A 114,630-nucleotide genomic window follows, 5' to 3' on the forward strand; every position below is an offset into this window, starting at 1 on the left:
GTCGGACCCGGCAAACAGCCGGGCGACGATCCGACGATCGATGCGCAACGGGTCGCCGGTGTCGTACAGGCCGCTGGCAAGTTGCTGGAGCTCAGAGGGAAGTTCGCGCAGGATCTGAGCGACGCGTCGCGTGACGACGTGGCGGTCGCGGAGCACGACCTCGTGAGCCGTGCCAACGCGTTGGCGCGCAGCGGTGTACCGATGCCTCGGGAACTCCGGGACGGGCTGCTGGGCAAGTCGCCCGACAAACCCGGCGGCAAAGGCGAACCCGACGCGGTTGATGGCATCGATGGGATTGACGGTAGGGATCCGCAGAAGCCCAGTGTGAACAATGCCCCACCGCCGGGTATCGACGACATGCCCGATGTGAACGGCACCGATGAAGAAGATAAACCGGAAGACGGCAAGAAGCCGCTGACCGATGGCGAGATCTGGGAGATCATCGTCAAGCTGATCGCAGACGTGAAGGAGAACTTCCTCAACATCTTTGGCGATGCCGCGAAGGGCTATCTCGATTTCGGCAAGGCGCTCACCGACATCGTGGCGAAGCTCTCGTCGTGGATCACGTCCAAAGACGATGGCAAGAACGTCGAACTGGACGTGGGTGCGCTCAAGGACGAACTGCAAAAGCTTCTCGAGAAATACGCCTTGCCGAGCAAGGATGCAGTGCTTTGGCCGAAGCAGGATAAGGAAGGTAAGGGCGACATCGAAGGCGGTAGCAAGGAAGATGCCGAGAAATGGGCAAAGGACCTCGGCTTGCCCGAAAGCAGCGTGGTGGAGCAACCGCCAGGCAGCGGCAAGTATGTGGTCGTGATCGATACGACGCCGATCACGAAGATGATCGAATCGTTGCCGAAGGGCGACCAGAACGGCAAGAGCAAGATGACCACGCAGCAACTTGAAATATGGCGCACGGGCTTTACGGGTCACGAGAATCTCGTGAAGACTGCGACGCAGTCGATGTCGCAGCGCTTCACGACAGCCAATGCCACTAACGAGAGTCTCGTCAAACTGCTCAGCGGTTCCATCCTGTCGATGGCCGAGACCTTCAAGGGATTCAGTCGGTAATGCGTCCGCATGGCTTTCTTCTCGACGCCGCGCGTTCGCGCGCGGCGCCGATCCTGACACCGGAGCTGTTGCCTTGCGCCCGGTTTCGACCCGGGCCATTGCGCAATCTGCCGTCTCAGGCGTATCTGTCCGGGTTGTTGAGCACCGGCGACGCCGGCGCGCTCGGTGTGGCATTGATGATGGCCGTGCGCGATGCCTTCGATCCGTCGCTACTCGAAGACATTGCGTTACGTCGACAGTGCAATGCCATGCGCGATGCTGTGTTACCGCAAGGCGCCATGCGGCAACGGGCGATTCTCGAGTGCTTTGCCAGAGGAGAAGCAAGATCGTTAAGCGATACCTTCGGCTTTCTGATCACGCTGCTCGTCGATCACCCGCAGCGCGAGGCACTGCGAGGGTTTGCGTCGCAACTCGTCTTACGCGACTCGGAACCCGCCGAGGAGATTCGGCGCAACCCGCTCGTGGCGGCCATGCTGGCGGGACTCGGGCTATTCCCGGAAGCCCCCGCGTCTGCGGTATCCACGCCACACACGCTGCAATAGTTGACGTAACGCCGGCGCAAAACCCGTGAGCCACTTGACCCCGCCAACCCCGCCGACTCAGGCGGGGGTTTTTCATGGGCGCTCAGAAGGTGAACAACGTTTCCAGACGCGGGTCGTGACGGTAGAGCCGTTGCCATGGATACCAGTCTGTGCGCATGCGTCGCCACGCTTCACGGGCTGGCGGCAGCCCATGCGTGTGCAGAATCAGCGGTAACAGCCCCGCACGCACCTGACGCGGATCGATCTCGGCGAGCAATTGTTCGGCCTCCCGTCGCGCGGCGACGCCACCGCGTGCGAGTTCCACGTAATGGCGGTTGACCCGGAGCAGTCCGGCATCGTCGCCCGTCTCGCGCACCGAACGCACGAGCGCTTCGGCTTCGGCGTGACGGCCCTGGTACGAGAGCATGATCGCCATCGCGCTGGTCAGCACCGGGTGATGCTGGCCGAGCCGTTGCAGGTTCTGCCTGGCGACGGCAATGGCGTCGTCGGTGCGCCCGTCGTAAAACATCGCCCACGTCTTGAGAATGGCGGCGGCGATGAAGCTGGGGTCGTGTTCCAGCGCAATGTCGAGCGCCATCTCGGCCGCCTTCAGTTCCCCTTTGAGAATGCAATGCCACGCGTGGTGATAGCGCACGTAAGGATTCGACGGCGCCGACCACAGTGCCCTGTCGAAGAGAATGTTCGCCACGCTCGATTCGAACTTCATGCTGTGCAGAATCGCCAGCAGACTGACGGCGTGAGGATCTCGCGGCGCCAGCGCGAGCGCGGCCTCGACGGCGGCACGCGCGCCGTGCAGGGCGGCCTTCTGATCGAACAACCCGAGATGCGCGAGCGCGAGATAACACTCGGCTTGCCCGCAGTACGGCGCCGTTCGCGAGGCGCCGTGCCCGACACACTGATGAAAAAGCTGCAACGACTGGCGCAGACTCGACGGCGTGTGAAGCTGGAGATTGAAGCGGGCGTGCAGGAACGTGGTTGCGCTGTCGAGCGAGTCGAAGGAGTGCGAGAGGTGGACGGAGGCGCATAGACCCGGCACGTGCTTAGTCACGATATCGGTGATGCGAATTTCGAGGGGAAGCGTGTTGGCCGTGTCGGTCAGTTCGAAATCTTCGCTGAACAGAAGCTGATGACCGTCCGAGGTGACCAGTTCGATGCGCAGCCGGTCGCCTTCGATACCGTGACCGATGATGTAGTAATCGGGCGTGAAACGTTCGACGAACTGGGCGATGTCGTGACAGCCGAGCACGCTGCGCGTGATCGACGCGGGTAACACGCGCAAGCCATACGCGGTGAACTCGAAGAATCGTGTCACGAGCCGATCGTGCAGCATGAGCGTCTGCGCCGAGTTCGGAAGCCGGAACGGCATGATCGCGAGCGTACATAGCGACGCCGCCCGCGTAGCCGACGATACGATGGCCACCGAGCGGCGAATCCGGTAGCCGGTGCCGTAGACCGTCTCCACGATGCGGTCCGATTTCTTCTCCCTCAGCACGCGCCGGATCGCATAGATGCAGCGCGTGAGCGACTCCTCGCTGACATCCTGGTGGGGCCACACCAGCGAGAGCAACTTGTCCTTACTGACGTTCTCGCCCGCCGCTTCGAGCAGCGTACGCAAGACTGCCACCTCCTTGGGCGGCAGACTGATCTGACGGTCACCTTGCTTGAGAATGCCGTTCGCGTCCAACGAGAAATCGTCGAACAGGTAGATTTTTCCGTTCTGCGGCGCACTGATCTGGTTCACGTGCCGACTCTCCTGCCAGCAAGCCCCGCTCGACGCGAGCGACGACGGCTGCCGACTTGACCCGTCACAAGCCGAAGACGTGTGAAACCTACGTGCGCTGAAACGTCGCCGAGGGGGGCGCCGGCGAAATCATGTTCCTTAAAGCGAGGAGACTATTCGAGGAACCCGCTTTTTCAGGGGGGTAGGGTCATACAAATAGGCCGATTCCCGACGAATTTGCGTAAGAGCCTTCTCTGGATCTCTCCGCATTGGGCGAAAGATGAAATGCACTCGCAGGAGAAGACCGGGATCATGGCCGCAAGCAAGACATGTTCCTGAAAGTCCCCACCCTATAAGAAATCATGGACACAGCCTTTGGATCCGGCGGGTCGATTTCGTCGGCAGCACTTAGGAGACACGTGGCCACCCGTCTGCCCGTACCGGCGCAAGGGGAGGCAGCTACGGCATCGGGGCAGCCCTCGATTGGCCGTATCTGCGACACCATGCGCGAGCGATGGCACGTCGATGTGACGCTGCGCCGGGAGACGATTTTCTTCGAATCGCACGATCTCGATACCTGCGTGATCCGTCAGACGTTGGGCACACACATCGAGCGGCGCATGTCCCGCGCCGATGACGAGGCGGCTGCACGTGCGCTGTCGATGAATTTCGCGCTCTGCCGGCAGGGTTTCGCCTTCGGGGTGAGGCGCGGTGTGCTGGTGCTGCATCGGTACATCGCGCCGTGGGAGAGTTTCGAGACCTGCATGACGGCGGTTCGGGCGTTTCTGGTCGTCTCGGATCGCATCAAGCAATCGATTGACACGCCGTGAAGCCCTCATGAGCCACAGCATTCTCTCGATGATCGATGCGTCTCTCCCGGAGACGGTGGGGACGTTCGTACAGGTGCGCTCAGCGCCGGGCGTCGAGCCCTTCTGGTTGCTCGAATACGCTCACGGACATTTGCATCTGGTCGTCGCTGTCGATGGTGCACCGTTACCGGATGTGCGGTTCGGTGAACGAACGCCCGTGTGCGAATTCTGGATGTGCAGCCCGGCGTTGTTCGAGTCGCGGCGCGTGTTGTTGATGTACGGGCGTGAGGTGCGAGGCACGCGTCGCGATATCAAAGCCTGCGTCGACATGTTCTTGCTTGAGATGTTTTCGCACTGACGTCGGCGAGCGTTCGCAGCGCCCTGGCGGGAGTGCGGCGGTGCCGACACCTTAAGGAGACAAAATCCTATGGCAGAAACGATTCAATCGATTGCGGGCGCACACAATGCGCGCGCGACGTCGGCGAGCATGCCGGTCGAGACTTCACAAAATGAAGCCGACGCCCGGATCGGGAGTGACGATCGTCTTTTTCTCGCGAGCAACGATGGCGACGACCTCAAGGTCACCCGGACCCGACGGCCCAAGGTGCCGGCGCCCCTGTCGCAGCAGGACACGCGCACGGCCGTTTCCGCGTTGTGGGACGTATATCAGGCGTCGCGCAAGGCGATGGGATTGCCCGACAAGGGGTTGGCCCACGACAAGCTCAAGGCGCGCGTCGAACAGTTCGTGAACCGGCCGGTCAGTACGAAGACCAAGCGCGACGACCTGCTCAAGACCTGTCAGCTTTTCGCCTCGCTGGAAGAGGCGTTGAAGCGTCACAAGGGCGGGCGCAATGTCGCCCAGTTCGACCGCGCAATGAATATCAGCCGCGGCCTGAAATGGCAGTTCAAGGCCAGTGCCGACGAGTGCGTGAAACGCCGCCTGGACAAGGGGCTGTGGCAGCGGCTGGACAACATGAAACCGGGCTCCACGACGGCCTTCAGTGCCAAGGTAGGGGCGGGTGTCGACGTGGTGCCGGGCGTGGGCGTCAATGCCAGCGTAACGCACGATTCGAGTCTGAGCATCACCCCGACGGAGTGGTTGGTGGATGCGTCGGGCAAGAAAATCACGCTGTCTGCCGATGCCGACGTGCTCGACTTCATCGAGACGGAACTGTCGCTGTCGGGCGCGTCGTCGCGTGCGGAAATCTATGCATCATTGTCCGATTACGTGTCCAGCGAGAGTCACAAGTTCAGCACCTGGATCAAGCAGGGACCGATCGCGCTGATCGGCAAGATTCGCGATCTCTTCCTGATCTCGTCCTCGTACGAGTCGACCCGGGCGCGCGCCGATTTCAGTTGCGACTGGCTGGAAGACGACTTGATCGCGCTGTGCGGCAAAGGCGTGGACATCGTTCGACGCGGACCGGTCACGGGCGCCATCGAGCGCCACGACACGCTGGCGGGCGAAATCCGGGCGAGGGCGGGCGTCGATTTCGGTGTGACGGCAAGCCTTGCCGCGGCCGGACGTCGGCTGGTCACGATCAAGCGCGCACGGCACGACATTCTCTCGATTGCCGATGCGAAGCCGGAAATCGCGCGGCAGCTGCTCGCGAACCGGCAACTCGTGTGCAATCCCGAGACACTGCTCGAGGCGATGCGTGGGCACGTCAAACAATCGAGCAACGAGATCACGACCGAGCTAATGGCCAGAAGGCCGGGTTTCGCCGTTCAGGATATGGAGGCGCGGGCGCGGTTCCTGCTCGAACAGTTCGCGCTGCTCAAACTCAGTGGCGATCTGGACCCGGAGGTCGAAGCGATTCTCATGGACCTGTTCCACGAACGCGAACGCATGTTCCGGCCGCCTGCGCTGGCAGTTCATGAACTGAGCTGTCGCCAGAGCAAATGGCAAGCCGAGATCGCTGGTGTGGCGGGCATTCCCTTTGTGTTTCCGAATGGTGTCAATGCGACCGTGACGTATGAGAAAGTGTCCGAAGACGAAGATCCTCACTACTGCGGGCATTTCCTGAACGTCAATGTGTCGGGGATCGTTGCCGTGGCGGGCGCGGTAGTGGGCTCGCTCGAGGCGGCCGGCATCGGCGCCAACACGGTGTGGGGCGTCTCCGAGATTCAGAAAGCACTGGCGGCGACCGACTTCGACTACAGCGCCGGGGTGATGACCTCGATGCGCTTCAAGCTCAAGGAGGACGGCGTTGCACTCATGCACTCGGTTCGAGGTATCACGAGCACGCTCGGGGGCAGCCGGAAGGTGCCGACGCCCGTTTCGTTCATCGCAGGGCTGGCATGGAACAGCAACACGGCCGATCACCTGACGATTGGCAGCAGTTGTCTCGATCTGCTCGCGCCGATGATGCGCATGCGTTACGCAAATCCGCGGTTCGGGGGCGAGCAATGGTGGCAGGATTTCTCGACGTTGCACCGCGCGGAACTCGATGCCATGTATTTCAAGATTGCCGACGCATCCGAAAAGACGCTGGAAACCGACCTTCAGCGAATCGTGCGTGAGGTGCCGTCCACCGGTCCCTTGCTCGATACCCTGCGCAACGCGGCGACGCAATTTTCTGACGAGGCGACGCCGCAGAACCGGTCACTCACCAATCAGGCGATGGCCGAGTTCATGCTCGCATACGTGAAAGGCGGGTACGCAGAGAAGGTATCGGGCAACTGGACATCGTCCGTGCGTGGCCAGCGCGCAGGTCGATCGGAAGGCGGTGCGGCATCGGCGCAACGAGACGTCCGGCCGACAGCGCCCCCGCCGACGCCCTCGCTGACGCGTGATGCGATCGCTGCATGAGGGGACGCGATGACGAAGGACGCGGAGTTTGCGCGTCCTTCATGAACGTCACGTCTTGTTCGTGCCGTCGCCGGGTTTCGGCTGGGGGCGCGGCGGGACCAGTTCCGGGTTTGGAATCCCGATATCGAGATCCGTCGGGGTCGTACGCTTTACGTTGGGCGTGAGCAGTGCCGGTCGGGATTGGGGTGTTGAGGCGTTGGCGGCGTCTCTCGCATGAAACCTGGGGTTCGATTGTGAGGACGTGCGCGCTACCGGTGGTGCCACGGGCTCGGTCGCCGGCTGCTCGCCGAGCGCTATTTGGGCCCGCCTTGCCCTGATTGCCTCAAGGGCCCGATCGTAGCGGTCGTCGATGGCTTTGTTGGTGTCGAATTCGCGCCAGTTCGACATGGCGCTCGGGATGTACGGACGATGATTGATAAAACATGTCTGTTCGACAGGCTCGTCGGAGCGTGACGTGGGCGCCACCGGATTGTCGTGCTTTTGAAACGCCGGGCCGCGGTCTGCATACGAACTCCCGCGGTTCGAAGTGATCCCGGTATCGCGGTTCAATGTCTTGGGCAAAGATGAGGCCTTCACACCGCCGAAAACAGCGCGTATACGTGCGACGAACTTGTTCCACGGCTTCGGCCCCGGCTCGGACGGCGGATTGTCGGGACTAATGAAATCGCTGCGCCGGGCGGATTGGCTCGGACATAAGATCAGGCTGGCGCCGCCGTAACTGACGGTACCCCCGGTCTGGGTTTGATCGATCTTCGTATTCGTCGGAAGTGGCATCGGCTGCGTGGTGGGGACGAACTGAGTGGCCGGAGACAGAACTTTCATTGGAAGCTCCCATACGTGAGAAGGCGATTTCAATTTGCCGAAGGGAGAGCCTGTGCGACATCCAGTAACTCACCGAACGCATCGGCGAGCGTCGCCCGGTCCTGACCGACCAGCGGCATCTTCATCCAGCAATTGAGCGTTCCGTTGTCGTTCAGCGAGAAGACCGGCTGACGGAAATCGGCGCGCAGATGATTGGCCGACAGCGCGGCCATCAGCGAGTCGGTCGACGGCATCTCGTTGAACTCGGCCAGCATGAACCACGAGGCGTGATCGATGGCACCGAAATGCACCGACATTCGGTCTTCGACATCCAGACTCACGACTTCCTGATCCGGTGCCGGCTCGAAGGAAAAGAAGCCGATGTGGTGCAACAGTTCACCGACAACGTTGTGAAAAGAGTGCAGGTCTTGCATCGTGAAAGGTCCTTGAAAGAGGAGAAGGAGCGATCTCGCGATCGTGCGTGCCGGTGCCGGCTCCGATGTCGGCGTCGGATTCATTCGCCGATTTGACGGCAGTGCGACGATTGCGGGAGCGCGCGAGGCGAGCGAGCTCCTGATGTTGACGAAAGGTCGGATCGAACTTCGTCGAGCCGATACGGATGTCGCGAAGCACGTGCTCAAGCGACGCGCTGCTTCGCTCCAGCATGGCTGTCGCCGCAAGCCACATGCCCAGTCGCGCCGTACGATGTGTCGATTGCACGACGATCGGATGCGGCGCCGGGGACAGCATTTGGGTGTGATAGAAATCGTGCCGACGCATGTGTTGTGCGGGCGTCGACACCTTGAGCCGCTCTGCGGTCTGATGCAGGTACGACAGTGCTTCGGCGCGGATGATGGGCTCGCCGTCGTCGGCCCACGCCTGAATGGCGGGAAACGTGACGACGTCACATCCCTGTGTGATCGACACGATGCACGTGCGCAGATGCGTGCCGTGGTATCCGCAGTCGCCCTGAGCGAGCAGATAGGTCGCGTAACCGATCTCGCCGAAACGGCGGCTCGTGGGCGAGAGCATCGGATACGCGGCGTTGCGCGCGAGCAGCTCGTCATCGGAGGCGAGCGCAATCAGTACCGATGGCGGTGTCGTGAGCCAGCGACGCAGGTAGCGCTCGATATCCGGCGCGCGCGGGGGTTCGCGCCGCACGGCCAGCGTGCGCTTCGCGTGGGACAGCGTCTGTGAATCGCGAGGCGATTTTTCACCGGACCCGGCGGGTGCCGGTATCGATGCAGCGTCATGCGCGGATGCCGCGCGAGACGTTGCTCCCGAGCAGCGGGATGCCATCGTCGCGGCGTGTCCGGCGGTGGGAGTAACGGTAACCGGAAACGACATGGCAAGTCTCCTTCATGTAATCGCGTCGTCTGTCGGCGGCGCGTGATGTGATGGGGGCGGGAAGGCGTGGCGAGACAGAGGCGCACCGCAGGCACGGTGGTTGACGAGAGGGCACCCTGTCCGCCGTGCGTCGCGGACGCTATCGATGCATCAACAAGGGCTTTCGCAGGTCGTCGGCAAACGCGCCGATCACGTCCAGTTGATGATTGGTGCCAATGAGTTGCGGCGCGCCCGTGAGTCTGATGTCGGTGATGATCTCCTCTACGCTGAGATGTTCATGTGCGGTGCGCGACATGGCGAAAGCCGCCAGCAGTACCCCTGCGATGCCCTCCGGGTCGTCGAACACAATGACGGGACAGCCGGTCGGCAGAGCGCTGTTGTGCTTCGCGCCGGCATCGTCGGGCGGGGGCATGTGGCGCAACGCGTTTTCGATGAATTGCAGGGTCTGCGTGACGTACAGACGATCGGACGACACCTCCGACGCATGCCGGTAAGGTGCGTGCAGCACCGAGAATGTGACATCGGTCTCGGATGAGCGAAGCGATGTGGAATACACGCTGAAATCGGTCACAAAGGTGGCCGCCGTACTGGTGGTGACGTGTCGCCGGCTCATGCGGATGGCCCCTTCGTGACGCTCGGCGCCGTGCGGCTCGCATTGCGCTGTGACATGCACGACAACCACCGGGCGCAGGCGCATCAGCAGCGCGAGGAAGCCTTCGACGGCACCGGACTGTGGCGTCTGGCACAGCACGGCGAGCGGTTGTCCGTTCACGTGGATGACGCTGGCCGGCAGCAGCGTGCCATCGGGGCCATGCAACGCCGTCTGTCGTGCGGCCCAGAGTTTGCGCTGCCGGCTCGTCGACAGCTCACGGTGGTAGTGCTCGAGAAAGGGCGGGCTACGTTCCGTGATCAGCTTGTAGTGACCGGTTACGTTCTGCGCCGAGCCCATGCGCTGCTTGAGTTCGCACAGTGCGTCCTGCGTGCGTCCGCGCTCGAAGATGTCGACGGCGCACGTGTCGGGATTGCCGCGCCAGTCGAGCTGACGCTTGATACCTTGCAGCAGGCGGTTCTTGACACAGGTCGTGGCGTTGCGCAGCAGCCAGACGATCACGAAAGGCTGGTCGAGGCGCATGGCGCGCACGCCCGGACGCGAGGACTCGGGCCATTTCGCCGGTGCGTTCGGATGCGAGGTGAGCGCCATATCGCGGGCACGACGCCACAAATGCGGATGCCGGTATGCGCTCCATCCGATGAGCAGAACGAGATAGCCGTCGCGGTTCACGCCGACCGTCGTGCGGGCGGGATCGACCGCATGCCGGCAGATCAGACGATGGAGCTGTTCGGCCTCCTGGTTGGTCATGGTGGCGGCGTTGATCTGGGTGTGGATCGATGCCATGCGTTGAAGTGCCTCCCGAGTCCAGAACGTTCGAAAGACAATGGTCATGTCCACTGCGTGAAGCCGCTTGCAGGTTTGGCTCATCGTATACGTGCGCCCCCGGCGCGGCCGTGAGACCGGCGCCGGGCGTTACCTGACGTCCCTTGGCGGGGCGCTCAGGCGGGGCACGGATCACCCCATTTTTCGGGTTCTGAGCATGGTCTGGATCAAGGTGTCTTTCGCCCGGCCGGACGCGCGCAACTCGTCGAGGATGTTCGATGCGCTGGAGGGCTGCGATGCGCTTTCCACACGTTCCTCGTCCGGCGTCTTCGGCAGGGGTCTCAACGTCAGCACGGTGTCCAGCGAATCACGGCTTCTGGCAAAGGGCGGCGATTCCGAAGCCCCTGACACGTTCGAGTCTTCCGATGCGGAGCGGCTGAAGATCGGTCGGTTCTCCGGCGGGAAATCGAAGATAAAGGCACGCGGTGGTTTGGGCGGTGAGGCCGTGGGCGAGGTGGTTCGCGGTTTTGATACCGGTCGGGAGATGGTGGCGCTCTCTGGTGCCTGTCCGTCATGCGCCTTGCGCGCCATGTCGACGCTGGCGATCAACGCGTTGCGATCTTGCTTGGGCGGGAGTGCCGGCGGTGCGTCGTTGGAATCGACCGAGGCCTCATATTCCCGTCGCAACTGCGCGGCCTGATGTTGCACACGATGATAGTTTTCCGAGGCGTCGGTATCGTAACCGTCGTCCGAGCCCCTCCTGACGCCGTCGCCGCTGGGTGTCGGGAGGTTACCGTTGAGCGTCGCGCTCAGCAGATGAGCGGGCAACTGGCGTCTCGACTGCCCTGGCGTCACGAGGCGTGAGGCCTCCAAGGGATGAGTCTCCGGTGTTGCGGATGACGCGCCGTTCGTCGGCTGCTCCGACTGTCTCGGCTGACCGGGCAACGCCAGCCTCGTCAGTAACGCCTGCACGGGCGCCCGATCCGTGCGCAGGTCCTTGAACTTGAACGCATCGATGATGGAGCGTGGCGGTTCCGTTGACAGGTCATGCTGCCTGAGCAGACTCTGGGCGCGCTTGCACTGATGCGGGTGCAGTAAGAACGCTCTGCCTTTGAAGGTCACGAGTTGACCGTCTTTGGTGATGCCGATGCGCTTGCCCTTGGCGCCGAACGCATTCGTGATCTGCTCCATGGGAAACGATGAGGTCACCGGTGATGAAGCCGTGGATTGCAGCGTAGGGAGCATGCTCATTGCGAAGTCCTCCTTCGATGGTGTGCATGACGCTTACCGGACTCCGTCCTCCGATGACTGCGGCGAACTCGGCGAACGCACATGCGTGTCGTTTGAGCCTCGTTTTTATCGGATTCGGCCTGAGCGGAATCCCACCTTTCGCTCATCGAAAGAGGCAAAAGCTTCGACTGAACGAAAAAACGGCAGGGCGATTGCCCTGCCGCTTTCGTGATTCCGTGATGCCGATGGCGTGCGTTGGCGTGGCCGCCGCGATTTGCTAACTCTGCATGAGGCGTTTCTCGCGCGCCACGCTCATGAGAATACCGACCCCGAGGCCCAGCGTGACGAGTGCGGTGCCGCCGTAGCTCATGAACGGCAGCGGCACGCCGACGACCGGCAGAATGCCGCTCACCATGCCCATGTTCACGAACGCGTACGTGAAGAAGATCATGGTGACAGCCCCCGCGAGCAGGCGGCCGAACAGGGTCGCGCCGCTGGCGGCGATCATCAGCCCGCGCGCGACCAGCAGCAGATACAGCAGAATCAGCACACCTTCGCCGATCAGGCCGAACTCTTCTGCGAACACCGCGAAAATGAAGTCGGTATGCTTTTCCGGGATGAATTCGAGGTGAGCCTGCGTCCCCTTGAGCCAGCCTTTGCCGGTGGTGCCGCCCGAACCGATGGCGATCACCGACTGAATCGTGTGGAACCCTTTGCCGAGCGGATCGGAGGTCGGGTCCAGCAGCGTGCACACGCGGTGCTTCTGGTAATCGTGCAGGATGTGCCACTCGACGTCCGGCTGGCAAATTTTGTCTTCGAGCGCGAGGATCGTGCCGATGCCGATCACGCCGGCAATGAGCACCGGCAGAATCAGCTTCCACGACAGCCCGGCCAGATAGATGACGTAGAGGCCGGCGGCGGCCACCAGCAGACCGGTGCCGAGGTCGGGCTGCTTCGCAATCAGGCCCACGGGAATGCCCAGCAGGGCGATCGCGGCGAGATAGTCGAACCAGCGGATGTTGCCTTCGCGCTTCTGGAAGTACCAGGCCAGCATGAGCGGCATGGCGATCTTCATGATCTCGGATGGCTGAATGACCATGCCGACGTTCAACCAGCGCTTCGCGCCCTTCTTCGTCAGACCGAACATCGCCACCGCAATGAGCAACGCAACGCCTGCCGTGTAGAGCGGCACGGCGAACTTCATCAGCGTCTGCGTCGGCAACATGGCCAGCACCCACATCAGAATGAACGTCAGCACGATGTTGCGGATCTGGTCTTCCACGCGGCCCGGCACGTCGATACTGGCGCTGTAGAGCGTGACCAGTCCCACGCACAGCAACAGGAAGACGATCAGCGCGAGCGGCTTGTCGAAGGCGGCGAACAGGCGTTTGACCTGCTCTTTCCACGTATGTTTGTCGAGCGCCATCATGGCGTTCCTCCTTGCGGGCTTCGTGCTCCCTGACCCTGAGCACGGATAGCGGCGCGATGGCGGGCTTCGTCGGCGACGGTCGGACTGACGGCCGGTTTGTTCGGCGGTGATGGGGCGGGAGACTGCGGCGAGGGTCTTGCCGGGTCGACCGTCGCGGCAGAGGCTTTGCCCGGGACTGCCCGCGCCGTACCGACAGGCGCTGCCGACGTTCCCGACGCCACGCGCGGCACCAGCGTGGTGGTGGGCGCGGCGGCAGCGGTCGCCGTAGCGACGTTGCGGTCAAGCTCGGCGGCGCTGGCGGGCGGCGCGTCCGGCGTTGCGGAAACGGCCGACGCCGCCCCGGCACCCGAGGCCGCCGCCTGCAACGCGGCCGCTTCCGCAGCGCGTTCCTTCGGTTCGGTAATGAGGTAGTAATCGAGCAGGCTGCGCGCGATCGGTGCGGCCTGCGCACCGCCCCAACCGGCGTTCTCGACGATCAGCGCAATCGCGATCTTCGGGTCGTCGGCCGGTGCGAAGGCGATGAACAGGGCGTGGTCGCGCTTGAATTCGGGAATCGCGTTGTGGTTGTACTTCTCGTTCTTGCCGAGCGAGTACACCTGCGCGGTCCCCGTCTTGCCACCGGCGTCGTACGGTGCACCGGCGAATGCCTGACGTCCCGTACCTTCCTTGATGACGCCGACCATCGCGCGTTTGACGAAGTCGATGTCCGCCTGCTTGTACGGCAGACGCGCGCTCTCGTGCGGCACGGTGAGCTGACGCGAGTGCGAGACCGGATCCTCGACTGCCTTCACCAGGTGAGGCTTCATCACCACGCCGTTGTTGGCGAGCGTGGCCGTGGCGTGGGCGAGTTGCAGAATCGTGAACGAGTTGTAGCCCTGACCGATACCCAGGCTGATCGTCTCGCCGTCGTACCACTTCTGCTGCGCGGGCTTCTTGTACGCCTTTCGCTTCCACTCGGTCGACGGCAGAATGCCGCGCGCCTCGCCTTCGATATCGATGCCCGTCAACTGGCCGAAGCCGAGCGGCGCCATGAAGTCGTGGATCGCGTTCACGCCGAGATCGTGCGCGAGCATGTAGTAATACGTGTCGTTCGAGACCACGATCGAGCGGTACATGTCGATCCAGCCCTGGCCGTTACGCACGTCGTTGCGGAACGTGTGGTTGCCCAGCGTGAACGAGCCCGTGTCCTGGAAGCCCCAGTTCGTCGTGCGCTTGCCGAGTTCGAGCCCTGCGAGCGCCATGAACGGCTTGTACGTCGAGCCGATCGGATAGGTGCCGCGCAGCGGTCGGTTGAGCAACGGACGGTCGGGCGAGTTGTTCAGGGCGTCCCAGTTCTGCTGGTCGATGCCTTCGACGAACAGGTTCGGGTCGAAGCTCGGCGCCGACACGAAGGCCAGCACGTCGCCCGTCTTCGGTTCGATGGCCACGACCGCGCCACGACGCCCCGCAAACGCCTGTTCGGCCACTTGCTGGAGCTTGATGTCGATGGACAGCACGAGGTTGTCGCCGGGGGTGGCCGGGGTGCGCGAGATCGTGCGCACCGGACGACCGCCGGCCGTCACTTCGATTTCCTCGAAACCGGTGATGCCGTGAAGCTGCGTTTCGTAGCTCTGCTCGACGCCGATCTTGCCGATGTAATCGGTGCCCTTGTAGTTGTTGGCGTCGCGCCGGATGTCGTACTTCGCGCTGTCGCTGTCGTTCTCTTCGCTCATCGCGTCGATACGCTGACGGTCGCGCTGCGAGATCCGGCCGATGTAGCCGATCACGTGCGCGGCCGTCTCGCCGAGCGGATATTGACGGAACAGGCGCGCGTGCACGTCGACCCCCGGAAACCGGAAGCGCTGGGCGGTGAAGCGCGCGACTTCTTCGTCCGTCAGTCGTGTGCGGATCGGCAGGCTCTCGAAGCTCTTGCTGTCGTCCATCAGCTTCTTGAAGCGGGCGCGATCGCGGGGCGTGATTTCGATCACGTCGGACAGATCGGTGACCAGATCTTCGAGCGGGCGACCGATCTTCGACGGTGTGATTTCGAGCGTGTACGCGGAATAGTTGCGCGCCAGTACCACGCCGTTGCGATCCATGATCACGCCGCGATTGGGCACGATGGGCGCGAGCGAGACGCGGTTTTCGTCGGCTTGCAGGGCGTACTGGTTATGACGGAAGACTTGCAGATAGACGAAGCGCACTGCGAGCAGGCTGAAGCAGAGCAGCACGAAAAGCGCGGCCGCCGTTACCCGCAGGTGAAACGTCTGTAGCTGTTGCTGGGGATTCTTGAACTCGGTCATGCTGGCATGGTGGGGCGCTTAGGTGCGATCCGACGGCAGTCGCCGTCAGATCGGACGCGTATCGTCGCGGTCGACGGCGCGTTTCTGGGGCGCCAGCAGCAAGATACTGATCACCGGCCAGAGCACGGCTTCCACGAAGCTGGCGGCGAGCGGCCACCAACCCGGAAACGCGGCGCCTGTGGCCAGGCGAATGATGAACGGCACGACGTGCGCGAGCAGCAGCAGCGGCAGCACCGTCAGTGCCTGACCGAGCAGCGTGAAGAACAGCACGCGGCGGTGAATCATGATCGCGCCGTACGACAGCAGCGTGTAGGCGAGGGCGTGTTCGCCAAGCAGACCGGCGTTGTGCACGTCCATGAGCAACCCGACAAGAAACGCGACGCCCATGCCGACCTTGCGCGGCTGGTGGATGTTCCAGAACATCAGCACCAGCGCGACGAAGTCGGGCATGGCCGGAGCGTGTCCCCACGGCATGAGGTTCACCAGAAACGCCACCACGAGACTGAGCGCGATGAAGTACGGATTGACCGGCAGCAGGATGTATTGCGGTCGTGGCATGTGAGTTCCTTAATGACCCTTGCGGGCGCCCGGCGCGAGTTTCGGATCGGCGCGCGTGCCGCCCTTCGGCGCGGGTTTGCTGCCGCTGGCCGACGGATCGGAGGCGCGTGCGAGATCGGCGGCGGCGTCCGGATGCAGGGCGAGCGGCGTGGTGTATTGCAGGACCAGCACCTGACGCTGGCTGCGCAGATTCGCGACCGGCTGGCACAGGATGCGGGCGAAGGCGGTGTCCGAGACACGGTCGACCTTGGTGATGCGCGCCACCGGCAAGCCGGCGGGGTAGACGCCGTCCAGACCGCTGGTGGCAATCTCGTCGCCGACCTTCACGTCGGCCGAGAGCGGAATGAAGCGCAGGTCGAGCACGTCGCCGCGCAGCCCGCCGTAGATCACGCTGTGCACGCCGCTGCGGGTGACCTGCACCGGCACGGCCTGTTCCTTGTCGGTGAGCAGCGTGACTTCGCTTTGCATCAGGAAAACGCGCGAGACCTGACCGAGCAGGCCCTGTTCGGTGACGACGGGCGCACCGAGCTTGACGCCGTGCTTCGTGCCGCGATCGATGACTACGCGCTGCGTGAACGGATCGCGCGTGTCGTATTCGATTTCTGCGGGAATGCTGGGTACGGGCAGACGCTCGCGCAAGGCCAGCATCTGACGCAGATGTTCGTTCTCGGCCACGAGCTGGTTGTTGCGCTGAGCCTGAACGGAGAGTTCGAGATTGCGCTCGCGCAGCGTGCTGTTGTCGGACGAGAGCTGCGATTCGGTCGAGAAGAATCCCGCTACGCCGAGAATGGCGTCGCGCGGCAACAGCATCATGCGTTGCACGGGATAGAGCGCGGTGCCGACAACGGCGCGCACCCGTTCCAGCGTGTTGTAGTGCGAGTCGACCACGAGCAGGCCGATGGCGAGCGCGACGAAACAGATCAGCCGGGCCAACGCCGACGGTCCCTGTTTGAACAGTGGCGGCGGACTGTACTGCATGGTGGGCCCTTCAGGGAAGCACGCGCAGCGAGACGCCGCGGTGCGCGAGTAGTGTCAGTCGGGCGCGACGCAGGGGCGCGAGGCCCGACTCCGTGCGCGAGGTCGTGCGGCGTGGCTGGCCGTCCCGGGCGAGGGGTGGAAGGGAATATCCCACCGCGCCGGACGACGAACCACGCACGTTGGCTTACTCGTAGGAGAAGATGCTGCCGAGCTTGTCCATACGCTCGAGCGCCATGCCCGAACCGCGTACCACGCAGGTGAGCGGGTCTTCGGCGACGAGCACCGGCAGGCCGGTTTCTTCGGCAAGCAGACGGTCCAGATCGCGCAGCAGCGCGCCACCGCCCGTGAGCATCATGCCGCGCTCGGCGATGTCTGCACCCAGTTCCGGCGGGGTCTGTTCGAGGGCGATCTTCACCGACGACACGATCTGGTTGAGCGGATCGGTCAGGGCTTCGAGAATTTCGTTGCTGGAGATGGTGAAGGCGCGCGGAATCCCTTCCGAGAGATTACGGCCCTTGACTTCCATTTCCTTGACTTCGGAACCCGGGAAGGCCGAGCCGATTTCCTTCTTGATCGCTTCAGCGGTCTGTTCGCCGATGAGCATGCCGTAGTTGCGGCGGATGTAGTTGACGATCGCTTCGTCGAACTTGTCGCCGCCCACACGCACCGAACCCTTGTAGACGATACCGCCCAGCGAGATCACGCCGACTTCGGTCGTGCCGCCGCCGATGTCGACGACCATCGAGCCCGTGGCTTCCGAGACCGGCAGGCCGGCACCGATAGCAGCGGCCATCGGCTCTTCGATCAGATACACCTGCGAGGCGCCGGCACCGTGTGCGGCTTCCTTGATGGCGCGACGCTCGACCTGGGTCGAACCGCACGGCACGCAGATGATGATGCGCGGCGACGGCGAGAACAGGCGCGACTCGTGGGCCATCTTGATGAACTGCTTGATCATCTGCTCGGTCACGGTGAAGTCGGCGATCACGCCGTCCTTCATCGGACGAATGGCTTCGATGTTGCCCGGGACCTTGCCGAGCATCTGCTTGGCTTCCTTACCGACGGCCTGAATCGTCTTCTTGCCGCTCGGGCCACCTTCCTGACGGATGGCGACCACCGAGGGTTCGTCGAGAACGACGCCCTTGCCGCGCATGTAGATCAGGGTGTTGGCCGTGCCCAGGTCGATGGCCAGGTCGTTGGAGAAATAGCTGCGAAGAAAACCGAACATGCAAAATCCTGTGTTTGCGTGAGGCCGCCCAATGCGAATTTGACTGGGACGGCTGCCTGTCGTCTGGGTTCCGGCCTGTTCGCAAAAAAATCGCCAGGCGCCACGCGGCGGCTCGCGAAACGTGCGGACAAACCGAGGAATGCGGTACTGGGCAGGAGGCGGGGCTGCCGTCAAAATTCGTCGCGTCAGGGTCTTCCAATGGACTGCGCGATCGTCTGTCGCGCCCCCCGGACTGGCCGTGGCCCACCTGCGCGACAGCGGCGGAGGGTGCAAAAACACGCTCCGACGCAAATTTAATGCGCAATGATACCTTATAATTTCGCAGGTTTTGCAGGAAAAACGAGCACGTTGACGCCACATTCGACCCCCGCGGCAGTTTCGCCCGGACCCTTGCGGCACGGCGTGTCGGCCCTCCTGCGCGGCGCGGTGCACGGAGTAAAACGACGGACGGGTTCGGTCTCGTGCGCATATTCTCCGCACTCTGTCCCTAATTTTGGCGACAGACATGCATCCGGCTGCTCTCCAATGCGCATTTTTTCGGGATTTCTTCATGGCTTTGAATCTCTCCGACGTCAAACGCATCGCTCATCTCGCACGTATCGAGCTGGCCGATGACGAGGCGGCTCACATGGAAAAGGAGCTCAACGGCTTCTTCGCGCTCGTCGAACAGATGCAGTCGGTCGACACGAATGGCGTTGCCCCGCTCGCGCACCCGATCGAACAGATTCAGGAAGTCGCTCAGCGTCTGCGCACCGACGCGGTGACCGAGCAGGTCGACCGCGAGGCGAATCAGCGCCCGGCGCCGGCCGTGCAGGACGGTCTCTACCTGGTGCCGAAGGTTATCGAGTGAGTCCGGCGTCGCGTGCGTGACGCCCCGTCAACCCGGCGCCACGCGACGCATCGCCCACGGTCCTTCGCTGCGGTTGTCGAGCCGCACGATCGGGACCGATGTGACCGCTTTCGTCATGACCGCCTGATCCGGTCGACCTTGCGGTCGATTTTGCGATTTTTCATGCCGTTTTTCATGCGCTACCCAGTACAGCAGCCATCATGGAACAAGATCTGATTCACCTTCAGGATTTGCGCGCCGCGCTCGACGCCAAGCGCGTCTCGAGCGTCGAGCTGACGCAGCACTATCTGGACCGCATCGCCGGTGCCGCCGATCTGAACGCCTTCGTGCACGTCAATGCCGAGGCGAGCCTCGCGCAGGCCCGTGCCGCCGACGCACGCATTGCCGCCGGCGACGGCGCCAACCAGCCGTTGCTCGGCATTCCCGTGGCGCACAAGGACGTGTTCGTCACGCGTGGCTGGCACAGCACCGCCGGCTCGCGCATGCTCAAGGGCTACGAGAGCCCGTTCGATGCGGCCGTCGTCGAGCGTCTGTCGAACGCCGGCATGGTCACGCTGGGCAAGACCAACATGGACGAGTTCGCCATGGGCTCGTCGAACGAAAACTCCTACTACGGTCCCGTGAAGAACCCGTGGGACAAGCTGGCGGTGCCGGGCGGATCGTCGGGTGGTTCGGCGGCGGCAGTGGCCGCACGTCTCGCGCCGGTCGCGACCGGTACCGACACCGGCGGGTCGATCCGTCAGCCGGCCGCCTTCTGCGGTGTGACCGGCATCAAGCCGACGTATGGCCGCGTGTCGCGTTACGGCATGATCGCGTTCGCTTCGTCGCTCGATCAGGGCGGCCCGTTCGGTCACAGCGCGGCGGATTGCGCGTGGCTGCTTAACGGCATGGCCGGTTTCGACGCCCGCGATTCGACCAGCCTGGAACGTGCGGACGAAGACTTCGCACGCGGTCTGGGCAAGCCGCTCGACGGCGCCACGGCCGACAAGCCGCTGGCCGGCCTGCGCATCGGTCTGCCCGCCGAGTACTTCGGTGACGGGCTCGACGCCGACGTGCGCGAATCCATCGACAACGCGCTCGCCGAGTTCGAGAAACTCGGCGCGGTGCGCGTGCCGGTGTCGCTGCCGAAGACGGAACTGTCGATCCCCGTGTACTACGTGCTGGCTCCGGCGGAAGCCTCGTCGAACCTGTCGCGTTTCGACGGTGTGCGCTTCGGCCACCGCGCGGCCGAATATCGCGATCTGCTCGACATGTACAAGAAGTCGCGTGCCGAAGGCTTCGGCACCGAGGTCAAGCGCCGCATTCTCGTGGGCACGTACGTGCTCTCGCACGGTTACTACGACGCCTACTACCTGCAGGCGCAGAAGATTCGCCGTCTGATCGCGCAGGACTTCCAGAACGCGTTTGCCCAGTGCGACGTCATCATGGGGCCGGTGGCGCCGTCGGTGGCGTGGAACCTTGGCGAGAAGAGCGCCGACCCGGTGCAGATGTATCTGGCCGACATCTACACGCTGTCGGTGAGCCTCGCCGGACTGCCGGGCATGAGCCTGCCGGTCGGCCCGGGGCGCAGCGCGCGTCCGGTCGGGCTGCAAATGATCGGCAGCTATTTCGACGAAGCCCGCCTGCTGCAAGTGGCCGACGCGTTCCAGCGCGCGACCGACTGGCACAAGCGCGCACCGGCGGGCGTCTGATCATGGACCGCCAGCGCGTTCAGCACGACACGCTCTCGCACGCCGCCGTCTCCACGGGCGGCTCGCGTGATACCGCGTCGACTTACCGTCGGCTGATGTCTCGCGCCTTGATGCTCGCCGGCATGGTGCTCACGCTCGCGTCGTGCTCCCTGCCGTTCTCGCGTCCCACGCCGATCGCTTACCGCGAAATCAATCTGTCGGGCTATTGCTCGCAGACGGATGAAGACGGCTTTCGCGAACAGGCGACGCTCAATGTGCAGGGCAATCAGGTGCAGTCGCTGGACTGGCGTCTGTGGGTGGGCAGCCGTGGCAGTTGCCACTTCAATCTGGCGGATTTTCACCAGACGAAGTGGCGTCCGAGCATCGAGCTGCAAGCGAACCGCGGTAGCTGCAAGCTGCTGATCTGGCAGGACCCGGGCAACGTCACCATCGGGCATGCCAATTGCGAGGCGTACTGCTCGGCGGGCATCTACGAGAACGCGTGGCCGGTGAGCTTCGATCCGCAGTCGGGCGTTTGCGCACGGGATACGCGCCGGTAAGCACGCATCGGCCGACGTCGGACGGATATCGGGCTGGCATCGACGAACAGGAACAGACCGGGAAGTCGCCTACGTGGCACGACCGGCAGCGAAGGCAAGGCCAGAGGCCATGCCGACACGTTGAGAAGGCAGGGCCATCGCGCCGTGCCGACAAGTTGAGACAAGGGTGAACCTTATGCAATGGGAAGTCGTTATTGGTCTGGAGACGCACGCACAGCTCTCCACCGCTTCCAAGATTTTCTCGGGCGCATCGACGCAGTTCGGCGCGGCCCCCAACACGCAGGCCTGCCCGGTGGATCTGGCGCTGCCCGGCGTGCTGCCCGTGCTCAATCGCGGCGCCGTCGAGCGTGCGATCGAGTTCGGCCTGGCCATTGGCGCGACGATCGCGCCGCGCAGCATCTTCGCGCGCAAGAATTACTTCTACCCGGATCTGCCCAAGGGCTACCAGATCAGCCAGTACGAGATCCCGGTGGTGCAGGGCGGCGCGCTGAAGATTCAGGTCGAAGCCGATGCACGCACCGGCCGTGAAGCCTACGAGAAGGTCGTGACGCTCACGCGCGCTCACCTCGAAGAAGACGCAGGCAAGTCGCTGCACGAAGACTTCGCCGGCATGACCGGCATCGACCTGAACCGCGCCGGTACGCCGCTGCTGGAAATCGTGACGGAGCCTGAAATGCGCAGCGCGGCCGAGGCCGTGGCTTATGCGAAGGCACTGCACGGTCTGGTCGTCTGGCTCGGCATCTGCGACGGCAACATGCAGGAAGGCTCGTTCCGTTGCGACGCCAACGTGTCCGTGCGTCCGGTTGGCCAGAAGGCATTCGGCACGCGTGCCGAAATCAAGAACCTGAACTCGTTCCGCTTCCTCGAAGAGGCGATCCAGTACGAAGTGCGCCGTCAGATCGAACTGATCGAAGACGGCGGCACCGTGGTGCAGGAAACGCGTCTGTACGATCCGGACAAGAAGGAAACGCGTTCGATGCGCAGCAAGGAAGACGCGCACGACTACCGTTACTTCCCGGACCCGGATCTGATGCCGCTCGCGATCGACGCCGAATGGATCGAGCGCGTGCGTGCCGCCCTGCCGGAACTGCCGGCCGGCATGCAGGCCCGCTTCGTCGAGTCGTACGGTCTGTCGAATTACGACGCCGCCGTGCTCACCCAATCGAAGGCGCAAGCCGCTTACTTCGAAGCCGTGGTCGCCAAGGCAGGCAAGGCCAGCGCCAAGCCCGCCGCAAACTGGATCATGGGCGAACTGTCGTCGCTGCTCAACCGCGAAGACATCGCCATCGACGCCAGCCCGGTCTCGAGCGCCCAGCTCGCCGGTCTGCTCGCGCGCATTGCCGACAACACGATCTCGAACAAGATCGCCAAGGAAGTCTTCCAACTGATGTGGGAAGAGCGTGCCAGCGACGATGGCGCCGCCGATCGCATCATCGAGGCGAAGGGTCTCAAGCAGATCACCGACACGGGCGCGATCGAGAAGATCATCGACGAAGTGCTGGCCGCCAACGCCAAGTCCGTCGAGGAGTTCCGTGCGGGCAAGGAGAAGGCGTTCAACGCGCTGGTCGGACAGGCGATGAAGGCCACGAAGGGCAAGGCCAACCCGGCGCAGGTCAACGAGCTGCTCAAGAAGAAGCTCGGTGCCTGATTCGGTGGCCGATGACGGGAGCCGGTCGCGGTAACGACCGGTCACCGCCAGACGCCAAAGGCGCGGTCGCCGACGTTCGGCGCCGCGCCTTTTGTTTTGCGCCGAAAATTTCTTGATGCCGCCCTTCGCATTTGCGCGTTTTCCCAGAACGTCGAGCATTTGCACGGATTCCGAAGCGCCCCTTGTACGCACCCGCGCCGTTATCTCCCGGGTGATTCGCTCAAGCCGGGCGCCTTTTTTGCGCCGTACGCAAATTGCGCCATACTCCGAGTTGGTTTTCACGCAGGAGTCGGCGATGTTCGAGAAATACCGCGTCCCCCTTGGCAAGAAGCTGGACCTCTCGGCCTTCGATCCGGCCGACAAGCCGTTTTCCGGCGACAGTAAGGACGACGACAAGGCGCGTCTGACGGAACTCGCGCTCAAGCTCGACGAGTTGCAGACGATCCTGCACGCCAACAGCCGCCACCGTGTGCTGCTCGTTCTCCAGGGCATGGACACCAGCGGCAAGGACGGCACCATTCGCGCCGTGTTCCAGAACGTCGATCCGCTCGGGATTCGCGTCGCCAATTTCAAGTCGCCCACGCCGATAGAGCTGGCGCGCGACTTCCTCTGGCGCGTGCACATGGTGGTGCCCGCGGCGGGCGAACTGGCGATCTTCAATCGCAGCCATTACGAAGACGTGCTCATCACGCGCGTGCACGACTGGATCGACGCCGACGAGTGCAAGCGCCGCTACACGCACATCAATAACTTCGAGCGGCTGCTCGCGGACAACAACACGCACATCATCAAGTGCTTCCTGCATATTTCGGCCGACGAGCAGCGCAAGCGGCTTCAGGAACGCATCGACGATCCGAACAAACACTGGAAATTCGAGCTGGGCGACCTCAAGGAACGCAGCTTCTGGCCGCAATACACAAAGGCCTACGAGGCGGCGCTGTCGGCAACGTCGACGGAATATGCGCCGTGGTATATCGTGCCTTCCGACTCAAAACGTCACCGTAATCTGATGGTGGCAGAGTTGCTGGTACAGGCGCTGACGGAACTGAATCTGTCCTATCCGCCCGCCAGACCCGAGTTGACGGGCATGAAGGTGGAGTGAGGGACGGCATGAAGTGACGTGTCGCCGCGTGTAGTGGTGGGTAACGACGTGAATGGCCGTGAACGGCCGTGGCAACGATCCACGGTTGTTTTATCAGTAGAAGCAGACGCGACCGGGCGAGCGGGGGCTTGGCCGGCGAGTTGGCGTCGGATGGGGAAACGGGGAAGAAGATGAGTGACGAGAACGCCCGCCGGCCGGTGCCGGGGGACGCGGCTGCCCATGGGCAGGAGAGTGCAGCCAGACCGCTCGGCCATACCGCGCCGGGGTCGGGGTCAGGGCGGCGCCGCTGGGTAGTGGGTTTGCTGGCGATCGTCGTGATCGCGGGCGCGTTCGTGTGGCTGCGATCACGCGGCGTGCAGGCGCCGGTCAAGACGGCCGCCGCGCCGTCGGTCACGGCCGCGACGGTCGAGGTGCGCGACGTGCCGGTGCGGCTCATCGCCAACGGCACGGTCACCGCCCGCCAGACCATCGACGTCCGCCCGCAGATCTCCAGCACGATCCGGCAGGTCCACATCAAGGAAGGGGACTTCGTCAAAGCCGGGCAATTGCTGTTCTCGCTCGACGCGCGCATGGACGAGGCCAACCTCAAGAAGGTGCAGGCGCAGCTCGCCAAGGACGAAGCCGATCTCGCCAACGCCCGTCGCACGCTGGCGCGTACCAGGCAATTGATTGCCGAGCACTTCGTCTCGCAAAGCGCGCTCGATACGGCGCAAAGCGGCGTAGACAGCCTCACCGCGCAAGTCGCCGCCGACCGCGCTGCGATTGCCGCGAGTCAGGTGGCCGTCGACTACAACCAGATCCGCACAGGCATCGATGGCCGCACCGGTGCGATCAACGTGCATCCGGGCAGCCTCGTGACGCCGGGCGGCGCGGCGCTCGTGAGCATCACCCAGCTCGATCCCATCGACATCAGCTTCACGTTGCCCGAAGGCGCACTGGCCGAATTGCAGGCCGCGCGCGCCGGCGGTCCCGTCGCGGTCACCGCGACGCTCGGCACGACGGGCGTGAACGTCACCGGTCAGCTCAGCTTCATCGACAACGCCGTCGATTCCCAGACGGGCACGATCCGTCTGAAGGCGGCCTACGACAATCGCGACGCGAAGCTTTGGCCCGGCATGTACCTCAATGCCGCCGTGATCGGCCGCGTGCTCAAGCAGGCCAGCGTGGTGCCGCCGCAAGCGGTGCAGACCGGCCCGGACGGCAAGTTCGTCTACGTGATCGGCAACGACGGCAAGGTCAGCGCGAAGCCGGTGAAGGTCGGTTACGTGGAAGCGAAGCTCGCGGTCGTCGAGGGTGTGGCCGCCGGGGCGAAGGTCGTGCAGGAAGGCGCGGAGAACCTGCGTCCGGGCAACACGGTGACGGTCGTGGCGTTGCGTGACGCCGCAAGCGGCGCTACGGTCGCGTCCGCAGGTGATAAGGGTGATAGCGGGAAGGCCCCATGAACCTCTCAGAACTCTGTATCCGCCGGCCGGTCATGACGATCCTGCTGTGCGTGGCGGCCGTGGTCGCTGGCCTGATCGCGTACGGCCAGATTCCGATCTCCGCCCTGCCCAGCTATAACTCGCCGGTCATTCAGGTCACGGCCACGTTGCCGGGCGCGAGCCCGGAGACGATGGCCGCGTCGGTGGCCGCGCCGATGGAGAAGCAGTTCTCGACCATTGCCGGCGTGGCGGTCATCAGTTCGACCAATACGCAGGGCACCACGTCGATCATCATCGAATTCGACAGCGACCGCGATATCGACGCGGCGGCGGTCGACGTGCAGGCGGCGCTGTTCCGCGCGCAGCGCAAGCTGCCGGTGGAGATGACCACGCCGCCGTCGTACCGCAAGGTCAATCCGGCCGATGCGCCGATTCTGTTCCTCGCGATGAACTCGCCGTCGATGTCGCTCGCCGAACTCGACGATTACGCGGAAAACCTCGTCTCCCCCACGCTCTCCACGCTGCCTGGTGTGGCCCAAGTGCTGATCTTCGGGCAAAAGCGCTTCGCCGTGCGCGTGAAGGCGCGCCCCGATGCCCTCGCCGCGCGCAAGCTCACGCTCGACGACGTGGCGCGCGCCCTCGCGTCAGCCAACGCCAACAGCCCCGTGGGCACGCTCGACGGCAGCCGTCAGACGCTGACCATCGAAGCCAACCGGCAGATGACGAAGGCCGAGCAGTTCGCGAACCTCATCATCGCCAGCGTGAACGGCAACCCCGTGTATCTGCGCGATGTGGCCGACGTGCAGGACAGCGTCGAGTCCGTGAAGACGGGAAGCTGGGTCAACGGCGAGCGCTCGATCGTGCTCGCGGTGCTGCGTCAGCCCAATGCGAACACGGTGGCGACGGTCGATCAGGTGAAGGCGGCGCTGCCGCGTCTCGCGGAGCAAATGCCGCAGTCGATTCAGGTCAAGCTGCTCAACGACCGCTCGGTGTCGATCCGTGAGTCCATCGACGACGTGCAGTTCACGCTCGCGCTCACGGTGATTCTCGTCACACTCGTGATCTTCCTGTTCCTGCGACGGCTGGCCGCCACGCTCATTCCGGTGATGTCGCTGCCGGTGTCGCTGATCGGCACCGTCGCGCTCATGAAGGGCATGGGCTACTCCATCGACAACATCTCGCTGCTGGGGATCACGCTCGCCGTCGGGCTGGTGGTCGACGACGCCATCGTGATGCTCGAGAACATCGTGCGTCACATCGAGAACGGCGTGCCGCCGCTGCGTGCCGCGCTCGTCGGCTCGCGCGAGATGGGCTTCACGATTCTCTCGATCTCGATCTCGCTGGTCGCCGTCTTCATCCCCATCTTCTTCATGCCGGGCGTGATCGGGCTGATGTTCCACGAGTTCGCCGTGGTGGTGTCGCTGGCGATTCTGGTGTCGGCTGCGGTGTCGCTCACGCTGATTCCGATGCTGTGCAGCCGCTATCTCAAGCACGAGCAGGACGAAGGCATGGGGCTGCGCGCCACGCAATGGTTCGAGGACGGCTTCGTGTGGGTGCAGAACGCCTACGTGCGCAGCGTCGACTGGTGTCTGGCGCATCGCAAGTGGGTGATGGGGGCCGCAGGGGCGACGTTCCTCGCCACGGGCGTGCTGTTCGCCACGATTCCGAAGGGCTTCTTCCCGAGCGAAGACATCGGTCAGGTGCAGGTGACGGCCGAGGGCGCGCAGGACATCTCGTTCACGGCGATGTCGGCGTTGCTGCGTCAGGCGGGCGACATCATCCGTGCGAACCCGGCGGTCGAGACCGTGATCGTGTCGGCCAGCGATAGCAATCAGGGTCGCATGTTCATCAACCTGAAGCCGCACGGCCAGCGTCCGCACATGAGCGAGGTGTTGGAGGCGTTGCGACGCGAGGTGAAGCAGGTGCCGGGGCTGAACGTCTATTTCAATCCGGTGCAGAACCTGCAACTGGGCGGCAAGCAGAGCAAGAGCCGTTACCAGTATGTGATGCAGAGCGTGAAGCCGGGCGAGATGCAGTTGTGGTCCGATCGTCTCATGACGATGATGCGCGCCGATCCGATCTTCCGCGACGTGACGACCGACGCGCAGATGAAGGGCCTGCAAGCGCAACTCACCATCGACCGCGACAAGGCGAACACGCTGGGCGTGGCGATCGGCGACATTCGCAGTGCGCTCTACAGTGCGTTCGGGGAGCGTCAGGTCTCGACCATCTACACGCCGAGCGACAGCTATCAGGTGATCTTGCAGGCGGACGATAACGACCGCCGCGACGAAGGCGCGTTCGACAAGATCTATGTGCGTGGCAAGGGCGGGGCGCTGGTGCCGCTCTCGGCCGTGGCGACGGTCGAGCGCAAGATGGGGCCGGTTTCAGTGAACCATCAGGGCCAGTTGCAGGCTGTGACGCTGTCGTTCAACCTCGCGCCGGGTGCCGCGCTGGGCGATGCGTCGCAAAAGATCGTGGGCTTCCAGCATCAACTGGGCTTCCCGCCGAGCATCATCACGAGCTGGGGCGGCGACGCGGCCGCGTTCCAGAAGTCGCAGGCCAGTCAGGTCGTGCTGCTCGTCGGCGCATTGCTGGTGATCTACGTGCTGCTCGGTGTGCTGTACGAGAGCTACATCCATCCGATCACGATTCTCGCGGGGCTGCCGTCGGCGGCGGTCGGCGCGCTCATCACGCTGCGTCTGTTCGGCATGGACCTTTCGCTCATCGCGGTGATCGGCATTCTCATGCTGATCGGTATCGTGAAGAAGAACGCCATCATGATGATCGACTTCGCACTCGACGCGCAGCGCAACGGCGGCATGACACCGACGCAGGCGATTCGTCAGGCGTGCGCGCTGCGCTTCCGTCCCATCATGATGACCACGCTGGCGGCGCTCATGGGGGCCTTGCCGATCGCGCTCGGACTCGGTGCGGGCGCTGAGCTGCGGCAGCCGCTCGGTCTCGCAGTGGTGGGCGGGTTGCTGTTCTCGCAGGTGATCACGCTCTACATCACGCCCGTCATCTATCTCTATCTCGACCGCTTCGCCGGTAAGGGCCCGCTCGTGCTGCCCGGTGACAAGGCGGCGAACGACGGCGGCGAGCGTCGCAATGACGCGGGTGGGGCTCACGGCATGGAGCGCACCGCAGGCGTCGACGGACTCAAAACCGGCCACGTTCACTAAGCGTTGACTGTCTGCTCGCGCGGCATGTCCCTCGGCATGCCGCGCGTCTGCATGCCGCCCTCCATCACAGGCACACCTGCCTGTCATCCGGAAGCCGTGTCCTGTGGCTTGTGAATTGGCTGATTCCTGACATTTGCGCGGGCCTTCAAGTGCCCTTGGATTGCGTTTAGTCGCATTCCTATTTTTTCGTTGAAGCACCCGTCGGTGTCCCGCCGTCGGGTTTCCAGCCCCCGTCTTGCTCTGCCCAACATTTTGCGATGTATTTCGCGAGTGTCGTCGCGCGTCCGCAGGTATCGGAAATGGCGCACCAATAGGCGATTTCTTGCTTGCGTCGAATGTCAATTTGCGAAAGACGCGCGCCGCACGCGACAACGCGAAGGCGCGCATTGGGGCATAAATCGCCCCTGTCGTCGCAAGCGAGGTCTCTCGCATCGCGGCGTCGTGATTTCCCATTCCTTCAAGAAAACGGACTGACAAATGAACGTACGTACAGACGCGAGCGCAATCGCGCAACTCAAGAACAAGGTGGCTTTACGGATGAGCAAACGCCGTCAACGCGGGGTGACGCTAGTGGAGCTTTCGGTCGCTGTGGCGGTGATGGGGCTGATCATGGCCGGGGCGATGGTCGGCGTGCCACGCCTGATGAACAACGTGAAGCTGTCGCAGGAGATGAAAGACTGGCAGATGTCGGCGCTGGCGGTGCAAAACGCCGTGGCGTCGGGCGCGCTGCCCGTGACGACCACGCCGCAGCAGATTCTGAATCTGGCCATCGCCGAGCCGTTCAATCGCTCGGCGCCCGACAAGCTGCTCAACCGGTTCGGCGGTGCGATCACGATTGAAGCGGTCGACGGCGCGAACTTTCCATCGAGCGGCGTCAAAGTGAAATCGACCGGCTATCCGAGCGCGCAGTGCCAGGAGTTCGCCAACAAGATGCAAGGGCTGTTCGCCACCCTCACGATCAACGGCACCACGATCAAGGACAAAGCCAAGGCACTGGACATGACCGAGATCCCGACGGCATGTACCAAAACGGCAGGCGCCGGCGGCAACCAGGTGGACGCGGCGCAGGCCGACATGGAATTCACCATTGCCGGATGAACAGCATTCACGGGGATCTGAATTGAAGGCGGACAAGACATGACCCATCCAGGAATGCGTGTGGCATCGGTCGCTTTGCTGTTCGTGGCAGCGCTGCCGTTGGCCCGTGCGTCGAGCGCGCCACAGACCGACGTCACGTGGATGTTCGCGAGCCACAAGCCGTTGATGCACTCGGTCGGCGTTCGTGAGCCGGGGGACCCGGGCCCCGTGCCCGGTGCGGCACCGCTCGCCGCCGTTGTCGACCTGCCGTCCGAAGCGCTGCGTCGGCAAGGTGTGGACGACGCGCGGCGGCACGTGCAGGCGGCGTCGGTCCCGGTGCCGGCGCCGCTTGCGCCCACGCAGGTTCCGCCGGATCAGCCATCCCCGTCGAGCGCAGCGTTCGAACTTGCGCTGCAACCGTCGGACGGCCGCGTCTCGCAGGCCGTCCGACGCTACGCCGAACGCCATGGCTGGCAGTTGGCGTGGGAGATCGATCGCGACTTCCCCATCGAATATCCCGCCACGTTTCGCGGCGATTTCCTCGGCGTCGTCGAGCAGATCGTGCGTTCGCTGCAAAACACCGATGCGCCGATACGCGTGAAGGTCTACGAGGCCAATCGCGTGTTGCGTGTCGTGCACGCCACACAATAACCGGCGCCATGCTTCGCGCATGGCCACCGACATCGGAATCAGTCATCCATGAGAATGCGACTCGGCGTGTTGTGCGCCATCACGTTACTGACAGCGTGCGGCACGCCGGGCATGCTGTCGAAAACCGACGAGAATGTCACGCAGGCGCGCGAGACGGCGCGCGTGGCGTCGGAGACCCATGCCGCGCCTCCCATCGGCGCCATCGAACACGTCGAAGGTGCGTGGCTCTCCCGCAAGTCCGTCGCCGTCAACGCGACGGTCGCCCTGCCGGAGTTCTTCAAGCGCGAGGTGCGTTTCTCGACGGGCACGCCGTTGCCGATGTCGGTGCTCCTCACGCAAGTCGCCAGAGGTAACGGCCTCACGATTCGTCTGGCCTCGGACGTGGGATGCGACACCGGCGCCCCCGGTGGCCGTGGCGGTCCCTCTTCTGCCCCCACCCGAACGTTTCAGCTCAACTGCACGGACACCGGCGAGCCCGCGGTACCGCTGCAATATCACGGCTCGCTTTCCGGTCTGCTCGATACCATCGCGCATCGCTCCGGCACCCACTGGACGTATCGCGACGGCGTGGTGCAGTTCGCGCGTTTCGTGACACGTACCTTCCAGATCAAGATGATGCCCGGCAGTTCGACGTATACGGCGTCCGTGGGCAAGGCCTCGAAGATGAAGGCCGATCGGGGCGCGTCCGGGGGCAGCGGCGGGACGTCGGCGGGGGGCGTCGACCTGAACTTCAACGCCGACGCCAACGTCTCCGTCGAGTCGGAGCTCGACTACTGGACGGATCTCGTGAAGGCCGTCACCGACATGTTGTCGCCGGGCGGACGGGTGACGCCGTCGGTCGTCACCAGTTCGCTGGTCGTGACCGATACGGCTGACGTGATGTCGCGCGTCGCGCAATACATCGATTCGGAGAACGCCGTGCTCGGGCGTCAGGTCAAGCTGCGCGTGCAGGTGTATTCGGTCACGCTGGATGAGAACTCGGCGGCGGGCATCGACTGGGATCTCGTTTACCGCTCGGCGAGCGGTTTCGTCGCCGGCCTGAGCGGCCCGGCGATGGGCGGCGCCCTCATGGCGCGCAAGGGCGGCCTGAGCGTCAGCAAGATTCCCAATGGACGGCTCGCGGGTTCCGCAGCGTTCATCAAGGCGCTCAGCAAGCAGGGGCGGGTGAGTACGGTGATCGATACCACGGTCGTCACGCTGAACAATCAGCCCGCACCGGTCGCCGTCACGCAGAATCGCGGCTTCATCGCGCAGACCAAGATGACCCCCGGCAACTATGGCGGGCAAACCGTGGTAACGGCGGAGCAGTCGGTGCTGACCACGGGTTTCGTGATGAATCTGCTGCCCACGCTGATGGACAACCGGAGCGTGATGTTGCAGGTGCAGATCGACATGTCCGACCTCAAGAAGCTCGACAAGATCAACCTGCGCACCGGCAAGGAAGCGCCCAGCGGCAGCGATTCGGGCAGAGGTAACGGCGGGCCGGACTTCAAGGCGGACGTCGACGGCAAGGGGGCGAGTTTCGAGGTCGGCGGCAACGATGGCGAGCACGGTGGCGGTGGCGATGGCGGCTTCGGGGCGGGCACGTTCATGCAGTTGCCCATTACGGCATCGGTCCAGACGATGCAGCGCGCTTCGCTGAAGTCGGGCGACACGCTGGTGCTGAGCGGCTTTCGTCGCAAGGACGACAACACCGAGCGCGACGGCATCTTCAACTACGAAGGCGGTACGAAGGAGGCGAATCAGCACGTCAACGAAGTCGTGATCCTGATTTCGCCGGAACTGACCGAGGGCGTGTGACATGGCACGCGCACTGTCCAATCACCTCGTTGTCGGCGCGCAGTGGGAGACGCTGATCGGCCTCGAGAAGGAGATGGCCGAGATTCGCAGTCTTGCGCGCAGCCGCGACGCCTCACACTTCGCGGTGACGGACGACGGCGCGGGCACGCGCACCGTCGGACTGATGGCGTTGTCCGAGACCGACGCCGCAGACGCCATCCACGGGTACGCGCTCGCCGCCGTGCTCGGTTCGCTCGTCGACGCGCCGAACGTCGCGTTCATCCATCCCGATCCGGACGATCCCGCCAGAGCGCTGTTCGTGACATTGCGCGATCACCGTCCTGAACTCGATCTGGAACTGCCCGCGTCGGCGTTGAAGCATCGTCTGGAGCAATGGACGGCGGAGGTCGGCGGGCCGGTGAAGTTGGCCGGGGTGATGCGTATGGACCTGCCGCACGCGGACGTCGTTCTCACGCTTGACGATATCGCTGCCGCGGCGCTGCGCGAGGAGGCGGCACAGGCGCGGTTGAAGCCGGTGCGCAAAGGATTGCCGGGCATGCCCGCCCGCCAGATGAAGATCGCCGCCGCGCTCATTGCGATGCTGGTCGTGGTTAGCGGCGCGGGGTATTGGGGATGGATGTGGTACGAAGATATGCAGCGCGAGAAGCTCGCCGCTGCCAATCGCGTCGATCCGGTCGATGCCTACAAGGCGGCGCTCAAGCGCGCGCTTGCGGCGGAATCGTTCTCGACGGGCGCGTCGTATGCGCGGCATCTGCAACGCACGATTACGCGTCTGCCGGCGAATGCGGGCGGATGGCGCCCGGCGAGCATCGACTGCAAGGCGCGGCGTTGCGAGATCGAATGGCGGCGTCGCGAGGGCGGCACCTTCGATCTGCTGCTCTCCCAGCGTCCTGCGGCGCAGATCGTCGACCTCGATCACGCGAGGGAGGTCGTCACGCTACCCGACGATGACGCGACGTCGGCCCGCACGGTAGCCGCATCGGTCGGCGCTGCGTCCGCGAATGACGCGTCGGAGGCGATCGAAGACGACGGCGATGCTCGCGTGACCCCCATCCCGCGCAATCAATTTCTGCGCACGGCCGGCGCCCGTCTGCAAGCGCTCGGCGACTACGGCATGGACATCGCGCTGACGATGCCCAAGCCGCTGGTGCCCGTGCCGCCGGGCGTGGCCACGCGCCACGACGTACCGCTGCCGATCTCGAAAGGCGAATGGAAGATGGCGGGGCATCTGGCGTTCTACGACTCCGTCGCGGGCTTGATGATGCGCGCGGGCAACATGTCGCTGGGCGAGTTGAAGATCGTGGTGGACGACGGCAAGCCCGTCTTCTCTGCACAAGGAACCTACTATGTTCATTAAGTTTTTCCGCCGTGCCGTGTTGACGATGGCGGCGGTGATTCCGGCAACGGCACACGCGGAGGAGACGATCGACGCCTTTGCCCGCGCCCATCTCAAGGCCTCGCAGGAGGCGCAGGACGCAAAGCAGGCCGACGCCAGGGCCGCCGCGGCGGGCAACGCACACGGGCGTGCCGACACGAAGCCTCCGCCGACCGGCGAGCCGCCCGAGTTGCTGTTCATCTACGGCGTGGAAAACGCGACGGTGGCCTACCTGCGCGTCGACGGCCGCTTCGGGCGCAACGTGACCCGGGGCGACAACGTCGGCGAGTGGAAGGTCGTCGACATCGGAGACGATTTCGTCGACCTCCAACACGGTGCGAAGCGCAAGCGCCTGTTGTTGCCCAATGCCTTCGGGATTGCACCATCGTCCGCTACGCAAGCGAGTCAGCGTATGCCGAGGGCATCTCATGGCGAACGTTTCTGAGCGGTTTCGCGCCGTTCTGGCGCGCTTCGGGCATCGCGCCAGAACGCGTGCCGTGGTGCATCCCATCGCCGATCTGCGCGAATCGGACATTCAGACCCTCGGCTGGCGCCAGGACCTGGGCATCACGCTGGCCGGTGCGGAGCACGGCTCGCTCGTGCTAGTCGCCATGAAGCCGCGTCTCTACCTGGTGCTGCTCGAACACAACACGTTCGTGCGCACGCAAGGCTCTGACTTGCTCGACCGCTTCGACCGCGCGGTGCGGGCCAGGCATCGACTCGATCTCGAAGGTATCTACGTGGGCACGACCGAGGAGATTCTGCTGATGCAGTCGCGTCTGCAACAGCAGGGCGACGACAGCGATCGGTCCGGCGAGCAACGCACCGGGGCGTATCGCAATTTCGATCTGATCATCGAGCGCGCGATCGAGGCGGGGGCGTCGGACATCCACTTCGAGTTTCGTGAAGGGCGTCAGGTGCAGGTGCGCATGCGCATTCACGGCAAGCTGCGCATGACGGCGGACAGCGATCGTCTCGCGCGCGACTATCACGCCATGCTCGATGCTGTGTCTGCGGCGTACAACTCGCGCGCCGATCCGAGCAGCCGAAGTCATAACCACTTCGACGAAGCACAGCATCAAAGCTGCTCGATCCCGCTCACGCTTCGTCAACGCAAGTATCAGTTGCGTTTCCAGAGCGTGAAGGAGAATCGCGGCGTGGACGTGGTGTTGCGCCTGCTGATCAACGAAGCGACGGATGGCGACGTGCTCACGCTCACGCAGCTCGGGTACTCCGACGATCAGGTCGAGATTCTCGAAGACGCGGTGCATCGCAGCCCGGGGCTCACGATCATCGCGGGCGAGACCGGCTCCGGCAAGTCGACGACGTTGCGCACGTTGATGACCTACGAGCGCGACTCGGGCAAGAAATTCTTCTCCATCGAGGATCCGGTCGAATACATCCAGCCCCACATGACGCAGATTCCGATTCAGCGCCGTGCGGAGGACGGTCCCGGCGACTCGCCGTTCGGCGCCGCCGCCAAGGTGCTGTTGCGGGGCGATCCGGACAAGCTGATGCCCGGGGAGATTCGCGATGCGGAGACCGGTTCGTTTGCCAAGTCGATGACGGAGACGGGCCATCAGGTGCTGTCGACGGTGCACGCGTCGAGCGCGTTCGGCATCGTGACGCGTCTGGTCAGCGAGGAGATCGGCATGCCGCTCGCCGCCGTCACTTCGCCGAACTTTCTGACGGCCATCGTCTATCAGAAGCTGCTGCCGGTGCTGTGTGCGCATTGCAAGCGTCCCGCCGCCGAGGCGCTCGATGCGGCCACGCTGTCGGTGATCGGCACGCTCGGTATCGATACGTCCAGGGTCTGTGTCGAAGGCCCCGGCTGCGAGCGGTGTCGCGGGCGCGGCACCGGTGGGCAGACCGTCGTGGCGGAAGTGTGCGAGCTGACTGACGAACTGCTCGATCTGCTGCGCGAAGGGCATTACTGGGAAGCCGAACGTCATTGGCGTGCATGCCATGACGGCGACCTGACCAGCCCTCACATGACCGGCAAATCCGCAATGGAGCACGCGATGTTCAAGATGTCGCAAGGCCTCGTCGATCCGCACGACGTCGAAGCCGCGTTCTGCAAGCTCAAAAAATTTCATTTCCGTCAGACGACGTCGGCCGGCACGTCTTCTGCGCGACGTCTCGCCAGCGTGTGACGTTGCACTGATGCCGGCCTGACGTTTTGCACCCACTGCCATGATCGAAGCTGCCAACCGCCTGCTCGCCAAACTCTCGCCCGCGCGTGACCCCTATCCCGGATTGACGAAAGCCAAACGTCGATTCCGCAAGACCCGCGCCAAGTTCTACAGCGACTTCGCCGACGCCATCGAAGATGGCGCCAATCCGTTCGAACTGTTCTCACGCCGCCATGCCCGTGCCAAGGAGCGTCGCAATCCGATGGCGCCGCTCTACGCCGTATGGCGTGACCGTGCGAGTTCGAAGAATCTTCAAAAGTCGTGGGCGGGCACGATTCCCGAGGAAGACCTCGTCGTGATCGCCGCCGGCGAGAAGGGCGATCTGCCCGGCACGCTGCGCTTTCTCGCGCGCGTGGTCACGCTTCAGCAGCAAACCCGCGCGGCCATCGCCGGTGCGGTGGCGTTGCCGATCTTTATGTCCGTGCTGCTCGCGGCGATTCAGCTCGGCGTGGCGTACGGCATGATGCCGATCATGACGGAGATCATGCCGCCCGAGAAATTTCCGCTCGTCGGCGCGGGGCTTTACGTGATGTCCGGGTTCGTCGCGAGCTGGTGGCCGTTTCTCTACGGCGTGCCGGTCGCGCTCGTCGTCATGATGTCGCTGTCGTTCAGCCGGTGGACGGGGCCGATGCGTCGACGTCTCGACAATTTCGGCCCGTACGCGGTGTATCGCGATGTGCGTGCGGGGGAATTTCTCGTCGCGCTGGCGGCACTCACGAGCGCCAAGACGTCGGTGTTCGATGCCGTCTCGCTGCTGCTCGCGCGCGCGTCACCGTGGTTGCGATGGCATCTGCTACGCATGCGTGCGTCGCTCAAAAGCGAGCGCAGCATGATCAAGGCGATGGATACGGGCATCTTCAACGAGGAGGTGTTCGATCGTCTCGTCGAGTATTCCGGACGCACCAACTTCGACGCCGGTATTCGCAAGATCGGGTTGATGACGATCGAAGAAGTCGCGGAGCGCATCAAGACACGCTCCGCGACGCTGCGCTCGGTGCTGCTCGCGATGGTCGGCCTGACCATCATCTTCACCGTCGGCGGCATGCTGCAAATCGGCCACGCTGCCGGTGAGTACGCACAATCGATGTTCTGACGATGACCTCGCTCGTCGATGTTCTGTGGGCGGCGTTTCGTGCCTTGCCGCGCGAGGCCGTGGCGGCAGCGATGGCTGTGTTCGGGTTGTTCGTCGGCAGCTTTCTCAACGTGGTCGTCTATCGTCTGCCACGCATGCTGGAAACGCAATGGGCGCAGGAGGTCGCGGCATGGTCGGGGCAGATGCCGCCGGTCACCCCCGTCTTCAACCTCGCGTGGCCGCCGTCGCGTTGCCCGCGATGCGAGTCGCGTATCGCTGTCCATCACAATCTGCCGGTCTTCAGCTATCTGTGGTTGCGCGGTCGATGTGCCGCCTGTGGCACGGGCATCTCCATGCGCTATCCGCTCGTGGAGATGGCCGTGGGTGTGCTGTTCGCCGCCATCGCGTGGATCTTCGTGCCCACACACCAGTACGTGGCCATGCTCGCGTGGTGCGGCTTCGGTGCGACGGCGTTCGCGCTGGCGCTCATCGACATGGACACCCGGCTGCTGCCGGACTGGCTCACTTTGCCACTGCTGTGGAGCGGTTTGCTGTGCAGCGTGATGCACGTCACCTTGCCTGTCGACGAGGCGGTGCTCGGCGCAGCGCTGGGGTACGGCGTGATGTGGACGACTGCGGCGGTGTACCGCGCACTCACACAGCACGATGGCCTTGGCGGTGGCGACGCCAAGCTCGTCGCCGCGTGCGGGGCGTGGCTCGGGTGGATCGGGGTGCCGCTGATGCTGGCCTTCGGCGCCGTGGCCGCGACGCTCGCCTTCGCCGTCTTCGGCATGGTGCGCGGCCGCGCGTTGCGCGAGCCGCTGCCGTTTGGTCCCTGGCTAGTGCTTGGGGCGCTGGCGAGTTTGTTGTGGGGCGAGCCGTTCCTAGACCTGTGGTTGCGCACGCGCGGCTGAGAGGCCCGGTTCGGCGGAGGATTGCGCTCGCGCTTGCGTGAGCGGCGCCTCGGCCCGACGCTCGCCATCGGCACGTGCCCCGGTCCCGGGCGTGATCGTCGAGGAGGACAGGGAAGCCGACGATGCAGAAGCACTCGCCAGCATCAGATCCGCGGCCTTCTCGCCGATCATCATCGATGGCGCATTGGTGTTGCCGCCGATGAGCGTCGGCATGATCGATGCATCGACCACACGCAGTCCCTCGACACCCCGCACGCGCAGTTCCGGATCGACCACCGATGCCGCATCGCCGCCCATCCGGCAGGTGCCGGCCGGATGGTAGATGGTGTCGGCGCGCGCACGGATCAACGCGGTGAGCGCTTCATCCGATTCGATCCCGCGACTGTGCAACTCGTGTCCGCCGAACTTCGCGAGCGACGGCGCGGCGAGTATGCGCCGGATCACGCGTGCGCCGCGCAGCAAGGTGTCGACATCCTCCTGCGCTTGCAGGAATGCGGGGTCGATGAGCGGCGCATCGCGCATGTCGGACGACGCGAGCGTGACACGTCCCCGGCTCTTGGGTCGCAGCACGCAAGCGTGCAACGAGAGGCCGCGTCGCAGATGCAGACGTCGGTTGTGGTTGTCGCAAATGCCGACGAGAAAGTGCATCTGCAAGTCCGGTCGCGCGAGTGACGGATCGCTCTTGAGGAAGCCCCCGGCCTCGGCCACGTTGCTCGCGAACAGCCCGCGCCGGTCGCGCAGATAGTCGATCCCCTGCATGAGCAGATGCCACAACCCCGCCGGTGTGTAGCCGACGAGGTCGCGCTGAGCGACGTACTTGTTGACGATGAAGTCGATGTGGTCCTGGAGGTTTTCACCAACGCCCGGCGCATCGACCCGGACTTCCAGACCGTGCGTGCGCAGGTGTTCGGCCGGGCCGATGCCCGAGCACATCAACAACTGCGGCGAGTTGAAAGCACCGGCGCTCAGCACGATTTCCGCACGTGCGCGGATGGTTTGCAGTGCGCCCTGACGTTGCAGTTTGATGCCCGTCGCACGCTTGCCGTCGAAGACGATGCGCTGCACGAGCGCGTCGGTGATCACATGCAGATTCGGACGCGACTTGCCGTGCAGATAGGCGCGCGCGGCGTTCCATCGCTGGCCGTCTTTCTGCGTCACCTGATAGATGCCCGCGCCTTCGTAATGCTCGCCGTTGAAATCGTCGGTGACCGGAAATCCGGCTTCGCGCGCAGCGTCGACATAGTGCTGCGAGAACGGATTGACGGTGCGCAGATCGGCCACGTTGAGCGGGCCGCCCGTGCCATGCCACGCGTTTGCACCGCGTTCGTTGTTTTCGTTGCGACGGAAGTAGGGCAGTACGTCATCCCATCCCCAGCCTGTACAACCGGCCTGCGCCCAATCGTTGTAATCGTCGGGATGCCCGCGTGTGTAGATCATCGCGTTGATCGAACTGGAGCCGCCGAGTCCGCGTCCGCGTGGCTGATAGCCTTGGCGTCCGCCAAGTCCCGCCTGCGGTATGGTGCGATAGCCGTAGTTGCGGCGCGACGCGAACGGCACCAGGGCGGCGAGGCCGAGCGGCAGGCGCACCAGAAAGCTGTTGTCCGGAGGACCGGCTTCGATGAGCGCAATCGTGCTGCCCGGCAAGCCGTCGGCCAGACGCGCGGCGAGCGCGCAACCGGCCGAACCGCCGCCGACAATGACGTAGTCATAGTCCATGCTGTCATCCTCCCTTGGATGGCACTGCATTCACTGTGATGTTGCGGTGTTTTCGAATGCGTTCGCTGCGTCAGCTGTTTCGGCTTGTCGTTCTTGGCGATGCCGATGTCTCGTTCTTATCCTTCTTTGTGCACGCCCCGACTTCGTTGTGTCCCGAAGGGTGTCGGTGGCAGTGACTTTGCAGCGGCACTCATTGTAGGCAGACATTGCCCGCGTTCGGGGGTGAAGTGAAGCATTCCTCTAATTTGGGTGACTTCACGGACGTGGGCGCTATGATGAAATGATCGCCTTTAGGTAACCGTCCCATGCTTGGCATCGTGACGTTACCCGACCGGTGGACAGCCGGTGCCCATGACGGTAGATGCGTGCCGCACGGGGGCTGGACAAGAACACGGAGACACGCACGGAGACACGGATGACCGAAGCCTGGCAGACGCATGACGTCACCAATCAGGTGCCGCCGCTCACGGATTACAACCTCTACGCGACCGACGCCGCCTTGCAGGCTGCCGTCGCCGCGTTCGATGCCGACTGGCATGCGAAGACGTTGCATCGGCAGGGCGCGCGTCTGGGCGAGGCCGAAGTGCAGCAATGGGCGCAGGACGCCAATCGTCATGAACCCGAGCTGCAATCCTTCGATTCGCGAGGCAATCGCATCGACCGTGTCGAGTTTCACCCCGCATGGCATTCGCTCATGGCGCTTTTGCGCGGTGCACAACTGCAATCGCTGCCGTGGGCGCATCTACGCGGCGGGGCGTTTGCCGCGCGTACGGCATCGTATTTTCTGCATGCGCAGAACGAGGCCGGCGCGTTGTGCCCCACGACGATGACGTTCGCGAGCATTCCCGTGCTCGCCAAGGAAGCGTCGCTTTTCCCCACGATCAAGGACAAGCTGCTCGCGCCGCAACACGATCCGCGCGATGTGCCGCTCGCGCAGAAGCACGCCATCCTCATCGGCATGGGGATGACGGAAAAGCAGGGCGGCTCGGACGTGCGCACGAACACCACGACCGCGACCGATGGCGGCGATGGCACGTTCTCGCTCGTCGGTCATAAGTGGTTCTTCTCCGCGCCGCAGTGCGACGCGCATCTGGTGCTCGCGCGCGAGAGCGATAGCGATGCGCTGTCCTGCTTCTTCGTGCCGCGCTATGCCCCCGACGGACGCAAGAACGCGGTGCAGGTGCAGCGTCTCAAGGACAAGCTCGGCAATCGCTCCAACGCCAGCAGCGAAGTCGAGTTTCAGGGCGCGTACGGCACGCGTGTGGGCGCGACGGGGCGCGGCGTGCCCACGATCATCGAGATGGCGACGTACACGCGGCTCGATTGTGTGATCGGCAGTGCGGCGATGATGCGCACGGGCGTCGTGCAGGCGATTCATCATGCGCGGCATCGCACGGCGTTCGGCGCGAAGCTCGTCGATCAGGATCTGATGACGACGGTGCTCGCGGATCTCGCGCTGGAGTCGGAAGCCGCGACGTGGCTGGCGATGCGGCTCGCGCAGGCCTTCGACGCAAGTGCTGTCGATGACGACACACCGGTGCAACGCGCATGGCGACGCATCGTGTTGCCCGCAGCGAAGTTCTGGGTGTGCAAGCGCGCCCTGGAGTTTGCCGGGGAATGCATGGAAGTGTGGGGCGGCAACGGCTACGTCGAAACGGGGCCGCTCGCGCGGTGGTATCGCGAGGCGCCCGTGAATTCGATCTGGGAGGGTTCCGGCAACGTGATGTGCCTCGACGTGCTGCGCGCGATCAGCCGCGAGCCGGACATCGCGCAAAGCTGGTTCCAGTGGCTGACCGAGCGCACCGCGTCACATGTGACGTTACGCGCAGCACTGGCGCAGTTGCACGGCTGGCTCGCTGCCGACCCGGCCACGCACGCGGTGCGCGCGCGTGCCATCGCACAACAGATCGTGTTGCTCGCGCAGGCGGCGTTGCTGCTGGAACACGCACCGTCCGAACTGGCCCACGGGTTCATCGAGAGCCGGTTTTCGAACGCAGGGGGACGCGTGTACGGCGTGATGCCGCAGACGCTCGCCACCGGTGTGCAGCGCGCATGGCTCGACAGAGCGTTTCTCGCGTGAGGGGCAGGGCCTGACGCGCAAACGCTGCGCACGAGATGCGCATAAGACACGCACGCCACGCGTGCATGACATGCGCATAACGTCTGCATGATGCACTTTTCATAACGACAACATATCGACGGCGACCGCCGGTGCCTTCATGCACCGGGGCTTGCAGGGAGGAGAACGGCATGGGACACAAGGACGAGCCGGGCGGGCTTCGCAACGAGCCTGATCACGGACTTCACGACGGGCTTCATGCCGCGCAGGCGTTGCCTACGTCGCAGGACGACGACATGGCGCGCGCGCTGCTGTTGCCACGCTTCGACGCGATGCGTCGCGCACACGACGCCGCGCCGCATGTCGACTGGTCGACGCGCAAGCGTCACCTGACGGCGCTGCAAGCGATGCTGCACAAGTATCGCGAGCCGTTTGCGAATGCCATCGACGCCGATTTCAACGGGCGCTCGGCGCAGGAAACCGACATGCTCGAACTGTTTCCGTCGCTCGGCAACCTGAAGCATGCGCTGTCGCATACGCGTCGCTGGATGCGCGGTTCGCAGGGCTGGGCGAATCTCTGGCTGCTGCCCGCGCGGCGTGCGGTGGTGCCGCAGCCGTTGGGCGTCGTGGGCGTGATCGTGCCGTGGAACTACCCGCTGTTTCTCGCCGTCGGCCCGCTCACCGATGCGCTGGCAGCGGGCAATCGCGTGATGATCAAGGTGTCCGAAGTCACGCCGCGATTCGCGGAAGTCTTCGCGTCGGCCATCGCGCAAACCTTCCCGCCGGAGTGGGTGACGGTCGTCACTGGCGATGCGCAGGTCGCACGCGCTTTCTCGACGCTCGCGTTCGACCATCTGCTGTTCACGGGGGCGACGTCCATCGGCCATCACGTCATGCGTGCGGCGAGCGAGCATCTCACGCCAGTCACGCTGGAGCTGGGCGGCAAGTCGCCCGCCATCATCGGGCCCGGTGCACGTTGGGAGCACGCCGTGGAGCGCATCATGCTCGGCAAGCTCCTCAATGCCGGGCAGACGTGCGTGGCCCCTGACTACGTGCTCGTGCCGCGCGAGAAGCTCGACACGTTCGTGACGACGGCACGGCAGGTGGCCGCTCGTATGTATCCGGATGCGGTTCATAACCCGCAGTACACGAGCATCGTGTCGGCGCGTCACTTCGAGCGGTTGTCGGGGCTGGCGAACGAAGCGGCGGCGCAGGGCGCAACGTCGCATGCGCTGTTCGACACGCCGGCGGAGGCTGCACGCCGACGTCTGCCGCCGGTCGTGCTGACGGGGGTGCACGACGGCATGCGCGTGATGCGCGAAGAGATCTTCGGCCCGTTATTGCCCGTAGTGCCGTATGACGATCTGGACGCGGCGATTGCGTACGTGAACGAGCGTCCGCGACCGCTCGCGTTGTACGTCTTCGATACCGACAATACCCGTATCGACCGCGTGGTCGACGGCACGATTTCGGGCGGCGTCACCATCAACGACACGCTGCTGCATGTGGCCGAGCACTCGCTGCCGTTCGGCGGCGTGGGGCCGTCGGGCATGGGCGGGTACCACGGCGAGGCAGGGTTCCGCACGTTCTCCAAGGAGAAGCCGATCTTCCGTCAGGCGCGCTGGAACGGCGCGGGGTTGCTCAACCCGCCGTACGGTAAGGTGTTCGCCGCCATGATCCGGCAGTTGATTCGCTGATCGCCGGATTCGTCAGCCGCGCACTGAGGCGCTCCCAATAACAAAACCCCCGCCGGTTCGACCCGGACGGGGGTTTTGTTTATCTGAGGCCGATTCACACCGGCTTCAGACGTGATGCGGAGTGCCTTGGTGCGGTATCAGGCTACGGCGCGCAGACCGGCGTCGGCCAGCAGCGCGTCGGCGCGATCGGTGGCTTCCCACGAGAATTCCGGCTCTTCGCGGCCGAAGTGGCCGTAAGCGGCAGTCTTCTCATAGATCGGACGCAGCAGGTCGAGCATCTGGATGATGCCCTTCGGACGCAGGTCGAAATGCTTCTCGACCAGCTCGGCGATGCGCTGATCGCTGATCTTGCCCGTGCCAAACGTGTTGACCATGACCGACGTCGGACGCGCCACGCCGATGGCGTACGAGACCTGGATCACGCACTTCGAGGCCAGACCGGCAGCCACGATGTTCTTCGCGACGTAGCGGCCGGCGTAAGCGGCCGAGCGGTCGACCTTCGACGGATCCTTGCCCGAGAACGCGCCGCCGCCGTGGGGTGCGGCACCGCCGTACGTGTCGACGATGATCTTGCGGCCCGTGAGGCCGGCGTCGCCCTGCGGGCCACCGATCACGAAACGGCCGGTCGGGTTCACCAGGAACTTGATGTCGCCCTTGATCAGTTCGGCAGGCAGCACCGGCTTGATGACTTCTTCGATGACGGCTTCGCGCAGCGCTTCCAGACCGATGTCCGGCGCGTGTTGCGTCGAGAGCACCACGGTGTCGATGCTGTGCGGACGGCCGTTTTCGTACTTGATGGTGACCTGCGACTTGGCGTCCGGACGCAGCCAGGGCAGACGACCGTCGCGGCGCACTTGCGACTGGCGCTCGACCAGACGGTGCGACAGGTAGATCGGCAGCGGCATGAGTTCCGGCGTTTCATCGCAGGCGTAGCCGAACATCAGGCCCTGGTCGCCGGCGCCCTGATCGAGGTTGTCGTCATGCGCACGGTCCACGCCCTGCGCGATGTCCGGCGACTGGCGGTCGTACGCCACCAGCACGGCGCAACCCTTGTAGTCGATGCCGTAGTCGGTGTTGTCGTAACCGATGCGACGGATCGTTTCGCGTGCGACTTGCTGATAGTCAACCGTGGCGGTCGTGGTGATTTCACCTGCGAGCACGACGAGGCCCGTGTTGCAAAGCGTTTCCGCAGCAACGCGCGCGTACTTGTCTTGCGTCAGGATAGCGTCGAGAACGGCGTCCGAGATCTGGTCGGCAACTTTGTCCGGGTGACCTTCGGAGACGGATTCGGAGGTAAAGAGATAGTCGTTCGCCACTTCTGGCTCCTCTAACGATATTTGGCGACTCACGTTGCCGTCATCGGAGGGGAAGCGGCGACGCTTTAGCGGAAAATTGGTCGAATGCGCTGCCTCAGTCGGGTTGCCCATTCGAATCGCCCCGCAAGTTGTCAGTTAACTCGGCGATGTCGCTTATTATACGCCCCTGAAGAAATCCTGCTTGCGACATGTCAACCACTCCCAAGAAATCGCTCGGGTACTACCTCAGCGTGGGTCTGCTGCGCGGACTCAACCTGCTGCCCTATAGCTGGGTCGCCCGTTTTGGCGCGGGAATCGGCCATGTGCTGTACTCGATTCCCAGCTCCCGGAAGCGGGTGGTGCACACCAATCTTCGCCTGTGTTTTCCCCACTGGGACGACGCTACCCGCGAGCGCGTCGCCCGGGCGTCCTTCGTCCATGCGATCCGCAGCTATGCCGAGCGCAGCTTTCAGTGGTTTGGCAGCGGCAAGAAGCTGGAGCGGCTCGTCGAACTCGACTCCGCCGTGGACCTGCGCGCGCCGGATATGCCGCCGACCATTCTGTTGGGCTTCCATTTCGTGGGCATCGAAGCGGCGTCCGTCTTCATCAATTATTCGCTGCACCGGCCTTGCGCGTCGCTGTACACCCCGATGTCCAACCCGGCGTTCGACGCCATGGCCCGTGAGCAGCGCGGCCGCTTCGACGCCGAGATGATCCCGCGTGGCGACAGCGCCCGTGACGTGTTGCGCATGTTCCGCAAGAAAAAACCCGTCATGCTGGCCGCCGACATGGACTACGGCGCGCGAAACTCCACGTTCGTGCCGTTTTTTGGCGTGCAAACCTGCACGCTGACGTCGGTTTCGCGGCTGGCCGAAGTCGGCCGCGCCCAGATTCTGCCGTTCATCGGCGAGGTGCTGCCGAATTTCAAGGGCTACCGCCTCAAGGTGTTCCCGGTCTGGGAGAACTATCCGAGCGGTGACCCGGATGCGGACGCCCGTCGCATGAACGCGTTCCTCGAAGAACAGATTCTCAAGATGCCGGAACAGTATTACTGGGTTCACAAGCGCTTCAAGACGCGCCCCGAGGGCGAGCCGGGCGTCTATTGACCGGCACCGGATGCGCGTCGACCTTCTCCACTACAATAGCGGCATGAAGCTCAAATTCACCAAGATGCAAGGCGCCGGGAACGACTTCGTCGTGATCGACGGCATCTCGCAGACCATCGATTTCACGCCGGAACAGTGGCGTGCGCTCGCCGACCGTCATTTTGGCGTCGGCGCGGACCAGCTTTTGCTCGTCGAACGCGCGACGCTGCCGGGCGTGGACTTTCGCTACCGCATCTTCAACGCCGACGGCGGCGAGGTCGAGCATTGCGGCAACGGCGCGCGCTGCTTCGTCAAGTTCGTGCGCGACACGGGCCTCACTGACAAGCAGACGGTGCGTGTCGAGGTGCAGCAGGGCGTGATCACGCTCACGATGCGCGAAGACGGTCAGGTCAGCGTGGATATGGGCGCACCGATTCTCACGCCGTCCGACGTGCCGTTCGATGCCACCGGGCTCGAAGGCCGCCGCGAGGGCGACGACACGCTCTGGCCGCTCGACGTGGGCGGCAAGACCACGTGGATTTCCGTCGTGTCGATGGGCAACCCGCACGCCGTGCAAGTCGTCGAGAACGTCGATACCGCGCCGGTCGAGACGGACGGACCGCTCGTCGAGCGTCACCCCCGCTTCCCGCGCCGTGTGAACGCCGGATTCCTGCAAGTGGTGAGCCAGCACGAGGCGCGTCTGCGCGTGTACGAGCGCGGCGCCGGCGAAACGCTCGCCTGCGGCACCGGGGCTTGTGCGGCAGCGGTCGCGGGCATCCGTCGCGGCTTGCTCAAGGCGCCCGTCGCCATCGAGACGCATGGCGGCACGCTCACCATCGACTGGGACGGCGCAAGCGGTCCGGTCATCATGACAGGGCCGGCTGCCACGGTCTTCGAAGGCACGATCGAGGTCTGAGACGGCAGCAGGACGCAGCGCAACGGCCTGCGCGCCCCGGAAGGTCATGAGGCGCAGGGCTGAGGTTACAGACGGATTCTGATTTAGCGACCCAGGCGGCCGCAGGCGCTCCTTGTGTTCGAGGGGCGGCCGGCGGCAGTTGACGAACAGCAGACGGACATTCATGAACGACCGAGATATTGCGGAATACCTGATCGCGCATCCCGACTTCTTCGAGCGCCACGCCGAATTGCTGGCCGGCGTGCGGCTCACCAGCCCGCACGGCCAGCGGGCGGTGTCGTTGCAGGAGCGTCAGATCGAGATGCAGCGCGAGAAGACCAAGCAGATCGAGCGGCGCCTGGCCGAATTGATGCGCTATGGCCATGAAAACGACGATATCTCGGGCAAATTGCACCGCTGGACCCTCGGTCTGCTCGGCGAGCGTGATCCGCATGCGTTGCCCGAAGCGATTGCCCGGGGTCTGCGCGACGTCTTCAACGTGCCGTTTGCCGCCGTGCGCCTGTGGAGCGTGGCCGCGCCGTATCAACCGGCCGAGTTCGCCCGCAGTGTCAGCGAAGAGGTGAAGATCTTCGCCTCGAGCCTCGCAACGCCGTATTGCGGCGCCAATACCGGCTTCGAAGCCGTGACGTGGCTGGGCGCGCCGAGCGATCCCGCCTCCGTGGCATTGCTCGCGCTGCGCGACCCGCAAGTGCCCGGCGGGCCAGTGTTCGGCCTGCTGGTGATGGGTTCGGACGACGCCCGCCGCTTCCACGAAGGCATGGCGACCGATTTCCTCACGCAAATCGGCGAGCTGGCCGGGGCCGCCCTGGGCAAGCTGCGCGCCGACGACTGATGTCCTCCGGACCCCGGGCCGGGCGCGACGCCAAGGGTGCATCGGTGGCACTGGCGGCATCGGCCTCATCCGATTCATCTGATACCCCGCCCGGGACGGACGATCGCGATGCTACCGTTGGCGCCGACGACGCCACGCCGCTCGAACCGGGCATCCGCACCTATCTCACGTCTCTCGCCAGCGAGCGCAAGCTCGCTGCGCTCACGCTGGAAAACTACACGCGCGACCTGCGGCAATTGCAGCGTCTGGCGAGCGGTCGTGCGCTCGAATCGCTGCAACACGGCGACATTCGCCGCTTCGTCATGAAGCTGCACGCCGAGGGGCTGGTCGGGCGGTCGATTGCCCGCAAGCTCTCCGCCTGGCGCGGCTACTTCGCCTGGCTCGCTCAACGCACGGCGCTGGCCGCCAACCCCGTCGAGGGGGTGCGCGCGCCGAAACAACCCAAACCGTTACCCAAGGCGCTCTCGCCCGATCAGGCGTCGGCGCTCGTCGAGTTCGCGACGGGCACATCTGCCGAGGCGGTGCGCAACCGGGCGATGTTCGAGCTGCTGTATTCGTCCGGCCTGCGTCTGTCCGAGCTGACGGGACTCGACCATCGGTATGTCGAGGCGGACGGCTACCGGTCGGCAAGCTGGCTGGATCTCGCCGAGCGCGAGGTCGTGGTGACGGGGAAGGGCAACAAGCGGCGTCGCGTGCCCGTGGGCGAGAAGGCGGTGCAGGCGCTGGCCGAGTGGCTGGAGATGCGTGCGCCGCTGGCGACGACCGAGCCCCACGCGCTGTTTCTCTCGGCGCGCGGCAAGCGTATCGGGGGACGGGCCGTGCAGCAGGGGCTGGAGCGTCACGCGCTCGCCGCCGGGCTGCCGACGCATGTCCATCCGCACATGCTGCGTCACTCGTTCGCCACGCACGTGCTTCAGTCGTCGGGCGATCTGCGCGCGGTGCAGGAGATGCTCGGTCACAGCAACATTTCGACGACGCAGATCTACACGAAGCTCGACTTTCAGCATCTGGCGAAAGTCTACGATCAGGCGCACCCGCGCTCGCGCAAGAAGACCTGAGCGGGCTGCCGGGACCGGAGTCGGTGTAGAATCGCGTCCTTCCCCGCAAGTCCCGAACGCTGTCCTGAAAGCTGTCGCAGTGGGTCTTCCCAGCCGGTTGCCTCAGGCGCCGGCCCGGACACGCTGCGCGTAATGCTCAGGCGCCGCTCGCGTCGTGAGACTTGCCGTCACCCCGAATGCAACCGTTGGTCCGTCCCGCATGAATACCTTGACCCTCAAGCCCGGCAAAGAAAAGTCCTTGCTGCGCCGCCATCCCTGGATCTACGCCACCGCCGTGGCGCGTGTGGACGGCAACCCGGCATCCGGTGCGACGGTCGTGGTGCGTGCCGCCGACGGCCGCTTCCTCGCGCGCGCCGCCTTCAGCCCGATGTCGGCCATTCGCGCCCGCGTCTGGACGTTCAACGAAAACGAGCCGGTCGATCACGCGTTCTTCAAGCGCCGTGTGTCGGCAGCGCTCGCGTATCGCGAAGAAATGGTGCACGACACGGGCGCGACGCGCCTGATCTTCGGTGAGGCCGACGGCCTGCCGGGGCTGATCGTCGACCGTTATCAGTCCGCGCCGGGCGAGCCCGCCACCGATCAGCTCGTCTGCCAGTTCATGGCGGCGGGCGTGGAAGCCTGGAAGGACGCCATCACGAAAGCGCTGGTCGGCGCGACCGGCTGCCCGAACGTCTACGAACGCTCCGACGCCGCCGTGCGCGAGCGCGAAGGCCTGCCGAGCCTTACCGGTGTGCTGGCGGGCGACGAACCGCCCGAAGCGCCGGAATCACTCACGACGCATGAGAATGGCGTGAAGTATTACGTCGACGTGCGCAACGGTCACAAGACGGGCTTCTACGTCGACCAGCGCGACAACCGTCGTCTCGTGCAGCAGCAGGCCAAGGGCCGCGACGTGCTCAACTGCTTCTGCTATACCGGCGGGTTCTCGCTGGCGGCGCTGGCGGGGGGCGCACAGAGCGTGCTGTCCATCGATTCCTCGGGCGATGCGCTGGCCATCGGCGCGCGCAACGTGGCGCTCAACGGCTTCGACGCTGCCCGTGCCGAATGGCTCGATGCGGATGTCTTCAAGACCCTGCGCGCCTTGCGCGAAGAGGGCCGCGCGTTCGACATGATCGTGCTCGATCCGCCGAAGTTTGCGCCGTCGGCGCATCACGTCGACCGCGCAGCGCGCGCCTACAAGGACATCAATATGGCGGGCTTCAAGCTGCTGCGTCCGGGCGGTCAGTTGCTGACGTACTCGTGCTCGGGCGCCATCGATGCCGATCTGTTCCAGAAGATCGTGGCCGGTGCGGCCGTGGATGCCGGTGTCGACGCCCGTATCCTGCGTCGCCTCTCGGCAGGCATGGACCACCCGATGCTCACGCAATTCCCGGAAGGCGAATACCTCAAGGGGCTTTGGTTGCAGCGCATGTAAGCGCTCGCTTTGGTGTGTGTCGTGTATCAACCGAGCGTCAGACCGACCACACCCAAAGCGATCAGGACGGCGCCGCCCACGCGGCGGCGCACCTCCCCTTCTCCGAGCACCCGCACGCCGAGCAGCGCGGCGACCATCATCGACATCTCCCGGGCCGGGGCGACGTGCGACACCGGCGCGTACTTGAGCGCGGTCAGGATCAGGAAGTAGGAAATCGGCGAAATCGTGGAAATCACCGTGATCTTGCGCCAGTTGGCTTGCCAGAGCACCGCGATACGGGACGGGCGCGAGAGTGCCGCCGGTGCCGAAAGCACGACCCGCAGCACGTTCTCCAGGTAGTAATAGACGAGCGGCGCGAGCATCATGTTGCGGATCGCGTAGGCGTCCGCCAGTGTGTACGACGCGATGAACGCCCCCGTCAGTACCCCCCAGCCTGCGCCCGCGTGCATGCTCCCGCGCCGCAACAGTCGCTCGCCGCCGGCGATCACCAGCACGCCGCCGACCACCAGCACGATGCCGCCGACGGCCAGCCAGCCCGGGCGTTCCCCCAGCAGCACGATCGCGCCGATCGAGGAGAGCAAGGGGCCGGTGCCGCGCGCGAGCGGGTAGACCACGGACAGATCGCCCACGCGGTAACCACGCTGCAAGACCAGCGTGTAGCCGTAGTGAAGCAGGGCGCTCACCGCAATGACGCCCCAGCCAAGCAGGGACGGCCAGCCGATGTCCGTGGCGCTCACGAAATACAGCGCGAGCGGCGTGTACAGGACGACCGTGACGAGTGCGTAGAGGAAGACCAATTGCGGGCCACCGCCTTCACGGGTGTCGATCCGTTTGGCGACGAAATTCCAGGTGGCATGCAGGAGCGCGGCGGTGACGACGAGGGCGAGGGCGGTGAGCGACATGACGAAGGGGGTTTTTGTGTCAATTGTATGACGCATTGCCCGTTCACTTCCGGTCACATGCCGCAAATGGGAGTCCGGAAGGGGCCTGATGTCCCCGGTGCGGGCCAATGTGCCCCGGAATCCCCGGGTTGCCCTGTTAACATGCCCGACACAGGGCCGCTTTCGTCGCCAACCTTCGTCGAAAGCCCACTTTTGCAACTCGGTTGCAGCGCTGACGGCGCTGTGCTTAAATCGATTCATGAGCCTTACTCAATTACAACCGTATCTGGAAGCCGCCCGCGCGAGCTTGCAGGAGCAATCGGGCCGCGTGACCTCGGGGCGTGTACGTGTGCTGGCGTTGCTGCTCAAGGCTGGCCGGCCTCTCACCCACCAGGAAGTGCTGGCCGACCTGGCGACCGACACCGACCCGCTCGACCGGGTCACGGCCTACCGCGTGCTCGACTGGCTGGTCGCGCAGGGCTGGGCCATCAAGCAGGCGGGCGACGACCGCATCTTCCGCTTCGTCATGGCCGAGCATGTCGACCCCGCGCGTGCCAATGCGCCGCGCCCGCATACGCAGCACGGTCATTTCCGCTGTGTACGCTGCCACCGAACCTTCTGTCTTGACGATTGGCCGCAGCATCCCCAATTGAGCGAGCGCGAACTCAAGCGTCTGCCCGAGGGGTTCGTCGGCGAACAGGTCGAGCTGCTGATTCACGGCACCTGCGCCCAGTGCGCCGGCGCGACCAACTGAGTCACTTCCCGGCACCCTTTCGTCACCTCGGGTACAGTGAGTGACATTGGGGTGCTGCGGAGCCTATGTCCGCACCCATTTGCGCGTTTTTCACGCATTTCCGGATGGCCTCTGGCGCGCCCGGGAATGCCGCTTCATAACAGGACCTTGCATTCATGACTCCCGTCACTATCCTGACCGGCTTTCTCGGCAGCGGTAAAACCACGCTGCTCAAGCGCATCCTGACCGAAGCGCACGGCATGAAGATTGCCGTCATCGAAAACGAGTTCGGCGAAGAGAACATCGATAACGACATCCTCGTGCAGGACAACGCCGAGCAGATCGTCCAGATGAGCAATGGCTGCATCTGCTGCACGATCCGTGGCGATCTCGTGCAGGCGCTCTCCGACCTGAACAGCCAGCGCGACGCCGGCTCGATCAATTTCGACCGTGTGGTCATCGAAACGACCGGCCTGGCGAACCCAGGGCCGGTGGCGCAGACCTTCTTCATTGATGACGAAGTGGCCGACACCTACCGTCTGGACGCCATCATCACGCTGGTCGATGCCAAGCACGGCCAGCAGCAGCTCGATCAGCACGAAGTGGTGCAGCGTCAGGTCGGGTTTGCCGACCGCCTGTTCATCACCAAGGCCGATCTGGTCACGCCCGAAGCGCTGGACGATCTGAAGCATCGCCTTGCGCACATGAACCCGCGCGCGCCGCAGCAGGTCGTCGACTTCGGTCAGGCCGACCTGAAGCAGATCTTCGACATTCACGGCTTCAATCTGAACGACAAGCTCGACATCGATCCGGACTTCCTCGCCGCCGACGAGCATGCGCACGACCACGGTCACGACCATGACCATGACCACGATCACTCGCATTGCGATCACGATCATGGCAAGTGCGACCACGAAGGGCACGATCACGGGCATCACCATCACCATCATCACGCCCACCACGACGACGCCATCAAGTCGTTCGTTTTCCGCAGCGAGAAACAATTCGATCCGGCCAAGCTGGAGGATTTCCTCGGGAGCATCCTGCAGGTGTACGGCGAACGCTTATTGCGTTATAAAGGCGTATTAAACATGCGCGGTATCGACCGCCGGGTCGTGTTCCAGGGCGTTCACCAGATGATGGGTAGCGACGTGGGCACGAAGTGGCAACCCGGTGAGACGCCGAACACCAAGATGGTGTTCATTGGCGCAGAATTGCCGAAAGACATCATCCTGCAAGGGCTGGAACGCTGTCTGGTCTGAGCGGAATCGCCGAATCGGGTGACGGGAAAGCCCTTAATCGGGACTGTCGAACGATTCGGTTACAATACCTGCCCACTGGGGCTGCCGCCAGCGAGCTGACGCGGCACTCCGGGGGGTAGGCAGGGGAGCACCGTCATGGCCACCGCCTCTCGCAAGACTGCCACCGCACGCCCCACGCGCCGGTCTGAACCGGTGCCGGAAGCGGGCGCCAAGCGTGCTCCAGCAGGCAAATCGAAGACGGGCGACGAGGCCGCCGCCAAGAAGGGGCCGCCCAAATCGTCCGGCAGGAAAGTAACCCAGGAAGCCGCCCGCGGCATTGCCGGTAAGCAAGACGTGCCACCCGCTACAGGGGCATCGCCGGATCATCCGAAAGAGACGCCACAGAAACCCATGAGCAAGCAACGACTTTTGACCGAGGCCGAAATTCTGAAGATGTCCGACAAGGACTATATGAATCAGGCTCAACTCGACTTCTTCAAGAATCGTCTGGAAGAACTGCAGGCCGAAATTCTGCGTAACGCCGGTCAGACGACCGAGAATCTGCGGGAAACCATCCTCGTGCCGGATCCGGCCGATCGCGCCACGATCGAAGAGGAGCACGCTCTGGAGCTGCGCACCCGCGATCGCGAACGCAAGCTCCTGAAGAAGGTGCAACAGTCGCTGGCTCGCATCGAGTCGGGCGACTACGGCTGGTGCGAAGAAACCGGTGAGCCGATTGGCGTGCCGCGTCTGCTCGCCCGCCCGACGGCCACGCTCTCGCTCGAAGCTCAGGAGCGTCGCGAACTGCGTCAGAAACTGTTCGGCGACTGATAAGACGACGGGCCCGATACCGCGCGGTGGCGGCAATCGGGTACCTCGGTCGATCGAAGGCATGTCTTCCCGACATGCCTTTTTTCTTTTCTTTTTTGACGCCGACCGGCCGGCCACCGATTGACCCGGTCCGGATTGTCGTGTGCGCGCAACGCCTCGCCGGTCTCGCCGTGCGCGCCGCTTTATGGCAAAATTGCAACTCAGTTGCAATTTAAGCCTGCCATGCCGTCCATCGATTCCGCTTCCCGCTCATGGCGCGCGCGTTCGCGTGCGCCGTTGGGGCGTGGGCGCAGCGGCTGGATTGCATGGCTCATCGCCGCGTTGCTCTGCGTGCAGATGTGGGGTTTGCAGCACGAGATCGCGCATGCGCGCGAGCTGGCCGGCATCGGGCAGCCAGCGTCGGCCCATGGCGTTGCCGGCACGAGCGCCGCAGGTCTTTCTCATGATGTCGATGAGGATGCCGACGACGACTCGGACGCCGCGATTGCCGCCGACTGGTCCGTGCAATCCGCGCGCACGACGCACACCAGTTTCGGCACCCATCACCATCACTGCCATCTCTTCGAAGGGGCGACGCTCGCGGCTGCGATGGCCGTGGCGATGCTCCAATGGGCAGGCGATGCCGACACGGCGCAGGCGCCCCTGCGCGCCAACGGACGCAGCCATGCGAGCGCCGTCCTTCTTCCCTTCGATTCCCGCGCGCCACCGGTCGCGGTCTGACGCTTCAACGTCTCCGACGTTTTCCACGCATCTTCGCCCGCACTGACTTCGACGTCCGCAGCGCTCCGGTGTCTTACCGGCCTGCCCTGTCGGCGTGCTGCCGTGCGCGCGTTCGTGCCGATTCACGGGCATCCGGGCACCGTTCGAGGACGGGTGCGCCCGCGCTCATCAGACCGACAAGAAACAAGACCGATATGGCCACTCCCTCTTCCGTCGCCGCCCGCGCGACGCGCTCGCTGCACTCACTCACCGACGACTCCCCTGCGAATGTCACGCCCGCCCACGTGGCCCATCGCCGTCGCGCGTTGCCGACACTCGCGCCGTTGCCGCTTGCGGCGGCGCTCACGTTCGCTGCATTCGGCACCTTCGTGCTGACGAGCCCGTCGGCGCTGGCCGCTGAAACGTCGACGACGACGTCGCCCGCATCATCGGCACCGTCAGACGCTGTCGACACGACGACCCCTACGGCAACACCCGCAACACTCGCATCCAACCGCGCGACTGCAACAAGCGACGCCGCGCTCCCGGTCACCTTCGTGACGGGCAACCCGCTCGGGCGTGCCGCTGCCGACCTCGCTGCGCCCATCACCGAGCTGGACGGTCGCGCGCTGGCGTTGCGCCGCGCCACCACGCTCGGCGAGACGCTCGACGGCCTGCCGGGCGTGTCGGCCACGTCGTACGGGCCGAACGTCAGCCGCCCGATCATTCGTGGTCTCGACGGCGACCGCATTCGTGTACTGCAAAACGGCACTGCCTCGCTCGACGCTTCGTCGCTCTCCTACGACCACGCCGTGGCGCAAGACCCGCTGAGCATCGAGCGCGTTGAGATCGTGCGCGGCCCGGCGGCGCTGCTCTATGGCGGCAATGCCGTCGGCGGCGTGGTCAACACCATCGACAACCGCATTCCGCGCGAGTCGCTCACGGGCATTTCCGGGGCGACGGACTTCAGCTACGGCGGCGCCAATCGCGAGCGCGCCGGCGCCGCGCAACTCGAATTCGGCAACGGTCAGTTTGCCTTCCACGTTGACGGTTTCGCGCGCAAGAGCGCCGACCTGCGCATTCCCGGCTTCGCCCGTTCTGCCCAGCAACGCGCGCGCGACGATGCCGACACGCCGCAACCGTCGGGCACGCTGCCCAACAGCAACGGACAGACGAGCGGCGCCGCGGCCGGTGCCTCATGGACGTGGGCCGACGGCTACGCCGGGCTGTCGTACTCCGGCTACGACTCCGATTACGGCACCGTCGCCGAAGAAAACACGCGCATCCGCCTGCGTCAGCAGCGTCTCGCGCTGGCGAGCGAAGTGCGCAACCTGAGCGGCCCGTTTACCGCGTTCAAGTTCAACTTCGGCTACACCGACTACGAGCACAAGGAAATCGAGAACGGCGCGACGGGCACGACCTTCAAGAACCACGGCTACGAAGGACGCTTCGAAGCGCGTCACGCGAAGATCGGACCGCTCGAAGGCGCGGTGGGCGTGCAGTTCTCGCAGAACACCTTCTCGGCGCTTGGCGAGGAAGCGTTCGTGCCGAAGAGCGACACCACCAACGTGGCGCTGTTCGCGCTCGAAGAGTGGGCCGTCAATCAGGCGGTGAAGCTCTCGTTCGGCGCGCGCATCGAGCACTCGAGCGTGAAGCCGAGCGCCGGTGGCAACGCGCGTTTCGACAACCTGCCGTCGCGTAACTTCACGCCGGCCAGCGTCTCCGCCGGTGCGGTGTTCGCGCTGGCACCGGCGTGGTCCGTGGCGTTGAACACGGCCTACACGGAGCGCGCCCCGACCTTCTACGAGCTGTACGCCAACGGCCCGCACCTCGCGACCGGTGTCTTCGAGATCGGCGATCCGCAGGCCAAGATGGAAAAGGCGTTCTCGACGGACCTGTCGCTGCGCTACGAGAACGGCCCGAACAAGGGCAGCGTCGGCGTGTTCTACAGTCGCTTCAGCAACTTCCTTGCGCTCTACAACACGGGCGCGACGGTCGACGGTGAGGAGAAGCCGCTGCCGGTCTATCAATACGCCGGTGTGCCCGCCGATCTTTACGGCTTCGAAGCCGAAGGCCGTGCACGTGTCTGGCAGGGCTACGGCAATCTCGACGTCGAGCTGCGCGGCGACTACACCATTGGTCGCAATCGCGACACGGGCGAGCCGCTGCCGCGTATCGCGCCGTTGCGTCTGACGGCGGCGCTGATCTACGGCCTGGGTCACTGGGGCGCACGTCTCGAAATGGTTCACGCGAGCAATCAGGGGCGTGTGCCTGCAAACGATCTGACGACGAGCGGCTACACCACGCTCGGCGCTGCGCTCACGTATCAGTTCAAGGCGGGCGGCGCGCAGTGGCTGGCCTATCTGAAGGGCGAGAACCTGACCAATCAGGAAGTGCGTCTGGCAAGTTCGGTCCTGCGCGACATTGCGCCGCAGGGCGGCCGTGCGGTTCGCGTGGGATTGCGCACCACGTTCTGAGCGTTCAGACATCGCCGTAACACGTCAAATACGCCGCAAAATCGAAGCAATTTCCGAGAAATTGTTTCGCATCCTCCGATTCGCGCGGTGCAACGCCGCGCGAATCCCACGATCCATGCCGCTTCTTCGGGCATCGGCCGATCGTCGATGGCGCGTCTCGTACGACGCCGTCGACGCCTCTTGATATTCTTTCGATTGCCCTAAACTACAGTCACGTCTCGCCCGGCAGGGCGCGCCTGCATCGTCTCTCTCACAGAGGGCTGCGAGGCGCGCCCTGCCGGGCCAATCGTTACGGGGCGCACGTCGCCCCCCGAAAAGGAACAGGCATGGAGCAATATCACGGCACCACTATCGTCTCCGTTCGGCGCGGCGATCAGGTCGCGCTTGGCGGTGACGGACAGGTCACGCTCGGCAACATCGTGATGAAGGGGACGGCGCGCAAGGTCCGCACGATCTATGACGGCAAGGTCATGGTCGGCTTCGCCGGCGCCACGGCAGACGCCTTCTCGCTGCTCGACCGATTCGAGGCGAAGCTTCAGAAGCATCAGGGGCATCTCACGCGCTCGGCCGTCGAACTCGCGAAGGACTGGCGCACGGACCGCATGCTGCGCCGTCTCGAAGCGATGATGATCGTCGCCGACGAGCAGACCACGCTGGTCATCACCGGCAACGGCGATGTGCTCGATCCGGAAGGCGGCGTGGCGGCCATCGGTTCGGGGGGCTCATACGCCCAGGCCGCGGCCCGCGCACTGGTCGAGAACACCGACCTCACGCCGGCGGAGATCGTCAAGAAGGCGCTGACGATCGCGGGCGAAATGTGCATCTACACGAACGACAACCACATCATCGAATCGTTGCCGCCGAAGGCAGCGAAGTAATCACACGAACATCGACGAACAACGACGGACGACGCACGCACCGCAGCAGGTGGACTCCTGCGGTGCGATAGCCGACCGGCGGCTGATCGGTACCAAGACAGCCGTCCGGCCGGGCGTCACCTGCCTCGCGAACCCCTAATCTGGCGAACGTCATGACCCATATGACCCCCTCCGAGATCGTTTCCGAACTCGACAAACACATCATCGGCCAGCACAAGGCCAAGAAGGCTGTTGCGGTGGCGTTGCGCAACCGCTGGCGCCGTCAGCAGGTGGCCGAGCCCCTGCGTCAGGAAATCACGCCGAAGAACATTCTGATGATCGGCCCGACGGGCGTGGGCAAGACCGAGATCGCCCGCCGTCTGGCCAAGCTGGCCGACGCGCCGTTCATCAAGGTCGAAGCCACGAAGTTCACGGAAGTCGGCTATGTCGGCCGCGACGTGGACAGCATCGTTCGCGATCTCGCGGAAATTGCGATCAAGCAGACGCGTGAAGCCGAGATGAAGAAGGTGCGTACCAACGCCGAGGATCGTGCTGAGGATCGCATTCTCGATCTGTTGCTGCCGACGGGGCGCGAATCGTCGCGCGACATTCGTTTCGGTTCGGCGTCGCACGAAGCCGAACCGAGCGGTGAGGACAACGCGACGCGTCAGACCTTCCGCAAGCGTCTGCGCGAAGGCGCGCTCGACGACAAGGAAATCGAACTCGAAGTCGAAATCCCGGCACAGGGCATGGAAATCATGGGCCCGCCGGGAATGGAAGAGATGACCGAGCAGATCAAGGGCATGTTCGCGAATCTGGGCAACCAGAAGAAGAAGCGTCAGAAGCTCAAGATCAAGGACGCGCTCAAGATCCTGACCGACGAAGAAGCGTCGAAGATGCTCAACGACGAAGAGGTCAAGCAACTGGCGCTGCGTAACGTCGAGCAGAACGGCATTGTGTTCCTCGACGAAATCGACAAGATCGCCACGCGCAGCGAAGTGGGCGGCGGCGACGTGTCGCGTCAGGGCGTGCAGCGCGATCTGCTGCCGCTGGTCGAAGGCACGACCGTGAGCACGAAGTTCGGCATGATCAAGACGGATCACATTCTGTTCATCGCGAGCGGTGCGTTCCATCTGGCCAAGCCGAGCGATCTGATTCCGGAGCTGCAAGGCCGCTTCCCGATTCGCGTCGAACTCGAATCGCTGTCGGTCGGAGACTTCGAAGCGATTCTCACGCAGACGGACGCAAGCCTCGTCAAGCAGTATCAGGCGCTGCTGGCCACGGAAGATGTGACGCTCGAATTCGCACCGGACGGCATCAAGCGTCTCGCGGAAATCGCTTTCTCGGTCAACGAGAAGACGGAGAACATCGGCGCACGCCGTCTGTACACCGTCATCGAAAAGTTGCTCGAAGACATTTCGTACAGTGCTGGCAAGCAGTCCAGCGAAGTCGTGACGATCAACGCCGACTACGTGAACCGCTTCCTGGAGGAAGTGGCGCAGAACGAAGATCTGTCGCGCTACGTGCTGTAAGACGTACTGCGTGCTTCGCGACATCGCGCAAGCTCAGCAAACGACACCCCGACGTTGGCCGTTGTGCCGGCGTTGGGGTGTTTTTTATGGGGCGGCGCCATTGTCGTTCAGGGCGTGCCTCAGACGAAATACGACAAGTCGGGCGTGGCAGGCACGGGGTACGGTGAGTCGGCAATCGGCATTTCCGGCGCGTCCGACGTATTTGACGCATCGCCGAGGCGCACGCCACCTGTCGCAGCCGGCTGCGGCGCAGGCATCGGCCACTCGCCCGATGATGGCGCCTGAGTCTCCGCTCGTGTTGAGGCGTTCCGCAAACGCCATCGCATGCTTCCGTCACCGGCAGGACGCCAATCAATGGTCTCGTACGGCGTCGGGTCGCAGCTATCGTTCGCCTTGCCTCGCGGGCGGAGATGGTTGACGAGCTGCATTCGCTGAAGCGTTGCCACGGTCGTCGTGAAGGTGACCATCGGCGTCTGTAGCCGCATCTGCCTCTGCCTCTGCCTCTGCGTGGGCACGGGCACGGTCGTCGGCGTGCCCTGTGGTGGCCTTTCCGAGGCGCGGATCACTTGCGCAACGATGGCGGTGAGCGATGGCGAGACCGCATTCCCGCGAGAGGCTCCTGTTGATGGCCCCGCGCTCGTCGTGTTCGCAGCGCTGCTGTCATTGGGCGTCGCATGCTGTGGGGCGAATGTTCGAATCGATGGCAGACGCAGTGCCCGCATCGGATTCGTGCCGCGTGACACCGGGCCTGCCAGCAGATCGGCAAACCGCTCGGCCGGAATCTCGACCGTGTTTGGCGCAAGCACCGTTTGCGCGACCAGCCGTTGTCCACCGGTTTTGGAGAGTCCTCCTTTTGGTGTCAGCACTTCTCGTAACGAATGCGGTTCAACGCCCAGCGCGGCAGCCAGCTCCGACAATCCGCCAGCAGCGGTACACAGTTCCCGACCGTTGCTGGCCAACTGGCACAGATTGTTGTGGCTGATGGCGTAACGGGTGGGTTCACCTCGCGCGTGAGCCGCGCCGCGGAAGTTTTCGGACTGATCTCGATATCGCTGCATCGTAGTTCTGGGCAATTGATAGTGCTGCGCCACTTTTGCTGAACCGCCGAGCCTCGGAAACTCGCTCCGGGGAATGCGCAGCATCTCATCGACCTTCTTGTCGCGTTTAACCGCCTTGGCCCGTTTGGGGCCTCCCGTCAACAACCGTTTGGCGACGAGGGAGTGCATCAGCGCAGGCGGAAGGCGAGGCGGCGGATTGTCGGACGTTGACGAAATGGCGTCGTCCGACGTTGTCGAGGCGACCGCCGATGATTGTGTATCGGTGGACGCCGTTGGGGTCTGGGCGTTCAGATGCCACGTCGACGACGCGGCGATTGTCGGAAGCTGCATGATCGGCCCGCTCCTGAGTCATCGGAAAAGGAAGAAGGATAGGAAAAGCGACGACGAGCGCACACCGCACATCGCACGCGGGACCGACGCGGGTATGTCGGTGACAGAGCGCGACGAAGCTGTGAGTGGATGCGTGATGCGAGCTATTGCGACAGCGTCGCGAAATCGACAGCGGGTCGATTGCAGATTTCGTGCAGCGGGAAGATGACGAGGCAGGGCATGATGCGAGCGGCAGCGCACATGCGACTTCGCGCAGGGCGCGATGTCCGGGGCCGCGTCACGTGATTGTGACGTTGCCCTGTGTCGCCGATCCCGATGGGACCGGCGCGATCGGTGAGCGGCTTACTGCTTGACCGGGCGCTTGAGCAGCTTTCGCTGCAACGTGCGGCGATGCATGTTCAGTGCACGCGCCGTGGCGGAGATGTTGCCGTTGTGTTCGGCGAGCACGCGTTGAATGTGTTCCCACTCCAATCGGGCGACTGAGAGCGGCGACGGGTTTTCGATGGCTTCGTCCGCCTGTGTTTCGCTGGCATCGCTGCGCAGCGACGCGAGAATCGTGTCGGCGTTGGCCGGTTTGGCGAGATAGTTGTCGGCGCCGTCCTTGACCGCCTGCACGGCGGTGGCGATGCTTGCGTAGCCGGTGAGCACCAGCATGCGGGCCTTCGGTTGCAGCGCCCGCAGCGGTGCGATGAGCGGCAGTCCCGAGTCGTGTCCGAGATGCAGGTCGACCGAGATCAGGTCGAACTGTCGCGTGCGTGCGGCAAGCAGCGCGGCTGCGCTGTCACCGGCGATCTGCACGTCGTAACCGCGACGCGTCAGCGCACGCGCGAGCGTCTCGGCAAAGACGACGTCGTCGTCGATGAGAAGAAAGTGGGAGGCGTTCATGTCTGACTCCGCGAACCGAAGAAGAAGGTGGCCAGCGGCAGGCGCAATTCGGCGCGCGTGCCTTGCGGCGTGTTAGGGGTGAGCGCGATGTCTCCGCCGAGACGCTGCGCGCTGGCGAAGGCGAGATACAGCCCCATGCCGTGCCCGCCATGGGTGCTCATGACCGGGGAGTTGCCCAGACGGGTGCGAAGCTCGGCCGTCATGCCGGGACCTTCGTCGCAAACGGTGAAGCGCACGTCCTCGGCGCCCGCGATCACATCGAGGGTGACCGACGACGGGCTGAAGTACGCCGCATTGTCGAGCAGGATGGTGAGGATCTGGCCGACCTGCACGGTGTCTTCGATGCGTGCCGTCAACTCGGGCGGCACGCGCAACTGGAACTGCACCTGCGGATGGCGCAAGCGCCATTGCGTGGTGAACGCGGGCAGCCACTCGGCCAGCGGCTGACGCACGGGTGCCGCCGCGCGCGTCTGCACGTGACCGATGGCGCTCTTGCATAGCGCGATCTGTTGTTCGAGCGTCTGAAGGTCCGGCTCGAACGGTTTCAATGCGCTGTTGCCCAGACTCTCGCTGCGCAACTCACCGACCACGACAGCCATCGTCGACAGTGGCGTGCCGAGTTCGTGCGCCACGCTCGCGGCCTGTGCGCCGAGCGCAGCCATCCGTTCATCGCGCAGCAGCCGTTGTTCGGCGCGGGCGAGCTGGGCATCACGCGCGCGTAGCGCACGCGACATGCGCGACACGAACCATGCGATCACGAGCACGCTGACCACGAAATTCACCCACATCCCGGCAAGGTGCAGACGCAGCAGGTTGCCCGGGTCGGCGAGATCGAGCGGCACGTACTGGAAGTTCAGTGCGCCATAGGCCACGAGCGAGAGCAGCGCGAGCTGCGAGGCGTTGCGCCACGGCAGCACCGCCGCCGCAATGGCCAGCCCGGGCAGGAACAGGGAAACGAAAGGGTTGGTCGCGCCGCCGGAAAAGAACAACAGCGCGGTGAGCGCGGCGAGATCGACGAGCAACTGGCTCATCAGATCGAGATCGGTACGGCGTTTTGCCCGCTCGACGCCGCGTCGCGCACGTATCCAGGTGAGGACGTTGAACAGCACTTCGAGCGCGACGATGGTGAGCATCGGCTCCAGCGGCAAGCGCACGCCGAGCCAGAGTTGGGCGACGCCGATGGTGGCGAGCTGACCGACGATGGCTAGACAGCGCAACCAGAAAAGCTGGACGACATTGGTCCGCTCGATGGGAAAATGAGTCATACGATAAGTGTACCAAGTCCGGGTCACGGGCCATCCGGCGTCGCGAGGCGCTGCGACACTCTGCCGCAGCGCCGTGATGCCCGGTATCGCAATGCCCGCACACGCGTTCGGCGGCACGCGACTACAATGACCGTTCACGTTTTGCGCGACCGGTCGTCGCGCGATGTCTTCGTCGAAAAGACAGACATGAACCGACGATATTCAGTCCGTCGACAACAAAAAGGAGTTTGCATGAAGCACAAGCTTTTGGTGGCGGTCGCATTCAGTCTCGGTTTGGGCGCGGTGTCCGCCATGGCCCAGACTGCCAGGGTCGATGTCTCCGACGCATGGGCGCGCGGCACCGTTCCCGGTCAGACATCGTCCGCCGTCTACATGACGCTGCAAGCGCATCAGCCGACCACGCTCCTGAGCGTGAGCACGCCGGCGGCGGCCAACGCCGAAGTCCACGAAATGAAGCTCGAAGGCACGCTCATGAAAATGCGCGCGCTGCCCAAGGGCCTGCCGCTCGACGCGAACAAGCCGGTGGAACTCAAGCCGGGCAGCTATCACATCATGCTCACCGACCTGAAGGCGCCGCTCAAGAAGGGCGACACCGTGCCTGTGACGCTGAAGTTCGAGACGGCCGATCATAAGACGTCCGAGCAGCAGGTGCAGGCCACCGTGCGCGATCTGACGGCCGCCGCCCCGGCCGGTGGCGGCATGGCCGGTATGGCGCACGGCGAGCATAAGTAAGTCTCAATAAGCCATTCCCATGCGGTTGTCGCTCGCGCCGGGGCGTTTGCCCGGCGCGGTTCACCGCCGAGGTGGCGCTTACCGGAGACTGCCGACGTTATCGGACGATCAGACGATCAGACGACGTCACCCGGATCGGCAGCCGTGCCGTCGACCGAGACCCCCGCAGCGAGTAGCGCCTCACGCAGACAGGCCGGGCAGAGGCAGGCGTCGACATTCAGACGGGCCGATGCGGGCAGGCGTGGCCAGTCGAGGCACCAGCACTGCACGTCGCGGGGGCCGCTGTCCGGGGCGGTGCCTGCGACGTCGGGGGCAGCGCCCCGCCCGACGGCCGCGATCCTCGCGCCGCAGGCCACTTCCGCCCCGCATCGGGGGCAGCGCGTCGGGGCTGTCCTGCCGTCGCCCGAAGGTGTTCCCATTGTTCCCTGACCTCGCTGGCGATCCATCATTTCCACGTGATGAGAGGCGTCGCGCCGTCTTCGTGACCGTACACGCCGCCCGCAGCTTCTGCATCCGCCCCCGAGTTGCACAACTGCAACAGCGCAACGGCTGTCATCGACCGGCCACATGCGGCCAGCTGCGGCCCGCAGATGGGCGGTGCATGAAGGGGTGAAAGAGTGACGAGGCAAAAATCGGGCTCTGACGGGCGTCCTATGGTGAGTGAAAGGGATGATACGCACGTAAGATGCTGTGCCGCTGACGGGGCGAGAATCGCCGCTTTTGCGGTTACCCCCCGGCACGTGCCGAGCGCGGGCGGCAGGCGTTGTCCGATGTGATCGTCGGACCCTTCCGATTCCCGTCAAAGCCCCGCACGTCAAGGCTTCTTGGCTGTACAATTCGCCCTGTTTCCTGGTCCACCCGCTTCACCTTCCGAACCTTCCCGCCATGTCCGATCAGCAACTGAACTCCATCGACGACATCGCACCCGCTCTCAAAGCCGAAATTCTGGCTGAGGCGATGCCGTACATCCGCAAGTATCACGGCAAGACCGTGGTGATCAAATACGGCGGCAACGCCATGACCGAAGAGCGCTTGAAGCGCGGTTTTGCGCGCGACGTGATTCTGCTCAAGCTTGTCGGCATCAACCCGGTGGTGGTGCACGGTGGCGGCCCGCAGATCGATCAGGCACTCAAGAAGATCGGTAAGCAGGGCACGTTCATCCAGGGCATGCGCGTGACCGATGAAGAGACGATGGAAGTGGTCGAGTGGGTGCTCGGCGGCGAAGTCCAGCAGGACATCGTCATGCTGATCAACCAGTACGGCGGCCAGGCTGTCGGTCTCACCGGCAAGGACGGCGGTCTCATCAACGCTCGCAAGATGATGATGCCGGATCGCGAGAACGCCGGTCAGTTCCTCGACATCGGTTATGTCGGCGAAGTCGACTCGATCAACCCGGCCGTGGTGCGCGCGCTTCAGGACGACGCCTTCATCCCGGTGATTTCGCCGATCGGTGTGGGCGAAGACGGTCAGGCGTACAACATCAACGCCGACCTCGTGGCCGGCAAGCTTGCCACGGTGCTGGGCGCCGAGAAGCTGGTGATGATGACCAACATTCCGGGTGTGATGGACAAGGACGGCAATCTGCTGACCGACCTCTCGGCCCGTGAGATCGACGAGCTGTTCGCAGACGGCACGATCTCGGGCGGCATGCTGCCGAAGATCTCGTCGGCGCTCGACGCCGCCAAGAGCGGCGTGAAGTCGGTGCACATCGTCGACGGCCGCATCGAGCATTCGGTGCTGCTGGAGATTCTGACCGAGCAGCCGTTCGGCACGATGATCCGCTCGCACTGAGCGCGACGTCGACAAGGCCGCCGGGGCGATCCGGCGACCCGCGAGTTACAGGCGGACCCTTCGGGGTCCGCTTTGCATTTGGGCGGCCGCTTCGCGGCTGTCATGGGATGGGCGACGCGGTGGTGACCTGTCGGGCGGCACGGCGGGGGCAACGTTTCCAGTGCGTGTACTCGCCAGGGCACACGCTGCGCCGCAGCGGCTCAATCAGGCGCCGTCAACTGACGCAGTTCGTCGAGCAGCTTCGCCGCCGGGCTCGGCAGAATGCCCTGACGGCGGCGGAAAGCGGTGAGCGTACGTGTGGCGCGCACGGACGCAATCGGCAGCGTATCCATCACCCGTGCCGAGGCTTCGACGTCGTACATCGGCTCAGGCATCCACGTCAGGAAACCGCAGCGCGCCACCATGCTCTTGAGCACCGGAACCGAGCGCGTCTCCACGACGATGTTCGGCAAGCCCAGCCCGTGCGCGGCGAACACGCCCTGCATGTGCGCGTAGGGCGCGGTGCCGCGCGGCGGAATCGCCCAGCGCTCGTTCAGCGTATCCGCCAGCGTAATCGTCTCGCGCTGGCGCAACGGGTGATCGCATCCGGCAACAACGTAACTGTCGTCTTCCCAATGGCAGTCGGTGATCGCGACGATGTCGTCCGTGTCCGGTGCGACGGTCGAGAGCGCCAGATCGATTTCATGCCGCATCAGTCCCTGTGCGAGCCGGTCCCACACACCTTCGATGATCTCCACGCGCAGATTCGGCCAGCGGTTGAGCACGCGGTCGACTGCGAGCGGCAGCACATGACTGGCGATGGCACCGACGGCGCCGACCTTGATCGTGCCCTTCGCCAGCCCGCGCATCGCGTCGATCTCCTCGCGTGCATGCTCGGCTTCGCGGGCGAGCAGCATGGCGTGCGGCAGCAGCGCGTGGCCGAATGCCGTGAGCTCCATCCCCTTGCTGTGACGCTCGAACAGCGGCGCGCCCAGCTCCGTCTCGAGACGCTTGATCGTGCGGCTGAGCGCTGGCTGCGTGAGATGGAGTTCGGTGGCGGCGCGCCCGAGACTGCCGGTGGCGACGATGGTCGTGAAGGCGCGTAGCTGCTGGAGATTGAGGCTCATGGCGGACGACGAAACTCCCGAACGCGGATCAACGGAGATGGCATGGACCGCAAGGATGGCGAGGGCAGCGGTCGTCGAAAAGTCATGCAAAAGCGTAATGACTTCGGCACGCAAAAGCAATTCCGATGCATATATCGGCTGCCTATACTTTTCGAACCGCCAAGAGACCAACGCATCCATGAAAGACAGCCGAGAACTCCACGCCGGCCGGCACGCCGGCGCACCCCAGACCCTCACCGTGCGCGAGGTCGTGATCGACCTGATGCGTCGCCACGGCATGACGAAGGTCTTCGCCAATCCCGGGTCGACGGAACTGCCGTTGTTCCGCGACTTCCCCGAAGACTTCGACTACGTGCTGGGTTTGCAGGAAGCCGTGGTGGTCGGTATGGCCGACGGGTACGCGCAGGCCACCGGCAACGCAGCGTTCGTGAATCTGCACTCCGCCGCGGGTGTCGGCAATGCGATGGGCAACATCTTCACGGCGTACAAGAATCAGACACCGCTCATCGTGACGGCCGGTCAGCAGGCCCGCTCGATTCTCCCGTTCGACCCGTTCCTCGCTTCGGTGCGCGCCACCGAACTGCCGCAGCCCTACGTCAAGTTCAGTCTCGAACCGGCGCGTGCCGAAGATGTGCCGCTCGCGCTTGCCCGGGCGTATCACATTGCGATGCAGGAGCCGAAGGGGCCGGTCTTCGTCTCCATTCCGGTGGATGACTGGGATCGCCCGGCCGAGCCGGTGCCGCCGCGTCAGGTGAGTACGCGCGTGCAGGCCGAGCCGGCGGCGCTGGCGCAACTCGCGGCGGCGCTCGATGCGTGCGAGCGTCCCGCGTTCGTGGTCGGCTCGTCGATCGATCGCGCGGGGGCGTTCGACGCCGTCGTGGCACTCGCCGAGCGTCACAACGCCCGCGTGTTCACCGCACCGATGTGTGCGCGCTGTGCCTTCCCGGAAGATCACCGTCTGTTCGCAGGGTTTCTGCCGCCGATGCGCGAGAAGATCGTCGGCCTGCTCGGTGGTCACGATCTGATTCTCGTGATCGGCGCCCCGGCGTTCACGTATCACGTGGAAGGCGCCGGGCCGCACGTGCCGGAGGGGGCATCGTTGTTCCAACTGGTCGAGGATCCGGGGCTGGCCGCATGGACGCCGGTCGGTGCGTCGGTTGTCGGCAACGTGCGTCTGGGTGTGGAAGCGTTGCTCGCACGAGAGATGCCGAACGAGCGCGTCGCGCCGCCTGTGCGTGCCGTGCCGCCGGTCGCGACGGTCAACGCGCCGGGTGAGCCGATGACGACAGCGTTTGCGCTTCAGACGCTGGCGCAAGTGCGTGACGCACAAGACATCGTCGTGGAAGAAGCACCGAGTGCGCGACCTGTCATACAGCAATACCTGCCGTTCACGCAGGCGGGCACCTTCTACACGATGAACAGCGGCGGCCTCGGCTATTCGATGCCGGCGGCTGTCGGCGTGGCGATGGCACGGCCCGGGCGTCGCATCGTCTGTCTGGTCGGCGATGGCTCGGCCATGTACTCGATTCAGGCGCTGTGGAGCGCGGCACAGGCACGGCTGCCCATTACCTTCGTCATCCTGAACAACCGACGCTACGCCGCGTTGCAGGAGTTCGCACCCGCGTTCGGTTTCGGCCCGAAAGATCCCGTGCAGGGCACCGACCTGCCGGACCTCGATTTCGTGCGCATGGCCGAAGGCATGGGGGTCCGGGGACAACGCGTGGAGCAGGGCAGCGCGTTGCGCGACGTTCTGTCGCACGCCATCGACAGCGGCGAGACGCGCCTCGTCGAACTCGTGGTGGCATGATGCACTGCGCATTCCCTGCATCCTTCGATGCCTCCCTTCATGCCCCCATCCACGTGGCGACGACCGGCGCGCGAGTCGGCGCATCGCCGGTGTCGAATCAGGAGACGTAAGTCCATGTCAGTCCAACAACATCCCGAAGTTCTCACGATGCTCATCGGCGGCAAGCGTGTCGCCGCTGCCCACGGTGCGACGTTCGAGCGACGCAATCCGCTCGACGGCGAGGTGGCGTCGCGTGCGCCCGCGGCGACCGTCGACGATGCCCGCGCCGCCGTGCGCGCCGCATGGGACGCCTTTCCCGCATGGTCGAACACCGGCCCCGGCGAGCGCCGCGCGCTGCTGACGAAGGCGGCCGACCGGCTCGAAGCGAAGCTGGAGCAGTTTCAGGTCGCGATGGCGGCGGAGACGGGGGCGTCTGGTCTGTGGGCGGGATTCAACGTGCATCTCGCGGCGCAAGGTTTGCGCGAAGCGGCCGCGATGACGACCCAGATCGCCGGCGAGATCATTCCGTCGGATGTCCCCGGCAGTCTCGCGATGGGCGTACGTCAGGCCGCGGGTGTGGTGCTGGGCATCGCGCCGTGGAACGCGCCGGTGATTCTTGGCGTGCGGGCGTTGGCGCTGCCGCTTGCATGCGGCAACACCGTCGTGTTCAAGGGCTCCGAGTTGTGTCCGGCGACGCACGGCCTGATCGCCGACGCGCTCGACGAAGCCGGTCTGCCGCCGGGCGTCGTGAACTTCATCACGAACGCACCCAGGGACGCCGGAGCCATCGTGCAGGCGTTGATCGCCGAGCCCGCCGTGCGTCGGGTGAACTTCACCGGTTCCACGCGCGTGGGGCAGATCATCGCGGGGCTGTGTGCCGAACATCTCAAACCCGCGGTGCTCGAACTCGGCGGCAAGGCCCCGTGTCTCGTGCTCGACGACGCCGATCTCGACGATGCCGTGAACGGCGTGGCCTTCGGTGCGTTTGCCAACTCGGGGCAGATCTGCATGTCGACGGAGCGCATCGTGGTGGCCGAGGCGATTGCCGACGCGTTCGTCGACATGCTCGCGGCCAAGGCGCGCGCACTGCCGCTCGGCGATCCGCGCCATGGACCGGTCGTGCTGGGTTCGGTGATCGACATGTCGACGGTCGAGCGCTGCAACGCGCTGATCGACGACGCGCTCGCCAAAGGCGCGAAGCTGCTGTGCGGCGGCCGTGCCGAGACGACGCTCATGCCCGCGACGCTGCTCGATCACGTCACGCCGGACATGCTGATCTACACCGAGGAATCGTTCGGTCCGGTCAAGGGCATCGTGCGTGTGAAGGACGACGAAGCCGCCATCGCATGCGCCAACGATAACGCTTACGGCCTCTCGTCCGCCGTGTTCAGTCGCGATATTGCGCGCGCGATGGGCGTTGCGAAGCGCATCGAGTCCGGCATCTGCCATATCAACGGCCCGACCGTGCACGACGAAGCGCAGATGCCGTTCGGCGGCGTGAAGTCGAGCGGATGGGGACGCTTCGGCGGCAAAGCCGGCGTTCATGAATTCACCGATTTGCGCTGGATGACGGTGCAGACCACCCCGCGTCATTACCCGTTCTGAAGCTTCATCACCACCATACCGCCGCAGCCGGGACACCGGAATAGACGGCCGGAGGAGACAACCGTGTCACAACCGTTTGAAACCGTTCCTGCGGGCGCGGGTGCCGTATCTGGCGCTGCGTCCGGCGCTTCGTCAACGCTCCCGGCCAGCACATCAGCCAGCACATCAGGCGGCACACCGGCCAGCCCGTCGGACCACGCAACCCGCCATCACGACACCCCGACGGCGGCCACGCCGAACTTCGGTCGCGTGGTGGCAGCCAGTTGCTTCGGCACGGCCATCGAGTGGTACGACTTTTTCGTCTACGGTTTTCTCGCCCCCATCGTGTTCGATCGGCTGTTCTTCCCGCAGCTCGACCCGATGACGGGCATGATCGCCGTGTTCGCAACGTTCGCCGTCGGCTTCGTCGCGCGCCCCATCGGCGGCATCGTCTTCGGTCACTATGGCGACCGCATCGGCCGCAAGTCGATCCTGTTGTTCACGCTGATTCTGATGGGCGTCGCCACCACGCTCATCGGCCTGCTGCCCACATACGCCATGGTCGGCATGTGGGCGCCGATCATGCTCGTGACCTTGCGCTTCATTCAGGGCTTTGCGCTTGGCGGCGAGTCTGTGGGCGGGTTGCTGATGACGGTCGAGGGCGCGCCCGCGCATTTGCGCGGCCTCTTTGGCGGACTGATTCAGGCAGCGGGGCCGACGTCGATCGTCGGGGCGTCGCTCGCCATCGTGCTCATCACGCGCTTGCCGGAAGACGATTTGCTGACGTGGGGCTGGCGTCTGCCGTTCCTCGTGAGTCTGCTGCTCGTGGCGCTGGGGACGTATGTCCGCCTGAAGGTGGAGGAGTCGCCGAGCTTCAAGGCGGCGGAGCAGCATCGCGACATCGCGAAAGTGCCGGTCGCCGAGGTCATCACGCATTACTGGCGCCCGACGCTCGTCACGTTCTTCATTTGTCTGGCGGAGACGAGCTTCTTCTATCTGGTGGCGATTTTCTCGCTCTCCTACGGCACCAAGACGCTCGGTCTGCCGCGCAACGTGATGGCCGATGGTGTGCTGTACGCGAACATCCTCGCCATGCTCACGATCCCCGCGTTCGGCATGCTCTCCGACAAGCTGGGACGCCGTCCGATGTTCCTGATGGGGCTGGCCGCCACGGCGATTTTCATCTATCCGTTCTTCCTCATGATGGGCAGCAAGGAGACGACCTTCGTCGTGCTCGCCATCGTGATCGGCGCGGGCGTGATCCATCCGATGATGTTCGGTCCGGAAGGCAGCTTCTTCTCCGAGTTGTTCGACACGCGGGTGCGCTTCTCGGGCGTGTCGCTGGGCAAGCAGATCGGCACGGTGATGGGCGGCGGTCTGGCGCCGATGATTGCGGCGAGTCTGCTGGCATGGAGCCACGGGCAGATCTGGCCGGTGATCGTCTATTTCCTCGTGCTCGCGGCCATGGCGCTGATTTCGACGGTGCTCGTGCGTGAGACGAGGCATCGGGCGATGTGACGATCCCCGCGACTTCCCCTCGACGTCGATGAAAACGAACAGCCCCGCTCGCGATGCGAAGCGGGGCTGTTGGCTTTTGAAACCGCTGCCGAGACCTCAGCGACCTCAGCGACCTCAGCGACGATTGCGATCAGAGGTCGAGCACGAGCACGGCGGACTTGCTGCGCGAGCAGCACGGCAGGATCTGATCGTTGGCGGCGCGCTCGTCGTCCGTGAGGTAGACGTCGCGATGGTCCGGCGTGCCGTCGATCACACGCGTGAGGCACGTGCCGCACACGCCTTGCTCGCACGACATCTGCACTTCGACACCCTGCGCCGCGAGCGCCGCGACGATCGTCTCGCCGGCCGGCACGTCGATCACACGGCCGCTCGAATGCAGCTTCACCTGAAACGCCCTGTCGGCCTCGCCATCCGCAGACTCGTGCACCGGCGCGGCGAAGTACTCGCGATGCACATTGCCTTCGGGCCATTGCGCGGCTTCCGCTCGGGCGAGCACGGCCTCGATAAAGCCCGCCGGGCCGCAGACATACAGATGCTTGCCGCCGGACGGCTGCGCCAGAATCGCATCGAGATCCGCGCGTTCGCCTTCGCTGTCGAAGTACAGGCGCGTCTTCGCCGCAATCCCTTCGCGTGCGAAGCGATCGCGAAACGCCGTGCGTGCCGGTTCGCGTGTGCAGTAATGCACTTCGAAGGACGCCTCGCTCGCCGCCAGCGCCTCGGCCATACAGAGAATCGGCGTCACACCGATACCGCCCGCAAGCAGAATGCTGTGCTTCGCCGAATCGGCGAGCGGGAAGTGATTGCGCGGCGCGCTGATCTCGATCTCCGTGCCCACCGTGAGCGCATGCATGCCGACGGAGCCGCCACGCGATTGGGGATCGCGCAGCACCCCCAGGCAGTAGCGGTGCGTCTCGCCCGGTGCGTTGCACAGCGAGTATTGCCGCACGCAGCCGTCTGCCACATGCACGTCGATGTGCGCACCGGCAGTGAACACCGGGAGCGCACTGCCGTCGACACTCACCAGTTCGAATTCGCAGATGTCGGTGGCGACATCGCGCTTGTTCGCCAGCCGGACTTTCATGCTGCGTTCTCCACACCGGCGCTCGCCGTGCCAGCGCGTTCGGCGTCGATCAGACGGTCGAGCACTTTGCGGGACTGCACGCCGCCCGCGTCGATGTTGAGCTTGAGAATCTTCTTGTCCGGGTACGCCGACAGGTTGCGCTGCTGTGCTTCGAGCACCTCCTGGTCCTCGGCGAAGATGCCGCCCTGGCCCTTCTTGATCGCGGCCGTCAGCTCGGCATCCTGCGGCTTGAAGTTACGTGCCATGCCCCAGAAGTACCAGATCGATTCGTCGGTCTCCGGCGTGATGAAGTCGACGACGATGCTGCCGGCCTTCTTGTCGGCGGGGGCGTCGTAGCCGCCATGACCGGCGTGCGCGACACCCACTTCGATCATCACGTGGCTCGGCGGCGTGAAGCGGCAGACTTGCCAGCGGTCGCACGGCACCTGATCGTCCAGACCGTTCGCGCGCAGTGCACTCGCCCAGAACGGCGGCGCCTTGATGTTTTCCATGTGACGCGCCGTGATCACCATGTCGCCCTCGACGGTCGTCTTCGGCGGGGCTTCTTCGATCTCTTCCTGCCCGATGCTCGTCGCGTGCACGTAGGTCTCGTGCGTGAGGTCCATGAGGTTGTCGATCATCAGGCGATAGTCGCACTTGATGTGATACAGGCCGCCGCCGTACGCCCACTGCTCGCTCACCGCCCACTCCAGGTGCGGGATCTCGTCGGGATTCGCGAGTGCTGCATCGCCCGGCCAGACCCAGACGAAGCCGTAACGCTCGACGCACGGGAACGACCGCGTCTTCGGAAAGCCGCCGACACGCTGACCGACCATCTTCGTGCACTTGCCGCCGCCGTCGACCGTCAGGCCGTGATAGCCGCACACGAGGTGCCCGTCCTTGACGAAGCCCAGCGAGAGCGCAGCGCCGCGATGCGGGCAGAAGTCTTCGAGCGCGGCGGCGTTGCCGTTACCGTCACGGAAGAACACCATCGCTTCGTTGCAGACCTTGCGGCCCAACGGCTTGTCGGCGAATTCGTCCGGCGTACACGCGACGTACCAGGTGTTTTTGAGGAACATGATCGTTTGTCTCCTTGGCGTGCCTTGTCAGGGGTGCGGCGCGCTCTCGTTTCGATAAGGGATGGGTCGGATTCGGCGACGGCGCGCGCGTCAGAGCAACTGCGCGCCCATGCTGTGTTCTTGCGTCACGATGTGCTCGCGGCACATGAATTCGGCGCGATCGGGCTGACGCGCAGCAATCGCCTCGACGATGGCGTGATGCTGCCGGTGCGCGTAGGCGATGATGTCTGCGTACTGGCGCCGGTCCTCATGACCGAACGCCACCGTGCGGGGGGCGACGAACGGCACCAGATTGCAGCGCGCGATGAAACCTTCGAGCAGGGGATTACGAGCGCCGGTGACGAGCAGGTCGTGAAAGCGCGCATTGAGCGACGCGTAGCCGATCTGGACTTCGGGCGTCATCGTGTGATCGGCGAGCAGGGCGTCGCCCTCGGCCAGCAACTCGCGCAACTGCCGGAGCAGTTCCGCGCTCGCGCCTTTCTCGGCAAGCAGTCGCGCGGCGTAGCCTTCGAGCGCGCCACGCAGATGCAACGCCTCGACACTCTCCTCACGCGTGTGCGCCCGCACCGCGTAGCCACGCTGTCCGGCGCGCACCACCAGTCCTTCCTCGGCGAGCACCGGCAGCGCCTGACGCACCGGCATGCGCGACACGCCCAGTTGCTCTGCGAGCTTCGCTTCGGCCAGACGCTCGCCCGGCGCGAGTTCGCCCTTGAGGATCATTTCGCGCAATTGAACCGTGGTCGGGGTGGGATGCAGCATGCGTCTCCTTTCGTTTCCTTTCCTGCGTGCCAGACAAGCGGGGCTTGGCGGCATCGGCTTTTTTCATTATGGGATCCCATAATTCGTAAAAGCATTGGTAAATACCCTTGTTCATGTCAATACGGGATCCCGTATAGACTCGGCGCTGCGTAAATGCGGGCTCGGATTCACGAACGGATTCTGCGGCCCTGGCATGACAAAACAAGAGACGGAGACTTTCAGCGTGGCAAAGATCATTGGCGGGATCGGGACGTCGCACGTGCCGACCATCGGTGTGGCGTACGACAAGGGCAAGCAGCAGGATCCCGCGTGGGCGCCGCTGTTCCAGGGCTACGAACCCGTAGCGAAGTGGCTCGCCGAGAAGCAGGCCGACGTGCTGGTGTTCTTCTACAACGACCACGCCACCACGTTTTTCTTCGACATGTATCCGACGTTCGCGCTCGGCGTCGGCGAGTCATTCCCGATTGCCGACGAAGGCGCAGGGCTGCGCCCGCTGCCGCCGATTCGCGGTGACGTGGCGTTGCAGGCGCATATCGCCGAGTCGCTCGTGAACGATGAGTTCGACATCACCGTCTTCCAGGACAAGCCGATCGATCACGGTTGCGCGTCGCCACTGCCGCTGCTCTGGCCGCACAAGCCGGACTGGCCGGGCACGGTCGTGCCGATCGCCATCAACGTGTTGCAGTATCCGTTGCCGACCGGGCGTCGCTGCTATCGCCTCGGTCAGGCGGTGCGTCGCGCCATCGAGTCATATCCGGAAGATCTGCGCGTGGTGGTTGTGGGTACGGGCGGCCTCTCGCATCAGATTCACGGCGAGCGCGCGGGGTACAACGACGAAGCGTGGGACCGCGAGTTCCTGGAACTGCTGGAGCATGCGCCGGAGAAACTGACCGAACTCAAGCATGTGGATTACGTTCAGCGTGGTGGCGCCGAGAGCGTCGAACAGATCATGTGGCTGTCGATGCGTGGCGCGATGGGGCCGCGCATCAAACGTCTGCATCTGAACTACTACCTCGCGACGACGACGGCGATGACCGTCGCGCTGTTTGAAGACGATGCAGAGGAGGCGGTCGCATGAATCCGCAACTCGAAGGTATCGAAGCGATCACCGGCACCTATGCATTCGATCTGCGCGTGAGCAACCGCACGCTCAAGCTCAATCGTTTCTTCTGGCACATGATTCGCGCAGAGAATCGCGAGACGTTCCTGAACGATCCCGTCGCCACGATGACCGCCGCGGGACTCACGGCGGATGAACAGGCCATGGTGCAGGCGCAGGACTGGCTCGGCCTCGTGCGTCACGGTGTGAACTTCTTCGTGCTGGAGAAGTTTGCCCGCGTGGTGCGCAAGACCAATCTCGAAGTCTATGCGCTCATGCGCGGCGAGACGCTCGACGAGTTCATGGCCACGCGACGCGTGCCCACCATGCGCTGACATGGCCATCGACACTGCCATCAGCCTGACGAACGCGCCGCCCGCGCCCCGGCTGGCGTGCCACGAACGCGGCACGTGGAGCCGTGCGCCGCAAAGCACCGAGGCGACGCTGCTGTGCCGCAAGCTGCGCGGCCTGCGCGCCATGGTCGCGGTGCTCGAATGCGACTCGGTCGCGCGTGCGGCGCGCATGCTGCATCTGTCGCAATCGGCCGTGGCACGCTCGATCTCGGACATTGAGGCGGAGCTGGGTTTTCCGCTGTTTCACCGCAGCGGGCGCGGCCTGATTCCGAATGCCGCGGGTCAGCGGCTCGGGGTGCGTGCCACGCGTGCGCTTGCCGAACTGGCGAACGGCTACCGCGAAGCGTTCGCGGCGACGGCGTCGCAGGCCGACGGCGGTGCACGTGCGGCGAGCCGCTTCGCTGCTGTGGTTGCGCCGCAGCAACTCACGAGCTTCATCGCCGTGGCGGAGTTGGGCAGCGGTCCGCTGGCGGCGAATCGCCTGCAATGCTCTCAGCCGACGATTCAGCGCAATCTCGATCAGCTCGAAGACCTCATCGGCATCAAGCTGTTCCGACGCACGCCGCGCGGCACGCGTCTCACGGACGAAGCGTTGGCCTTGCTCGGTCCGGTCAAACGCGCGCTCGCGGAACTGGCGATTGCCGAAGACGAACTCGCCCCGTTCGGCGGACGTCAGCAGGGCACCGTGATCGTGGCGGCGTTGCCGCTGTCGAGTGGTTTTCTGTTGCCCAAGGCCATCGACAGCCTGCTGCACAAGTCGCCGTATCTCACGGTGACGGTGGTCGACGGGACTTACGAAGCGCTCGTGCGTCAGTTGCGACAGGCAGACGTCGACATGATCGTCGGCGCCTTGCGGGCGAACGACGTGCCGCCGGACATTCGTCAGGAAGCGTTGTTCGAAGATCATCTGTCGGTGGTCGCGCGCGCCGATCACCCCTGCCTGACGTCTGGCCGAACGCCCACGCTCGCGGAACTCGCAGAGTACGGCTGGGTGAGTCCGTTGCCGTGTACGCCCGCGCGCGGCGTCTTCGAGCGCGTATTCCATGCCGAAGGGCTGGCGCTGCCTCGCACGCAGGTGCACGCGAGCAGTTCACCGGTGGTGCGCGGGTTGCTGTCGTCGAGCGACCGGCTGGCGTTGCTCTCGCCTGTGCAGATTACGTCGGAGTTGCGCACGGGCGAACTCGCCGTCGTGCCGGTGTCGTTGCAACACGCGCGTCGCTCGATTGGTGTGGCGACACGTCGTGACGGATTGCTCTCGCCAGCGGCGGAGCAATTGCTCGACGAATTGCGCGCGCTCGCGCCGACGATGCAGCATCCGACGTAAAAGTATCGTGACGGGCGCGAATCGCGCTCGCCAACCCGCCTGCGAGCGCGGCGAAATTCGACGAATTCGCCATGACTTGCATGTCTCGCCTCATTCGCCCGCCCGCGATTTTCGTGGCGCGGGACACTCCCTGACGACTCCCCGCTGCGCCTTGTGTGGCGGGCATTCCATCCGCGGCGCGCCATGCGTCCCGCGGCGCGAAATTCCCCTCGAAAAATTCATCTCGAAACCTAGGGGAAATCTCGGGGATATACGAAAAACGCAACGCTCGACGCGAGAAGGTCGTTCGACGTCGACATTTCGTCTGCCTAAGCTGTTCCGCATCACATAGAAAAGGCGCGCCATCCCCCGGCGCGACCTCACAACCGATCGGCGCCGCTAACGCCGACGAGGAGACGACACCATGAACAAGCGCCATCTCTGGCTTGCGGTAGCACTCGCGAGCGTCTGCCAATTCACCGCTGTCTCGGCCCGCGCCGAGGAAATCAAGGTCGGCATGCTGGGGCTGTTCTCCGGCTCGGCGTCGTGGTGGGGCACGGAATACCGTCGTGGCGTCAACCTGTGGCTCGAACAGAACAAGAACAAGGTCGGCGACGACACCATCGTCGTGCTGGAGCGCGACGAAGGCGGCGTGAACCCGCAACGCACGCGCCAGCTCGCACAGGAACTCGTGGTGCGCGATCAGGTGCAGTATCTGTTCGGCGGCTCGTTCACGCCGAACGTGCTGGCGATGGCCGATGTCGTGAACCAGACCAAAACGCCGCTCGTCATCGGTAACTCGGGCACTTCCAGCGTCACGCTCAAGTCGCCGTACTTCGTGCGCACCGGCTTCACGCAGTGGGCCGTGAGCGTGCCGCTCGTCGAATACGCCGCGAGCAAGGGCGTGAAGAATGCCGCCATCGTGGTGGCCGACTTCGCGACCGGTTACGACGCCATCGACGCCTACAGCGAGACGTTCAAGAAGTCGGGCGGCAAGATCGCCGTCGAAGTGAAGGTGCCGCTGGGCACGACGGACTTCTCCAGCTATCTGCAACGCGTGCGCGATGCGAAGCCGGACGCCGTCTTCATGTTCATGCCGGTCGGCCCGATGTCGGCAGGCTTCGTGAAGGCGTTCAAGGAGCGCGAACTCGACAAGGCAGGCATTCAGCTCTTCGCCACGACGGAGACCATGGAGTCGGATCTGCCGGCCATCGGCGACAGCGCCCTGGGCACGATCACCGCGCTGCACTACTCGCCGTTCCTCACCACGCCGGAGAACACCGCGTTCGTGAAGGCGTACAAGGCCAAGTACGGGCCGGGCGCGCTGCCGTCGATCGCCTCGGTGTCGGCCTACGACTCGATGACGCTCATCGCGCAGATGATCAAGGCGACCAAGGGCAAGAAGGACGCAGACAAAGCCATCGCCGCCGTGAAGGGCTACTCGTGGGTGAGCGCACGCGGTCCGGTGTCGATCGACCCGAAGACGCGTGAAATCGTGCAGAACGTGTACATCCGTCGCGTGGAAACCATCGACGGCAAGCTCGGCAACAAGCCGATCGCCACGTTCAAGTCGGTCGTCGAGCCGTGGCACCTCAGCCACCCGCAAGTGGCTGCGAAGTAACGCAGGCGATGTCCCCCCTGATTCGCACTGTTCGTTAGGTTCCGGTAATTCGTCATGACGCAATCGCTTGCCACTTTCCTGTCGTTGTCGATCGACGGTGTGGCCTACGGGATGCTGCTGTTTCTCATCTCCGTGGGCCTCACGGTCACGCTCGGCGTGATGCGCGTGGTCAACCTCGCGCACTCCGCTTTCGCCATGATCGGCGGTTATTTCACCTTGTGGGCCATGCAACGTGCCGGGCTCGATTTCTTCGTCGCGCTGCTCGTCGGCGTGCTCGGCACGATGTTGCTGGGCGCCGTGCTCGAACGCACGCTGTATCGCTGGGTCTACACGGCCAACGGTCTGGGGCAGTTGCTCATGACGATCGGGCTGGCGTTCATCATCTGCGCGATCGCCAAGCACCTCGCCGGTACGGAGTTGCAGACGATTCCGGTGCCGCAGGGATTGCGCGGCACGTGGGACTTCGGTGCGTTCTCGGTGTCGGTGTATCGCATCTTCGCGCTGGTGTGCAGTGCGGTCGTCGCCTTCGGCATCTGGCTCGGGCTGGAACGCACGTCGTTCGGCGCGAAGCTGCGCGCGGCCGTCGACAACCCGCGCATGGCGCGCTGTGTCGGCATCGACGTACCGCTCGTGTTCTCGATCACGTTCGCCATCGGTTGCGGTCTGTCCGGGTTGGGCGGTGCGCTGTCGAGCCAGATTCTGCCGCTGGAGCCGTACTACGGCCTGAAGTATCTGGTGCTCGTGCTGATCGTGGTTGCCGCCGGTGGTCTGGGCAGCTTGCGCGGTTCGCTGTACGCCGGGCTGCTGCTGGGCCTGATCGACACGCTCGGCCGTTACTACGTGCCTGCGCTCGGCGCTTTCATGATCTATCTGGCCGTGCTGGCCATTCTGCTGATCCGCCCGCAAGGGTTGGTCGGTCGCGCCTGAGCGGAGGATGACGATGTCGCAAACGAATCCTTCGCCGTCGACGGGCAACCTCGGGCAAGTGGTCCCGGCGCTGCGTCGCAAGCGCCTGGGCATGCTCGACGCGCTACTGCTGCTCGCCGCCGTCGCCACCTACTTCTTCGCCGATCTGTATCTCGCGCTCGCCACGAGCGTGCTGATTATGATCATCTTCGCGCTCTCGCTCGACCTCGTGCAGGGCTATTGCGGTATCGAGACGCTGGGGCACGCGGCCTTCTTCGGCAGCGGCGCCTATGCGGCCGGACTGTTCGCGCTGCATGTGTCGCCGAATCCGCTGCTGGGGCTCGTGGCGGGCGCCGTGGTCGCGGGTGTCGTGGGACTGATCACGGGCGTGGTCGTGCTGCGCGTGAGCGGCCTCACACAGATCATGCTCACGCTTGCCTGCGCCACGCTGCTCTATGAAGCGGGCAACATCGCCAAGTCGATCACGATGGGCGACGATGGCCTGACGGGCTACACCATCGCCCCGGTGCTCGGCATGTTCGAGTTCGATATCTACGGCCACACGGCGTATCTGTATGCGCTGGCGGTGTTGCTCGTCGTGTATCTGTTCACCCAGTTCCTCGTGAACTCGCCGTTCGGACTGACGGTGCAGGGCATTCGCGAGAACGCCATGCGCATGTCGCTGCTCGGGGTGCGCGTGGGGCTGCGTCGTCTGATGCTCTACACGATCGCCGCGGCGGTGGCCGGTGTCGCGGGTGCCCTCTCGGCGCAGGTCAACAACATCGTGGCGTTGGACACGCTGTCGTTCACGCTGTCGGCCAACGTGCTCGTGATGCTCGCCCTCGGCGGCACCGGACGTCTCTATGGCGCAGTGCTCGGCGCGGTCGTCTTCATGGTGCTGTCCGATCGCATCGCCGCTATCGACCCGACGAACTGGCTGGCCGCGCTCGGCGTGCTGCTGATCGTGGTCGTGCGCTTCGCGCCGGACGGTCTGATCGGTGTGGTCGATCGCATGGCGGCACGTGTGCGGCGTCAGGCCCCGGTGGTGACGTCGACCGATAACGGCAACGGCAATACGCATCACGCGCTCAACGCGAAAGCAACGACCACGGACAAGGAGGTGACGCCGTGAGCGCTGCACTCGAAATTCAGGGGCTGTCCAAACGCTTCGGCCAGTTGGACGTGACCCGCAACGTCAGCCTGTCGCTGCCGGTCGGTGCGCGTCACGCGCTGATCGGGCCGAACGGCGCGGGCAAGAGCACGTTGATGAACCTGCTCACCGGCGTGCTCAAGCCGAACGCGGGCGTGGTGCGTGTGGGCGGGACGGACGTCACGTCGATGCCGTCGCACAAGCGCGTGAAGCTGGGCCTGGCCCGCACGTTCCAGTTGAACACGCTGTTCGACACGCTCACGGTCGCGGAGAACGTGGCGCTGGCGCTCACGTCGCGACGCGGTCTGGACGGGCGTATCGGCAAGCCGCTGGCGAGCCGTCCGGCTGTGGTCGAGGAAGCGGCGGAACGGCTGCGCGAACTCGGCATGATCGATCTCGCCGGCAAGCGCATCAACGAACTGGCTTACGGGCAGCGGCGTCAGGTCGAGATCGCACTGGGCCTGGCGCTCGATCCGAAGGTGCTGCTGCTCGACGAGCCCGTCGCAGGCGTGCCGTCGGGGCAGGGACGCAAGCTGTTCGAACTGCTCGAACGTCTGCCGCAAGACGTCGCCGTGATGGTCATCGAACACGACATGGATCTGGTCTTCCGCTTCGCGCGCCGCATCACGGTGCTGGTCGAGGGCGCGGTGCTCATGGAAGGCGAGAAGGACGAAGTGCGCAGCGATCCGCGCGTGCGCGATATCTATCTGGGGCGTCGCCATCATGACTGACATTCTGCTCGAAGCCGGCGGACTCAGTGCCGGATATGGCGAGACCATCGTGCTCGAAGACCTGAGCCTGCGCGTGGCGGCCGGTGAGGCCGTTGCCATTCTCGGACGCAATGGCGTCGGCAAAAGCACGTTGCTGCTCAGTCTGCTCGGACTCACCACGCGCCACGGCGGCGTGCTGCGCTATCGCGACGACGACATCACGTCGTGGCCCGCGTACAAGCGGGCTCGTGCCGGACTCGCGCTGGTGCCGCAGGAACGCGAAATCTTCAAATCGCTTTCCGTCGAAGAGAACCTGCAAGTGTCGGCGATGGGCGATGTCGCCGGCGCGACCAATGCCACCAATGCCGGGGGCGATGACGCCTGGACGCTGGCGCGCGTGTACGACCTGTTCCCGCGCCTGAAGGAGCGGCGTCGCAATCTCGGCAACCAGCTCTCGGGTGGCGAGCAGCAGATGCTCGCCATCGGCCGCGCACTCATCGGCAATCCCCGCGTGATTCTGTTCGACGAGCCGTTCGAAGGCCTCGCACCGGTGATCGTCGATCAACTGGTCGACGCGTTCTGGAAGCTGCGCGCCGACGGCGGGATGGGCGTAGTGCTTGTGGAGCAGCACGCGGAACTGGGGCTGGAACTCACCGATCGGGCGCTGGTGCTCGACCGGGGGCGTCAGGTCTGGGCGGGACGCAGCAGCGATCTGGCGGCGTCGCCGGAATTGCTCGGCTCGCTCGTCGGGCTGGAAAGCGCCTGAGCGGCGCTGACGACATCTGCAACACAAGCGACACGCAAGCGGCACACGCGACACATCAGCCACACGTATCAGAGTCAAACACATGAGCACAACACAGCACACCAATGCCGCAGGCCCGTCGGCGCCATCGGGTCTCTCGGGTCTCGTGGTCAGCGCGCACTCGGCCGACTTCGTCTGGCGCGCGGCAGGCACCATCGCCACGCACGTCGCGCAGGGCTACCGCGTGAAGATCGTCTGCCTGTCCTTCGGCGAGCGTGGCGAGTCGGCCAAGCTCTGGCGCAAGGGCGCGGAGATGACCGAAGCGAAGGTCAAGACCGCGCGTCGTGAAGAAGCGCAGCGCGCCGCCGACATTCTGGGCGCGGAGATTGAATTTCTCGACATCGGCGACTACCCGATGCGCGTGTCGGACGAAACGCTCTTCAGGCTCGTCGACATCTATCGCGAATTGCAGCCGTCGTTCGTGCTGAGCCATTCGGAGAAGGACCCCTACAACTTCGATCACCCGCTGGCGATGCACGTCACGCAGGAGGCTCGCGTGATCGCGCAGGCCGAGGGCCACAAGCCGGGCGAGAAGATCATCGGCGCGCCGGCGGTGCTCGCGTTCGAGCCGCATCAGACCGAGCAGTGCGAGTGGATTCCGAACACCTTCGTGGACATCACGCCGGTGTGGGAAAAGAAGCGCGCGGCCATCGAATGCATGGCCGGTCAGGAGCATCTCTGGGATTACTACACGCGCGTGGCGCTGCAACGCGGTGTGCAGGCCAAACGCAACATCGGCATCACGGCGGCGCGCGACATCAAGTACGCGGAAGGGTTGATGCGTCTGACCCCCGTCGTCGCTCAGCACCTCTCGTAAGCCATGCCGTCACTGTCACCCGTTATGGAGTCACTGTCATGATTCGCGGCGTTGTCGTTCGTCAAATTCCCCGTGTCGATGCCGCCACGCTCGACATTCTGCGCAGCGCCGGCAGCGCCACCGTGCATGAGGCGCAGAGCCGCCTGGGCCTGATGGCGACGTATCTGCGTCCGATCTATAAAGGCGCCAGCGTTGCAGGCAGCGCCGTGACGGTGCTCGCACCGCCCTCCGACAACTGGATGCTGCATGTAGCGGTCGAGCAGGCGCAGCCGGGCGATATCGTCGTGGTCGGCGTGACCTCGCCGTGCGACGACGGCTACTTCGGCGATCTGCTCGCCACGTCGATGAAAGCGCGCGGCGTCGCGGGTCTGATCATCGACGCCGGTTGCCGTGACATCGGCACGCTCACCGAGATGCAATTCCCGGTGTGGTCGAAAGCCATCTCGTCGCAGGGCACCGTCAAGGAAACTCTCGGTTCGGTGAACGTGCCGGTGGTGTGCGCCAACCAGATCGTGAACCCGGGCGATGTGATCGTGGCCGATGACGATGGTGTCGTCGTCGTGCCCTTCGCCACGGCGCAGGTCGTCGCCAGGGCTGCCGCGGCTCGCGGTGCCGACGAAGCCTACAAGCGCGGTGTGCTCGCAGGCGGCACGTTGGGACTGGACTACTACAAGATGCGTGAGCGCCTCGCGGCAAAGGGCTTGCGCTACGTCGACTCGATCGACGAGTTGACGAGCGAGTGAGCGGTGCGTCCATGAGGCATTCCCAAACGCGCATTCGCGCCGCCGTCATGCGCGGCGGCACCTCGAAGGGGCTCTACTTCCTCGCCGACGATCTCCCGGCGGATGTCGCCACGCGCGATGCCGTGTTGCTCGCCGCGATGGGCTCGCCCGATGCGCGCCAGATCGACGGCATGGGCGGGGCGAACCCGCTCACGAGCAAGGTCGCGATCGTCTCGAAGGCGACGCGCCCCGATGCCGACGTCGACTATCTGTTCGCACAAGTCGTGGTCGACGAAGCGCGTGTCGACTACGGACAGAACTGCGGCAACCTTCTCGCGGGCGTAGGGCCGTTTGCGATCGAGCGAGGGCTCGTCGCTGCTACGGGCGACGTGACGGACGTCGGCATTCACATGGTCAACACGGGACAGGTAGCGGTTGCCACGGTGCAGACCCCGGATGGCGCCGTGAAGTACGACGGCGATGTGGCCATCGACGGCGTGCCGGGCACGTCCGCGCCGATTCCACTGATGTTTCGCGACACCGCCGGCTCGTCCTGCGGCGCACTGTTTCCGACCGGACAGCGTCAGGAGGTCGTCGAAGGCGTCATGGTGACGTGCATCGACAACGGCATGCCGCTCGTGCTCATGCGTGCGCAGGACCTCGGATGTTCCGGTGCGGAGTCCTGCGACCAGCTCGAAGCCGGGCCGGCATTTCAGGCGATGCGCGAGCGGATCGAGGCGATCCGTCTTGCCGTCGGTCCGCGCATGCATCTGGGCGACGTGCGCTCGCGCACGGTGCCGAAGATGTGTCTCGTCGCGCCGCCCCAAGCCGGGGGGGCGCTCGCTACGCGCTGTTTCATCCCGCATCGCTGTCATTCGTCCATCGGTGTGCTCGCGGCCGTGAGCGTAGCGACGGCGGCGGCATTGCCGGGCACCGTCTGTCATGAGATGACCGTGTTGCCGGACGGCGACGCGCCGCTGCTCTCCATCGAACATCCGACGGGTGAATTCACCGTGCGGCTGGCGCTCGGTCTCGATGCCGACGGCGCGACGGCGGTGACCGGCGCCGGTCTGCTGCGCACCGCGCGCTGGCTGTTCGACGGCGAGGTGTGCATTCCCACGCGTGTCTGGACGCAAGGAGAGGCGGCATGAACTTCGAACGTCCCCCGTTGCTCATGCTTCCCGGCCTGCTTTGCGATCAGGTCGCGTGGGCGGCGACCGCTGCCTTGTTGCCCGAATTCGATTGCCGCGTGCCTGCATGGGGCGCGCTCGACACCATTGGTGCGATGGCCGATCACGTGCTCGCCACGACGCCGGAGCTGCGCTTCGCGCTCGCCGGTCATTCTATGGGCGGACGCGTCGCGCTGGAGGTGGTGCGTCGCGCACCGCACCGCGTGAGCCGTCTCGCGTTGCTCGATACCGGTTATCAGGCATTGCCCGATGGCGAAGCCGCCGAGAAGGAACGGAGCGGTCGCGCGGCGTTGCTCGCCCGATCGCGCGAGCACGGCATGCGCGCCATGGGACAGGTCTGGGCCACGGGCATGGTGCATCCCGATCAGATCGGCACGCCGCTGTTCGACGCGATTCTCGACATGATCGAGCGCAGCGATTCCGAGCAGTTCGCGGCGCAGATCCGGGCGTTGCTCGGACGGCCCGACGCCACGCCGCAACTGGCCGACATCCGTTGCCCGACGCTCGTGCTGTGTGGTCGGCAGGACACCTGGAGCCCGCTCGCCCGTCACGAAATCATGGCCCGCGCGATTTCCGGCGCGGTGCTGAGCGTGGTGGAACACAGCGGTCACATGAGTCCGATGGAACGGCCCGAAGCCGTGTCCGGCGCGATGCGCGCGTGGATGGCGTTGCCGTCGGTGGAGGTTTCGCCGTCATGACGCAGCCATTCTCGCTGGAAGATCCGCAGCCCCTACAAACCGAAGGCGATGCGCCACAGGACGAGATCGTCGATCAGCAGAGCCTCGACGCACTGCGTGCCAAGCAGGCGTGCCACGACCTCGTGATGCGCTTCGTGTTGTGCAACGACCGGCGCGACCCGCACGGACTCGCGGCGCTGTTCGCGGAGAAGGGCGTGCTGGTGCGTCCCAATGGGCAGACGTTGGTCGGTCGTGCGGCCATTGCCGCCGCGTACGCGGATCGTCCGGCAGATCGGCTCACGCGGCACCTCGTCGGCAACGTGCTGATCGACGTGACGTCGGCCACCGGCGCCATCGGCAGCAGCACCGTGTTGCTGTGGAGCGGCTCGGCGCAGGACGTGCCGGGGCCGTTCGGGCGTCCCGCGCAAGGCCGTCAGGTGATGGGCGAGTTCGAAGACACGTTCGTGCGCACCGCGCAGGGCTGGCGCATCGCGCGCCGCGAAGCCCGGTTCACGTTCGTACGCGAGGCGTGAGCGGCAAATCGCGCCAGACATCGTGGGGGCCGACGCCGAAGGCAGCACTGGAGGCGGCGCTGGTCACTTGCAAGCGCAGGAAAGCAGTACCCGGAGGCGGCCGTAGTGCCGTCCCGAAAAAGGCTGAGCCGAGGGCGATGCCACCGGTTCGGAGGGTGTGGTTTGGAGTAGCGGTATCAAAAAACAAGGGGACAGAAGTGAAAGTGAAATACGCATTGGCCGCTGGCCTGCTGCTGGGTGCAGGCCTGGCGCACGCGCAAAGCAACGTGACGCTGTACGGGATCATCGATACCGGCATCGCCTATTACAACAATGCCGCCAACGGTGGCAGCTTCGTCGGCGAGCCGACCCTCACGGGTAAGGTGCCGTCACGCTTCGGCTTCAAGGGGGTCGAGGATCTGGGTGGCGGTCTGAAGGCCGTCTTCACGTTGGAAAACGGCTTCCAGCCGGGCACCGGCGGCCTGAACTATGGTGGACGTCTGTTCGGCCGTCAGGCGAACGTCGGTCTGTCGGGTTCGTGGGGGACGTTGCTCATCGGCCGTCAGAACAACATGACGTTCTACGTCACGGGCAACGCCGACGTGATCGGGCCGTCGATCTTCTCGCTCGCGAGTATCGATCCGTACATCGCCAACGCACGTAGCGACAGCGCCATCGGTTACATGGGCAAGTTCTCCGGCGTGACCGTTGGCGCGACGTACAGCTTCGGTCGCGATGCGTCGTCGGCAGGCGGCCCGTCGGCGACCAACTGCGCGGGTAACGTCGCAGGCAACTATCAGGCGTGCAAGCAGTTCACCGGCCTGATCGGCTACGACTACGAGAACTTCGGTATTTCGGCGTCGTACGACCAGATGCGCGGCAACACGGGCGCCGCCGCTCCCCTGACCAGCTCGAATTACACCGATTCGCACTCGGTCATCAACGCGTACTACAAGTGGTCGTCGGGTCGTGTGGGTGGCGGCTGGATCCACCGTAACGTGAGCGCGGATGCCGCATCGCTGCGCTCGGACATCTACTTCATCGGCTTCACGTATCTGCCGACGATCACGTGGGCGTTCGACGCGCAAGCCATTCGCTATCAGTTGAAGAGCCGTGCCAACGCGACGATGCTCATCGGCCGCGCCACGTACTCGCTGTCCAAGCGGACGTCGCTGTACGGCATGGCCGGCTGGGTGGCGAACAGCCAGAACGGTGCGGTGGCGATTGCCGCCGGCGGTTCGGTCGTCACCGGTGGCAATCAGTTCGGCACGATGCTGGGCATTCAGCACACGTTCTGAGCGAGCAGCACCTGACGCGACATCAAGCGCAACACTAAGCGCGACATCAAGCGCGGCACCGCGTAGCGAGCACGTGTGAGGCGTCCGGGGGGACGACGCGCACGTGACGCGGTGCTGCGTCACTCCCTGTTGCGGGCGCATGCCGTGGTGGCGTGCTGCGCACCACCAGAGAGTGATCCGGCAGACGTTGTGCGGCATGACCGTGTGCAGCCGAACATTCCCCGAGCTGCACCATTGCGCATGATTTTCCTGCCCGGCCCGGGCTATGATGCCGACACAGGCACTGGCTGGCGAGAAGCGATTCCCGGGCCGAGACTTTTTCCTTTCACGACGTTTTCTCCATGAAGCCACCGATGGCCCCCGCCGCACCGCTCGCCGAAGGACTCAGCGCGAGTGCGCGCCGCATTGCCGTGCCATCCATCCTGCTGGGCACCTTCCTCGGCAATCTCGATGCCTCCATTGCCAACGTTGCGCTGCCGACCATCGCGCGCGATCTCGTGGCCGATCCGGCGGCGACCGTCTGGGTCGTCAACGCCTATCAACTGATTTTCGCGATGGCCGTGCTGCCGCTCGCGGCGCTGGGCGAGAAGCTCGGTTACCGGCGGGTGTTTCTGTTCGGCGTGGCGGGATTCACGCTGGCATCGCTCGGCTGTGCGCTGGCGCCGAGCCTGTCGTGGCTCGTTGCGGCGCGCGTGGTGCAGGGGCTGTGTGGCGCGTGCATGTCGACCATCGTCCCCGCGTTATTGCGTATGGTCTTTCCGCAACACATGGGCGGACGCGCCATCTCTTTGCTTGCTCTGACGGTCGCGCTGTCGACGGCCGCCGGGCCGAGTGTCGCGGCGGCAATCCTGTCGCTCGGCGACTGGCGCTGGCTGTTCGCCATCAATCTGCCGATCGGACTGGTGGCGCTGGCGGCGTCGGCGCGGTTCCTGCCGCGCACGCCGGGGGCCGAGCGTCGCATCGATGTGCCGGGGGCGTTGCTCAATGCCGGGACGCTCGCGCTCATCATCATCGGTCTGGGACACATCGGTGAAGCGGGCCATCACGGCGTGGCCGCGTTGCAGATCGTGCTCGGGCTGATCGTCGCCGTGGTGCTGGTGCGCCATCAGCGTAGCCGGCAGGCGCCGTTGTTGCCGCTGGATCTGCTGCGCGTGCCGGTACTGGCGCTGTCGTCGCTCACGTCGGTGGCGTGCTATATGGCGCAGACGCTGGCGTACGTCGGCATGCCTTTCCTGTTGCAGCACACCTTCGCGCGTGGCGAAGCGGCGACAGGGTTGCTGATTACCCCCTGGCCGCTGGTGATCGTGTTCGTCGCCCCGCTGGCCGGGCGTCTGTCGGATCGCTTCGACAGCACCCGCATGAGCGCGCTCGGGCTGGGGGTGTTCGCGGCAGGACTGGCGTTGCTCGCGTGGCTGCCCGCCGGTGCGAGCGACTGGGCCATTGCATGGCGCATGGTGGTCTGCGGCATCGGTTTCGGTTTTTTCCAGACACCGAACAACCGGATCATCATGATGGGCGCGCCGCGCGAGCGCAGTGGGGCGGCAAGCGGGCTGATGACGATTGCGCGCACGGTGGGCATGACGCTCGGTGCCGCAGTGGTGGCGCTGCTGTTCGATCTGTATGGCGATGGTGGCGCGCGAGCGGCCATGATCTGCGCGACGGCGCTGGCCGCACTCGGGGGCGGGGTCAGTTTGTTGCGGGTCAGGGCGAAGGCGCGGGCCGGCAGGTAAAACAACGAACGCAGCGCGCCTGCGCCGCCGATTTCGACATCTTGTATGGGGAATGTATGGGAATAAAACGACGAGGGCAGGCGGCGTAAGGCGGGCCGGGCGAATTTGTCAAAGCGGGCCTCGCGCGATAGCATCTTGCCTTGCTGTGACGGTGCCGCGTTCCCGGGCTTGAGGGACGCATTCACTGATGGCGTCGGTCATGTTCACGTATCTCCTCGCAAGAATCCGCTATCTCCGTGCCTTCTTCTCACGTTCTGAGCCGGCGACGCCGGGCGCCTCGCGCCCGCAGCGAGCACGGCACGCGCGGTCCGGTCTGGTTGTTCGATCTGGACAACACGTTGCACCGCGCGTCTCACGCGATCTTTCCGCGCATTAACCGCGCGATGACCGCCTATATCGTCGAGACGCTGGGGTTGGGGCAGGACGAAGCCAATCTGTTGCGCTCGACCTACACGGAGCGCTATGGCGCGGTGCTGCTCGGGCTGATCCGGCATCACGCCATCGATCCGCATGAATTTCTCGCGCGTGTGCACGAGCTGCCGCCGCTGGCCGAGGTGCTGCGCGCCGAGCGCGGCCTCGCGCGACTGCTGGCCGGTTTGCCGGGACGCAAGATTCTGCTGACAAACGCGCCCGCACATTACGCGATGCCGATCGTCGAGGCGCTGGGCATCCGTCGCCATTTCGAACGTTGCGTGAGCATCGAGGACATGGCGGATCGTCGTGGCTGGCGTGCGAAACCGGACGCGACGATGCTGCGTCGTCTGCTCGTGCGCGAGGGGCTGGCGCCCGCGCAGACGTGGCTCGTCGAGGACACCCGTACGCACCTGAAACACCTGCGGCATTTCGGCATCAAGACGGTCTGGGTCACGGGGCATCTGCCGGTCAGAAACAGTCTTGGCAAGGTCATGCCGCGAAGTGGCCGCCCACACTACGTGGATATCAAAGTACAATCTCTGCGCGAGTTACGGGCGTGCCTAGCGACCGGGGAAGGCGCGAAACGCGTGGCCCGGGCAGTCCGACAATCAAATCCCAACTGATAACGACCAGACGATGCAGCAGGAAAACTCTTCGAACGGCGCCGGTTACGGCACCGCCGATGCGCTGGAGGCCGCGCCAGCGCCGGTGAAGACCACCCGTCCCAAGCCGGGCGAGCGCCGCGTGCAGGTATTGCAAACCCTTGCCGCCATGCTCGAAACCCCCAAGGGCGAGAAGATCACGACGGCTGCGCTGGCGGCGCGCCTCGACGTTTCGGAAGCGGCGCTCTATCGCCACTTCGCGAGCAAGGCCCAGATGTTCGAAGGCCTGATCGAATTCATCGAACAGACCATCTTCGGTCTGATCAATCAGATTTCCGCACAGGATCAGGACGGCGTGTCGCAAGCACGCGCCATCGTGCTGATGCTGCTCGGTTTCGCCGAGAAGAACCCCGGCATGACGCGCGTGCTGACCGGCGAAGCGCTGGTCGGTGAACACGAGCGTCTGCAGGAGCGCATGAACCAGTTGCTCGACCGCATCGAGGCGTCGCTGCGCCAGGTGCTGCGTCTGGCGGCGGCACAAGGTACGTTGCCGGAAACGTTCGACGCCAATTCGCGAGCCAACCTGCTCGTGTCTTACGTGCTCGGCCGCTGGCACCGTTTCGCCAAGAGCGGCTTCAAGCGCTCGCCGGCCGAAGGCGCTGAGCCGCAAGTCGCGGCACTACTGCGCTAAGCCGGGGGTCTGCGCCCTGTGCGCGGATTACGTTATACTTTTGCAACACGCGATGAGGCCGACGCAATACCGTCGGGCCTTGTCGCGATGATTGGCGCGCCGATTTGGTGACTCGCTTGCGGGCGCGCGAATGACTCTGCCGGAGACACTCCGGCGTGGGACATTCACTAAAAATGCGGCTAAAGAGGTCGTTCGCGCACCCCGCCGTTTTTCCGTCGACCCCTTTTCCCGCACAGAACGCTTCAGGACTTCGTTCGTCGATTCGTATCGTCTTATGAATCGGCGCAGACGTTGGCCGGCATGTTTCGGACAGGGATTTATGGAATCTTCAATCGGAATCGTCACGCCGCAGCGGATGCATTTCGCTGAGCCGCTGGCATTGCAGAACGGCAGCACCCTCGCGGGCTACGACCTGATGGTCGAGACCTACGGCGAGCTCAATGCCGATCGCAGCAATGCGGTGCTGGTGTGTCACGCGCTCAATGCGTCGCATCACGTGGCGGGCATCGCCGCCGACAACCCCAAGGATGTCGGCTGGTGGGACAACATGGTCGGCCCGGGCAAGCCGCTCGACACCAATCGCTTCTTCGTCATCGGGGTGAACAACCTCGGTTCGTGCTTCGGCTCGACCGGACCGATGAGTCTCGACGAATCCACCTGCACGCCGTACGGCGCGCGCTTCCCGGTCGTCACTGTCGAGGACTGGGTCAACGCGCAGGCACGTGTGGCCGATGTCTTCGGCATCCGCAAATTCGCCGCTGTGATGGGCGGTAGTCTTGGCGGCATGCAGGCGCTCGCGTGGAGCATCATGTATCCCGAGCGAGTGGGGCATTGTCTGGTGATCGCCTCCACACCGAAGCTTTCCGCACAGAACATTGCCTTCAACGAAGTGGCGCGCTCGGCCATCCTGTCCGATCCGGATTTCCACGGCGGCGACTATTACGCGCATGGCGTGGTGCCGCGTCGCGGGCTGCGCGTGGCGCGCATGATCGGGCACATCACGTATCTGTCCGACGAAGACATGGCGACCAAATTCGGCCGGGCATTGCGACGTGCCGAAGCGCTGGTCGACGATATCAAGGCCGGGGCCAACGGAAATGGGAACGGCAAGGACGACGGCTACCGCTTCAGCTTCGACGTGGAGTTCGAAGTCGAGTCTTACCTGCGCTATCAGGGCGACAAGTTCGCCGAGTATTTCGACGCCAACACGTACCTGCTGATCACGCGCGCGCTCGACTATTTCGACCCGGCGCGCACGGTCGGCGGCGATCTGGCGAAGGCGCTGTCGCACACGACGGCGAAGTATCTGATCGTGTCGTTCACGACCGACTGGCGTTTCGCGCCGACGCGTTCGCGCGAGATCGTCAAGGCGCTGCTCGATACGCGTCGCACGGTCAGCTACGCCGAAATCGATGCGCCGCACGGTCACGATGCTTTCCTGCTCACCGATTCGCGTTACCACAATCTGGTGCGCGCCTATTACGAACGTATCGCCCAGGAGGTCGGGGTATGAGTCAGTCCACCATTTCGGCGAACGGCGCAGGCGGTGTGTCGCTCAGTGCACAGGCGGCGCAACTGGCGGCGTCGCGCGATCGTATCTCGGCGTCGCTCGCGGATCGTCCCGACTTCCGGGTCATCGCACGATGGATCGAGCCGTCGTCGCAGGTCCTCGATCTTGGGTGCAGTGACGGGTCGTTGCTGCGTCTGCTGACCGATGAACTCGGTGTGAGCGGGTACGGCATCGAGATCGACGACGCGGGCGTGCTGGCGTCGGCGCAGCGCGGCATCAACGTCGTTCAGCAAAATATGGAAGACGGGCTGAAGCTCTTTGAGGATCAGAGCTTCGACACGGTCATTCTGTCGCAGACGTTGCAGACCATTCACCGCACGGCGGACATCTTGCGTGAGACGGTGCGCGTGGGACGCGAAGCCATCGTCTCTTTCCCAAATTTCGGCTACTGGCCGCATCGTCTGTCGGTGTTGCAGGGACGCATGCCAGTGTCGAAAAGCTTGCCGTTCCAGTGGCACAACACGCCGAACGTGCGTGTGCTGACGATCAAGGATTTCGAGGCGCTGGCGCCGGACGTCGGTGTGAAAATTCTGGATCGTGCGGTGTTGCATAACGGGCGACTCGTGTCGGTGGGCGCGAACTGGCGTGGTAGTCTTGCGGTCTATCGCGTCAAGCGTTCCTGAACCGACGGCAGCGTGCGGGGCAGCGTAGCGCCGGGCCCCTGACGGAAGCAGACACGGGGGCCGGGTGCCATGCACCGCAGGCGGCTGGCCCCAACTGTCCTTTCCATGACCGATTCGCTGCGGCCCGACGACGGGCGCGTCTTTCACCCCACGCGGATGCTCATCTGCGTGATTCTCGGGTTCACCTCCGGTCTGCCGCTTTTCATCCTGCTCAATCTCGTGCAGGCATGGTTGCGCAGCGAGCACGTCGATCTGAAGTCGATCGGTCTGTTCGCACTGATTCAGTTCCCCTACACCTGGAAGTTTCTGTGGGCGCCGCTCATGGACCGTTTCGCGCCCAATCTGCTGGGCTGGAAACCGGGTCGGCGTCGTGGCTGGATGTTCATCACGCAGTTGCTGGTGGCCGGGGCGGTGGCGATCATGGGGACGTATTCGCCGCAGCGCGATCTGATGACGATTGCGGCGCTCGCGGCGGCGCTGGCATTCTTCAGTGCGAGTCTCGACATCTGTCTGGATGCCTACCGGCGCGAGCTGCTGTCCGACCGTGAGCAGGGGCTGGGTACGGCGATGCACGTGAATGCCTACAAGGTGGCGGGTCTGGTGCCGGGATCGCTTGCGCTGATCATGGCCGACCATCTGCCGTGGTCGCAGGTGTTTTTTGCGACGGCAGCGTTCATGCTGCCGGGTATCGTGATGACGCTGGTGGTGAAGGAGCCGGAGATTCGCGGCACGCCGCCGAAGACGTTGCGCGAGGCGGTGGTCGAGCCGTTCCATGAATTCGTGACACGCGGCGGGTGGTCGCAGGCGTTGCTGGTGCTGGCGTTCATCTTTCTGTACAAGCTGGGCGATTCGATGGCGACGTCGCTGGCCACGTCGTTCTATCTGGATCTGGGTTTCACGAAGACGCAGATCGGCGTGGTCGCGAAGGCGACGAGTCTGTGGGCGAGCGTGGCGGGCGGCATCATCGGCGGGATCTGGCTGATCAAGCTGGGCATCAACCGGGGGCTGTGGGTGTTCGGCGTGCTGCAGCTGGTGTCGGTACTGGGCTTCGCATGGCTGGCAGAAGCGGGCGCGGTGGTGGCGGGGTTGGGTGCAGTGATCGCGTTCGAGGCGTTCACGGCGGGGTTGGGGACGGCCGCGTTCACGGCCTACATTGCGCGCACGACTGACCCGCGCTACACGGCAACGCAGTTCGCGTTGTTCACGAGTCTGGCGTCGGTGCCGCGCACGTTCGCGAATGCGGGCACGGGCTACATCGTGGACGGTGTGGGCTGGCTGACGTTCTTCCTCATCTGCACGGCACTCGCAGTGCCGGGCATGCTGCTACTACCCAAGGTCGCCCCGTGGGGCGCCGACGACGACGGCGGTGACGGCGTGCCTGCGGCGGGTGGGGCGCGGTAAGCCTGATCGATGTGCGGAAAGCGCGAGGTAGCGCAAACTAAAAGGCCAATCCCGTAAGGGTTGGCCTTCTGTTTTTCACTTGCCGTACCTGCCGCAAGACTTACAGTGCGTGATCGTAGTCCACCGTCAGCGGTGCGTGATCGCTGAACTTGATGTCGCGGAACACCGACGTCGTTTTTGCCTTGCCTGCGATACCCGGCGTGGCGATCTGATAGTCGATGCGCCAACCGACGTTCTTCGCATACGCCTGTCCGCGATTGCTCCACCACGTGTATTGCTCGGCGCGCTGGTCCAGCGTGCGGAAGACGTCCACATAACCGTGATCGTCGAACAATTGGGTGAGCCACGCACGTTCCTCTGGGAGGAAACCCGAGTTCTTCAGGTTGCCCTTCCAGTTCTTGATGTCGATTTCCTTGTGCGCGATGTTCACGTCGCCGCACAGCACGACTTCACGTCCTGCGGCCTTGAGCTCAAGCAGGTGCGGCATGAAGTCGGCCATGAAGCGGAACTTCGCTGCCTGACGCTCCTCGCCGCTCGATCCCGACGGGACGTACACCGAGATCACCGACAGATTGCCGTAACGCACCTCGACGTAACGACCTTCCGCGTCGAACTCCGTATTGTTCCAGCCGATGACGATGTCGTCCGGCTCGCGTCGCACGTACACGCCCGCGCCGCTGTAGCCCTTCTTCTCGGCGTAGTGGAAGTAGCCCTGATAGTCGTGCGGCTTGAGAAAGTCCGGCGTCATGTCTGGCAACTGCGCCTTGATTTCCTGCACGCAGAGGATGTCGGCGTCCTGATTGCCGAACCACTCGAAGAAGCCCTTCTTGGCGGCCGATCGCACGCCGTTCAGATTCGCGGTAATGATGCGCATGAGTGTCGAAGTGTCGAGGTGTCGTGCGACAACACGACAGCTAGGGGGAAATTTGTCAGCGGCAAGGATACCGCAATCGTCGGATGACGTCGGATCGCCCCCCCGGCAAACCGGGCGTGCCGATGTCGTGACACGTGGGACGACCCCGGCATCGGCACGCGCCGTCGCACATGGCATGGCAGGCAAACTTTCGGCTGCCGTCAGGTGCGGCGCGCTCCGCCCGCGATGGCGGCCTTGGCCTCGCCGTCGCCACCCGGGCCGAGAATGTCGCGGGCCAGTGCGAGCCAGCGTCGCGCCGCGTGCGAGAGGTAGGAGTCGCGCCGCCACGCCATGGCCAGATCCCACGGAATTTCCGGGTCGCGCACGTCGGTCATCACGAAACGCTTCGGATCCAGCCGCGCGCAGAAAGGCTCCGGCAACAGCGCGATGCCCACGCCGTTGTCCACCATCGAGGCAATGAAGTCCCACTGGCTGGAGCGTCCGGCAATTTTCGGCGTGAAACCTGCCCGCTGACACGCGGCAATCACGAACTCCGAGAGCGCAAACCCTTCGCCATAGAAGACGAAAGGCTCGTCGCGCAATTCACCGAGACCGACCGAGGCGCGTCCTTCCCAGCGAGAGTCGCGCGGTGCGATCAGACGCAGCCGGTAGTGACACACCGGCAGCACCTCCAGCACTGTCGGATCCACCGGCAGCAGCACCGCGCCCAGTTCGATCTCGCCCGCGAGCAACGCCTGCTCGATGGCCCGCGATCCGGTCTCGAACAACTTCATCTCGATGTCGGGATAGTGCTGGTGAAATGCGCCGATCACCGGGATGAACAGATCGCCGCCGAGCGGGGGGATGCCGATGGACAACTCACCCCGGGAAACGGTCTCAAGGTCGGCCAGCTCCTGCTGCAACCGCGCGTGGGCCGCGAGTACGTCCTGACCGCGCTCGAAGACAACGCGTCCCGCGTCGGTCAATTGCAGTCGCCGCCCCATGCCGCGCTCCTCGCGCAACATCAGCGGCGTGCCCAGTTCGTCTTCCAGCGCCTTGACCATCTTGCTCACGGTCGGCTGTGTGACGAAAAGCGCTTCGGCCGCCGCCGTGAAGCTCTGCTGTCGCACAACTTCAACAAATCCTCGTAACGCACGCAGTTCCATTTTGGTTCTCTCGAATGCACCTTAATGGTGCTTAATCGACGCAAGCCCCGTCCCGTAAGGCTTTTTCATGCACTATCAGGGTTAATACTTAAATTATTCCAATTTGGAATCGATTTTATACGACTAATTCATTATATTTATGTTGCGGTGCTTCCTATACTCCTTTCCATATTCGTGAAAACCCTTATGGAGCCCGCCATGACCAAGACGATCGCCAGCCGTGTGTATACCCGCAGCAAGGGCATTGTCAGCGTGCTCTGGCAGATTGCGCTCCTCACGGGTATCTATCTGGCAGCCGATGCTGCGTCGCGTCATTTTCATCTGCCCCTGCCGGGCGGCGTGCTGGGTCTGCTGGTCGTCGTGGCGCTGCTCATGAGCGGCGTGCTGAAGACGGAGAAGATCAAACGCGGCGCGGAGTGGTTTCTGGCCGAGATGATCCTCTTCTTCGTGCCGCTGGTCGCCGCCGTCATGCAATACACCGACCTGCTGCGTCAGGAAGGCCTGCAACTGCTGGCCGTGATCGGCGTGGGCACGGTGCTCGTGATGGTCTCGACGGCGCTGGCCGTGGACTTCGCCTGCCGTGCCGAACGTCATCTGAAGCGCGCCCTCGTTCGCATTCCGGCTCGCCGTGCCCATGCGCACGACGCCCGCTGATGCCGCGCGAGTCTTGCCACACTTTCCGCGCGTCTAGCGGTTGCCGGGACTTGTCATGAATCATACGGCGCTCCTGCTGCTCGTTCTTACCGTCTTCTTCTATTACGTCTCGAAGCGCCTGTACGCGCGCTTCGGCAAGGTGTGGCTCGGGCCGGCGATTCTTGCCCCTATCCTCGTCATCGGCGTGATGATCGGCGGCGATATCTCCTATACGACGTACATTGCCGACTCGCGCTGGCTCGTGTGGCTGCTCGGACCCACGACGATCGCCTTTGCGGTGCCGATCTACGAGCATCGCGACATCATCCGCCGTCACGCCTTCGCGCTGACATTCGGCGTGCTCGTGGCGATGGTCGTGGCCGTGGGCAGTTCGTACGTGCTCGCCCGGTTGTTCGAACTGCCGCCCGAGATGGCGCGCAGCCTGCTCGCCCGCTCCATCTCCACGCCGTTCGCGCTGGTCGTGTCCGATCAGCTTGGCGGCTCGCGCGATCTCGTCGGGCTCTTCGTCATCATCACCGGCCTGATCGGCATGCTGCTCGGCGAGGCATTGCTCTCGTGGCTGCCGCTGCGCACGCGCATGGCCCGGGGCGCACCGTTCGGCGCAGGCGCGCATGGGTTCGGCACGGCCAAGGCGCGTCAGATCGGTGGCGAAGAGGGCGTCGTCGCCAGCCTCGTCATGATGATCAACGGCGTGCTCATGGTGCTCGCCGCACCGTTGATCGCCCATCTCCCGCTCTGAGAAAAAATAACCCTTCGGGCGTCGCCCCAGACGCAACGCGGCCCATCAGTTTTGCTACAATGCCGGGGTCTTGAGGAGCGTTGCGACAGCCGAAGTGCTGCCAGGCTCAAGATCCTTCCTATTGGCCCCGCCGGCCGCCGGATTACCCCCGGATCGTTGGCGAGCGGGCCCCAAGAACGGCGCTCACGTCCCAACTATCTAGACTTTAGAGAAAGGAGGCGTGATGAACGCCGTAGTCGATTCGAAGTTTTCCGATTTCCACGTTGCCGATATCAAGCTGGCCGACTGGGGCCGCAAAGAGCTGACCATCGCCGAGAGCGAAATGCCGGGTCTGGTCGCCACTCGCGCCGAGTTCAAGGCCAGCCAGCCGCTCAAGGGCGCCCGCATCGCCGGTTCGCTGCACATGACCATTCAGACGGGCGTGCTCATCGAGACGCTGACCGCGCTGGGCGCCGAAGTGCGCTGGGCCTCGTGCAACATCTTCTCGACGCAAGACCACGCTGCTGCCGCCATCGCCGCTGCCGGCATTCCGGTGTTCGCCTTCAAGGGCGAGTCGCTCGACGAATACTGGGAATACAGCCACCGCATTTTCGAATGGCCGAACGGCGAGTTCGCCAACATGATTCTCGACGACGGTGGCGACGCCACGCTGCTGCTGATTCTGGGCAGCAAGGCCGAGAAGGACATCTCGGTCGTCGGCAACCCGACGAACGAAGAAGAAGTTGCGCTGTACGCGTCGATCAAGCGTCACCTGGAAGTCGATCCGCAGTGGTACAGCAAGCGTCTGTCGCAGATCAAGGGCGTGACCGAAGAGACCACCACGGGCGTGCACCGTCTGTACCAGATGGAAAAGGACGGCACGCTGCCGTTCCCGGCCATCAACGTGAACGACTCGGTCACCAAGTCGAAGTTCGACAACCTGTACGGCTGCCGCGAGTCGCTCGTCGACGGTATCAAGCGAGCTACCGACGTGATGATCGCGGGCAAGATCGCGCTCGTGGCCGGTTACGGCGACGTGGGTAAGGGCTGCGCGCAAAGCCTGCGCGGTCTGGGCGCCACGGTGTGGGTCACGGAAATCGATCCGATCTGCGCGTTGCAGGCGGCGATGGAAGGCTACCGTGTCGTGACGATGGATTACGCTGCCGACAAGGCCGACATCTTCGTGACGGCGACCGGCAACTTCCACGTGATCGATCACGACCACATGGCCGCGATGAAGCATCAGGCCATCGTGTGCAACATCGGCCACTTCGACTCGGAAATCAACGTGGCGTCGACCCGCAAGTACCAGTGGGAAAACATCAAGCCGCAAGTCGATCACATCATCTTCCCGGACGGCAAGCGCATCATTCTGCTCGCCGAAGGCCGCCTCGTGAACCTCGGCTGCGCTACGGGCCACCCGTCGTTCGTGATGAGCAACTCGTTCACGAACCAGACGCTCGCCCAGATCGAACTGTTCGTGCACGGCGCCAAGTACAAGAACAGCGTGTACGTGCTGCCGAAGCATCTGGACGAGAAGGTGGCGCGTCTGCACCTGGGCCGTATCGGTGCCGAACTGACCGTGCTGAGCGACGATCAGGCGAAGTACATCAGCGTCGACAAGAACGGTCCGTTCAAGCCGGCTCACTACCGCTATTGATCGTTCGTTGGTGTCGCCGGGCTGCCGCTAGCGCTTAACGATGGCGGCAGGCTGCCGGTGCCTCGCACGGAGGGGTGCGACGCGCCGGCTGGCGGCGAGAACACGGTGCGGCGGCGTCAGTTGCCGCCGCGCTCGCATTTCCCTGTATTTCCCAACGCCGGTGACGGTAGACGTCCGTGCCCGGCATGCATAAACGGAGCTTGCCATGCGTCTGCTGCTGATTTGGCTCATCAATGCCATCGCGCTTCTCGTTTTGCCGTACATCGTGTCGGGCGTTCAGCTCAAGGGCATCGGCACGGCGCTGATCGTTGCGGTCGTGCTCGGCCTGATCAACGCGTTCCTGCGTCCGTTGCTCGTAGTGCTCACGCTGCCCGTGACGGTGGTCACGCTGGGGCTGTTCATCTTCGTCATCAACGCGCTGTTGTTCTGGCTCGCCTCGCACGTGGTCAAGGGCTTCGAAGTCTCGGGCTTCTGGGCGGCGCTCTTCGGCTCGCTGCTGTACAGCCTGATCTCGTGGATTCTGTCGGCGCTGGTGTTCGGCGGCGATCGCGCCACCAACGTCTGAGTCTCAACGCCGTCACGCCATCGCGTCGGCGGTTATTTGCAGGAAACCCGTAAGTCATGTCGCAAGCTCTTCGTGCCGATCAGGCCCTCGTTTCCCGGGGGCTTGCCGCGTCGCGCACCGTCGCCCAACGTCTGATCGATGCCGGTCGCGTGTACTACGCGGGCACCGAGACGGCGCTCAAGAAGGCCAGCCAGCCGGTGGCGAGCGATGAAGTGCTGGAAGTGCGTGCGGCGGCCGACGGCCTGCCGGGAGAAGATCGCTACGTGTCGCGCGGTGGCCTGAAGCTCGCTGGCGCGCTGATACAGACGGGACTCGACGTGACGGGGCGTGTGGCCCTCGACGTCGGTCTTTCGACCGGCGGCTTCGCCGATTGCCTGTTGCAGGCGGGCGCGGCGCAGGTCGTGGGTGTGGACGTCGGACACGGACAACTGCATCAACGACTGATGAGCGAGCCTCGGCTGGTGTCGCTCGAAGGGATCAATGCACGGCATCTGTCGCGCGAGATGCTCGACGAACGTCTGGCTGAAGCCACTGACGCCACGCCGGACGACGCCCCGAAGACGGTGCCCGAAGCGGGCTTCGATCTGATTGTCGGCGACGTGTCGTTCATCTCGCTCACGCTGGTGCTGCCGGCGCTCGCACCGCTGCTGGCGACGGGCGGCGATCTGCTGATGCTGGTCAAGCCGCAATTCGAAGTGGGACGGGAGCACATCGCGCGCGGTGGCCTCGTGAAAGATACCGCGCAGTACGCGCAAGTAGAGACAAAAATCCGCACCGCCTGTGAAGCGCTCGGACTGACGGTAGCCGCCTGGCTCGACAGTCCCATCGCCGGCGGCGACGGCAACCGGGAGTTTTTCGTGCACGCCACGCATGCGGCATGAGCGGCTCTCTCGATAACAAGACGATCATGACGCAACCTTCCTTCAGTTTCGAATTCTTCCCGCCCAAGACCGCCGACGGCGCGGAGAAGCTGCGCGCTACGCGCGAGCAACTGTTCCCGCTCGGCCCGAAGTTCGTCTCGGTAACGTTCGGCGCCGGTGGTTCGACGCAGCAGGGCACGCTCGACACCGTCATCGAAATCCAGCGCGAAGGCGTGGAAGCCGCACCGCACCTGTCATGCGTCGGCTCGACCAAAGACAACATCCGCGAGATCCTCAATACCTACCGGGGTAACGGCATTCGTCACATCGTGGCGCTGCGCGGCGACCTGCCGTCGGGGATGGGCGAGATCGGCGAGTTCCGTTACGCGTCGGAGCTGGTCGAATTCATTCGCGCCGAGACCGGCGACTGGTTCCATATCGAAGTGGCCGCTTACCCGGAATACCACCCGCAAGCCAAGTCGCCGCGTCTGGATCTGGAGCACTTCGCCAACAAGGTGAAGGCGGGCGCGAATGCGGCGATCACGCAGTATTTCTTTAATGCAGACGCCTACTTCCGTTTCGTCGACGATGCTTCGCGGCTCGGCGTGACGGTGCCGATCGTGCCGGGCATCATGCCTATCACGAATTACTCGCAGATGATGCGGTTCTCGGAGATGTGCGGCGCTGAAGTGCCGCGCTGGATCGCCAAGCGCCTTGAAGGGTTCGGTGACGATCGCGAGTCGATCCGGGCTTTCGGCCTCGATGTGGTCACGGCGCTGTGCGAGCGCTTGCTCAAGGACGGCGCGCCGGGACTGCACTTTTACACGCTCAACGCCGCGTCGGCGACCAAGGCGATGTGGCAGCGTCTGGGTCTGTAAGGCGCGTCGCGCAATCGTTTGCCAATCGATTGCGGGTCAGAAGTCAATTCTGATCATAATTGGGTGATTTCCTATGCAAAAACACCACAAATCCTCCATTCGGTAGGGATTTGGTGTGTTGTTACGCGGGTGAAGCTTCAGTAATATCCCTCGAGAGTTCGGTGGCGTCATGCTACCGAGCGTCAACTCAACCTCGAGGAGCCTATGAAACAGACTCTCACCCTGCGTTTGCTGTTGGCTGCAACTGCGCTGGCCGGTGCGACGGCGATGATGCCCGCATCTGCTGTCGAGCTCCCGAACAAGACCCTCGTCTACTGCTCCGAGGGCAGCCCCGCCGGTTTCGATCCGGGGCAACTCACCACCGGTACCGATTTCGATCCCGCCGACGCCATCTACAACCGGCTCATCGCCTTCGTGCCGGGGGAGACTGGCGTGATGCCGTCGCTTGCCGAGAAGTGGGATATCTCGCCGGACAACAAGATCTATACCTTCCACCTGCGCAAGGGTGTGAAGTTCCACACCACCGATTACTTCAAGCCCACGCGCGACTTCAACGCCGAAGACGTGAAGTTCACGTTCGAGCGCATGGGCGATCGCGAAATGCCGTTCCGCAAGGCCTATCCGACGGAATTCCCGTACTACGTGGACATGGGCATGCAGGCGGACATCGACCGCATCGAGATCGTCGATCCGTACACCGTGCGCTTCGTGCTCAAGAAGGTCGACGCGCCTTTCATCCAGAATCTGGCCATGTCGTTTGCGTCGATCTTGTCGAAGGAATACGCAGACAAGCTGCTCGCGGCGAACAATCCGCGTGACATCGCGCTCAAGCCGGTCGGCACCGGTCCGTTCATCTTCCGCAGCTACACGAAGGACGCCACGCTGCGAATGGACGGTAATAAGGAGTACTGGAATACGAACCTGCCGCCGAAGGTGGGCAAGCTCGTCTTCGCCATCACGACGGACGCCAACGTGCGTATCCAGAAGCTCAAGCGCAACGAGTGCCAGGTGGTGACATACCCGCGTCCGGCGGACGTGGACGCGCTCAAGGCCGACATTCAGGCGCAGGGCAAGGCATCGAAGATCAAGATGCCGGATCAGGTCGGGTTCAACCTCGGCTATGTGGCCTACAACGTCAAGAAGGCGCCGCTCGATCGCGTGGAAGTGCGTCAGGCGCTCGACATGGCGATCAACAAGCAGGCGATTCTCCAGTCGGTGTACGGCTCGGCCGGACAGTTGTCGAACGGTGCGCCGATGCCGCCGACGCAATGGTCCTACGACAAGAACATCAAGCAGGCCGCCTACGATCCGGAGAAGGCCAAGGCGCTGCTCGACAAGGCGGGCGTGAAGGGTGTCGAAATCACGCTGTGGGCCATGCCGGTGCAACGTCCGTACAACCCGAACGGCAAGCTGATGGCCGAGATGATTCAGGCCGACTGGGCGAAGATCGGCGTGAAGGCCAACATCGTCACCTACGAATGGGGCGAGTACATCAAGCGTGCCAAGGCGGGCGAGCATGACGCCATGCTCATCGGCTGGACGGGCGACAACGGCGACCCCGACAACTGGCTCGGCGTGCTGCTCGGCTGCGACTCGATGAATGGCAACAACTTCTCGAAGTGGTGCTACAAGCCGTTCGACGACCTGATCAAGCAGGCACGTCAGACCACGGATCAGAAGGAGCGCACCAAGCTCTACACGCAGGCGCAGGAGATCTTCACGCAGCAACTGCCGTTCTCGCCCATTGCGCACTCCACGCAGTACAAGCCGATGGCGACGAACGTGAAGGGCTTCAAGCTCAGCCCGTTCAGCCGTAACAGCTTCGCCGGCGTGTCACTCGACTAAGGTCGAACTCAACTGGACGAAGTGGTTTCAAGCCGGATCAGGTGATCCGGACCGGACAGCGCCGACGATCTCGGCGCTGTCCGGCGCACACGACAAGAAAGCCGACTGGCCCGGCCGCCGCGCCCGGGCCAGCTCGCAGCAAGTGGACAGAAGACCGTCCGAGACTGACTAACGCGGCAAAGTGCGGTCCGTCCCTGCCGGGGGCGGGCGGCGCGCGATGCCCCCACGGAACATTCCTATGCTGAGATTCGTCCTGAGACGACTAGGCATGGTGATACCGACGTTCATCGGCATCACTATCCTCGCGTTCGCGCTCATTCACCTCATTCCCGGCGATCCGATCGAGGTGCTGGTGGGCGAGCGTAATCTCGACCCCGTCATGCACGCCGAAGCGATGAAGCGACTGGGGCTCGATCAGCCACTCACCACGCAATATTTCGTCTATCTGAAGCACGCGGCGCAGGGTGACCTCGGGCGCTCCATCGTGAGCAACGAGGGCGTGCTTCACGAGTTCTTCGCGCGTTTCCCCGCCACGCTCGAACTGGCCTTGTGCGCGATGATTTTCGCGCTGGTCGTGGGCTTGCCCGCTGGCGTGGCCGCGTCGCTCAGACGCGGCAAGATGCTCGACCACACCACCATGGGCGCAGCGCTCACCGGCTACTCCATGCCGATCTTCTGGTGGGGGCTGCTGCTCATCATGCTGTTCTCCGTCGACTTGCAGTGGACGCCCGTGTCGGGGCGTATCGGTGTCGAGTACGACGTGCCCAGCGTGACCGGCTTCATGCTCATCGACACGCTGCTGTCGGGAGACGAAGGGGCGTTCGCGTCGGCGTTCAGCCATCTGATCTTGCCGACCATCGTGCTCGGCACGGTGCCGCTGGCGGTGATCGCACGCATGACACGCTCGGCCATGCTCGAAGTGCTGCGTGAGGATTACATCCGCACGGCGAGGGCGAAGGGGCTGTCGCCGTGGCGCGTGATCGTCGTGCATGCCCTGCGCAATGCGCTGATTCCGGTCATCACGGTGATCGGGCTGCAAGTCGGCACGTTGCTCGCGGGGGCGGTGCTCACCGAAAACGTGTTCTCGTGGCCCGGCATCGGCAAATGGCTGATCGACGCCATTCTCCGGCGCGACTATCCGGTGGTGCAGGGCGGCATTCTGCTCATCGCGACGGGCGTGATTCTGGTCAACCTGCTGGTCGACGTGCTCTACGGCGTCGTCAACCCGCGCATCCGGCACTGAGGAGGTCATCGATGAGTGACACGCCTGCTACGCTGCCGCCCCCCGCTGCGGTCACGGCGACGCCTCGCGCGCGCCTGATCCGGGAGTTCCTGCGCAGCTTTACCTCCAACCGCGGCGCGACCGTCGCGGCCATCATTCTGTTGCTGATGTTCGCGGCGGCGATTCTCGCACCGCTGATCTCGCCGCACAGCCCCATCGAACAGTACCGGGACTTCGTAAAGATTCCGCCCGCGTGGTTCGAGGGCGGCAACGCCAGATTCCTGCTGGGCACTGACGAAGCCGGACGCGACATTCTTTCGCGCCTGATCTACGGCTCGCGTCTGTCGTTCTGGATTGGTCTGTCGTCGGTGGTGCTGTCGCTGATTCCCGGCATTCTGCTCGGGCTGCTGGCGGCCTTTTTCCCGCGCTGGCTCGATACGCCGATCATGCGTCTGATGGACATGATGATGGCGCTGCCGTCGCTGCTGCTGGCGGTGGCCGTGGTGGCCGTGATCGGTCCCGGGCTTGCCAACACGACCATCGCCATCGCGATCGTGACGTTGCCCGCGTATGTGCGTCTGACGCGTGCGGCGGCCATCGGCGAGTTGCAACGCGAATACGTCGTGGCGTCTCGCATGGCGGGCGCGGGCACGCTGCGTCTGATGTTCTCGACGGTGCTGCCGAACTGCGCGGCGCCGCTCATCGTGCAGGCGACGCTGAGTTTCTCGGTGGCCATTCTCGACGCGGCGGCGCTCGGCTTCCTCGGCCTGGGCGTGCAGCCGCCGCTCGCGGAGTGGGGCTCGATGCTCGCGTCCGCCCGCGACTACATGGAAAGTGCCTGGTGGATCGTGACGCTGCCGGGACTTGCGATCGTCATCTCGGTCCTTGCCATCAACCTGGTCGGCGACGGCCTGCGCGATGCCCTCGACCCCAAACTGAAGCGAATCGCATGAGTCTGCTCTCCATTCGAAATCTATCGGTCGACTTCGACGGCGCGCGCGCGGTCGACGCCATCGACCTCGACGTCGGTCAGGGCGAGATTCTCGGCGTGGTCGGCGAGTCCGGTTCGGGCAAGAGCGTGACGATGCTCGCGCTCATGGGCCTGATCGACGCCCCGGGGCGCGTGAGCGCCGACGAGGTGCGCTTCGACGGCAAGGATCTGCTGGGCGCGTCCAAGCGTGAGCGTCGCAACATCGTCGGGCGCGACGTCTCGATGATCTTTCAGGATGCGCTCACCAGCCTGAACCCGAGCTACACCATCGGCTATCAGATCGGCGAGGTGCTGCGTCGGCACATGGGCTTGCGCGGACGAGCGCTGCGCGAGCGCATCGTCGAGTTGCTGGAGCAGGTCGAGATTCCCGATGCCGCGAACCGCCTTGGCGCTTATCCGCATCAGCTCTCCGGCGGGATGAATCAGCGGGTGATGATCGCGATGGCGATCGCCTGCCGTCCGAAGCTGCTGATTGCCGACGAGCCGACGACCGCGCTCGACGTCACCATTCAGGCGCAGATCATGGCGCTGCTGCTGCAACTTCAGAAGGATTACGGCATGTCGCTCGTGCTGATTTCCCACGACCTTGCCGTCGTGGCGGAAGTCGCGCACAAGGTAGCGGTCATGTATGCGGGGCAGGTGATCGAAGTCCAGCAGGTGCCGGCGCTGTTCGATGCACCGCACCATCCCTACACGGAAGCTTTACTTTCTGCGATCCCCGAGCACAACCGAGGGGTGCGCCGGCTGCATACGCTGCCGGGGGTGGTGCCGGGACGCGACGACCGTCCGGCGGGGTGTCTGCTCTCGCCGCGTTGTCCTTATGCCGACGCCCACTGCCGCGAGGCGCAGCCCGCGCTCACGCCCTACGTCGGGCCGAGTGCTGTGGGTTCACCGCGTTTGCGGTGTTTCAAGCCGTTGCCGCATGCGGTGGCTGAGGTCTCGGGTGGTCGTTCGACGGGAGGTGCGCAATGAGTGAAACGGTTTTCGCGACACCGCCGGGAATTCCGCAGGTAGGGGCGTCGGGTGGGAATGTGGTGTTGTCCGCGCAGGATTTGACGCGTTTTTATACCGTGGGTCGCGGCATGTTCCGTGGGGTGGCGAGCGTCAAGGCGCTGAATGGCGTGTCTTTCGAGCTGAAAGCCGGCCGTACGCTGGCGGTCGTCGGCGAGTCGGGGTGCGGCAAATCGACGCTGGCGCGGGTGCTGACATTGATCGAAGCCCCCACGTCCGGCAGACTCTTCGTCGATGCCACCGAGACGACGGCAGCGTCGGCGGGCGAGCTGGCGCCGTTGCGCACGCGGATTCAGATGGTGTTCCAGAACCCGTATGCGTCGCTCAACCCGCGCAAGACGGTGGGACAGGCGCTCGATGAGCCGCTGGCCATCAACACGTCGCTCAGCCGCGCCGAGCGGGGCGAGAAGATCGCCGAGATGATGCGTACCGTGGGTTTGCGCCCGGAGCACGTGGCGCGTTATCCGCACATGTTTTCGGGCGGCCAGCGTCAGCGCGTGGCGATTGCCCGGGCGATGATTCTGTCGCCGGCGATTGTGGTGGCGGACGAGCCCGTTTCGGCCCTGGATGTCTCAATTCAGGCACAGATCCTGAATCTTTTCATGGATTTGCAGGACCGATACGCGACGAGTTACGTGTTCGTGTCGCATAATCTCGCGGTGGTCGAGCATGTGGCCGACGACGTCATGGTGATGTATCTCGGCCGCGCGGTCGAACACGGTCCCAAGGCCACCGTGTTCGGCAAGCCGCTGCATCCGTACACCAAGGCGTTGATGTCGGCGACGCCGGCGATCAAGGCGTCCGAGCGTCGTGTGAAGATTCCGCTGATCGGCGAATTGCCTTCGCCGCTGCGTCCGCCGCCCGGGTGTGCCTTTGCGCCGCGCTGCCCGTATGCCATCGACCGTTGCCGTGAGGAAGTGCCGCAATTGCGCGAATTCGAGGGACGTCTGATGGCGTGCCATCGGGTCGAAGACATAGAGGGATAACGAGATTGGGTGGACCACCACGCGCGACACCTGTTCGCCGGGGCGTTGCTTTGACCGGCTGGCTGCTGGGTTGCTTGCTCATGACGCTCGCCGTCACGCTGGACGCGGCATCGACTGCGGCCCCGCGCGCGGTGGTGCCGCGAACCTTCCCGTTAGTGGTCCCGGAGCCCGGCGAACCGCCGCCGGGCGCCAATCTCCCGTTCTATGAAGCCCGCAAGGGCGACATGACCATCTACGTGATGGGCACCCTGCACGTCGGCAAGCCCGACGACTACCCGTTCCGCAAAGTCGTGGTCGATGCGCTGCGCGTGTCGAAGGTGGTGGCGTTCGAGCTCTCGCCCGACGATCTGACGATGTCGCAGGACGACGTGCAGAAATACGGCATGTGTACGCGGGCCTGTCTGCCTCGGTTGATTCCTGCGCCGTTATGGCGCAAGTTGCGCGACCGGCTCAAGGGCAATCCGCCCATGCTCGCCGAGATTCGTCACATGCGGCCGTGGCTGGCGGCGCTGCTCGTCGAGACGCTGGACTCGATGGGCGCCGATTTGCAGACCGAGTACGGCACGGAAAACCAGTTGGAGAACATCTATCGCGGCCGGATCGTCGGTCTCGAATCGCTCGCCGAGCAGATGGATGCCTTCACCGGTCTGACCGGGCCGCAGCAAAACGAGTTGCTGGCTCAGGAGTTGGTGCTCACCCCGAAGACGGCGACGGCGCAGGTCGAGGAGTTGCATCGGCTGTGGCGGGCGGGGGATGCCGAGCTGGTGTTCGACTGGTCGCAGAGCAAGGCGGCGCAGGTGCGACGCAACGTGGCACTGGCCGACGCCATCGACGAGCGCATTCTCTATTCGCGCAACCGGCGTTTTCTCGCACGCATGCTGTTCCTGGCGGACCCGGGCAAGCCGGTATTCGTCGCGATCGGCACATTGCATCTCGGCGGCCCGCATGGCGTGCTGCAACTGCTGCGCGAACACGGGTTCTCGGTCGCGCAGCGTTGAAATATCGGTAGTCGATCCGACTGTCCGAACCAGTCATTGGAAAATTGGGCGATTCGCATAGGAATCGCCCGAGAAATCTCCCGACCCGATTGACTCGCCCATCCCTGACGATTAATTTGGCAACACTCGTGTGAGTGGCCCCCCGCCCAAATCCTAGTCAGGAATCACGATGCAGATTGTCGATCAGCAGAACGCCGATTCATTCGTGCGCCGCCAGCCGGTGTTCGCCCCGATCCCCGTGCCTGAGCTTTACCCGCTCAGCGCTGAAGAAGAAGCCCATATCCGCCGCGAAGCGCAGATGCTTTACGACGCGACGATTCGTGGACTTGCGGATGTCGCCGCAGGCCGCAAGTTACCGAGCGAGGTTGTCAAAACCGGATGCTCCGTCGATCTCAATCCCGAATACTTCGAGACACCCCACGATCCCGACGAGATCGATGTCGAAGAATTTTTTGCGGTGCTGATGGGGCTGAGAGATCTGGAGGCCGGACGGGTGGTGCCGGATGAGATTGTCAGTGCCCAGTTTGCCGAATATAGCCGGAGGCTGTTGGATACGCTGTGACGGTGACGATTCGTTGGTCAGACTATGCGCTGCGCGAACGTTCCATTATCTGGAATCAACTATTGAATGCCAGTCCACGCGCGGCTGCAAACTTGAATGATGCTATAGAACGCGCACTTAGGAATCTTCGGGTGTTTCCCTCAATGGGGCGTCTTCACCGAACTGGTAACGACCGAACGTTGTTGCCGCACAGGCGTTACAGGATGGTCTACCGTCTAAAGGAGAATGCCGTGACCATCCTGTCATTACATAACGTGAATCGTCCCTGGCCTCCCAGGGACTATCCATTTAACGACTAACTGAGTGTTACCCGGCGGCCCCCGCATCCCTTCACGCGAGCATCCCTCGCGCTTCGATAAAGCTGATGATCTCCTGAAGGCCTTTGCCTTCCTTCATGTTCCCCATCACGAACGGACGCATTCCCCGCATCTTCTGCGTGTCGGAGCGCATGATGTCGAGCGACGCGCCGACGTATGGGGCGAGATCGGTCTTGTTGATCACCAGCAGATCAGACTTGGTGATGCCCGGGCCGCCCTTGCGCGGAATCTTCTCCCCACCGGCGACATCGATCACGTAGATGGTGAGGTCCGACAACTCGGGGCTGAACGTTGCCGCGAGATTGTCGCCACCGGACTCGATGAAGACGACGTCGGCATCCGGAAAACGATCGAGCATGCGTTCGACGGCTTCGAGGTTGATCGATGCATCTTCACGAATCGCCGTGTGCGGACAACCGCCCGTCTCGACGCCGAGAATGCGTTCGGGTTCCAGCGCACCCGCGACCGTGAGCAGGCGCTGGTCTTCTTTCGTGTAGATGTCGTTGGTGATGACGACGAGATCGTAACGCTCGCGCATGGCCTTGCAGAGCATCTCGGTCAGTGTGGTCTTGCCGGAGCCGACGGGGCCTCCGATGCCGACACGCAGCGGCGGATTCTTCTTGGTACGACGGGCGTTGGCAGTTGTCGTCATGGCGAATGTCGTGGTGGCGGTGAAATTGCGAAATGGGGCTAGATGAGACGAAATATGACGAAGTGGAACGACAGCGAAGGACGCGATGCTCCGCGTCAGGCAAGCGTGACTACGAGCGGAAAAGCCGTGAGTACTGCGTCTCGTGACGCGACGCAAGAATGGCGAGCGCCGGGGAAAACGTATTGATCCGGTCGTCTGGCAGCGACGCTGCCCGATGCGCGGCTTCGACCACGCGCGCACGCAGCGCGACGATCACGCGTTGCGCCGCAAGCTGTCCGAGCGGGACAGCCTTGAGCGCACCGGCAACCTGATTCTCGAGCCAACTGAACGCATAGGCGACGAGCGTGTCCGGCAGCGCGGCACCGTGCGTGAGCGCGGCGAACGCGAATGCCGTCGGCAGGGCAATCGGCTTGATCGACGACAGGTATGCGCGCTGCTCCGCGTCGCCCCATTCGAGCGACACGGCGAGTTGCGTGAGTGACCAGCCCATCTGTTCCGTCTCCGCACGGAGTTCGGCCGCTTCGCGGGTCGCGAGCAACCAGTCGTTGACGTGCTTCAGGGCAGCCCTATCCCGCGCTTGCCAATGACGCCACTGCCGTGCGAGCAGCGCCAGCTCACCCGTCGTGAACACACCGTCGAGCTGACTCGCGATCCATCGCTCGGCACTGGGCGCGTCGTGGATGATGCCGTGCTCGACCGCGGCTTCGAGGCCTTGCGAATAGCTGAAGGCACCGATGGGCAGCGCAGGCGACGCGAGATGCAGCAGCGCCGCGAGCGATTGCAACGACGCCGCTGCAACCGGCTCAGTGAGAGGACTGGCCAGACTTGCCGTCATCGGTCGGACTCACAGTAGGAGAGGCAGGGCTTGCGTCTGTCGCAGCGACTTTCACGTCATGGGCATGACCGCAGTCAGGGCCGTGCACATGCCCGTGGTCATGGTCGTGCGAATGTCCATGCGCATGATCGTGGCCGCAGCCTGGGCTGTGCACATGTCCGTGATCGTGGTCGTGCGAGTGTCCATGCGCGTGATCGTGACCGCAGCCCGGGCCGTGCACATGCCCATGATCGTGGTCATGTCCATGGTCATGCGAATGCCCGTGATGCTCATGAAACACTTGCTGTGCGAGCGCGAAGTCCTCGGCGAACGTCGCATCATGCCCATGCTTGTGACCGCCGCCATAAGCGCCAGCTTCCGGCTCGAACGGCATCAACGCTTCCGCCACGTCGACGTCCAGCCGCAGCAGCATGTCGCGCAGCACCGGGTCGTATTCGAGCTTGAGATAACCGTCACCGACTTCGACAGGCGTATGACGATTACCGAGGTGATACGCCGCACGCGTGAGCGCGAGCGCAGTCGATGCCGTCACGAGCAGCACGGTCTCGGGCGCGGCCTCCACGCGGATGAAGCCACCGTCGTCAGCGACCAGCATGTCGCCACCCCGCAGCACCGTGCCGCGCGGCAGGAACAAGGCGACGTCCTCACCGGTTTCCAGCGTCGCCCGCAGACGGCTTTTGCTGCGCGCGTCGAACGGCAGCACGAGCGCCGGGGCGCGACGCGCGAGCGGTGCGGCGATGCGTCCCGCTTCGAAGCGCTTTTCAACGCGACGCAGCGTCGACGACGAGGGGTTGTCCGCCGGGGCGGGCGATGCGGAATCTTGCGGCATGGGTCAGAAAAGGAAATAACGTTGTGCCATCGGCAGCACGGTCGCCGGCTCGCACGTCAGCAGTTGGCCGTCCGCGATGACCTGATAGGTCTCGGGGTCGACGCTGATCTGCGGCAGCCAGTCGTTGTTGATCATGTTGGCCTTGGTCACCTGCCGGATATTGCGCACCGGCACGATGCGCTTGGACAGCCCGAAACGGCCCGCCACGTCGCCATCGTACGCCGCTTGCGACACGAACGTCAGCGAGGTGCGTGCCATGGCCCCGGCCCGTGCCCCGAACATCTCGCGGTAATGCACCGGCTGCGGCGTCGGGATCGACGCGTTCGGGTCACCCATCAGCGCCGTCGTGATCATGCCGCCCTTGAGAATCAGCGACGGCTTCACGCCGAAGAACGCCGGCTCCCACAGCACCAGATCCGCCCACTTGCCCACTTCGACGGACCCGATCTCATGCGCCATGCCGTGCGTGATCGCCGGGTTGATCGTGTACTTCGCCACGTAGCGCTTGACGCGGAAGTTGTCCGATTGCGACGAGTCTGTCCCGAGCGCGCCGCGTTGCACCTTCATCTTGTGCGCCGTCTGCCACGTGCGCATGACAACTTCGCCCACACGCCCCATTGCCTGCGAGTCCGAGGAGATCATCGACAGCGCGCCGAGGTCGTGGAGGATGTCTTCCGCCGCAATCGTCTCGCGACGGATGCGCGATTCGGCAAACGCGATGTCCTCCGCAATGGCCGGATCGAGGTGATGGCAGACCATCAGCATGTCGAGGTGTTCGTCGAGCGTGTTGATGGTGTACGGGCGGGTCGGATTGGTCGACGACGGCAGCACGTTCGCCTCGCCGCATACCTTCAGGATGTCCGGAGCGTGACCGCCGCCGGCGCCTTCGGTGTGATACGTGTGAATCGTGCGACCCTTGATCGCCGCGACGGTGGCTTCGACGAAGCCGCCTTCGTTGAGCGTGTCGGTGTGAATGGCGACCTGCGTATCGGTGGCGTCGGCCACGGACAGGCAGGCGTCGATGGCGGCAGGCGTGGAGCCCCAGTCCTCGTGAAGCTTCAGGCCGATGGCGCCGGCTTCGATCTGCTCCATCAACGGCTCGGGCTGACTTACGTTGCCCTTGCCGAGGAAGCCGAGGTTGATCGGCCAGCCGTCGGCGGCCTGGAGCATGCGCTCCATATGCCACGGCCCCGGCGTGCAGGTGGTCGCGTTGGTGCCGGTCGCGGGGCCGGTGCCGCCGCCGAGCAGCGTCGTCACGCCGGACGACAGCGCCTCTTCGATCTGCTGCGGACAGATGAAGTGGATGTGCGAATCGATACCGCCGGCCGTGACGATCATGCCTTCACCGGCAATGACCTCCGTCGCCCCGCCCAGCGGAATCGTCACGCCCGGCTGGATGTCGGGATTGCCCGCCTTGCCGATCCCCCAGATGCGGCCGTCCTTCAGGCCGATGTCGGCCTTGACGATGCCCCAGTGATCGATGATGACGGCGTTGGTGATGACGGTATCGACCACGTCGGCGCGGGTGCGCTGCGACTGCCCCATGCCGTCACGGATCACCTTGCCGCCGCCGAACTTCACCTCTTCGCCGTAGATCGTGTAATCGCGTTCGATCTCGATGATGAGTTCCGTATCGGCCAGACGCAGCCGGTCGCCCGTCGTCGGGCCGAACATCTCCGCATACGCGCGGCGAGAAATCTTCATAGCGCCCCCATGACGCGACCCGCAAAGCCGTAGACGCGGCGATCGCCCGCCAGCGCCACCAGTTCGACCGTTCGTTGTTGCCCCGGCTCAAAGCGCACCGCCGTCCCGGCGGCGATATTCAGGCGAAAGCCACGCGTGGCGTCACGGTCGAATTGCAGGGCGTCGTTGACCTCAAAGAAGTGGAAGTGCGAGCCGATCTGGATCGGACGGTCGCCGGTGTTGGCAACCGTCACGCTGAGGGTCGGACGACCCTCGTTCAGCGTGATTTCGCCATCGGCAGGCAGCAGTTCTCCGGGAATCATGGGGCGTCTCCGTCTGCGGAAAATGTTCGGGTGTCTCGATCAGGTCGCCGCGACGAGCAGCGTCGCGCCGTAGGCGAGCACGCCCGCGCCGAGCAGACGCGGCAGCCATACCGTGCGGTTGCGCAGTGCCACGCCCGCGGCGATGCCGATGCAATGCAGCATGCCGGTCGCGACCAGGAAGCCGGCCATGTAGTGCATGGCGCTCGCTTCATCAGGCAACTCCGCGCCGTGCGCGAAGCCGTGGAAGATCGCGAACGCACCGACGATGGCGGCGCCGGCCCAACCGGGCAGTTGTGCGCGCGTGGCCAGCATCAGACCGAGCACGAGCAGCGAGACGGCGATCATCGGCTCGACCAGCGGCAGGGAGAACCAGTGCATCATGCCGAGCAGGCCGCCTGCGGCGAGCATCGCGACGAAGGCGAGCGGTGCAGCCCACACGCGTTTGGACGTCAGCGAACTCCACAGCCCGACCACGATCATCGCGCACAGGTGATCGGCGCCGGTCAGCGGATGCAGGAAGCCTGCGGCGAAGCTGCTTGCGGCGTCGTGGCCCGGATGCCCCGGGTGGGCGAGCGCGACGCCGGACGTCGCGAGCAGCGCGAGGCCGGTCGCGACGCGAGCGAGGCGACGTGCGCCGTTGGGAGTGACGGAGGTCGTTTCGCTCACGTCGTGCAGGTGGTCGGGGCGGGGCATGGGGGGACGTCCTAAAAGAATGGTTATCGAGGACAAAACAATCGGGTCACGGCGACGTTCTGTGTCATGCAGCGCCTGGCTGACGACACCGAGGTGTCCGTGACGCTCAGGGAATCGGGTGATGCACTGTGACGAGCTTGGTGCCGTCCGGGAAGGTGGCTTC

The 114,630-nt window shown here is 64.4% G+C and carries 103 protein-coding genes, 1 pseudogene and 1 riboswitch (2 of these 105 only partly in view); of the genes and pseudogenes, 73 read left to right on the top strand and 31 right to left on the bottom strand.

Going from position 1 to position 114,630, the window contains the following annotated elements; translation table 11 throughout:
• Both PCA20602_RS08010 and PCA20602_RS08015 read left to right on the top strand, forming a co-directional pair.
• Window positions 1-1,068: the 3' portion of an IpaD/SipD/SspD family type III secretion system needle tip protein gene (locus PCA20602_RS08010; protein WP_150720772.1), read on the top strand. The gene continues 93 nt to the left of window position 1, outside the view; only the last 1,068 of its 1,161 coding nucleotides appear in the window; its start codon lies off the left edge, out of view; its stop codon occupies window positions 1,066-1,068.
• A complete protein-coding gene (locus PCA20602_RS08015; RefSeq protein WP_150720773.1) occupies window positions 1,068-1,610 on the top strand; it encodes a hypothetical protein in 543 nt (180 codons plus the stop codon). The genes PCA20602_RS08010 and PCA20602_RS08015 overlap by 1 nt, the downstream gene beginning before the upstream one ends.
• 82 nt (window positions 1,611-1,692) lie before the next feature.
• On the opposite strand, the gene PCA20602_RS08020 is transcribed toward PCA20602_RS08015, so the two are convergent.
• Window positions 1,693-3,351, bottom strand: a complete 1,659-nt coding sequence (locus PCA20602_RS08020; protein WP_150720774.1) for a winged helix-turn-helix domain-containing protein — start codon at window positions 3,349-3,351, stop codon at window positions 1,693-1,695.
• Between the two features lie 398 nt (window positions 3,352-3,749).
• Between PCA20602_RS08020 and PCA20602_RS08025 the strand changes: the two genes are divergently transcribed.
• The 3 genes from PCA20602_RS08025 to PCA20602_RS08035 all read left to right on the top strand — a co-directional run bounded on the left by PCA20602_RS08025 (window position 3,750) and on the right by PCA20602_RS08035 (window position 6,951).
• Window positions 3,750-4,160, top strand: coding sequence for a hypothetical protein (locus PCA20602_RS08025; protein ID WP_150720775.1), 411 nt, complete (start codon window positions 3,750-3,752; stop codon window positions 4,158-4,160).
• A 7-nt stretch (window positions 4,161-4,167) separates the two neighbouring features.
• Window positions 4,168-4,497, top strand: coding sequence for a hypothetical protein (locus PCA20602_RS08030; RefSeq protein ID WP_150720776.1), 330 nt, complete (start codon window positions 4,168-4,170; stop codon window positions 4,495-4,497).
• Between the two features lie 69 nt (window positions 4,498-4,566).
• On the top strand, window positions 4,567-6,951 hold the full coding sequence (locus PCA20602_RS08035; RefSeq protein ID WP_150720777.1) for a hypothetical protein: 2,385 nt from the start codon (window positions 4,567-4,569) through the stop codon (window positions 6,949-6,951).
• A 48-nt stretch (window positions 6,952-6,999) separates the two neighbouring features.
• Here the strand turns inward: PCA20602_RS08035 and PCA20602_RS08040 are convergent, their stop codons facing one another.
• The 10 genes from PCA20602_RS08040 to PCA20602_RS08080 all read right to left on the bottom strand — a co-directional run bounded on the left by PCA20602_RS08040 (window position 7,000) and on the right by PCA20602_RS08080 (window position 18,179).
• Window positions 7,000-7,773 (bottom strand): hypothetical protein, encoded by a 774-nt coding sequence (locus tag PCA20602_RS08040; protein WP_150720778.1) that lies wholly within the window; start codon window positions 7,771-7,773, stop codon window positions 7,000-7,002.
• 29 nt (window positions 7,774-7,802) lie between these two features.
• Window positions 7,803-8,186, bottom strand: coding sequence for a type III secretion system chaperone (locus PCA20602_RS25570; protein ID WP_174980907.1), 384 nt, complete (start codon window positions 8,184-8,186; stop codon window positions 7,803-7,805).
• The gene (locus tag PCA20602_RS25575) at window positions 8,149-9,099 is read right to left on the bottom strand and encodes a hypothetical protein (RefSeq protein WP_174980909.1); all 951 of its coding nucleotides are present in this window, start codon (window positions 9,097-9,099) and stop codon (window positions 8,149-8,151) included. Before PCA20602_RS25575 ends, PCA20602_RS25570 begins: the two co-directional genes overlap by 38 nt.
• Window positions 9,100-9,238: 139 nt before the next feature.
• Window positions 9,239-10,495 (bottom strand): protein-tyrosine phosphatase family protein, encoded by a 1,257-nt coding sequence (locus PCA20602_RS08050; protein WP_150720780.1) that lies wholly within the window; start codon window positions 10,493-10,495, stop codon window positions 9,239-9,241.
• A gap of 171 nt (window positions 10,496-10,666) precedes the next feature.
• Window positions 10,667-11,725: a hypothetical protein gene (locus tag PCA20602_RS08055; protein WP_150720781.1), complete on the bottom strand. Its 1,059-nt coding sequence runs from the start codon at window positions 11,723-11,725 to the stop codon at window positions 10,667-10,669.
• 256 nt (window positions 11,726-11,981) lie between these two features.
• Window positions 11,982-13,130, bottom strand: coding sequence for a rod shape-determining protein RodA (rodA, locus tag PCA20602_RS08060; RefSeq protein ID WP_150721097.1), 1,149 nt, complete (start codon window positions 13,128-13,130; stop codon window positions 11,982-11,984).
• Window positions 13,130-15,415 (bottom strand): penicillin-binding protein 2, encoded by a 2,286-nt coding sequence (gene mrdA, locus PCA20602_RS08065; protein WP_150720782.1) that lies wholly within the window; start codon window positions 15,413-15,415, stop codon window positions 13,130-13,132. The genes rodA and mrdA overlap by 1 nt, the downstream gene beginning before the upstream one ends.
• 45 nt (window positions 15,416-15,460) lie before the next feature.
• A complete protein-coding gene (mreD, locus tag PCA20602_RS08070) occupies window positions 15,461-15,973 on the bottom strand; it encodes a rod shape-determining protein MreD (protein ID WP_039394706.1) in 513 nt (170 codons plus the stop codon).
• Between the two features lie 9 nt (window positions 15,974-15,982).
• The gene (mreC, locus tag PCA20602_RS08075) at window positions 15,983-16,951 is read right to left on the bottom strand and encodes a rod shape-determining protein MreC (RefSeq protein WP_150720783.1); all 969 of its coding nucleotides are present in this window, start codon (window positions 16,949-16,951) and stop codon (window positions 15,983-15,985) included.
• A 184-nt stretch (window positions 16,952-17,135) separates the two neighbouring features.
• On the bottom strand, window positions 17,136-18,179 hold the full coding sequence (locus PCA20602_RS08080; RefSeq protein WP_010805637.1) for a rod shape-determining protein: 1,044 nt from the start codon (window positions 18,177-18,179) through the stop codon (window positions 17,136-17,138).
• Between the two features lie 550 nt (window positions 18,180-18,729).
• Here PCA20602_RS08080 and gatC point away from each other — a divergent pair.
• From gatC to PCA20602_RS08155, 15 genes are all read left to right on the top strand, one after another.
• Window positions 18,730-19,029: an Asp-tRNA(Asn)/Glu-tRNA(Gln) amidotransferase subunit GatC gene (gatC, locus tag PCA20602_RS08085; RefSeq protein ID WP_150720784.1), complete on the top strand. Its 300-nt coding sequence runs from the start codon at window positions 18,730-18,732 to the stop codon at window positions 19,027-19,029.
• Between the two features lie 200 nt (window positions 19,030-19,229).
• Window positions 19,230-20,720, top strand: coding sequence for an Asp-tRNA(Asn)/Glu-tRNA(Gln) amidotransferase subunit GatA (gene gatA / locus PCA20602_RS08090; RefSeq protein WP_150720785.1), 1,491 nt, complete (start codon window positions 19,230-19,232; stop codon window positions 20,718-20,720).
• Window positions 20,721-20,830: 110 nt separating this feature from the next.
• Complete coding sequence (locus PCA20602_RS08095; protein ID WP_246182105.1) at window positions 20,831-21,259, top strand: hypothetical protein; 429 nt, start codon at window positions 20,831-20,833, stop codon at window positions 21,257-21,259.
• Window positions 21,260-21,434: 175 nt separating this feature from the next.
• Window positions 21,435-22,907: an Asp-tRNA(Asn)/Glu-tRNA(Gln) amidotransferase subunit GatB gene (gene gatB / locus PCA20602_RS08100; protein ID WP_150721099.1), complete on the top strand. Its 1,473-nt coding sequence runs from the start codon at window positions 21,435-21,437 to the stop codon at window positions 22,905-22,907.
• Between the two features lie 295 nt (window positions 22,908-23,202).
• Window positions 23,203-24,009 carry a polyphosphate kinase 2 family protein gene (locus PCA20602_RS08105; protein ID WP_150720786.1) on the top strand — a complete coding sequence of 269 codons (807 nt, stop codon included), beginning with the start codon at window positions 23,203-23,205 and terminating at the stop codon, window positions 24,007-24,009.
• A 170-nt stretch (window positions 24,010-24,179) separates the two neighbouring features.
• Window positions 24,180-25,451, top strand: coding sequence for an efflux RND transporter periplasmic adaptor subunit (locus tag PCA20602_RS08110; RefSeq protein WP_150720787.1), 1,272 nt, complete (start codon window positions 24,180-24,182; stop codon window positions 25,449-25,451).
• Entirely contained in the window at window positions 25,448-28,615 is a 3,168-nt protein-coding gene (locus PCA20602_RS08115) for an efflux RND transporter permease subunit (protein ID WP_150720788.1), read from the top strand. Before PCA20602_RS08110 ends, PCA20602_RS08115 begins: the two co-directional genes overlap by 4 nt.
• Window positions 28,616-29,092: 477 nt before the next feature.
• Window positions 29,093-29,713 carry a type 4 pilus major pilin gene (locus tag PCA20602_RS08120; protein WP_150720789.1) on the top strand — a complete coding sequence of 207 codons (621 nt, stop codon included), beginning with the start codon at window positions 29,093-29,095 and terminating at the stop codon, window positions 29,711-29,713.
• A gap of 39 nt (window positions 29,714-29,752) precedes the next feature.
• Window positions 29,753-30,343: a toxin co-regulated pilus biosynthesis Q family protein gene (locus PCA20602_RS08125; protein WP_150720790.1), complete on the top strand. Its 591-nt coding sequence runs from the start codon at window positions 29,753-29,755 to the stop codon at window positions 30,341-30,343.
• Between the two features lie 48 nt (window positions 30,344-30,391).
• Window positions 30,392-32,143, top strand: a complete 1,752-nt coding sequence (locus PCA20602_RS08130) for a secretin N-terminal domain-containing protein (protein WP_150720791.1) — start codon at window positions 30,392-30,394, stop codon at window positions 32,141-32,143.
• Window position 32,144: 1 nt separating this feature from the next.
• Window positions 32,145-33,500, top strand: a complete 1,356-nt coding sequence (locus tag PCA20602_RS08135; protein WP_150720792.1) for a type IV pilus inner membrane component PilO — start codon at window positions 32,145-32,147, stop codon at window positions 33,498-33,500.
• Window positions 33,490-33,963, top strand: coding sequence for a hypothetical protein (locus PCA20602_RS08140; protein ID WP_150720793.1), 474 nt, complete (start codon window positions 33,490-33,492; stop codon window positions 33,961-33,963). Before PCA20602_RS08135 ends, PCA20602_RS08140 begins: the two co-directional genes overlap by 11 nt.
• Entirely contained in the window at window positions 33,947-35,671 is a 1,725-nt protein-coding gene (locus PCA20602_RS08145; protein WP_174980911.1) for a GspE/PulE family protein, read from the top strand. Before PCA20602_RS08140 ends, PCA20602_RS08145 begins: the two co-directional genes overlap by 17 nt.
• Before the next feature lie 40 nt (window positions 35,672-35,711).
• Window positions 35,712-36,803 (top strand): type II secretion system F family protein, encoded by a 1,092-nt coding sequence (locus tag PCA20602_RS08150; protein ID WP_150720795.1) that lies wholly within the window; start codon window positions 35,712-35,714, stop codon window positions 36,801-36,803.
• Window positions 36,804-36,805: 2 nt separating this feature from the next.
• A complete protein-coding gene (locus tag PCA20602_RS08155) occupies window positions 36,806-37,696 on the top strand; it encodes a prepilin peptidase (protein ID WP_246182081.1) in 891 nt (296 codons plus the stop codon).
• Here the strand turns inward: PCA20602_RS08155 and PCA20602_RS08160 are convergent.
• Window positions 37,667-39,412, bottom strand: coding sequence for a GMC family oxidoreductase (locus PCA20602_RS08160; protein WP_246182082.1), 1,746 nt, complete (start codon window positions 39,410-39,412; stop codon window positions 37,667-37,669). The two genes, PCA20602_RS08155 and PCA20602_RS08160, sit on opposite strands and share 30 nt — an antisense overlap.
• A gap of 415 nt (window positions 39,413-39,827) precedes the next feature.
• Between PCA20602_RS08160 and PCA20602_RS08165 the strand changes: the two genes are divergently transcribed.
• A complete protein-coding gene (locus tag PCA20602_RS08165; protein ID WP_150720796.1) occupies window positions 39,828-41,492 on the top strand; it encodes an isovaleryl-CoA dehydrogenase in 1,665 nt (554 codons plus the stop codon).
• A gap of 275 nt (window positions 41,493-41,767) precedes the next feature.
• On the top strand, window positions 41,768-43,168 hold the full coding sequence (locus PCA20602_RS08170) for a coniferyl aldehyde dehydrogenase (RefSeq protein WP_174980949.1): 1,401 nt from the start codon (window positions 41,768-41,770) through the stop codon (window positions 43,166-43,168).
• A 137-nt stretch (window positions 43,169-43,305) separates the two neighbouring features.
• On the opposite strand, the gene metK is transcribed toward PCA20602_RS08170, so the two are convergent.
• Window positions 43,306-44,484, bottom strand: a complete 1,179-nt coding sequence (gene metK / locus PCA20602_RS08175) for a methionine adenosyltransferase (protein WP_069343019.1) — start codon at window positions 44,482-44,484, stop codon at window positions 43,306-43,308.
• 188 nt (window positions 44,485-44,672) lie between these two features.
• Between metK and PCA20602_RS08180 the strand changes: the two genes are divergently transcribed.
• From PCA20602_RS08180 to PCA20602_RS08200, 5 genes are all read left to right on the top strand, one after another.
• Window positions 44,673-45,569, top strand: a complete 897-nt coding sequence (locus PCA20602_RS08180) for a lipid A biosynthesis lauroyl acyltransferase (protein WP_150720797.1) — start codon at window positions 44,673-44,675, stop codon at window positions 45,567-45,569.
• Window positions 45,570-45,612: 43 nt separating this feature from the next.
• Window positions 45,613-46,464 carry a diaminopimelate epimerase gene (gene dapF, locus PCA20602_RS08185; RefSeq protein WP_150720798.1) on the top strand — a complete coding sequence of 284 codons (852 nt, stop codon included), beginning with the start codon at window positions 45,613-45,615 and terminating at the stop codon, window positions 46,462-46,464.
• A gap of 163 nt (window positions 46,465-46,627) precedes the next feature.
• The gene (locus PCA20602_RS08190) at window positions 46,628-47,296 is read left to right on the top strand and encodes a DUF484 family protein (RefSeq protein ID WP_150720799.1); all 669 of its coding nucleotides are present in this window, start codon (window positions 46,628-46,630) and stop codon (window positions 47,294-47,296) included.
• Window positions 47,296-48,354 (top strand): tyrosine recombinase XerC, encoded by a 1,059-nt coding sequence (gene xerC / locus PCA20602_RS08195; protein WP_150720800.1) that lies wholly within the window; start codon window positions 47,296-47,298, stop codon window positions 48,352-48,354. Before PCA20602_RS08190 ends, xerC begins: the two co-directional genes overlap by 1 nt.
• 199 nt (window positions 48,355-48,553) lie before the next feature.
• Window positions 48,554-49,768 (top strand): class I SAM-dependent rRNA methyltransferase, encoded by a 1,215-nt coding sequence (locus PCA20602_RS08200; protein ID WP_150720801.1) that lies wholly within the window; start codon window positions 48,554-48,556, stop codon window positions 49,766-49,768.
• A 26-nt stretch (window positions 49,769-49,794) separates the two neighbouring features.
• Here the strand turns inward: PCA20602_RS08200 and PCA20602_RS08205 are convergent, their stop codons facing one another.
• The gene (locus tag PCA20602_RS08205) at window positions 49,795-50,670 is read right to left on the bottom strand and encodes a DMT family transporter (protein WP_150720802.1); all 876 of its coding nucleotides are present in this window, start codon (window positions 50,668-50,670) and stop codon (window positions 49,795-49,797) included.
• Window positions 50,671-50,908: 238 nt separating this feature from the next.
• Here PCA20602_RS08205 and PCA20602_RS08210 point away from each other — a divergent pair, with 238 nt between their 5' ends.
• From PCA20602_RS08210 to hslU, 7 genes are all read left to right on the top strand, one after another.
• Window positions 50,909-51,403: a Fur family transcriptional regulator gene (locus PCA20602_RS08210; protein ID WP_150720803.1), complete on the top strand. Its 495-nt coding sequence runs from the start codon at window positions 50,909-50,911 to the stop codon at window positions 51,401-51,403.
• A gap of 155 nt (window positions 51,404-51,558) precedes the next feature.
• A complete protein-coding gene (locus PCA20602_RS08215) occupies window positions 51,559-52,644 on the top strand; it encodes a CobW family GTP-binding protein (protein WP_150720804.1) in 1,086 nt (361 codons plus the stop codon).
• Between the two features lie 390 nt (window positions 52,645-53,034).
• On the top strand, window positions 53,035-53,454 hold the full coding sequence (dksA, locus tag PCA20602_RS08220) for an RNA polymerase-binding protein DksA (protein ID WP_069343057.1): 420 nt from the start codon (window positions 53,035-53,037) through the stop codon (window positions 53,452-53,454).
• A gap of 222 nt (window positions 53,455-53,676) precedes the next feature.
• Window positions 53,677-54,174 (top strand): hypothetical protein, encoded by a 498-nt coding sequence (locus tag PCA20602_RS08225; RefSeq protein ID WP_150720805.1) that lies wholly within the window; start codon window positions 53,677-53,679, stop codon window positions 54,172-54,174.
• A gap of 194 nt (window positions 54,175-54,368) precedes the next feature.
• Entirely contained in the window at window positions 54,369-56,630 is a 2,262-nt protein-coding gene (locus PCA20602_RS08230; protein ID WP_246182083.1) for a TonB-dependent receptor, read from the top strand.
• A gap of 326 nt (window positions 56,631-56,956) precedes the next feature.
• Window positions 56,957-57,508 carry an ATP-dependent protease subunit HslV gene (gene hslV / locus PCA20602_RS08235; protein WP_069343027.1) on the top strand — a complete coding sequence of 184 codons (552 nt, stop codon included), beginning with the start codon at window positions 56,957-56,959 and terminating at the stop codon, window positions 57,506-57,508.
• Between the two features lie 152 nt (window positions 57,509-57,660).
• Window positions 57,661-59,019 carry an ATP-dependent protease ATPase subunit HslU gene (gene hslU / locus PCA20602_RS08240; protein WP_150720806.1) on the top strand — a complete coding sequence of 453 codons (1,359 nt, stop codon included), beginning with the start codon at window positions 57,661-57,663 and terminating at the stop codon, window positions 59,017-59,019.
• A gap of 119 nt (window positions 59,020-59,138) precedes the next feature.
• On the opposite strand, the gene PCA20602_RS08245 is transcribed toward hslU, so the two are convergent.
• The 3 genes from PCA20602_RS08245 to PCA20602_RS08255 all read right to left on the bottom strand — a co-directional run bounded on the left by PCA20602_RS08245 (window position 59,139) and on the right by PCA20602_RS08255 (window position 62,557).
• Entirely contained in the window at window positions 59,139-60,407 is a 1,269-nt protein-coding gene (locus PCA20602_RS08245) for a hypothetical protein (RefSeq protein WP_150720807.1), read from the bottom strand.
• 342 nt (window positions 60,408-60,749) lie between these two features.
• Window positions 60,750-61,292 (bottom strand): response regulator transcription factor, encoded by a 543-nt coding sequence (locus PCA20602_RS08250; RefSeq protein ID WP_039407290.1) that lies wholly within the window; start codon window positions 61,290-61,292, stop codon window positions 60,750-60,752.
• Window positions 61,289-62,557 carry an ATP-binding protein gene (locus PCA20602_RS08255; protein WP_069343029.1) on the bottom strand — a complete coding sequence of 423 codons (1,269 nt, stop codon included), beginning with the start codon at window positions 62,555-62,557 and terminating at the stop codon, window positions 61,289-61,291. Before PCA20602_RS08255 ends, PCA20602_RS08250 begins: the two co-directional genes overlap by 4 nt.
• Window positions 62,558-62,788: 231 nt before the next feature.
• On the opposite strand from PCA20602_RS08255, the gene PCA20602_RS08260 reads away from it, so the two are divergent.
• Window positions 62,789-63,289: a copper chaperone PCu(A)C gene (locus tag PCA20602_RS08260; protein WP_150720808.1), complete on the top strand. Its 501-nt coding sequence runs from the start codon at window positions 62,789-62,791 to the stop codon at window positions 63,287-63,289.
• Between the two features lie 116 nt (window positions 63,290-63,405).
• Here the strand turns inward: PCA20602_RS08260 and PCA20602_RS08265 are convergent, their stop codons facing one another.
• Window positions 63,406-63,708: a hypothetical protein gene (locus tag PCA20602_RS08265; protein WP_150720809.1), complete on the bottom strand. Its 303-nt coding sequence runs from the start codon at window positions 63,706-63,708 to the stop codon at window positions 63,406-63,408.
• Between the two features lie 466 nt (window positions 63,709-64,174).
• On the opposite strand from PCA20602_RS08265, the gene argB reads away from it, so the two are divergent.
• Window positions 64,175-65,080: an acetylglutamate kinase gene (gene argB, locus PCA20602_RS08270; protein WP_069343031.1), complete on the top strand. Its 906-nt coding sequence runs from the start codon at window positions 64,175-64,177 to the stop codon at window positions 65,078-65,080.
• A 200-nt stretch (window positions 65,081-65,280) separates the two neighbouring features.
• Here the strand turns inward: argB and PCA20602_RS08275 are convergent, their stop codons facing one another.
• The gene (locus PCA20602_RS08275) at window positions 65,281-66,186 is read right to left on the bottom strand and encodes a LysR family transcriptional regulator (RefSeq protein ID WP_150720810.1); all 906 of its coding nucleotides are present in this window, start codon (window positions 66,184-66,186) and stop codon (window positions 65,281-65,283) included.
• 178 nt (window positions 66,187-66,364) lie between these two features.
• Here PCA20602_RS08275 and mdlC point away from each other — a divergent pair, with 178 nt between their 5' ends.
• The 3 genes from mdlC to PCA20602_RS08290 all read left to right on the top strand — a co-directional run bounded on the left by mdlC (window position 66,365) and on the right by PCA20602_RS08290 (window position 71,074).
• Window positions 66,365-67,993, top strand: coding sequence for a benzoylformate decarboxylase (mdlC, locus tag PCA20602_RS08280; protein ID WP_150720811.1), 1,629 nt, complete (start codon window positions 66,365-66,367; stop codon window positions 67,991-67,993).
• 114 nt (window positions 67,994-68,107) lie between these two features.
• Entirely contained in the window at window positions 68,108-69,577 is a 1,470-nt protein-coding gene (locus tag PCA20602_RS08285; protein WP_150720812.1) for an aldehyde dehydrogenase, read from the top strand.
• Between the two features lie 63 nt (window positions 69,578-69,640).
• Window positions 69,641-71,074: an MFS transporter gene (locus PCA20602_RS08290; protein WP_150720813.1), complete on the top strand. Its 1,434-nt coding sequence runs from the start codon at window positions 69,641-69,643 to the stop codon at window positions 71,072-71,074.
• A 130-nt stretch (window positions 71,075-71,204) separates the two neighbouring features.
• Here PCA20602_RS08290 and PCA20602_RS08295 read toward each other — a convergent pair whose 3' ends face one another.
• The 3 genes from PCA20602_RS08295 to PCA20602_RS08305 all read right to left on the bottom strand — a co-directional run bounded on the left by PCA20602_RS08295 (window position 71,205) and on the right by PCA20602_RS08305 (window position 73,972).
• Window positions 71,205-72,155 (bottom strand): PDR/VanB family oxidoreductase, encoded by a 951-nt coding sequence (locus PCA20602_RS08295; RefSeq protein ID WP_150720814.1) that lies wholly within the window; start codon window positions 72,153-72,155, stop codon window positions 71,205-71,207.
• The gene (locus PCA20602_RS08300) at window positions 72,152-73,213 is read right to left on the bottom strand and encodes an aromatic ring-hydroxylating oxygenase subunit alpha (RefSeq protein ID WP_150720815.1); all 1,062 of its coding nucleotides are present in this window, start codon (window positions 73,211-73,213) and stop codon (window positions 72,152-72,154) included. Before PCA20602_RS08300 ends, PCA20602_RS08295 begins: the two co-directional genes overlap by 4 nt.
• 90 nt (window positions 73,214-73,303) lie before the next feature.
• Entirely contained in the window at window positions 73,304-73,972 is a 669-nt protein-coding gene (locus tag PCA20602_RS08305) for a GntR family transcriptional regulator (RefSeq protein WP_069343037.1), read from the bottom strand.
• Window positions 73,973-74,195: 223 nt separating this feature from the next.
• Here PCA20602_RS08305 and PCA20602_RS08310 point away from each other — a divergent pair, with 223 nt between their 5' ends.
• The 20 genes from PCA20602_RS08310 to PCA20602_RS08410 all read left to right on the top strand — a co-directional run bounded on the left by PCA20602_RS08310 (window position 74,196) and on the right by PCA20602_RS08410 (window position 94,166).
• Entirely contained in the window at window positions 74,196-75,050 is an 855-nt protein-coding gene (locus PCA20602_RS08310) for a gallate dioxygenase (protein WP_150720816.1), read from the top strand.
• Entirely contained in the window at window positions 75,047-75,406 is a 360-nt protein-coding gene (locus tag PCA20602_RS08315) for a protocatechuate 3,4-dioxygenase (RefSeq protein WP_069343038.1), read from the top strand. The genes PCA20602_RS08310 and PCA20602_RS08315 overlap by 4 nt, the downstream gene beginning before the upstream one ends.
• Window position 75,407: 1 nt before the next feature.
• The gene (locus tag PCA20602_RS08320) at window positions 75,408-76,748 is read left to right on the top strand and encodes a LysR family transcriptional regulator (RefSeq protein ID WP_150720817.1); all 1,341 of its coding nucleotides are present in this window, start codon (window positions 75,408-75,410) and stop codon (window positions 76,746-76,748) included.
• A 403-nt stretch (window positions 76,749-77,151) separates the two neighbouring features.
• A complete protein-coding gene (locus PCA20602_RS08325; protein ID WP_150720818.1) occupies window positions 77,152-78,348 on the top strand; it encodes an ABC transporter substrate-binding protein in 1,197 nt (398 codons plus the stop codon).
• Window positions 78,349-78,402: 54 nt separating this feature from the next.
• Entirely contained in the window at window positions 78,403-79,275 is an 873-nt protein-coding gene (locus PCA20602_RS08330) for a branched-chain amino acid ABC transporter permease (RefSeq protein WP_150720819.1), read from the top strand.
• Between the two features lie 13 nt (window positions 79,276-79,288).
• Window positions 79,289-80,386, top strand: coding sequence for a branched-chain amino acid ABC transporter permease (locus PCA20602_RS08335; protein WP_150720820.1), 1,098 nt, complete (start codon window positions 79,289-79,291; stop codon window positions 80,384-80,386).
• Complete coding sequence (locus PCA20602_RS08340) at window positions 80,383-81,135, top strand: ABC transporter ATP-binding protein (protein ID WP_069343043.1); 753 nt, start codon at window positions 80,383-80,385, stop codon at window positions 81,133-81,135. Before PCA20602_RS08335 ends, PCA20602_RS08340 begins: the two co-directional genes overlap by 4 nt.
• Entirely contained in the window at window positions 81,128-81,880 is a 753-nt protein-coding gene (locus PCA20602_RS08345) for an ABC transporter ATP-binding protein (RefSeq protein WP_150720821.1), read from the top strand. Before PCA20602_RS08340 ends, PCA20602_RS08345 begins: the two co-directional genes overlap by 8 nt.
• Window positions 81,881-81,962: 82 nt before the next feature.
• The gene (locus PCA20602_RS08350) at window positions 81,963-82,736 is read left to right on the top strand and encodes a PIG-L deacetylase family protein (RefSeq protein WP_150720822.1); all 774 of its coding nucleotides are present in this window, start codon (window positions 81,963-81,965) and stop codon (window positions 82,734-82,736) included.
• Between the two features lie 38 nt (window positions 82,737-82,774).
• Window positions 82,775-83,479, top strand: a complete 705-nt coding sequence (locus PCA20602_RS08355) for a 4-carboxy-4-hydroxy-2-oxoadipate aldolase/oxaloacetate decarboxylase (RefSeq protein ID WP_174980913.1) — start codon at window positions 82,775-82,777, stop codon at window positions 83,477-83,479.
• Window positions 83,480-83,490: 11 nt separating this feature from the next.
• Entirely contained in the window at window positions 83,491-84,609 is a 1,119-nt protein-coding gene (locus PCA20602_RS08360; RefSeq protein ID WP_150720823.1) for a 4-oxalomesaconate tautomerase, read from the top strand.
• A complete protein-coding gene (locus tag PCA20602_RS08365; protein ID WP_150720824.1) occupies window positions 84,606-85,346 on the top strand; it encodes an alpha/beta fold hydrolase in 741 nt (246 codons plus the stop codon). The genes PCA20602_RS08360 and PCA20602_RS08365 overlap by 4 nt, the downstream gene beginning before the upstream one ends.
• Window positions 85,343-85,858 carry a nuclear transport factor 2 family protein gene (locus PCA20602_RS08370; protein ID WP_150720825.1) on the top strand — a complete coding sequence of 172 codons (516 nt, stop codon included), beginning with the start codon at window positions 85,343-85,345 and terminating at the stop codon, window positions 85,856-85,858. Before PCA20602_RS08365 ends, PCA20602_RS08370 begins: the two co-directional genes overlap by 4 nt.
• Before the next feature lie 203 nt (window positions 85,859-86,061).
• Window positions 86,062-87,135, top strand: coding sequence for a porin (locus PCA20602_RS08375; protein WP_425495658.1), 1,074 nt, complete (start codon window positions 86,062-86,064; stop codon window positions 87,133-87,135).
• Between the two features lie 341 nt (window positions 87,136-87,476).
• Window positions 87,477-88,865 carry an MFS transporter gene (locus PCA20602_RS08385; protein ID WP_246182084.1) on the top strand — a complete coding sequence of 463 codons (1,389 nt, stop codon included), beginning with the start codon at window positions 87,477-87,479 and terminating at the stop codon, window positions 88,863-88,865.
• Window positions 88,866-89,101: 236 nt separating this feature from the next.
• Entirely contained in the window at window positions 89,102-89,902 is an 801-nt protein-coding gene (locus PCA20602_RS08390) for an HAD-IA family hydrolase (RefSeq protein ID WP_150720827.1), read from the top strand.
• Between the two features lie 13 nt (window positions 89,903-89,915).
• On the top strand, window positions 89,916-90,572 hold the full coding sequence (slmA, locus tag PCA20602_RS08395; RefSeq protein ID WP_063389806.1) for a nucleoid occlusion factor SlmA: 657 nt from the start codon (window positions 89,916-89,918) through the stop codon (window positions 90,570-90,572).
• 319 nt (window positions 90,573-90,891) lie between these two features.
• Window positions 90,892-92,085: a homoserine O-succinyltransferase MetX gene (gene metX, locus PCA20602_RS08400; RefSeq protein WP_150720828.1), complete on the top strand. Its 1,194-nt coding sequence runs from the start codon at window positions 90,892-90,894 to the stop codon at window positions 92,083-92,085.
• On the top strand, window positions 92,082-92,765 hold the full coding sequence (gene metW, locus PCA20602_RS08405) for a methionine biosynthesis protein MetW (RefSeq protein ID WP_246182085.1): 684 nt from the start codon (window positions 92,082-92,084) through the stop codon (window positions 92,763-92,765). Before metX ends, metW begins: the two co-directional genes overlap by 4 nt.
• 105 nt (window positions 92,766-92,870) lie before the next feature.
• Window positions 92,871-94,166 carry an AmpG family muropeptide MFS transporter gene (locus PCA20602_RS08410; RefSeq protein ID WP_150720829.1) on the top strand — a complete coding sequence of 432 codons (1,296 nt, stop codon included), beginning with the start codon at window positions 92,871-92,873 and terminating at the stop codon, window positions 94,164-94,166.
• 100 nt (window positions 94,167-94,266) lie between these two features.
• Here PCA20602_RS08410 and PCA20602_RS08415 read toward each other — a convergent pair whose 3' ends face one another.
• Together PCA20602_RS08415 and PCA20602_RS08420 are read right to left on the bottom strand one after the other, a co-directional pair.
• Window positions 94,267-95,040 carry an exodeoxyribonuclease III gene (locus tag PCA20602_RS08415; RefSeq protein ID WP_150720830.1) on the bottom strand — a complete coding sequence of 258 codons (774 nt, stop codon included), beginning with the start codon at window positions 95,038-95,040 and terminating at the stop codon, window positions 94,267-94,269.
• A 200-nt stretch (window positions 95,041-95,240) separates the two neighbouring features.
• The gene (locus PCA20602_RS08420) at window positions 95,241-96,185 is read right to left on the bottom strand and encodes a LysR family transcriptional regulator (RefSeq protein ID WP_069342034.1); all 945 of its coding nucleotides are present in this window, start codon (window positions 96,183-96,185) and stop codon (window positions 95,241-95,243) included.
• Between the two features lie 198 nt (window positions 96,186-96,383).
• Here PCA20602_RS08420 and PCA20602_RS08425 point away from each other — a divergent pair, with 198 nt between their 5' ends.
• The 14 genes from PCA20602_RS08425 (at window position 96,384) to PCA20602_RS26380 (ending at window position 109,434) form a co-directional block, all read left to right on the top strand.
• Complete coding sequence (locus PCA20602_RS08425; RefSeq protein WP_069342035.1) at window positions 96,384-96,839, top strand: CidA/LrgA family protein; 456 nt, start codon at window positions 96,384-96,386, stop codon at window positions 96,837-96,839.
• A gap of 55 nt (window positions 96,840-96,894) precedes the next feature.
• Window positions 96,895-97,578 carry an LrgB family protein gene (locus PCA20602_RS08430; protein WP_069342036.1) on the top strand — a complete coding sequence of 228 codons (684 nt, stop codon included), beginning with the start codon at window positions 96,895-96,897 and terminating at the stop codon, window positions 97,576-97,578.
• A 66-nt stretch (window positions 97,579-97,644) separates the two neighbouring features.
• Window positions 97,645-97,770: riboswitch (S-adenosyl-L-homocysteine riboswitch) on the top strand.
• A 31-nt stretch (window positions 97,771-97,801) separates the two neighbouring features.
• A complete protein-coding gene (gene ahcY, locus PCA20602_RS08435; protein WP_150720831.1) occupies window positions 97,802-99,217 on the top strand; it encodes an adenosylhomocysteinase in 1,416 nt (471 codons plus the stop codon).
• Window positions 99,218-99,422: 205 nt separating this feature from the next.
• A complete protein-coding gene (locus tag PCA20602_RS08440; protein ID WP_069342038.1) occupies window positions 99,423-99,782 on the top strand; it encodes a phage holin family protein in 360 nt (119 codons plus the stop codon).
• Between the two features lie 56 nt (window positions 99,783-99,838).
• Window positions 99,839-100,663, top strand: coding sequence for a TlyA family RNA methyltransferase (locus tag PCA20602_RS08445; RefSeq protein WP_150720832.1), 825 nt, complete (start codon window positions 99,839-99,841; stop codon window positions 100,661-100,663).
• Between the two features lie 26 nt (window positions 100,664-100,689).
• Window positions 100,690-101,520, top strand: coding sequence for a methylenetetrahydrofolate reductase [NAD(P)H] (gene metF, locus PCA20602_RS08450; RefSeq protein ID WP_069342115.1), 831 nt, complete (start codon window positions 100,690-100,692; stop codon window positions 101,518-101,520).
• Between the two features lie 204 nt (window positions 101,521-101,724).
• Entirely contained in the window at window positions 101,725-103,365 is a 1,641-nt protein-coding gene (locus PCA20602_RS08455) for an ABC transporter substrate-binding protein (protein WP_150720833.1), read from the top strand.
• 238 nt (window positions 103,366-103,603) lie between these two features.
• On the top strand, window positions 103,604-104,608 hold the full coding sequence (locus tag PCA20602_RS08460; RefSeq protein WP_150720834.1) for an ABC transporter permease subunit: 1,005 nt from the start codon (window positions 103,604-103,606) through the stop codon (window positions 104,606-104,608).
• A gap of 11 nt (window positions 104,609-104,619) precedes the next feature.
• On the top strand, window positions 104,620-105,540 hold the full coding sequence (locus PCA20602_RS08465) for an ABC transporter permease subunit (protein ID WP_150720835.1): 921 nt from the start codon (window positions 104,620-104,622) through the stop codon (window positions 105,538-105,540).
• Window positions 105,537-106,550 (top strand): ABC transporter ATP-binding protein, encoded by a 1,014-nt coding sequence (locus PCA20602_RS08470; protein WP_150720836.1) that lies wholly within the window; start codon window positions 105,537-105,539, stop codon window positions 106,548-106,550. The genes PCA20602_RS08465 and PCA20602_RS08470 overlap by 4 nt, the downstream gene beginning before the upstream one ends.
• Window positions 106,547-107,575, top strand: coding sequence for a peptide ABC transporter ATP-binding protein (locus tag PCA20602_RS08475; RefSeq protein ID WP_150720837.1), 1,029 nt, complete (start codon window positions 106,547-106,549; stop codon window positions 107,573-107,575). The genes PCA20602_RS08470 and PCA20602_RS08475 overlap by 4 nt, the downstream gene beginning before the upstream one ends.
• 50 nt (window positions 107,576-107,625) lie before the next feature.
• On the top strand, window positions 107,626-108,573 hold the full coding sequence (locus PCA20602_RS08480) for a TraB/GumN family protein (RefSeq protein WP_425495655.1): 948 nt from the start codon (window positions 107,626-107,628) through the stop codon (window positions 108,571-108,573).
• A gap of 169 nt (window positions 108,574-108,742) precedes the next feature.
• Complete coding sequence (locus PCA20602_RS08485) at window positions 108,743-109,135, top strand: hypothetical protein (RefSeq protein WP_150720838.1); 393 nt, start codon at window positions 108,743-108,745, stop codon at window positions 109,133-109,135.
• Between the two features lie 2 nt (window positions 109,136-109,137).
• On the top strand, window positions 109,138-109,434 hold the full coding sequence (locus PCA20602_RS26380) for a type II toxin-antitoxin system RelE/ParE family toxin (protein WP_425495659.1): 297 nt from the start codon (window positions 109,138-109,140) through the stop codon (window positions 109,432-109,434).
• Between the two features lie 31 nt (window positions 109,435-109,465).
• On the opposite strand, the gene ureG is transcribed toward PCA20602_RS26380, so the two are convergent.
• The 7 genes and pseudogenes from ureG to PCA20602_RS08525 all read right to left on the bottom strand — a co-directional run.
• Window positions 109,466-110,104 (bottom strand): urease accessory protein UreG, encoded by a 639-nt coding sequence (gene ureG, locus PCA20602_RS08495; RefSeq protein WP_069342047.1) that lies wholly within the window; start codon window positions 110,102-110,104, stop codon window positions 109,466-109,468.
• Between the two features lie 109 nt (window positions 110,105-110,213).
• A complete protein-coding gene (locus PCA20602_RS08500; protein ID WP_150720840.1) occupies window positions 110,214-110,939 on the bottom strand; it encodes an urease accessory protein UreF in 726 nt (241 codons plus the stop codon).
• A 112-nt stretch (window positions 110,940-111,051) separates the two neighbouring features.
• Window positions 111,052-111,714, bottom strand: a pseudogene (gene ureE, locus PCA20602_RS08505) (urease accessory protein UreE); the annotation flags it as partial.
• Window positions 111,715-111,771: 57 nt separating this feature from the next.
• Window positions 111,772-113,472, bottom strand: a complete 1,701-nt coding sequence (gene ureC / locus PCA20602_RS08510) for an urease subunit alpha (protein ID WP_150720841.1) — start codon at window positions 113,470-113,472, stop codon at window positions 111,772-111,774.
• The gene (locus tag PCA20602_RS08515; RefSeq protein ID WP_069342051.1) at window positions 113,469-113,774 is read right to left on the bottom strand and encodes an urease subunit beta; all 306 of its coding nucleotides are present in this window, start codon (window positions 113,772-113,774) and stop codon (window positions 113,469-113,471) included. The genes ureC and PCA20602_RS08515 overlap by 4 nt, the downstream gene beginning before the upstream one ends.
• Window positions 113,775-113,813: 39 nt before the next feature.
• Window positions 113,814-114,467, bottom strand: coding sequence for a HupE/UreJ family protein (locus tag PCA20602_RS08520; RefSeq protein WP_150720842.1), 654 nt, complete (start codon window positions 114,465-114,467; stop codon window positions 113,814-113,816).
• Window positions 114,468-114,573: 106 nt separating this feature from the next.
• Window positions 114,574-114,630, bottom strand: partial view of an urease subunit gamma gene (locus PCA20602_RS08525; RefSeq protein ID WP_039407388.1) — the end only. The gene runs 246 nt beyond the window's last position; only the last 57 of its 303 coding nucleotides appear in the window; its start codon lies beyond the right edge, outside the window — the gene reads right to left on this strand; the stop codon is at window positions 114,574-114,576.

Origin of the sequence: Pandoraea capi (assembly GCF_902459735.1) — a bacterium.
Lineage (GTDB): Bacteria > Pseudomonadota > Gammaproteobacteria > Burkholderiales > Burkholderiaceae > Pandoraea > Pandoraea capi.

Coding starts and splice junctions, on each gene's coding strand:
- PCA20602_RS08015 (WP_150720773.1), top strand. CDS start 1,068: ATGCGTCCGCATGGCTTTCTTCTCGACGCCGCGCGTTCGCGCGCGGCG.
- PCA20602_RS08030 (WP_150720776.1), top strand. CDS start 4,168: ATGAGCCACAGCATTCTCTCGATGATCGATGCGTCTCTCCCGGAGACG.
- PCA20602_RS08035 (WP_150720777.1), top strand. CDS start 4,567: ATGGCAGAAACGATTCAATCGATTGCGGGCGCACACAATGCGCGCGCG.
- PCA20602_RS08040 (WP_150720778.1), bottom strand. CDS start 7,773: ATGAAAGTTCTGTCTCCGGCCACTCAGTTCGTCCCCACCACGCAGCCG.
- PCA20602_RS25570 (WP_174980907.1), bottom strand. CDS start 8,186: ATGCAAGACCTGCACTCTTTTCACAACGTTGTCGGTGAACTGTTGCAC.
- PCA20602_RS25575 (WP_174980909.1), bottom strand. CDS start 9,099: ATGTCGTTTCCGGTTACCGTTACTCCCACCGCCGGACACGCCGCGACG.
- PCA20602_RS08050 (WP_150720780.1), bottom strand. CDS start 10,495: ATGGCATCGATCCACACCCAGATCAACGCCGCCACCATGACCAACCAG.
- PCA20602_RS08055 (WP_150720781.1), bottom strand. CDS start 11,725: ATGAGCATGCTCCCTACGCTGCAATCCACGGCTTCATCACCGGTGACC.
- rodA (WP_150721097.1), bottom strand. CDS start 13,130: ATGGCGCTCGACAAACATACGTGGAAAGAGCAGGTCAAACGCCTGTTC.
- mrdA (WP_150720782.1), bottom strand. CDS start 15,415: ATGACCGAGTTCAAGAATCCCCAGCAACAGCTACAGACGTTTCACCTG.
- mreD (WP_039394706.1), bottom strand. CDS start 15,973: ATGCCACGACCGCAATACATCCTGCTGCCGGTCAATCCGTACTTCATC.
- mreC (WP_150720783.1), bottom strand. CDS start 16,951: ATGCAGTACAGTCCGCCGCCACTGTTCAAACAGGGACCGTCGGCGTTG.
- PCA20602_RS08080 (WP_010805637.1), bottom strand. CDS start 18,179: ATGTTCGGTTTTCTTCGCAGCTATTTCTCCAACGACCTGGCCATCGAC.
- gatC (WP_150720784.1), top strand. CDS start 18,730: ATGGCTTTGAATCTCTCCGACGTCAAACGCATCGCTCATCTCGCACGT.
- gatA (WP_150720785.1), top strand. CDS start 19,230: ATGGAACAAGATCTGATTCACCTTCAGGATTTGCGCGCCGCGCTCGAC.
- PCA20602_RS08095 (WP_246182105.1), top strand. CDS start 20,831: ATGCTCGCCGGCATGGTGCTCACGCTCGCGTCGTGCTCCCTGCCGTTC.
- gatB (WP_150721099.1), top strand. CDS start 21,435: ATGCAATGGGAAGTCGTTATTGGTCTGGAGACGCACGCACAGCTCTCC.
- PCA20602_RS08105 (WP_150720786.1), top strand. CDS start 23,203: ATGTTCGAGAAATACCGCGTCCCCCTTGGCAAGAAGCTGGACCTCTCG.
- PCA20602_RS08110 (WP_150720787.1), top strand. CDS start 24,180: ATGAGTGACGAGAACGCCCGCCGGCCGGTGCCGGGGGACGCGGCTGCC.
- PCA20602_RS08115 (WP_150720788.1), top strand. CDS start 25,448: ATGAACCTCTCAGAACTCTGTATCCGCCGGCCGGTCATGACGATCCTG.
- PCA20602_RS08120 (WP_150720789.1), top strand. CDS start 29,093: ATGAACGTACGTACAGACGCGAGCGCAATCGCGCAACTCAAGAACAAG.
- PCA20602_RS08125 (WP_150720790.1), top strand. CDS start 29,753: ATGACCCATCCAGGAATGCGTGTGGCATCGGTCGCTTTGCTGTTCGTG.
- PCA20602_RS08130 (WP_150720791.1), top strand. CDS start 30,392: ATGAGAATGCGACTCGGCGTGTTGTGCGCCATCACGTTACTGACAGCG.
- PCA20602_RS08135 (WP_150720792.1), top strand. CDS start 32,145: ATGGCACGCGCACTGTCCAATCACCTCGTTGTCGGCGCGCAGTGGGAG.
- PCA20602_RS08140 (WP_150720793.1), top strand. CDS start 33,490: ATGTTCATTAAGTTTTTCCGCCGTGCCGTGTTGACGATGGCGGCGGTG.
- PCA20602_RS08145 (WP_174980911.1), top strand. CDS start 33,947: ATGGCGAACGTTTCTGAGCGGTTTCGCGCCGTTCTGGCGCGCTTCGGG.
- PCA20602_RS08150 (WP_150720795.1), top strand. CDS start 35,712: ATGATCGAAGCTGCCAACCGCCTGCTCGCCAAACTCTCGCCCGCGCGT.
- PCA20602_RS08155 (WP_246182081.1), top strand. CDS start 36,806: ATGACCTCGCTCGTCGATGTTCTGTGGGCGGCGTTTCGTGCCTTGCCG.
- PCA20602_RS08160 (WP_246182082.1), bottom strand. CDS start 39,412: ATGGACTATGACTACGTCATTGTCGGCGGCGGTTCGGCCGGTTGCGCG.
- PCA20602_RS08165 (WP_150720796.1), top strand. CDS start 39,828: ATGACCGAAGCCTGGCAGACGCATGACGTCACCAATCAGGTGCCGCCG.
- PCA20602_RS08170 (WP_174980949.1), top strand. CDS start 41,768: ATGGCGCGCGCGCTGCTGTTGCCACGCTTCGACGCGATGCGTCGCGCA.
- PCA20602_RS08180 (WP_150720797.1), top strand. CDS start 44,673: ATGTCAACCACTCCCAAGAAATCGCTCGGGTACTACCTCAGCGTGGGT.
- dapF (WP_150720798.1), top strand. CDS start 45,613: ATGAAGCTCAAATTCACCAAGATGCAAGGCGCCGGGAACGACTTCGTC.
- PCA20602_RS08190 (WP_150720799.1), top strand. CDS start 46,628: ATGAACGACCGAGATATTGCGGAATACCTGATCGCGCATCCCGACTTC.
- xerC (WP_150720800.1), top strand. CDS start 47,296: ATGTCCTCCGGACCCCGGGCCGGGCGCGACGCCAAGGGTGCATCGGTG.
- PCA20602_RS08200 (WP_150720801.1), top strand. CDS start 48,554: ATGAATACCTTGACCCTCAAGCCCGGCAAAGAAAAGTCCTTGCTGCGC.
- PCA20602_RS08205 (WP_150720802.1), bottom strand. CDS start 50,670: ATGTCGCTCACCGCCCTCGCCCTCGTCGTCACCGCCGCGCTCCTGCAT.
- PCA20602_RS08210 (WP_150720803.1), top strand. CDS start 50,909: ATGAGCCTTACTCAATTACAACCGTATCTGGAAGCCGCCCGCGCGAGC.
- PCA20602_RS08215 (WP_150720804.1), top strand. CDS start 51,559: ATGACTCCCGTCACTATCCTGACCGGCTTTCTCGGCAGCGGTAAAACC.
- dksA (WP_069343057.1), top strand. CDS start 53,035: ATGAGCAAGCAACGACTTTTGACCGAGGCCGAAATTCTGAAGATGTCC.
- PCA20602_RS08225 (WP_150720805.1), top strand. CDS start 53,677: ATGCCGTCCATCGATTCCGCTTCCCGCTCATGGCGCGCGCGTTCGCGT.
- PCA20602_RS08230 (WP_246182083.1), top strand. CDS start 54,369: ATGGCCACTCCCTCTTCCGTCGCCGCCCGCGCGACGCGCTCGCTGCAC.
- hslV (WP_069343027.1), top strand. CDS start 56,957: ATGGAGCAATATCACGGCACCACTATCGTCTCCGTTCGGCGCGGCGAT.
- hslU (WP_150720806.1), top strand. CDS start 57,661: ATGACCCATATGACCCCCTCCGAGATCGTTTCCGAACTCGACAAACAC.
- PCA20602_RS08245 (WP_150720807.1), bottom strand. CDS start 60,407: ATGCAGCTTCCGACAATCGCCGCGTCGTCGACGTGGCATCTGAACGCC.
- PCA20602_RS08250 (WP_039407290.1), bottom strand. CDS start 61,292: ATGAACGCCTCCCACTTTCTTCTCATCGACGACGACGTCGTCTTTGCC.
- PCA20602_RS08255 (WP_069343029.1), bottom strand. CDS start 62,557: ATGACTCATTTTCCCATCGAGCGGACCAATGTCGTCCAGCTTTTCTGG.
- PCA20602_RS08260 (WP_150720808.1), top strand. CDS start 62,789: ATGAAGCACAAGCTTTTGGTGGCGGTCGCATTCAGTCTCGGTTTGGGC.
- PCA20602_RS08265 (WP_150720809.1), bottom strand. CDS start 63,708: ATGGGAACACCTTCGGGCGACGGCAGGACAGCCCCGACGCGCTGCCCC.
- argB (WP_069343031.1), top strand. CDS start 64,175: ATGTCCGATCAGCAACTGAACTCCATCGACGACATCGCACCCGCTCTC.
- PCA20602_RS08275 (WP_150720810.1), bottom strand. CDS start 66,186: ATGAGCCTCAATCTCCAGCAGCTACGCGCCTTCACGACCATCGTCGCC.
- mdlC (WP_150720811.1), top strand. CDS start 66,365: ATGAAAGACAGCCGAGAACTCCACGCCGGCCGGCACGCCGGCGCACCC.
- PCA20602_RS08285 (WP_150720812.1), top strand. CDS start 68,108: ATGTCAGTCCAACAACATCCCGAAGTTCTCACGATGCTCATCGGCGGC.
- PCA20602_RS08295 (WP_150720814.1), bottom strand. CDS start 72,155: ATGAAAGTCCGGCTGGCGAACAAGCGCGATGTCGCCACCGACATCTGC.
- PCA20602_RS08300 (WP_150720815.1), bottom strand. CDS start 73,213: ATGTTCCTCAAAAACACCTGGTACGTCGCGTGTACGCCGGACGAATTC.
- PCA20602_RS08305 (WP_069343037.1), bottom strand. CDS start 73,972: ATGCTGCATCCCACCCCGACCACGGTTCAATTGCGCGAAATGATCCTC.
- PCA20602_RS08315 (WP_069343038.1), top strand. CDS start 75,047: ATGAATCCGCAACTCGAAGGTATCGAAGCGATCACCGGCACCTATGCA.
- PCA20602_RS08320 (WP_150720817.1), top strand. CDS start 75,408: ATGGCCATCGACACTGCCATCAGCCTGACGAACGCGCCGCCCGCGCCC.
- PCA20602_RS08325 (WP_150720818.1), top strand. CDS start 77,152: ATGAACAAGCGCCATCTCTGGCTTGCGGTAGCACTCGCGAGCGTCTGC.
- PCA20602_RS08330 (WP_150720819.1), top strand. CDS start 78,403: ATGACGCAATCGCTTGCCACTTTCCTGTCGTTGTCGATCGACGGTGTG.
- PCA20602_RS08335 (WP_150720820.1), top strand. CDS start 79,289: ATGTCGCAAACGAATCCTTCGCCGTCGACGGGCAACCTCGGGCAAGTG.
- PCA20602_RS08345 (WP_150720821.1), top strand. CDS start 81,128: ATGACTGACATTCTGCTCGAAGCCGGCGGACTCAGTGCCGGATATGGC.
- PCA20602_RS08350 (WP_150720822.1), top strand. CDS start 81,963: ATGAGCACAACACAGCACACCAATGCCGCAGGCCCGTCGGCGCCATCG.
- PCA20602_RS08355 (WP_174980913.1), top strand. CDS start 82,775: ATGATTCGCGGCGTTGTCGTTCGTCAAATTCCCCGTGTCGATGCCGCC.
- PCA20602_RS08360 (WP_150720823.1), top strand. CDS start 83,491: ATGAGGCATTCCCAAACGCGCATTCGCGCCGCCGTCATGCGCGGCGGC.
- PCA20602_RS08365 (WP_150720824.1), top strand. CDS start 84,606: ATGAACTTCGAACGTCCCCCGTTGCTCATGCTTCCCGGCCTGCTTTGC.
- PCA20602_RS08370 (WP_150720825.1), top strand. CDS start 85,343: ATGACGCAGCCATTCTCGCTGGAAGATCCGCAGCCCCTACAAACCGAA.
- PCA20602_RS08385 (WP_246182084.1), top strand. CDS start 87,477: ATGAAGCCACCGATGGCCCCCGCCGCACCGCTCGCCGAAGGACTCAGC.
- slmA (WP_063389806.1), top strand. CDS start 89,916: ATGCAGCAGGAAAACTCTTCGAACGGCGCCGGTTACGGCACCGCCGAT.
- metX (WP_150720828.1), top strand. CDS start 90,892: ATGGAATCTTCAATCGGAATCGTCACGCCGCAGCGGATGCATTTCGCT.
- metW (WP_246182085.1), top strand. CDS start 92,082: ATGAGTCAGTCCACCATTTCGGCGAACGGCGCAGGCGGTGTGTCGCTC.
- PCA20602_RS08410 (WP_150720829.1), top strand. CDS start 92,871: ATGACCGATTCGCTGCGGCCCGACGACGGGCGCGTCTTTCACCCCACG.
- PCA20602_RS08415 (WP_150720830.1), bottom strand. CDS start 95,040: ATGCGCATCATTACCGCGAATCTGAACGGCGTGCGATCGGCCGCCAAG.
- PCA20602_RS08420 (WP_069342034.1), bottom strand. CDS start 96,185: ATGGAACTGCGTGCGTTACGAGGATTTGTTGAAGTTGTGCGACAGCAG.
- PCA20602_RS08425 (WP_069342035.1), top strand. CDS start 96,384: ATGACCAAGACGATCGCCAGCCGTGTGTATACCCGCAGCAAGGGCATT.
- PCA20602_RS08430 (WP_069342036.1), top strand. CDS start 96,895: ATGAATCATACGGCGCTCCTGCTGCTCGTTCTTACCGTCTTCTTCTAT.
- ahcY (WP_150720831.1), top strand. CDS start 97,802: ATGAACGCCGTAGTCGATTCGAAGTTTTCCGATTTCCACGTTGCCGAT.
- PCA20602_RS08440 (WP_069342038.1), top strand. CDS start 99,423: ATGCGTCTGCTGCTGATTTGGCTCATCAATGCCATCGCGCTTCTCGTT.
- PCA20602_RS08445 (WP_150720832.1), top strand. CDS start 99,839: ATGTCGCAAGCTCTTCGTGCCGATCAGGCCCTCGTTTCCCGGGGGCTT.
- metF (WP_069342115.1), top strand. CDS start 100,690: ATGACGCAACCTTCCTTCAGTTTCGAATTCTTCCCGCCCAAGACCGCC.
- PCA20602_RS08455 (WP_150720833.1), top strand. CDS start 101,725: ATGAAACAGACTCTCACCCTGCGTTTGCTGTTGGCTGCAACTGCGCTG.
- PCA20602_RS08460 (WP_150720834.1), top strand. CDS start 103,604: ATGCTGAGATTCGTCCTGAGACGACTAGGCATGGTGATACCGACGTTC.
- PCA20602_RS08465 (WP_150720835.1), top strand. CDS start 104,620: ATGAGTGACACGCCTGCTACGCTGCCGCCCCCCGCTGCGGTCACGGCG.
- PCA20602_RS08470 (WP_150720836.1), top strand. CDS start 105,537: ATGAGTCTGCTCTCCATTCGAAATCTATCGGTCGACTTCGACGGCGCG.
- PCA20602_RS08475 (WP_150720837.1), top strand. CDS start 106,547: ATGAGTGAAACGGTTTTCGCGACACCGCCGGGAATTCCGCAGGTAGGG.
- PCA20602_RS08485 (WP_150720838.1), top strand. CDS start 108,743: ATGCAGATTGTCGATCAGCAGAACGCCGATTCATTCGTGCGCCGCCAG.
- ureG (WP_069342047.1), bottom strand. CDS start 110,104: ATGACGACAACTGCCAACGCCCGTCGTACCAAGAAGAATCCGCCGCTG.
- PCA20602_RS08500 (WP_150720840.1), bottom strand. CDS start 110,939: ATGACGGCAAGTCTGGCCAGTCCTCTCACTGAGCCGGTTGCAGCGGCG.
- ureC (WP_150720841.1), bottom strand. CDS start 113,472: ATGAAGATTTCTCGCCGCGCGTATGCGGAGATGTTCGGCCCGACGACG.
- PCA20602_RS08515 (WP_069342051.1), bottom strand. CDS start 113,774: ATGATTCCCGGAGAACTGCTGCCTGCCGATGGCGAAATCACGCTGAAC.
- PCA20602_RS08520 (WP_150720842.1), bottom strand. CDS start 114,467: ATGCCCCGCCCCGACCACCTGCACGACGTGAGCGAAACGACCTCCGTC.